Origin of the sequence: Aeribacillus sp. FSL K6-2848 (genome assembly GCF_038004325.1) — a bacterium.
Taxonomy (GTDB): domain Bacteria; phylum Bacillota; class Bacilli; order Bacillales; family Aeribacillaceae; genus Aeribacillus; species Aeribacillus composti.
On record NZ_JBBOQQ010000001.1, the window covers coordinates 190,001 to 305,343 of the forward strand.

The window sequence follows — 115,343 nt, forward strand, 5'->3', positions numbered from 1 at the left end:
ACTGCGAGACCTACAAGTCGAGCAGGGACGAAAGTCGGGCTTAGTGATCCGGTGGTTCCGCATGGAAGGGCCATCGCTCAACGGATAAAAGCTACCCCGGGGATAACAGGCTGATCTCCCCCAAGAGTCCACATCGACGGGGAGGTTTGGCACCTCGATGTCGGCTCATCGCATCCTGGGGCTGTAGTCGGTCCCAAGGGTTGGGCTGTTCGCCCATTAAAGCGGTACGCGAGCTGGGTTCAGAACGTCGTGAGACAGTTCGGTCCCTATCCGTCGCGGGCGCAGGAAATTTGAGAGGAGCTGTCCTTAGTACGAGAGGACCGGGATGGACGCACCGCTGGTGTACCAGTTGTCCCGCCAGGGGCACCGCTGGGTAGCTATGTGCGGAAGGGATAAGCGCTGAAAGCATCTAAGCGTGAAGCCCCCCTCAAGATGAGATTTCCCATCGCTCGAAGCGAGTAAGATCCCTTGAAGATGACGAGGTAGATAGGTCCGAGGTGGAAGCGTGGTGACACGTGGAGCTGACGGATACTAATCGATCGAGGACTTAACCAAGTAAGAGCATCTATTCGTGAAAGAAACGTTATCTAGTTTTGAAAGAATGACATTCCGATGTCATTTGACAACAGGAAGGAAAACAGAAAAGGCTGCTTGGTGGCAATGGCGAAGAGGTCACACCCGTTCCCATCCCGAACACGGAAGTTAAGCTCTTCAGCGCCGATGGTAGTGAGGGTTTGTCCCTTGTGAGAGTAGGACGCTGCCAGGCTGCCTTTAAATTCTTTTTGAAAGCTGGGCTTATTGTAGAGAACCATACAAGAGTACATTCTTTTGAAATCATTTTGATATACTGATTGAGCTGTATGTGAACCAAAATATGGTTTATTAAAATATTCCGCAGTAGCTCAGTGGTAGAGCATTCGGCTGTTAACCGAACGGTCGCAGGTTCGAATCCTGCCTGCGGAGCCATGCTTCCATAGCTCAGTTGGTAGAGCACTTCCATGGTAAGGAAGAGGTCACCGGTTCGAGCCCGGTTGGAAGCTTTGATGAAAGACGTTGATATATCAAGGTTTTCTCGATGTGCGAGGGAGCCTTTTTTTGTTTTTATATCATTCTTCAACAACATTTTGACGGCAATAAGATCTTTTATATTACCCGTGGTGCTAGATAAAATCAGACAAGCATAAAAATAGCCCTTGCATGAGGATCTCCTTAAAATGAAAGTGCGACCAAACATTTAAAAGGAGAATTCACATGCAAGAGCACTTTCATTTTACAACAGATCGAGCCAAACTTCAAAAACAATATGTATCGATTTTGTGTTTTGTATCAGCTCAACTATCGAGTATCCAGATTCATCTTCAACGTCGAAATCTTCATTTGTTGAAACAGAAGGACGAGGTCATCATCGCCGTCCATGTCCTTGGAAAGTTGTTAGGCTTCACTTCCGAACGGGCTTGGCACCGGTTTGTGATCGGGAATTTGTTTTCCAAGGACTTGTTCCCTGAACGTTCTCGATACAACCGTCGCTGCCGAGCGCTTGGCTTTGCGATCAAGTGGATGCGGCACCAGCTGGCCAAGCGTGGACAACACCATGCGTATGCGGTCGTGGACAGTTTGCCGATCGAGCTGTGTCATTCATCCCGAATGTATCGCGCCAAACGGTTTCGTGGAATTGCGGATATTGGCTATTGTGCTTCGAAAAAGATCGCTTTCTATGGGTTGAAACTTCATCTGCAGGTCACCGACCAAGGGCTTCCGATGGGATATGTCGTCACTGAAGCGTCTTGTCACGATCGGGTGGCCGCTGAAACCGTCATGACGCAAATTCCACATCCATATAACCTAGGTGACAAAGGGTACATCAGCCAAAAACTGCAAAAGAAGCTGTACGAAGAGCATCGAGTCGCTTTTTGGACGCCCGTTCGAAAAAATCAGCGAATTCTCCAATCCGACGCATGGAAACAGTGGATGAAACGAAAACGCAAAGTGATTGAAACCGTGTTTTCGATTTTAGTCGATTCGTATCGGATCACCGAGATTCGAGCGAACTCGGTTTCTGGATTTGAAACGGCACTGGATGGTATTTTACTGGCTTACTCCCTTGTTGTTCTTGGGCTAGTTGAGCGTTAAGACTCAACTAGCACCACGGGTTTTTATATTATTTTTAAAAAAATATAAAAGATCTCGATAAAATTTATGTCGGCCAAAAGGATGATGTATAAAATTTTGTGTAAAGCATAAGGTAGGGTATTTTCTGATTTGGCCAAATATTCCAGAGAACCCTACCTATGTCTAAAAGAATACCGAATGGTGACTGGGCTAATCAACAGGAAAGTGCCATTCGTCAGTTTGTGAATGAAAAATTAGAGCTGATTAATGTGGGAAGAAATGAAACATTTCCTCGAGATTGAACAAGCTGGAACATCGAATATGAGAAACGGCTACTATTAACGAGATCCGGATACACAATAAGGTCGGATCACCGGAACGGAGAATTTCAAACGCATTTGTTCCCCCTTACCAACGCCATACCGGCTGGCTCGAGGAAGCGATCATCAAGATGTATCAAAGTGACATGAGTACACGTGAAATTGGCAAGTTTATCGAACGAATTTTAGGAAATGCCAATCGTTTTGACTTGAGTTCCAAAGAATTCGGTGACATCTGCCGTTTATCCATTGAACTGTCTTTTCAAGTGCTTCAAGTAGCACGTATGAATTCAACCCTTTTTCGGAATGACTGATTAAGTGAAATCTAGAGTTTATTTACTTCCACAAGTGTTTTATTATCAAATTCGTACACTTTATCACATAGTATGTGAATATCCTCACTGATATGACTCGCCAATAAGATGGTTGTCCCCTGTTTTTTCAATGACAACAGCAATTCTCTTATCTGTTTGACTCCTGTTTTATCCAGACCGTTCATTGGTTCATCTAGTATGAGTATTTTCGGCTTCTCCATAATTGCTTGTGCGATACCCAATCTTTGTTTCATACCTAAAGAATATTTTTTCACACTTTTCTTGCTGTTCGGATCTAGACCGACACTTTGAATTGCTTCTATAATCTCCTTATCACTAATCTTATTGCGTATAGAAGCTAAGTATTTTAAATTTTTAAATCCGGAGTAATCGGACAAGAATCCTGGTGTCTCGATAACAGCACCAACTTCAGTGGGAAAGTCAATATCCTTCCCTAAAATATTTCCAAAAATTTTTATTTCTCCTTGGTCTGGGAGTAAAATGCCGCAAAGTATCTTAAAGAAAACTGATTTACCACTCCCATTATGCCCGACAAACCCGTAAATCTTTGCTTCTTCAATATCAAGATTTATATTATTAAATACTTTCTCCTTTTTAAATGTTTTGCTCAAGTTCCTTACCTGCAATACAACTGCCATAGTTTATCACCTTTCCTTGAAAATTCAGCAATCTAACGTCGCGTCATAACGCGATACGACAAATAAATGAACAGAAGAATCCATAAAACATGAAAAAAGACAAAACCAGCGATTGAATGACTCCCGCTACTTGGAGCCAACACGTCATAGTTTACAAGTCTGCCATGGCTTCCAATCCATAGATTCACATTCCCAAAAATGAAAGGAATGATGTACATTAAAGCAGCAGAGAAGTACCCGTAACCGCTTTTTTGGGTAAGGAGGTTGATATATACTTGCCACAAACTAATACTAAAAGAGCCGATTAGCTGGATAATCCATGAAAGGAATAGAAATAACCATTGTGAATATACATCTTTTGACGACAATTTACCTGCCCAATACTGGACTGTAATATCACCTGACTTATAAATAGAATGCAAAATGAACCAGGACAGACTGTAATAAAAAAATAGGTACACAACATGAATGGCAAATAAGACGGTCAAATGGGCCAATGCCCACGCGTTCCTGTTAGATATCCGCAGCAAAGTATACAGTAAATTCTCATGAAAATTGTTTTCCATGTATAAGTCAACAATATACGCTAATACGAAAAAATGGAGCAATGTATGAATGATCGTTAAAATATCCGCCCCCTCGAACACGGCAAAGTGGAAGATGAATGCATCTATAGTGGATGAGACAAGATCTCCATAATATAGAAGTGTGACCAAATTAGAGATGACGAACACTGCGATCGCCAGAAGCCACTGATGATAAGTAAAGTAGCGCATATTAAACTGAACAAGGGCTTTCCATTCTCTGATCATATTCAAGATCCCCCAAATTCCAGCTTTGATTTTCTCATCCACAAGACGAGAAGCATTAAAACTATAGGAGAAACGGCTGCTGCATTCAACACCATTGCCGATTGGAATCCGTTTTCATTCAGCCTAAGCGTCACGAGATAACCGTTATGGATATACAAAAACGGAGCATACGATACAAAAAACCTATAAGCAAATAAATGGTTAATAACAAGGAGCATCACCGTCACCGATACTGCTTTGACGATGCGATAACCATCTGCTGACGCATAAACAAACAAATATAGGATGCTGAGAAACCAAATACTTAAGACATATCGTATAGCTAACAGAATAAAACCAGTAACTGGTTGTATATGCCCAATAAGCTCCCCGTGGTAAAGATTGGAGGATCCTGGACTCCAATGGATGCTATAACCGTATAATAAAAGAGAAATTAGAGTAATAATACAAAGATATACGAGCGTGTACAGTGTACTTATTAAAAGTATTAGGAATATTTTGGAAAGTAACCAAGTCGATTTTTTATTTAAACGCAGCAGAACATAGAGAGTTATCGGCCGATCATCGCAAATATCACTTAACACAAACAGGAAGAACAGCAAAAACAAGAACAATTGGTAGTAAGGATGATACAGCATATCGAAGATTAAATCCCACATATTGAGGAAACGGTTGTCAATATGCTCTAATTTGCTATTGGCCAGAAAAGTTGCTAAACATACGAGCAATACAAACAAAACAGCTTTTCGAGTCAGAACTACGTGCTTCACTTTGTGTTTCATACAGTTTAAAAGAATGGTCTTAGTGCTCAGGGGATTGGCATTAGTCATCAATTCTCACCCGTCTCGTTCTCCAAATAAAAATTACATAACCTGTAATCAAAATCGTGATCATTGACCCGTATACATAGAATGGCGAAACTTCAGGCCATAAATCATACCAGGTGGATGGAGAAAACTGATATTGATCCAGAATGGCTCCTGCGGTGATCTCCCAAATACCGAAAATCAGAAATGGCCCAACGTATACAATTGCTTTCTTCTTGACGAAGGTGGAAAGGCATAAAGCGATACAGGCGAAACACGCCCCAAGCAAAAAATGCGTTAAAAATTTGATCCAAATATACAATTCAGGCTGTGTGTTGAACAATGTGTAGAATATGCCTTCTTCCTGCAGTTGTCGATAGGGGGAATCGGCATCATTATTAAAAAAAATAGAAATTATAGCGTAAAAGATAAACTCTGGGATGAAGATAGCAAGCCCCCCAGTTAAAGTGGCGGCCAAGAATTTGTTCCTAACATAATGGTCAAAAGATTTCCTTGTTTGTATAAAGTAATGAAACTTCTGATTCTTTTCTTCTAAATAGGAAGCGGCATATGGAAACACAACAATTAAAGGAAAAAATATACCTATGTATGAAAAACTGCTCTCCCAAATATTATATTTGTTGTGTATTTCACCTAAAATATCTTGAATCGCTTGATGATTACCTCGTATATCAGGAGCTTCGGGGTCAAAAAATAAAACATCATACAAATACCTGTCATGAGCTGTCAAAAATATTAATACCCTGAATCCGTGACAAAACATCTTTACAATGGTCGCAAACCGTTGATACGATAAGGGAAAACGACGTTGACGATTCTTCATCAAGTAGGTGATGTGATGAAAGATTTCCCGATTCGGTTTGTATTGACAGATGAAGCGATTACCCCAAGTGCTGGGCTTGCTCTCGTTGGCTACTTACTCCATCGAACGAAACTGGATAAACGGGTAAACGCACTTCGGCTTCCAACGGTTCGTCGAGAAGTGCACATTTCCCATAGCGATGTCATTCGCTCGATGATTGGCTTGCTTGCCACAGGAAAAACGGATTTCGATCATATCGAAGCGTATCGTCAGGACGATATCTTTTCGGCATCGATGGGGATTCAGCACGTGCCTTCCTCTCCAACCTTGCGACAACGACTCGATCAGCTCGCTTGTCTTCCGATGACCGAAACGATTCTTTGGGAGGAGTCCATACGTCTGTTGATTCAACGACATGCCACTTTGTCCCCTTGTTGGACCAAAGGAAAGACGACATGGCTTCCCCTTGATATAGATGGTTCCCCATTTGACAACTCCGATACGAAAAAAGAAGGAGTCAGTCGAACGTATAAAGGATTTGACGGTTTTACACCGTTGTTTGCGTATGCAGGGAAGGAAGGGTATCTCGTTCATGCCGAGTTGCGTCCAGGGAAACAACATGTGCAAGACAACATGCCCTCGTTTTTAGTCACCGCTATCCGTCGAGCTCGTCAACTGACTTCATCTCGTCTGCTTGTTCGCATGGATGCAGGAAACGATGCAGAAGCGAATGTGCACGTATGCCTAAAGGAAGACGTGGACTTTGTCATCAAGCGAAACTTACGCCGAGAATCGAAAGCGCTTTGGTTCCAGATCGCTTCGCAAAAGGGCAAACGTGTCGATGATGGACAAAGCGAAGGAGTACAAACCTATGAGCTATGCCTTCCACAGAAGGCAGCGATCGATGGAAACACGTATACGTACGTTCAAGTCACCCAAGTGACGGAACGGACGATGGAACGCAATGGACAGCTGATGCTCGTTCCTGATTATGAAGTGGAAAGCTATTGGGTGCGGCTCAAAGGATACGAGCATGTTCGAATGAGCGATGTGCTCGCGTTGTATCATGACCATGCGACATGCGAACAGTTTCATAGCGAACTGAAGAGCGACTTAGATTTAGAGCGGCTTCCATCTGGGAAGATGAAAACGAATGCGCTCGTGTTGGTCATGGGAGCCTTCGTTTACAATCTTCTTCGTCTGATTGGACAAGATCTATTAAGCGATCCGAGACATCCGTTGCACCACAAAGTGAAACGCCGCCGCATCAAGACGATTATTCAGACGGTGATCACGATGGCAGGGCGACTCGTCCGTCGATCACGACAGATCTGGATGAAACTGACGCGAAGGAGTGGCTATAGCGAGCCCCTACTGAACGTCTATCAGAAATGGAGAGAGGCAAGATAACGAACGAATGTTCGGGAACTGATGTCCAACGTCACTCCCTGTGCTTTTTTGTCTATTTTTTTGGTTCGTATACCTAAAAAAGAGATTTGTTCCATTTTCGGAAATAGAGATGACATAGGTCATAAGCATAAAAAGGGTTTTATGGATTATCAATCCATCAAAATTACAACAAAATCAAAGTCGATTTCAATTCATCACGGATTCAGGTAATACAAGAGCAAACATACAGGAAACTAACATGCGCTTATTCAATAAACCCCTTTTTAATTCCAGTAAGAGCATTATCTTTCACTCGCTTTCTGATTGATAACTATCAAAACTACTTTAAAAGCATATCGCATTTCTACATTGCAGAAATGCGATATGCTACGGAATCGAAATTGAAAGAGTTAAGTTAATACGTATCTGGGTTCCATTTCCCTTTCATCGTAAAGCGGTCAAATTTACCTCCTTTTTCTTTCCAGATTTTCAAACGGTACTTATAACTGGCCTTAGCTCCATTATTTGTTAATGTGTAATTACCAGCCTTTTTAGTATAAAGATTACTACTTCTTTTCGCACCTTCCGAATTTTCCATTCTTACTCCTGCTGTCCAATTCGAATCTATACTAGTAATCTTAACAACTGGATTCTCTTTATCTGTAAATTTCCATGCATAGTTAGTATAAGCACGTCCAGTTAAAAAGTTTGTTGTCACATCAAAATGAAATTTGTAGTTAGCAGCTGATGCAACAGGCACTAATGCTCCTACAGCTAGAATAGAAGTTAAAGCAATTTTTAACCATTTTTTTCAAATAAAACCCTCCTCGTTTTTCCGCATTAAAATTCCTGAATTCCCGCGAGAATCCTTCGAGTAAGGTGCTAGCTACCTGTTTTTACAGTTCACATTTTCTAACAATACAGAACGGTGATTAGAGTAGAAGCCACATTTGAAAAAAGTCCCAAATTTTCTTGCCACCTTTTAAATTAACCCCCATTCCCGGGCCTTTCGGGCTGCTTCTTTGCTTCTTTTTTCCCCCGTCTTTTTCAAAATATTAGTAATGTGCTTTTTTATTGTATTAATTTCTACCATTAATATTTCTGCTATTTGTTTTTGCTTATAGCCTTCAGCGATCAGCTTTAATATTTTTTGTTCTGTTTGTGTTAATCTCTCCTTCATATAGTGGATCTCTAGTTGTCTTAAGCGACAAAACTCCTTACGGATAACAGATTCAACATAAGCACTTTTAAGTGACCATTTTTGATACGCTAAGCGTATTACATTTGGAATATGATTATAGGATTTGTCTATGTAACAGATTGCCCCGGCAATAAAAGCTTCAAAAATCAATCGATTGTCAATCTGATCATTTAAAATAATCAGCTGTGCTTTTGTTTTTTCAGTAACAGATTTTATTACTTTGACTTTTTCTGTATCTTTTACTAATCCGATATTCATTAGTACAATGTTCACATGTAAACGGTTAATAAAATCACTTAAACATTTCAGCTCGCACGTGACTCTTACTATTTCTATGTCGGTCTCATTTTTAACGATAGAGCAAATTTTTAACAACTCATCTTTGTCTTTCTCAATCAATAGTACACGTATTTTTTCATAACGCACCTTTTTACACCTCTCTTCACGCCCGTTGCCTTAAGAAAAACATTGGATAATTCGAAATATCAGACATAACTTCTTGTGAAGGACTTTCTACTTATTAAAACGTCAGATCTCTCAGAATTGTTTCTGATTTTTTATAATTTTAACCTTTTTTGGAACGTTTTCCCTTAAAAGTAAGCGTCAAATTTAGCCAATCTTCTAGACTCTGTAAGATTATGAGATAATCTCCTCAAGAATAGATATAAGGAGGTTTTTTATAGCAAATCCAGAAATAGCTGAGAGAAAAAGGAATAGACATGACCGGAATGCGTCCAATGGGGAGTACAGAAAGAACGATGAGTGTGTTTGCGAAACATTTGAAAATGGGCGGAACTGGGTGGATCAAGGTACCGGTGCGATGATGACGGCCTTGGTGGCAGCATTAGAAAAAGTTAGTCATCAAAACGCTTATTGGACAAGTAGAAAGATGGAAAAAATCTCAAGAAGCCCATTCAAACAATACATCGAAAAGATCACGAGAACAATAAACGAAGCCACACGTGACCCGTACCATGTACCTAAAAAATAAAGTGAAAACACTTATCCATCAAGCATTGAAGAGATTAAGTAGGACTAGGAATTACTTTGGGGTTATCTTTATCATTTGTATGCGTTTATTATGGAATCCCTCCTGCAAATGCTTGGCTCAATCTTCATATTGACAATAAACCATTTTTCCTCTATACTAATACTCGTCGATTGCTTAATAAAAAACTTGTGAAGGAAAAATGATTTTATAATTGACAAAAAGTAAATTGTTATATATAATTTAATTTGTCTTTTTGCTAATGATGTTATTGGCCCGTTGGTCAAGTGGTTAAGACACCGCCCTTTCACGGCGGTAACACGGGTTCGAATCCCGTACGGGTCACCATGGAGGATTAGCTCAGCTGGGAGAGCACTTGCCTTACAAGCAAGGGGTCGGCGGTTCGATCCCGTCATCCTCCACCATGTACTAAACAAGCTTTTCTTAAACAAGTTTAATGAGGCTGGCATAACAATTTAAACAAAGGTAAAAACTGAGTGTGATTTAAAGTATTTATTGCGCCGGTGTAGCTCAATTGGTAGAGCAACTGACTTGTAATCAGTAGGTTGGGGGTTCGATTCCTCTCGCCGGCATTTTTAATAATCGGAGGGGTAGCGAAGTGGCTAAACGCGGCGGACTGTAAATCCGCTCCCTTAGGGTTCGGCGGTTCGAATCCGTCCCCCTCCACCATGCCGAAGAATGTTATGAAACATTGAAATCACATTAAACAACAAAATGTTGTATAAAGTGATTTTTTTATTGGTACAATATAATTAGTCAAGAGATGAATGGTGATATTGGGCTATAGCCAAGCGGTAAGGCAACGGACTTTGACTCCGTGATGCGCTGGTTCGAATCCAGCTAGCCCAGCCATTTATTATAAAAAGACAGTTCATGTCTGTTCTTTTTTTTGTAAAAATGTTAGATAGAAAGTAAGATTTAACTAGATTTTACAAAGGGCAAAGCCTCGTCGAATAAGCAGCGATTTGTCCCGACGCATCCAGTATCCTCGAAAAATCAGGAAGAGGAAGGGACATCTGACAAATTTTAAAATGGATTAGAAGACTTTAAGAGCCATTAGCTCAGTCGGTAGAGCATCTGACTTTTAATCAGAGGGTCGGAGGTTCGAATCCTCCATGGCTCACCATTTGTGCGGAAGTAGTTCAGTGGTAGAACACCACCTTGCCAAGGTGGGGGTCGCGGGTTCGAGTCCCGTCTTCCGCTTTTAAATTCAATAGGGAAAACTTTATAAAATAAGATGAACTTAATTCCTGACAAGAAATTGTCAGGATTTTTTTATTTGAAATGTTACTAATCCTTCGATTATATCTAATCCTCGCTTTTGAATCTCAAAATAATGATATGTAGGAGCATTCTCCTTTTTAGTCCCATAACAGCCTTTTAAATTTGGATATACCATTGAAGTCGAATTGTATTTTTCCTTTTAGTATTGGTAATGCGGTTGTTCCTAAATGGAACCATGACCTAAATGATTTTTTGTTGATTTTAAAAATTAGTCTCTTTTCCAGAAGATTGTTGCTGTAGAGGATGATTTGTGTAAAACATTTTGCATACAATGACTGCCCAGCAAAGGTTTTTACGGGTGTTGTGACGAAGTATATCGACAAACTTCTGTCTTGTTTCATTTTTTGAAATAGCACAGATCCGGATGAGGACGAATAAATTTCGACACCATTTATAAATTCAAACGGCTTAAAGGAGTTGTGATTCGATGCCTTTTATCAACGTAAGGCTGGCTAAAGGAAGAACCGCAGAACAGAAACAGCAGTTTACTGAGGCAATAACAAAAGCAGCAGCGCAAATACTAAACGTGAAAGAAGAATGGGTTACAGTAGTTTTCGATGAATATGAAAGAGATAATTGGGCTTCCGGCGGAACACTTCACTCGATAAAATTTGGGGAAGGTTTCGGGAAAATGGGAGCTGAATGAATATCCATCATCCTGTAATTCAAAGATAAAAAATGACCTCCCCAATTGGAAAAGGGGAGGTGAAGTTTTTTTATTTGCTAAAGTCGGTCAATATTTTCATCTTGGAGAAGCCCAGCTTTCATCGCATAATGTTCCATCACTTGCTGAAGCCACTCCTCTTCCTCCTGTGTAAATGGAGATGCCAATTTATTTTCAATAGTTTTAATTTCAGCTTCATCTAAATTCCCGATAACACTAATTAATTCTTTTCCGATAAATTCTAATATTGTTTTCATATATTTTTCGACTAACGCTTCTACCTCAGGATCATCGACAGGTCTTCCTGCCAATCTTTTTGTTTCTTGGGATAATTGGATGTATTCTTTGTCAAGGGAGATCATTACCTCTTCAGGCTGATCAAAAAGCTTTTCAGCTACTTCTTTTGACGTATAATGTTCTAACCATTTGCGCTGTTCTTTTTCTGTTTGTATGCTCTGAATAAGACTCATTAAAACATTGCTATCCACTTCTTTTTCTTCTTCTAAAATCGTGAGAATTCGTTTAATGGCTTTGAGCACTTCTTCAATATGTTCCTTTCGTTCTTCAAGCGCTTCTTTTTGGAACTGTAAAGTTTCCTTTAAGTTTAAATCGAAGTTGGTTTCATTAATTAACTCTTTGATTTGTTCTAAACTGTATCCTAAAAATTTAAGACTGACTATTTTTTGAAGTGTCAATACATCATGAGCAGAGTATAATCGGTGTCCAGAACGAGGATTTTTTTTCGGTTTGAGCAGTCCAATTTGATCATAATAATGCAATGTTCGGATTGTTGTTCCCGTCTTTTTAGAAAATTCGCCAATCGTAAAGTAAGTCTCTTCCTTCACTTTAACATCGCCCCCAAAACACTTATCTTTATAAACCTATTGTGATCATAATACCTAACGCGGCGTTAGGTGCAACCCCTCTGAAAAAAATTTGTAATGTCATTTTTCATTATGACAAGTTGGACGTTTCTTTATAAAAAGCCCAGAAATGGGAATGTGAAAGGTTTTTGCTACAAAAGGAAAAAATTTTTCTTGCAGATGAAAACATAAATTCCTAAAATTTGCTAGAATAGATTTATAAAAAAATGAAACCTTTGGGGAACGAATTCGTATCATGATGTACCCGCAACTGCGGAGGTAGAAAAATGGAAGAATTTATAAATAAAAAGATCAAACAAATTAAAAAAGGCGACCAAAATGCATTTGCAGAAGTTGTTGAATTATATAAAGATAAAATTTTTCAACTTTGTTATAGAATGCTGGGAAACGTCCATGAAGCTGAGGACATAGCACAGGAAGCATTTATAAGAGTGTATATGAACATCCATTCATTTGATATGAACAAAAAATTTTCTACATGGATTTATCGGATTGCAACCAATTTATCGATTGATCGTATTCGGAAAAAGAAGCCGGACTATTATTTAGATGCAGAAGTTGCGGGGACTGATGGCTTAACAATGTACTCCCAAGTATCATCTGATATTGCAATGCCTGAAAAAGAAGTTGAAGCAATTGAACTGCAAGAAACGATTCAAAAAGAAATTTTAAAACTGCCGGATAAATATCGATCAGTCATCGTATTGAGATATATTGAGGAGCTATCCTTGCAAGAAATCGCAGAGATATTGGAACTTCCAGTCGGAACAGTTAAAACAAGAATACACCGGGGACGGGAGGCTTTACGCAAACAATTAAGGCATTTGTGATTGGGGTGAGTAAGATGAAATGTCCTAAGCATGTAGTGGAGATGATCCATAAGTATTTGGACGGGGATTTGCATGAGGATGAAGGCCGTGAGTTAAAAAAACACTTGCAATCTTGTGAGGATTGCAAGGCACATTATCAAGAATTGGAAAAAGCTGTAGCGTTTGTCAAGAGTATCTCACATGTTGAAGCACCGGCAGATTTTACGCAAAAGGTGTTAGAAAAACTGCCAAAAGAAAAGCGTACGGTCTCAACTAGACGCTGGTTCCGAAATCATCCTTTCTTTTCAGCCGCTGCACTATTTGTTATTCTAATGACTGGAAGTTTATTTGCTTCTTATGAAGAAAGCCAATTCAGCGTAACAAAGTATGATAATTTGGTTGTTGACAACCGTACTGTTATTGTGCCTGAAGGAGAAACGGTGAAAGGTGATATTACTGTTAAAAACGGTGATATTAAAATAGAAGGAAAAGTTGAAGGAAATGTAACGGTGATTAACGGAGACCAATATTTGGCTTCTGCCGGTCAAGTTACCGGAGAGGTTGAGGAAATAAACGAATTGTTTGAGTGGCTGTGGTATGAAGTAAAATCGACTCTGTCAGAGGTTTTTAAACAATAGGCCATCTTTAGTAGGATGGTCTATTTTTATGTTTAAGTGCATTTAGGAAAAGTTATGATATAATAAAGTGGAATTTTGATTAGAGAGATTTTCAAACCTAGAAGTTTGATTAGAATAGATCAATCGCGATTTGATGAACTATTGGAGGAAAACAATATGACCTTAGGGGATTTTTCTCTTTTGCATTACCTCATAGATGTCATTGATATTCTCCTCGTTTGGTTCGTTATCTATAAATTGATTATGGTGATTCGTGGAACGAAAGCTGTTCAGCTTTTAAAAGGAATTATCGTAATCATTATCGTTAGAGTGTTAAGCCAATATTTAGGCTTGAATACTTTGCAATGGTTAATGGACCAAGTGTTGATTTGGGGTTTTTTGGCTATCATCATTATTTTCCAGCCGGAGTTTCGCAGAGCCCTTGAGCAATTAGGAAGGGGGCGTCTATTTGCAAGGGCAGCTAGCCAGGAAGATGATGGGCAAACAAACATGACCGAAGCAATAGCAAAAGCTGTTGAGTATATGGCGAAAAGGAGAATCGGTGCTCTCATTTCGATTGAACGAAAAATAGGAATGGAGGATTATGTTGAGACCGGTATACCGCTAAATGCCCATATTTCTGCTGAACTATTAATTAATATTTTTATCCCCAATACCCCTTTACATGATGGTGCAGTTATTATACAAAAAGATCAAGTGTCCGCTGCTGCCTGTTATTTGCCGCTTTCCGAAAGCCCGTTTATATCGAAGGAGCTGGGCACACGCCATCGCGCTGCAGTGGGAATTAGTGAAGTAACCGATAGTATAACTATCATTGTTTCTGAAGAAACAGGCGGTATATCGATTGCCAAGGATGGTGAGCTGCATAGACATTTAACTCCAGAAACGTTAAAGGAGATGCTCTTGGCTGAGTTTAACCGTACGAAAGCTGCTTCCTCTAGCCGCTGGCAATGGAGGGTGAAAAAGAATGGATAAATTAATGAATAGCAACTGGTTTATGCGCATCATTGCATTGTTGCTAGCGCTCATGCTATATGCTTCAGTGAATATAGAATCGCCTGCTTCGAATAATGAAGAAAAATACAATATATTTCGGTCGCCATCCACAACCGAAACAGCTACAATTACAGATGTGCCCGTAAACGTATACTATGACGACCGTGCATTTGTTGTCACCGGTATTCCCCAAACCGTCACCGTTACGATTGAAGGGCCCAAAAGTATTGTCACTACGACAAAACAAGTCAAGGACTTTGAAATTTTTGCAGATTTAACGGATTTATCCGTTGGCACGCACAGTGTCCGTTTGAAACATAAAAACTTGTCTGACCAATTGGAGGTTGACATTGATCCGGCTGTCATTACAGTAGGTATTCATGAAAAGGTATCTGAAAATTTTCCGGTTGAAGTGGAAGTTATTAATAAAAACAAAATGAAGGAAGGCTACATTGCGGAGCGTCCGATTGTTAAACCGGACAGTGTAAAAATTACAGGCGCAAAAGAGCATATTGATGCTGTAGCTGTTGTGAAAGCAACAGTAAGTTTGGAAGGTGCTGATGGAACAGTTGTACAGAAGTCAAAAGTGACAGTATACGATGCAAATGGGAACATCCTGCCTGTTACAATCGAACCGTCAGCGGTTACCGTAACAGTGCCGGTAGAAAGCCCAACGAAATCGAAATCTGTACCCTTAAAAATCAAAACAACAGGAAAGCTTTCTGATGGACTGAGCATATCATCGATTCAATCGATCCCTAGCCAAGTGACAATTTATGGTCCAAAGGATGTGCTAGAGCAAATAGAGTCAATTGATGATGTATCTGTCGACTTAAGCAAAATCAAAGAAAATGCGACAGTTGAAGCTGATGTTCCGGCTCCGGATGGAGTGACAAACGTTGTCCCGAATAAAGTTCAAATTAAAATAGATATTGAAAAACGAGAAGAAAAGACGTTTAAACAGGTGCCGATCAAAGTCATCGGTTTAGGAAACGATCAGGAAATTGAATTTATTGATCCGGATACAGGAAAGCTGGATGTTGTTTTGCGAGGAAAAGACAGTGTTTTGAAAAACGTAAAAGAATCTGATATCGAATTGTATGTGAATGTTGCAGGGTTAGATGAAGGAGAACATGAAGTAAATGTGGAGGCCAAAAACCGTTACAACCTCTCGACAGTTTTATCGAGTGAAAAAGTGAAGATTCGCTTATCCAATAAAGAAAACTCGTTGGAAGAAGCAGATAATGAAAGAAGAAATCAAATAGAAGAAAATAACGATTCAGTTGAACCATCTGAACAAAAAAAGTCTGCTGAAGAAGCTTCAAATTAAGTGATATTTTTTAAAAGGAGCGATGATTCATGGAAAAATATTTCGGTACAGACGGAGTAAGAGGAGTTGCCAACAGTGAACTCACTCCTGAATTAGCGTTTAAAATAGGACGCTTTGGCGGGTACGTGTTAACAAAAGATAAAAATAGACCAAAAGTGTTGATTGGCCGGGATACCCGCATTTCAGGTCATATGCTTGAGGGTGCTTTAGTTGCCGGGCTTCTTTCCATTGGCGCCGAGGTAATGAGGCTTGGAGTCATTAGCACACCAGGTGTTGCTTATTTGACAAAGGCATTAGGAGCCGAAGCAGGCATCATGATCTCCGCTTCGCATAATCCTGTTCAAGATAACGGAATAAAATTTTTTGGCCCTGATGGTTTTAAGCTTTCCGATGAACAAGAAGAAGAAATTGAAGCGCTGCTCGATCAAGAAGAAGATAACCTTCCTAGACCGACCGGCTCTGATCTGGGGCAAGTGAGCGATTATTTTGAAGGCGTACAAAAATACTTGCAATATTTAAAACAGACGGTTGACGAAGAGTTCACTGGTTTACATATCGCTTTGGACTGTGCGCACGGAGCCACATCATCACTAGCTACACATCTTTTTGCCGACTTGGATGCAGATGTTTCGACAATCGGTGCATCTCCAAATGGTCTGAATATTAACGATGGGGTTGGGTCTACTCATCCAGAAACGTTAGCGGAATTTGTGAAAGAAAAAGAAGCAGATATAGGTTTAGCGTTTGACGGTGATGGGGACCGTTTGATTGCCATTGATGAGAACGGAAAAATTGTTGATGGGGATCAAATTATGTTTATTTGCGCCAAATATTTAAAAGAGCAGGGAATGCTGAACGGGGACACTGTTGTATCGACAGTTATGAGCAACCTAGGCTTTTATAAAGCTTTGGAGGCAAATGGACTAAAAAGCGTTCAAACCGCTGTCGGCGATCGCTATGTTGTCGAAGCGATGAAGAAGAACAACTACAATTTAGGTGGAGAGCAATCCGGACATATTATTTTTCTTGACTACAATACGACGGGTGACGGTCTTTTAACAGCGATTCAGCTTGTCAACATAATGAAGACAAAAGGCAAAAAGCTCTCTGAACTTGCGAGTGAAATGAAAAAATTCCCGCAGCTTTTGATCAATGTAAAGGTGCAGGACAAGCAGGCTGTCATGGAAAATGAAAAAGTAAAAGCTGTTATAGAAGAAGTAGAAAAAGAAATGAACGGAAATGGAAGAATTCTCGTACGTCCTTCCGGAACAGAACCGCTCGTTCGTGTAATGGCCGAAGCGCCGACGGAAGATGAATGCCAGAGGTACGTGAAAAAAATTGTGGAAGTTATCAAAGCGGAAATGGGCGTTGAATGATGAAGAGACGGGGCTGTCCGGTAAGTCTCTAAAATAAATAAGTGGAGAAAAACAATGCGTTTTTCTCCACTTGCTTGTGCGCCCGGCATGGGTGTAATCTATAGGGTGAAAGTCCCGAGCTGCGAAGGCAGAAGTAGCAGTTAGCTTAACGCAAGGGTGTCCGTGGTGACGCGGAATCTGAAGGAAGCGAGCGGCAAACTTCCGGTCTGAGGAACACGAACTTCATATGAGGCTAGGTATCACTGGGTGAGTTTGCAAGACAAAACAAAGCCCTTTCTGCCGAAGGTGATACAGAGTAAATGAAGCAGATGGATGGAAGGAAAGATTACACTCTTACCCGGGGAGGTCTGGCTGGCACGCCAAGTAACCTTGGTAACCTATCTAGTGATAGATAGCTGAACCGTCAGAAGTCAGCAGAGGTCATAGTATTAGTTGGTCTAGAACAACTAAGAAGGACCGAACAATTAAGAGAGAATAGCCCTTGGCATTCAGTGAGTCATGATGAACACAGAAAACGTAGTACCTCACTTGAGGGAGGAAGCGGTGAATCCCGTGGGAGATCTCTTGGAGGGTGGAGTGACCACTGGCATAAAGAGAACAGCTATTCACGGAAGTTATAAAGACTTGCGTCAATTATCTTAATTGAACCGCCGTATACGGAACCGTACGTACGGTGGTGTGAGAGGACGGGAGTTAATCGCTCCCTCCTACTCGATTTATTTTTCGATTTTTATCTGAAAGTAGCTGGCGGATGCCGGCTACTTTCAGGAGGTTGTGGGGAGGCAAGCTCCCTTTCTTTATTGAATATTCATTGTATCGAGAAAACGCTTGAAATCATATAATACAATATGGAAAGACAGAAATGAATTGACGAACTGCTTTTCCATATTGTAATATATAAATTGTTTTAGCACATTCTAGAATAGAAAGGTGGGCAGTTAGAAAATTTTTTATTGTAAAGCGCCTGGACTAAGCAGGAGCGGACATCTGCTTAGTTGACGAGGAGGAGGTTTATCGAAGTTTCGGCGGATGCCTCCCGGTTGCCTTCCCGTACAGCCGTAAAGTCACGTCTTAAAACAAAGAGGCGACTCTTTGCACAAAAAGACTGTGACATAACGGGATACATTTTACAAAACATGTGTGAGGGGACAGAGAAGCTTTGATGGCTGGAAAGAGATCTGTCCCCAGTTGTTCAGGCTTCTTTTGTCCCCTTTAAATGGGGAGGAAACTAAGACTATGTGCGGAATTGTAGGATATATCGGACAACAAGACTGCAAGGAAATTTTATTGCGCGGTTTGGAAAAATTAGAATACAGAGGCTACGACTCTGCAGGTATTGCAGTATTAAACGGAGAAGGAACATATGTATTTAAAGAAAAAGGACGCATTGCGGAGCTTCGTGAAGGTGTGGACAGAAGTGTTTCAGCTTCCATCGGAATTGGCCACACACGGTGGGCTACTCATGGAGCGCCTAGCAAAGAAAATGCGCATCCTCACCAAAGTGCATCCAAACGCTTTACACTTGTGCATAACGGTGTCATTGAAAACTATTTGCAAGTAAAGCGTGAGTATTTACAAAATGTTGAATTAAAAAGTGAAACGGATACGGAAGTTATTGTTCAAACAATTGAACAATTTGTCAACAAAGGTTTAAGTGTCGAAGAAGCATTTCGCCAAACATTATCCTTGTTGAAGGGATCTTATGCGATCGCTCTATTAGATGAAAATAACCGAGACGTGATCTATGTTGCGAAAAACAAAAGCCCTCTTCTTGTGGGACTTGGCGGAGACTTTAATGTTGTTGCTTCAGACGCCATGGCAATGCTGCAAGTAACAAATCAATTTGTCGAATTAATGGATAAAGAAATCGTTATTGTCACTCGTGATCAAGTGACAATCAAAAATTTAAACGGGGACGTAATAGAACGCGCTCCATATACTGCTGAACTTGATGCAAGCGACATTGAAAAAGGAACATACCCTCACTACATGTTGAAAGAAATTGATGAACAACCGCTTGTTATACGTAAAATTATTCAAAAATATCAAGACGAACACGATCAATTAAAAATTGATCAAGAAATTGTTCAAGCTGTTCATGAAGCGGACCGCATTTATATTATAGCGTGCGGAACGAGCTATCACGCAGGGCTTGTAGGAAAGCAATTAATCGAAAAATGGGCAAAAGTACCGACAGAAGTGCACGTTGCCAGTGAATTTTCATACAATATGCCGCTTTTATCAAATAATCCGCTGTTTATTTTCATTTCACAAAGCGGAGAAACGGCAGACAGCCGTGCGGTGCTTGTTCAAGTGAAGGAGCTTGGACATAAAGCATTAACTATAACGAATGTTCCGGGTTCAACTCTTTCCCGTGAGGCGGACTATACGCTGCTGCTTCATGCCGGACCTGAAATTGCGGTTGCGTCTACAAAAGCATATACAGCACAAATTGCGGTTCTTGCCATTTTAGCAGCTGTTGCAGCTGAAACAAAAGGAATCAAGCTTGATTTTAACCTATTGCAAGAACTTGCCATTATTTCGAATGCAATGGAAACACTATGCGGCCAAAAGGATGAAATGGAACAAATTGCCCGAGACTATCTTTTGACAGCTCGAAACTGCTTCTTTATCGGCCGTGCCGTTGACTATTACGTCTGCTTAGAAGGCGCGCTCAAATTAAAAGAAATTTCCTACATTCAAGCGGAAGGATTTGCCGGCGGCGAGTTAAAGCATGGAACCATTGCGTTAATTGAGAACGGAACACCGGTCATTGCTTTATCAACCCAAGAGCATGTAAACTTAAGCATTCGCGGAAATGTAAAAGAAGTTGTTGCCCGCGGTGCATATCCATGCGTTATTTCCATGAAAGGACTTGAAGAAGATGATGACCGTTTCATCTTGCCAAAAGTTCATGAAGATCTAACTCCGCTTGTTGCCGTCATTCCAATGCAGCTCATTGCATACTACGCTGCCCTTCACCGCGGCTGCGACGTCGACAAACCACGCAACCTAGCCAAAAGCGTAACAGTCGAATAAAGCAATTGGGCAGTGGATATGTGGCTTTGAATAAAGTCATACCGTTTATAAAAAATTGCACAGTTTTACCCCTTTAGATTATGATTGTCTAAAGGGGTGTTTTTATGTCCAAAAGAAGAACATCTAAAGCTGATTAAAGTAGATCGTGGCTCAGGTATAGGTTTTGATATTGGCACTGGTTAAACATTCAAGACGACCTTTACTAGATCGCTCTGCTCGTTTAAAGGGAATTAAAACGAATAACAGCACAGATTTAGAACGAAACCACTTTTATTTAACTGAATATTCTGATTTTCATCATTGATATTGGAGAACAGTTTCCTTTATTACCGTTGGAAGAAACAATTGTCATTTCCAATTGTAGTGCCCGGATTAAGCGATAAACCGTTTCCCATCCAGTAATTCCGTCTTCAGTCACTTCATTAAAACCAGCTCTACCGCCATAGGTTTTATTCAGTCATCTTTGAACCTCTAAAACTCTTTCATCCATTCTCCTTTTCTCCTTTCTTTTCTATTAACTTACAATTCAATCTTATTTTGTTTAGAAAAGAGAAAAATATAGTAAAAATCTTTAAAAAGTCAGGAAAAAGTAAACAATTCATTAAATCTTTTTTACGGTGATTTATAAAATTTTTGTAAAGTTATTACTAGCTCAAAAAGTTTAGTTTGTTTTCTGCAAGAAAAAAATACAGAGTGTTGCAGTATATCTTTATCAAAATTTTGAATAAATATACATATACGTATGTGATCTATCCATCAAGGGCTTGACATGGATTCTCTAACGAGAAGCGTGCTTAAATGAAATGTCAGAGAAACAACGTGAAATGTTGATTTATAGGGTGATAACTTCAAAGAAGGATTTTGAATAGTGGAACATATAAAAGATTGATCAAAGATGCAAATATCGAATATAAGTAAGCAATCCGAAGATTTTTCCGAGGCTTTTCCGTCAGACTTTCTTTTTCTTCTGCCTAAAATCTCTATAATCCCTTTATCGATGAGATCTCAGACTTTGTTGGTCTTTTTCCTGTGGTGTTTCTCACGGTATAGAATCGACATTTGAAAATAAGTATTGCAAAAGAATGTTGAGACTTAAGGATCTAAATGTAACTAACGTTTAAATCCCTCATTTCAAAAGTGGAACGAATACTTCTTCTATTAATTATTCATGTAAGGTTTCAATTCCTCATAGTTAAGATAAAAACACTAACCATACAAGCTGACCAAATTGCGACGAAGGTGTTTCAATTCCTCATAGTTAAGATAAAAACATTCCCTTTCCCACAAGTGCAAAAGTGCATTTGTTGTTTCAATTCCTCATAGTTAAGATAAAAACTAAATTGACCGGAGATCAAGCGCGCAAGGTTGCTCGGTTTCAATTCCTCATAGTTAAGATAAAAACGGCCAAACTTGGGTATTGGTCAGCGATGGGGGTTATGCTTCAATTCCTCATAGTTAAGATAAAAACGGTGCTGTGTTGGATTTTGTAATTGCGTTTTCTTTGCTTCAATTCCTCATAGTTAAGATAAAAACGATATTTGTTCGCGAATAAATGTCGTGACCGCTGTGCTTCAATTCCTCATAGTTAAGATAAAAACAATCCCACTTAAGATGAGTTCAAAAGAATCCGTAATAGCTTCAATTCCTCATAGTTAAGATAAAAACTCGTACAGTTTGAAAAACGTTGCGCCCAAATCTTTGTGCTTCAATTCCTCATAGTTAAGATAAAAACGGATTTTCCGGCGATCCTGCCATTTCAGCTGCTCGTGCTTCAATTCCTCATAGTTAAGATAAAAACGACATACGGGGAGGCACGAATTGGCAACGGAACAGGCTTCAATTCCTCATAGTTAAGATAAAAACTCGTACAGTTTGAAAAACGTTGCGCCCAAATCTTTGTGCTTCAATTCCTCATAGTTAAGATAAAAACGGATTTTCCGGCGATCCTGCCATTTCAGCTGCTCGTGCTTCAATTCCTCATAGTTAAGATAAAAACGACATACGGGGAGGCACGAATTGGCAACGGAACAGGCTTCAATTCCTCATAGTTAAGATAAAAACCCCAAAAAACGTTGTTAAATAAGCATTTCATTCTTAATGCTTGACTGGTTATTTTTATTTTAACGAAAAGGGGAATTTTTATCAAATCTTTGATTTTCTTGGGCTCAATGAAGATTTGAAAGAGTCGTCGATCCCCGGGGATTTTTGCACGATTGGGGGGCGACGACTCTTTTTTATTTCCGTTTAAAACAGATTTCAAAGTTTGCCTGCCGACAATGAAATCCATGTTGTATCAACCATTTTACCTGACCCATCTGTTTTAATAAAGTAAACATCCGGCTCATTCCCTTCTCATTCAATTTTGGAAAAATTGGTTTAGGTCTATTTGATCGGTTCCTACGATCTAAAATAAGAACATGATCCGAAAAATGATTGGTAGTTTTTACTTAAAATTCCCTTTTTTTCTTTCTGTTTACCAAAAGTTACATATTTTCTCTTATAATGAAACAGACAGCTGTTCCACATGTTGGAATCCATTTCGTTTCAATCGGAGGCATGAAGGCAGTGGATATCAAGTATATCCCTTCTGAATGGGAAAAGACGAAGAAAGGTATTGGCGATCTGGTCGGTCTCGGTATATGGGGAAAAGGCATGATTGATAAATTAAAAGATCTGAACGATCTTCTCGAAGACGTTCAAGCAGACATCGCCAAATATGACACAGACGGTGTCATCTCTTTCACCCACACAGACCGAAAAAAACAATATCAACAATTATATGAAGATTATCTCGTCTTGCATCGCTTTAGCAGCCGTGTCGGAGAGATTGTTGACCGCACCATCGATGATCCGTTTTATCAAGAGATCGATGCTTTTGTGGAAGCGATGCGCAACTTATCCATATCAAAGATCAAAACGAAAAATCACATTGGCGCCAAAAAAACGGTCGTCGCTCCCGGAGCATACGGCACGCAACAAACAATCGACGTGCCGAAAGCGGAAGTTGGACTAGAAGATCTGTTCATTGGCAGCAACTACTATGCTAAGTTGATAGAACGGGAATACGCTTCATGGAAAGAACTGAACCCTAAAGCAAATTTTTCGAAACAAGAATATATACAAACAGCATTGAATTCCCGGGCTTTTCAGTATGAATCGATCAAAGATGGGCAGATGAACAAAGAATTTTGGGGACAAATAACCGCACTGGCTGTCATAGTAGGCACTTCTTTCATTTGTCCGCCAGCAGGGATGGCATTGGGGGCAGCTTATGGTACACTGGAATTACGTTCAGCCGTTTCCGGAAAAGACTGGATTTCAGGGAGAGAGTTGAAAACAGACGAACGAGTATTTCGTGGTGTCCTTTCTCCATTGGATATCGTCCCTGGCGTAAAGGGGCTTTCCACATTCAGCAGCGCCGCCCGTTTCTCCCATCTAAGAGAAGCCAGTGATCTAAAATTATTAGCGACGAAAACGGGCTTGCAGTCCAAATCATTTGTCCGGGATATGGTGGTTCGTGCAGAAAAAAACATATTCCCCCGCATCAGAAGTGCCAAAGCATGGGCAAAAGAAATCCCGCACCATTTGAAAAACAAAAGCGCAAACAGTGCACTGAAAACCGCCCGGTTCGTAGACAGCGCCCTGACCAATCTGAAAAATTCAATCCCTGACCGGCAAATGGGATTGGCCATGGAAGGGATTGGGGACGTTAAAGTTCCGCCCGAAAACACTAAAGGATTGGAGAATAAAGTTCGAGCTTATCTGAGTGAGAAGACGGGGTTAAATCTAGGCGAAGGTAAAGCAGGCAACGATGGCGTTGAACTTGGCACTAAGGGTACGGGTAATACTTCTAAAAAGGTAAGCTATGGAGAGCATTATACAAAAGTTGATGGTAAGAAAGCATTGAAACCTAATATTGAATTTACAACCAAAGAAGGTTACCATTATAAAACTGATGGTAATGGAAGAATATCAAGTGTAGAAGCTAAGTTGCAACTTGGTAAAGCTGACCGGAATCCGTATGCACAAAGGACAGTTGGTAGGGAAGATAGATTATCAAATGATGATGGAGGACATTTGATAGCTAGTATTTTCAAAGGTCCAGGTGAAATTGACAATCTAGTACCGATGAATGCTAAATTAAATAGGAGTGAGTATAAATCGTTAGAAAACGCATGGAAAAAGGCGTTACAAGAAGGTAAAGAAGTAATAATTAATGTGAAACCCATATATGAGGGAAATTCAGTTAGACCAAGTGAATTTAAAATCAATTACACTATTGATGGAAAAAAATATTCAGATAGATTAACAAATTATACAGGAGGTAATTAAGTTGGAAACTAAAAAAATGGAGCAAATATATCAAAAAATTGCGAACACATTAGTTAAGATGATTCCAGAAGATTGGAGTAAGATTTATTTGTATGCTGAGTTAAGAGAAGGTTATAAAAAAGTTTTTTTCTACTATTATCCTGAAAATGGAGTGAAACCAGTGTATAGTCTTGACATAAATGATTTATTTTATGTCAATGAAGAAGAGTATGATGGGTTAGAAAATGATTTGTATAACTGTTTTTCTAAGTTACGTGAAGAATTTATAGAACAAGACCAAGAACCGTGGACAAACCTAACTTTCATTTTAGATAACACAGGTAAAATGAAGATAAATTATGGATATGAGGATATTTCTCACCTTTCTCCTGTAGAAAAACAAGAAAAATGGGAAGCTGAATATTTAAAGTAGAGCATTCTACTAATATGAAGGGGCTGTCCGAAAAGTCGATTGAATCGACCTTGGGCTCAGCCCTTTTTTCTGTTTTTAGGGTACAAAAAAATCGTCCTTTTTTATAGAATGAAATTGACCAAAAAACATTCTACAGAAAGGACGATTTCTTATGAATAATCAAATGACTATTCAAGAAAATTATAACACGCAATTAGAAATGACTCTAGAGGGTATTCAAAAAATAGAGGTTCAAAAGAATAAGAAACGCAAAAAACTAGTTTTCCAACCTTATTGCAATCGTCAAGTCATGAGCATTTTAGATATCGAAATGTATATTCCTGAAAATCATGTCGCCCGTTTAGTGGATGAAATGGTGGAATCGATTCCGGATGAAGTGTTGTATACTCATTATGTTGGTGGGGGTCGTGCACCCTATCACCCTAAAATGTTATTGAAAGTGATTTTATATGCGTACACTCAAAATGTTTATTCAAGTCGGAAAATAGCGCAAATGGTGAAAGAAAATCTTCCGATGATGTGGTTGGCGGGATTGCAAACCCCTGACCATCGCACAATAAATGATTTTCGTAGTGTTCGTATGTCAAACATGATGGATTCTGTATTTGAACAATTTGTCCTTCAACTAGTAGAACAAGGACTTATCGACCTCGACCATATTTTTGTGGATGGTACGAAAATAGAAGCGAATGCCAACAAATATACGTTTGTATGGCGAAAATCCGTAGAAAAATATGATCAGAAACTACGAGCCAAAATTCAATCGTTTCTACAAGAAGCGCACCAAATCGCCTTGGAGGAATTAAAAGAAGAACAATTAGAAGAAGAATTAGAAAAATCATCGGCACAACTTTCTGAGAGAATAGAAGCTTTGGAAAAAGATTATAAACAGGAAGAAGACAAAGAAAGAAAAAAAGAACTTCGCTCTAAAAAATCCCAACTCACCAAACAACTGAAAACGATTCAAACGGATTATCTTCCACGATTACGAAAATACAAAGTACAAAAACAGATTCTAGGTGAACGAAATAGCTACTCGAAAACCGACCATGAGGCCACTTTTATGCGAATGAAAGAGGACCATATGAAAAACGGCCAACTCAAGGCGGGTTATAATGTTCAACTCGCCACACAACATCAATTTATCGTGGGATTTGAAATTTATCAAAATCCAGGAGATACTCGCTGTTTCCAACCATTTATGGAAAAGTTATTGGAATCGATGCCGAAGGAAAAGAAACTCAAGTATGTCATTGCCGATGCAGGATATGCGAGTGAAGAAAACTATTTATATGCGATTGGCGAAGAAAAAGAACCTCGTTTTGAATTATTAGCCCCATACCAAACCTATTTGAAGGAACAAAGTAAAAAGTTTAAAAAGGATTTATCAAAAGTACAAAACTGGAAATACATCGAAGAAGACGATTGCTTTATCTGTCCGAACAATCGGAAAGTCGTATTCAAGTATTATCAAAAAAGAAAAAATGCATCTGGATACATACAAGATTTGAAAGTGTACGAGTGTGAAGATTGTACGGATTGCCCGTTGAAGAATGGGTGTACGAAAGCCAAAGGAAATCGTCGAGTATATTGGAACACGATTTATGAAGAAATGAAAGCGAAAGCCAAAGCAGCTCTTGGTGACGAACAAAAGGCAGCTCTTTATGCGAAGCGTAAAGTGGATGTCGAAAGTGTGTTCGGTAACATCAAGGGCAATTTGCGTTTCACTCGATTTCTGTTACGGGGGCTTCATAAAGTCCGAACAGAATTCGGGATTGTGGCAATGGCCCACAACATACTGAAATGGGCCGCAAATTCCCAAACCAATTTCAAAAATAAGGAAACAGAGCGAATGGAAAAACTCATTGTTTTCTCCATTCGCTCTGTTTTTATGGACTTTTTAGACAAGCCCTTTTTTATTTTAAGGCTGATTATCTAAACGATACACTCGTTCAAGAAGCAATGAGAAGACCTTCTCGCCAGCGTTCCGTCTGTCCAATGGCAGCCGGCCTTGGCAGGAGTCGGCCGGCGCCCCGCATGTGGATGAGCAAAGCTAAGGAAGAAGTAAAAGAAACTACGATGAACATGGTTGGCAAAATTGGGGATGGTTGGGAAGGGTAAGGGAAAAGCTAATTTTGTAAATATAGCTAGTAAAAAACGAACAAAGCATATACTTTACGGAGATAAAACAGGTGGTGGGCATTTATGCCTGGAACTGGAAACCCTAAAAACTGGAGTGCGGAAAGAGTAATGCACAATGTATCAGATATAGCTACCGACCCTACACTAAAATGGAAGAGGGGAGAGTTGTTAAGAGTGTCCAAAGATATGAGGTTATAGGAATTAGGGATGGAATTAAAATAAAGGTAATTACAGATGGAAAAGATATAATAACTGCATTCCCTATTAAATAACTAATTTTAGGAGGGTGATTTTATGAATTTAAATATTCTTTTAAAAGAAATAGTAAGAAATATATTACTAATCTTCCATTGAAAGATGAAAAAGACATTTTAGAGTTTATAGAACATGAAGAGTGGGGATTAGCTCTAGAAACAATATGCAGTGTAATTGAACAAGAGGATATCACTATTGATAAAGATATTTTTAGCAAAATCGAAGAAGCTGGAATATACATGGAAATGGACAAATCACTTTGGGAAGGAATAAGTAAACAAATTAGGTAAATATGCTTGTCTTTAGAGAAAAGTATATTTCTAGTCATAACATCATTTTGCTTTAAGAAGCAAGAAATCAAAAAAGTGGATAAAGAGTTAAAAGCACTTATCAAGCCATTAGGGATGCAGCTTGAAACGATGCCAGGCATTAATACGGTGACCGCATCCGCTTTCATTGCAGAAATCGGGGATATTCATCGTTTCTTTCATTCTGACAAACTCGCAAGATACGCAGGTATAGCCCCTGTCAGAATGGGTTCGGGCGGCAAGGAAACAGGAAATTATACACTATCTTTTATAACTTGGCTGTTCAAAAAATACATATTTGTAAAGGCAGTAAAACTCCTCGAAATCCTGTGTTTTACGAGTATTATCAGAAAAAGCTAGCAGAAGGTAAAACCAAACAACAAGCGCTTATTTGCATTATGAGAGGACTTGTCAATATTATCTATGGTATGATGAAACACAAGACCGCTTATATCATCCCTGAACGGAAAGTCAGTTGATATAATGGGTGGTGGTTAGTGAAACTGCCACCCGTTTATAAAGTACATTTTTATAATTTCCTAAGGGTACGGGTAAAACTATTAAGCTACCAAGCCAAGGGACGGTGGACGCAGGCGTTCCGGGAGCACCAAAAGTAGATGCTGGTAAGCAAGGAAAGCATGTTTTAGGTCATCCTGATAGTATGCCTGGTAAGAAAACTCAATGGCCAGAAGGAGAAGATGGAGTTAAATTGACTCAAGAAGCATGGGTAAAGGGAACTGTAGTTAAGCCAGATGGTAGTGTTAAAATTTATGACTTTCACAAATCAATTGGGGTGAATGGAGAAACTAGAGTAAAAGTTCATATGGATAAAAAAAGAAACATCCATGGTTACCCAGTAAAATAACGGAGGTATATCATGAAACAAAATGTATTAAATACAATTGAACAATTATATCACCATGGTGATTTTGGATATGTTTTATTGAATTATGTCGATACTAATGTTTGGGCTAATAAAATCACTCATGAAATAAAAGGAATAAACGTTGAGAATTTAACAGATTTTAATTATTCAAAATGTTTCACATTATATATTATGCCTTCGATCCATCCTAAGATAAAAATTGGTACGGATGAATTTAGAGCATATATCAGAGAACACACTTATTTAAACGGATTATTGGTTTATATTTCGGCAATTGCTCCATTTGCAGCAATAAAATATGTTAGGTATGAATATGTTGATGGAGAGATTGAAATGCAAGAACAATACCAGCCATTCGATGAAGAAACAGAACAAATCGGCAAAGATATTTTGAAATTATTAGAGAATGAGGGGATAGAAGTTCTTGAAAAAAGCTTATTAGAAATAGAAGTACCTAATATTTCGTTAGAACTTAGAGAGGAAAAGGTAACAGTATTTCATTGCCTATTTGAAGATAGTTATTAAAAAGAAATTATACTTGGATTGGCATTAAGCAAGAGACTTTAATGGTTGTAGATTATTTGAACAACGAAGACAATGAGAGCATTAGTTTTGGAGTTTTTAAAAGATAAAGTAAATTTTAAACTCTATGAGCATAATGACGATGAATGAAGGAGTTACCTCTTGAGCATTTTATGAATAGTTTCGAGTTGTCACGACAAATTGCTGAAGAGAGAAAGAATGGATGAATTGTTATTTGATGATGAAGACTAACAATACTACCCCAAAACGAGTACTCAAGGCTCGTCTGGGGTTTTTTTATCTAATCAAATGTTAATGTTAAAATGTGTAAAACTCTCTCTCCTGTTAACACTGTTCACGACCATCACTTCAATGTCCCATTGTATTGATGTTAGTCTAAAAATTGGACACGGAGAACAGGGAGATTATAATAAACTTAATTACAATAGGTTCGAGGTGTCCAATCATGAAAAAGAGAACATTTGATCAAGAATACAAGATTCAAGCTGCTGAGTTATGCTTGGAGGGGGACAAGTCCATCGCCCAAGTGGTAAAAGAACTAGGTTTGGCTTACAACACTCTTCATCGTTGGGTCAAAGAATATAAAGAAAGCAACGGAAAGAGTTTTGTGGGTTCAGGCCATATCAAGCCACAAAATCAAGAAATCATCGAATTACGCCGCCGCAATCAAGAGTTGGAGGAGGAATTAGCGATCCTAAAAAAAGCGTTAGGCATCTTCACCAGAAACCAGAAGTAATTTACGCCTTCATTTTTCAACACCGAAATGAATTTCTTGTTGTGAAGATGTGCCAAGTTTTCGGTGTTTCAAGAAGTGGGTATTACGACTGGCTCAAGCGTGCGAAAAGTAAACAGAAAGAACGAAAAGAACAACTCACTCCACAAATTCGAAATGAGTATCTAAAGTCCCGTAAGATTTACGGAAGCCCAAAAATTACGCAAGAACTACGCAAACAAGGGATTCGTGTGTCTCAAAAGACGGTCGCTCGCATCATGAGCGAAGAAGGCTTGAGATGCATTACTGTCCGTAAATTCAAAGCCACACGAACAGTAACCATCCTTACAACGTATATTCTAATCTATTGAAACAAAACTTCCAAGCAACGGTTCCAAATGAAGTATGGATGGCCGATATCACGTACATTCCTACTGATGAAGGATGGTTGTATTTAGCGAGTATCATGGATTTATATACTCGTAAGATTGTAGGATGGTATATCGATACACGAATGACGAAAGAGTTAGTCATCAAAGCGTTACAACGGGCTCTAAACAGCGAAAAACCAACGGGACGAGTAATTCATCATTCGGATCGTGGGAGCCAATATGCTTCGAATGACTATCAGCAACTTTTACAGGAACATCATTTTCAAGTGAGCATGTCGAGACGTGGGAACTGTTACGACAATGCTTGTATGGAGTCGTTTCATAGCCTCATCAAGAAAGAGTGTATTTATCTGAATCGATTCCGCAAGCGAAAAGAAGCGAAACAAGCCGTTTTTGAGTACATCGAATGCTTCTACAACCGCAAAAGAAGTCATTCAGCCCTTGGCTATGTATCGCCATGTGAATTTGAAGCTGCATATTACGCTAACCAGAGAAAAGTAGCTGCCTAAATTCAGCTATTTCTCTCTGTTTAACGTGTCCGTTTTCTTGACATAACACCACATTTTTATAATTTCCTAAGGGTACTGTTAATCTTAATTCAGTTCCATCTGTAAAGAATGGTGAATTTAATAGATGGTTTAATTCACTAGCTCCTGATAAGTTTGATAAAGTATGGTCTGACCCTAGGTTAAGAAAAGCCATTGAAAGTAGACTTAGACATCCAGGTGGATTTCATGAGTGGCATTTAGTATCTCGAGCTCCTACTTTTAAACGGTGGGGTATAACAGCAGAACAAATTAAGGAATTAAGAACTGCTATAGAAGATGTGAAGTTTGTTAATCCAAAAGGAGTTCATGGCGGGAAGGGTTCTACGAAAGCTCATAATGAATTGTTAGAGATTATTGATTCTTCACCAGATTATGCAACATTTAAGAGACGACTCCAAAATTGGGCTAATTATAGACTAGAAGGTGGAGTGGAATCTTTACCGGAAAGTCTTAGACCGTAAAAAAGCTAAGGAGGAGTATGAAATATATGGAAAAGGAAGGGTTTGTATCATTATTTATTGGCAACTCTAAGTCATATAAGGATCTTCAAAACTATATTTTGAATAGTTATACAGAAGATGGAGATTTACTACCTTCCGAATTTGAAAAAGACTTTAACATTGATTACTATAATGAAGATTTTAGAGAAGTAGAATTCTATGATGAACCATCGAATGATTTACGTGTTCTACTTGAAGGTTTTTCTTATGATGAGGAGATAATTCCAAAATTTATAGAGCTTTGCGGTGAGCGTTTAAATCAAGAAGCGAACTCAGTTATTTTACTTTATAACTTTCAATATAATGGAAATGTCAATGAAAAAAATCAGTTTAGATTTTTAGGAACCGTACAATATAAGTAATTATAAACACCTTGAATGAGTGTGCGACACTCTTTCAAGGTTTCTTGTGCGCCCGGCATGGGTGTAATCTATAGGGTGAAAGTCCCGAGCTGCGAAGGCAGAAGTAGCAGTTAGCTTAACGCAAGGGTGTCCGTGGTGACGCGGAATCTGAAGGAAGCGAGCGGCAAACTTCCGGTCTGAGGAACACGAACTTCATATGAGGCTAGGTATCACTGGGTGAGTTTGCAAGACAAAACAAAGCCCTTTCTGCCGAAGGTGATACAGAGTAAATGAAGCAGATGGATGGAAGGAAAGATTACACTCTTACCCGGGGAGGTCTGGCTGGCACGCCAAGTAACCTTGGTAACCTATCTAGTGATAGATAGCTGAACCGTCAGAAGTCAGCAGAGGTCATAGTATTAGTTGGTCTAGAACAACTAAGAAGGACCGAACAATTAAGAGAGAATAGCCCTTGGCATTCAGTGAGTCATGATGAACACAGAAAACGTAGTACCTCACTTGAGGGAGGAAGCGGTGAATCCCGTGGGAGATCTCTTGGAGGGTGGAGTGACCACTGGCATAAAGAGAACAGCTATTCACGGAAGTTATAAAGACTTGCGTCAATTATCTTAATTGAACCGCCGTATACGGAACCGTACGTACGGTGGTGTGAGAGGACGGGAGTTAATCGCTCCCTCCTACTCGATTTTTTATTTTATAAGAGGGGTGAGTGCCAAATAAACCACTATTGATACAGCCTATACTCATAACCTACGGAACTTGGAAAGAAGCATTGATGTTTTATTCAGTAAATTTAATCGAAATTTTTTACAAAACTAGATAATTTTGTACACGAATAATAAAACTGTTTAAAAATATATAATAATTGTTTAAAAATCAGGGCGATATAAAAGTTTTAACGCCTTACCCATTTACATGGCAACGATTATTTGTCTCTTTACAATTTTTCATAAACTGAGTAAGATAATTTCTGTAAAATTGAATATGATTAAATCGCTGAATCCTTTTAAGGAGCGGGGGAACCATTTTGTAACGTTTTGTTACTTGGGGTGAATCCTTGAAAAAGGAGGGGCTACTCTCATAGTCCTAATCCGACAGCTAACCTCGTAAGCGTTTTGGGAGGGATGTAAGTTGAATGATGTCTTTTTGGCCACTGAGTACATCCTCAGTGGTTTTTTATGTTTATGAAGATGCACATAAAAGTCCATACAGTTCATCAAGCTATAAGAGAGGAAAAAGCCTAATACTTTTAAGAAAGAAGGATTCTTGAAAATGGCTTATTTGAAACGGTTATTCATCGGTTCGCCAATGGAAACGAAACGATTGAAACATGAAAAATTACCAAAATGGAAAGCATTGGCAGTATTTTCTTCGGATGCATTGTCTTCCGTAGCGTATGCAACAGAAGAAATATTATTAGTATTGATGATATTAGGAACCAGCGTGTTTTTTTATTCCTTACCCATAGCTTTGGCGATTGTAGGGCTTTTAGTCATTGTGACTTTATCCTATAGACAAATCATTTATGCCTTCCCATCAGGAGGCGGAGCTTATGTAGTGGCAAGAGACCACATCAATACCACCACAAGCCTAGTAGCAGGCGCAGCATTAATGATTGATTATGTTCTTACGGTTGCGGTTAGTATTAGCTCAGCCGTTGCGGCTCTTACTTCTGCTTTTCCAGCCTTGCTTACTTGGAAGGTGGAAATAGCCATCGCTCTTGTATTATTGCTCATGATTTTAAATTTGCGGGGAATTACCGAATCAGCCACTGTATTTGCCTATCCAACCTATTTATTTATTATTTCAGTACTAGTTCTCATTATTGCAGGAGGATGGAAATTATATAATGAAGGATGGCATGGTTTTAATTATGCAAATCACGCTACACCTGAACATTTCTTCGCTAGTGGATACGGAGTGTTTATTTTATTAAGGGCTTTTTCATCCGGTTGTTCAGCAATGACAGGAGTGGAAGCCATTAGCAACGGTGTGCCATCGTTTAGACCTAACAGTTCCAAAAATGCTGCAATTACAATGGGATGGATGTCTTTACTGTTAGGCTTCATGTTTCTAGGTATTACAATTTTAAGTGCCGGCTTCGGAGTGACCCCAGCCGAACATAAGACTGTCATTTCTCAAATTGGAAGTCACGTCTTTGGCAATAGCATATTATTTTATATTTTTCAGATGATCACCATGTTAATTTTAGTATTAGCTGCGAATACAAGTTTTGCCGGATTTCCGCAGCTTGTTTCGATTATAGCTACTGACCGTTATTTGCCGAGAAGTTTAGCAGCGCGCGGAGATCGTTTGGTGTTTTCCAATGGAATTATTCTCTTGAGTATTTTAGCGATCATTTTAATTATCATATTCCATGGTAAAACACATTCTCTGATCCCGCTGTATGCAGTCGGAGTATTTCTTTCCTTTACGATCGGTCAATACGGTATGATTAAAAAAATATGGAAAGAAAAATCGAAAAGCAATATGGCCACATTGTCGATCATTATCACTGGAACAATTGCTACAGGATTAGTAACGATCATTACCGTTATAGCGAAATTTACACACGGTGCATGGTTAGTGATTGTAGCCATTCCATTGATCGTTGTCTTGTTTAACAAAATTCATGCTCATTATGAAACATTAGCTCAGCAATTAAAATTGGATAAAAGTGATCGGACTGAAACAAAAGAAATTGTGACTCCGAAGGTGATCATCCCGATTTCAGGCATTAGTAAAGTCGTTGATCAATCTGTACAATATGCAAAAAGTATTTCAGACGATATTACAGCCATTACAATTGTTTTTGCCGAAGAAGAAGAACAGAAAATACGCGACAAATGGTATAAGTTGTATCCAGATATCGAGCTGAAAATTATTTATTCACCTTATCGGACAATCCTTTCTCCATTATTGGATTACATTAATAAAGTAGAAAAAGAAACAAAAGGAGCAACCATAACTATTTTAATGCCGCAATTTATTGTGAAAAAATGGTGGCATACTTTACTTCATAACCAAACAGCGATCTTTTTAAGATTCTTTTTGATCCTGAAAAAAGACATCGTCATTGCAACGCTTCCGTACCATTTAAAAGAATAACATCTGGCTTTTGGCACTTGCTTAGGCGTTGTAAGTGTATATGAATCCGAGGATATATGTTCGAATTTCAAGAGCATATATCCTCTTTTTTTCATACGTACATCTATCCGAATCGATTCTGTATGCGGATATTAATAATGCGGCTCTTAATAACAGTTTTGATCATTAATTAAATGAAAACCATACGCACAGCGGTGTATGGTTTTCGGAAAGCTTTAAGCGAGGTATAAAAAAGCCCCTCCTAGTATTTTGGCTCGCCAACCAAATTTTATCTAGCTAGAAGGGAACTTTTTATGTCTTCTGACTTAAATAGTTAGTCACATACAAAATGTAATTGTAAGTAATCATATCATCTTTGCTGATGAGTTATAATAAATTGAAGAAGATAGAACAGCCAAAGCCGAAATCACAACTGAAACATGATGGAAAGCCCTTTTAAAAAGTTTAAGTTGGTGTATTTTTCGGATCCCAAAAATGCTGAACGATTAGCCCAAGAACCTTATCTTTCCATGACATGATCGTTAACCATATTTTCTTTTTCGATACAATAAAGTCTATTGATTCTCTTCGTTTCCGTAAAAGATAGGACTCTTTATTTCTTCTGCTTTTATCAAAGTCTGTAATTGTTCATCTGTAATTTTATTTTCGTCATTATTTTTTTCAATAAACCCCAATATATCCAAGTATCGGGTTCTCCAATTTACAAAGGTAATGAAGTGATGAAGCCAAAGAACATTGAAATAACCCATTAAAATTGGTTTTTAGTCCTGGGAAAGATATTTACATTTTGAAATATCAGCTCTATCAATCCCATATGTTTCTAATACCTCTCGAATATAATCATCTGGATTCATGTTAAATAAAAAATCTAAGTTTCAACTACAATATGCTTGTGCTACATGACCTAATAAATTTTCGGTTAACGCTGCTATTTCACTATGTTCTATGTTTAATTCCTCTATATTTTTATTTGAAATAAATTGAACCTTTATATAGTTTTCTCTCGGCTCAAAAAATTGCTTATCTGTTTCACTAAGCCAAGAATAGTCCTTCAATGTACTTGGCCTCTTTTTATCTTCAATAATCAAAAAATTTGTACTTTCTATGTCGGGTATTTCAATTTTCCAAATTTCAAGTGAATTAGATTTTAGTTCTCTACTAATTATCATTTTTTTGATTCCACTCCTTTATATTATTTCATAGTAATTGTCAATCTAGTAAATTTTAAAAATATATATCCCGAAGATAAGTATAATTCATCACCACTTTTTGTGATTTTGGCAAAAAAGAAGAAAACACTTACGAAAACCTGGCAATAATGTTAGCTACCACACAAACATAAGGAGGTTTCGTAAGTGCTTTCTATATCACTAGAATTTCCAGAATTTGAAGTGATTAAACAACTTTCTTTCTCCAATCAATATTTTGTTCATGTTCAAAAAAAGTCATGAGGAATTGACAAGGGAAATTCGCTTATGGCTGCGAACTGCACCGACTCTCTCTGCTGGATAATAATCAAAATACCCGGCCATTTCAATTCCGGGGCGAGAAATATTACTCGTCGTGATCGGGCGGTTAATCACCTCTTCTCCGCTGATGAGCTCTAATTGAAACTTTTCAATTATGTCTCTCGTTCGTACCTTTGGCAACCTTTTAACCTCCTTTATCACAGCAATCCAATATATCATTTTTTATTTTAGCATTTTTCACTCTGAACCAAATTTTCATCAAAACACAGTGCCTTTTCGTTTTTACTGCTCATTGCGTTATATACAGTATCCAATTGTTAGAATGCTTTTTGCTCTAGTTTGATAGATAAATATTTTTGGAATGGTCTAGACAACTATACTAATAGCTGATAACATGAAATTGTAAACGGATTCATATTGTTTAAATGATTATCCTTACAATAAGGGGGAAAAGCTGTGCATAAAGAAGAGCGTTTGGCCAAAGAAATTATAGAACAGTTAGGTGGAACGGAAAATATTGCTGATCTTGCTTCCTGCATGACTCGTCTCCGAGTTAAACCTATTGATTACGAAAAGGTAAACCTCAATGGGTTAAAAAATGTTGATGGTGTCATGGGCGTAGTTGAAGCAGAAACATTACAAATTATTCTTGGACCCGGAATTGTCACTAAGGTTGCGAATGAGGTTTCAGACTTAACAGGTCAAAATATAAGGAACATTGACGATGAAAACAATAATCCCTTTGAAGGATTGGCAGCCAAAACAAAAGCTGAATTGAAAGAGAAAAACGCAACTCCTTTCAAGTTATTTTTACGAAGAATTGCCAGTATTTTTATTCCATTAATTCCTGCAATTGTTGCTTCTGGTCTTATTGCTGGAATAACAAATGTAATTGTCCGTTCAGGTGCAGATCCTGAATCAATCCTTATTCAGATACTAAACTTTATCGGATGGGGATTATTTAATTACCTCGGTGTCTTTGTGGGAATTAATACTGCAAAAGAATTTGGAGGATCTCCTGCTCTTGGCGGTGCGGCAGGTATTTTAATCATTAACCCTGGACTTGCCAACATTACATTATTCGGAGAAGAACTGGTGCCGGGAAGAGGCGGTTTAATTGGAGTCATGCTTGCAGCTGCATTTATCGCGTTTCTCGAAAAGCGGATCCGCAAATTTGTCCCTTCAGCGGTAGATATCATTGTCACGCCGACTCTAGCTTTACTCATTACCGGTATCGTAACACTGATCGTCCTGCAGCCTATCGGCGGCTTTATATCTGACTTGATTACAAAAGGGCTTTTAGGGCTTATTGATATGGGAGGAATAATTGCAGGGCTTATTCTCGCCGGAACATTCCTTCCTCTTGTTGTAACAGGTTTGCATCAGGGTCTAACTCCAGTTCATATGGAATTGATCAATACAATCGGAGATGACCCTCTACTCCCGATACTTGCCATGGGCGGAGCCGGCCAAGTTGGTGCCGCATTTGCAATTTACTTTAAAACGAAAAATGAACGTTTGAAAAAAGTAATTAAAGGGGGTCTTCCAGTTGGAATTCTTGGAATCGGCGAACCTTTAATTTTCGGTGTAACCCTGCCTCTCGGACGCCCATTCTTAACAGCTTGTCTCGGGGCAGCCGTCGGCGGGGCATTTCAGGCATTCTTTAAAATTGCCACCATCGCAATTGGAGTCTCGGGAATTCCGTTAGCTTTCCTTGTACACACGGATCAAATTATTCTTTATCTGTTAGGATTACTCGTTGCTTATTTCTTCGGATTTATTTTTACCTGGATATTTGGATTTAAAGAAGAAATGGCGAAAAATATCTAGCTGATAAACTTATTTTTTGAAGGAGGATACATAATTCCTCCTTCTTTCCGTATTGATTCATTTTCGTAAAATTCTGACTATAATGAGGTGATCATATGATCGGAATCTCCATTTATTTAAGTGAAGAACGGACAATACAGAACGTTCAATGGATTGAAAAAGCAGCATCTCTGGGATTGCGTTCTATTTTTACATCCCTTCATATTCCTGAGGATGATCCAAACACTTACCTATATCTTCTCAAAGATTTAGGAAGCTTGGCGAAAAAGTTTAACATGGAGCTTTTCGCAGACGTTTCCCCGAAATCTCTAGGCTATCTCGGCCTGGATTTTCAGTCGTTGGATGAATTGGTTCAATGGGGACTGACGGGAATCCGTGTTGATTATGGATTTACATCCGAGGAGATTGTTGAGCTTTCGAAAAAAATGAAAGTCGGTATTAATGCAAGCACCGTATCAGAGACGGAAATTGACATCTTGATAAACAAAGGGCTTATCGTTAAGAATGTCGAAGCGTGGCACAATTTTTACCCCCGTCCAGAAACTGGATTAGACACTAACTTTCTCATGAACAGAAACCGGTTTTTAAAATCGAAAGGTTTCACAACAGTAGCCTTTATCCCGGGAGATAAAGAGATGCGGGGACCTGTCTATGCCGGATTGCCGACATTGGAAAAGCACAGGACCGCATCACCTGTTACTGCTGCAGCTGAATTATTCCATTCATACGATACAGACAAGGTTCTAATTGGCGATCTTTCTGTTACAAATGATACTCTAAATCGCTTATCAATTATCGGAAACGGTATGATTCCATTAAGAATGAAGCCTATTAATGACCGAATCGAGAAGCAATTATTTAACCAGATCCATACAAATCGAATGGATCCAGCCAGGGATGTAATTCGTTCAGTTGAATCCCGTTCCTATGCTCAAAAAGGTACTGTACTTATTGCACCATCAAATCAGATGGAGCGGAAGAGAGGAACGATTACCATTGATAATCAATTATATGGACGCTATGCAGGAGAACTGCAAATTACCATTCATGATTTGCCAAAAGATGATCGTGTAAATGTAATTGGACATGTTATCGAAGAGGATCTCCCCCTTCTATCATTCATAAAAGCCGGAGGAAAATTTCAATTTATGGTGAGGGATTGAATATGAATATTTCAAAATTAAACACGGAACAACGTAATCCGAAAACAATGGATATTGACTTGATGTCTACCGAAGAAATCATTTCTGTAATTAACCAGGAAGACACACTTGTTCCAAATGCCATCGCAAGAGAAATTCCAGTCATTGCGAAAGTCGTTGATCTGATTATTGATTCCTTTAAAAAAGGAGGACGGTTAATTTATGTTGGGGCCGGAACCTCAGGTAGAATTGGAATCCTTGATGCATCTGAGTGCCCTCCTACTTATGGAACGGATCCGAATATGGTCATCGCAATGATTGCCGGAGGGAAAAAAGCAATAACCGAAGCCATCGAAGGAGCGGAAGATGATTTGGAGCAAGGTAGTAATGACTTAAGGAATTTACATTTAACTCAAAAAGATGTAGTTGTTGGAATTGCTGCAAGCGGCCGCACCCCATATACAATAGGAGCATTGCAATATGCAAATGAAGTAGGAGCCTTAACTGTTTCTGTTGTTTGTACAAGGGACTCAAAAATGGAAAAAATCTCAAAATTTACGATTGCCCCGATTGTTGGTCCTGAAGTCATAACAGGCTCTACAAGAATGAAAGCCGGAACAGCACAAAAACTTGTTCTTAATATGCTTTCAACAGCTTCTATGATTAAGATGGGAAAAGTATACAGTAATTTAATGGTTGATGTCCAAATGAAGAATGAAAAGTTGTTTAAAAGGGCTGAAAATATTGTTAAAATGGCTACCGGTGCGGATTCAGAGGAAGTTAAACAGGCTCTAGCTGAACAAAACTACAATACAAAAGCGGCTATTTTACAAATTGTAACTGGCTTAAAAGGAAACGATGTCATAAACCTATTAGAAAAGCATTCCGGTTATTTGCGGAATGCAATTGAGGGATTTTATTCTTTAAAATAAATTCATTACTAACCATCTATAGATCTGCAAAAGAATGGAGATGAAGTCTATGAACCGACTTCTTTTAAAAAACGGAAAAGTGGCACTAGAAAAAGAGATCATAAATAAAGGCTTTATCTATATAGAAGGTAACAAAATTATTGATATTGGTAATTTAGACAGCCTTCCCAGTCTGAGCAAAGATATACAGGTTATTGAATTGCCAGAAGAATACATTTCAGTTCCCGGTTTTATCGATCTTCATATTCACGGAGCGGGTGGAGCAGATACGATGGACGCAACGACAGAAGCATTATCAACGATGTCGGGCATTCTTCCGGCTGAAGGAACGACAAGCTTTTTAGCAACAACCATTACACAGGAAATAAAGAGCATTGAAGATGCCTTAAAAAACGTTGCAAATTACCGGAAACATCATAATGAAGCCGGAGAAGCTGAAATTCTCGGCATTCATCTTGAAGGGCCGTTTATCAATGAAAAACGGGCCGGAGCTCAGCCTGTCGAGCATATACTCGCGCCGGATATTGACCTTTTTAAACGATGGCAAGAGTTGGCTGAAAACGGGATAAAACTTGTAACGATGGCACCTGAACAAGAAAACGGCTTGGAGTTTGTCCGTTATCTGGATCAATCCGGAGTCGTTGCCTCAATCGGCCATTCGGATGCGACATACGAAGAAACAGTAAAGGCTGTGGATGCCGGCGCGAAACATGTCACCCATTTATTTAACGGAATGAGAGGACTGCATCATCGCGAGCCCGGAATCGCAGGAGCAGCTCTTCTACTGAAACAATTGATGGTCGAAATCATTGCAGACGGAATTCATGTCTGTCCTGAAATGATTCAACTTTCTTTGCAGACAAAAGGAACAGACCGAATGATTTTAATTACAGATTCTATGAGGGCGAAGTGTTTAAAAAATGGAACATATGACCTCGGAGGCAAGGATGTGACCGTAAAAGATGGGAAAGCACTGTTAGAAAACGGAACCCTCGCCGGAAGCATTTTAAAAATGAAAGATTCGATTCAAAATATGATACAATTCACAGGGATTTCACTTTTAGAAGCTATTCAGCTGGCAAGCGTAAACCCGGCGAAACAAATGGGTGTCTATGACCGTAAAGGAAGCTTGGCACCCGGAAAAGACGCTGATATCGTCATTCTTGATGAAAACAATGAAGTGTTTACGACTTTCTGCCGCGGAAAATTAGCATATAAAAAGGGAGGAGAGAACTGAGTAAAATGAATATTATAAAAGCTGAAAATTATGATGAAATGAGCCATATGGCTGCAAGAAAAATCATTGAAAAGGTAAGGATCAATCCAAAAATAACACTTGGACTTGCGACCGGGAGCACTCCTATAGGCGTTTATAAAAAATTAATTGAAGACCACAAAACGAACGGAACAACTTATAAACAAGTCACAACCGTCAATCTTGATGAATACAGCGGAATCGACCGAAACGATCCAAACAGCTATCATTATTTCATGTGTGAACAATTGTTCAACCATATTGATATCCCGCATGAACAGACTTACATTCCGGACGGGATGGCGAAAGATCTTCAACTCGAATGTTCACGATTTGAGAGCGTCGTTCAAAAACTTGGCGGTGTGGACGTTCAGCTTTTGGGAATCGGCCATAACGGTCACATCGGCTTCAATGAACCGGGAACTTCGTTTAAAAGCCGCACTCATGTCGTAGCACTAACTGAAAGTACACGAAAAGCAAATGCTCGATTTTTTCCTTCTATAGAAGACGTGCCTGCTCATGCGATCACAATGGGAATTGCAACGATCATGGAAAGCAAGGAAATTATTTTACTAGCATCAGGCACATCAAAAGCAGAAGCAATTGCAAGACTAGTAAATGGCGAAGTAAATGAAGATTTCCCGGCATCCTTACTAAAGCTTCATAACAATGTGACAATCATTGCGGACAAAGATGCATTGCAATTGGTTTAGCTTCACAACAAGGAGAGTTTTCAATGATTGATAAATCATCACCAATTCCGATATATTATCAGCTGGAAGAATTTATAAAAAAACAGATTGAAAATGGTGAACTGCAGCCGGATCAAGCAATTCCTTCAGAACGGGAATACGCGGAGCGCTATCAAATCAGCCGGATGACAGTCCGCCAGGCCATCAACAATCTTGTAAACGAAGGGTATTTGTACAGACAAAAAGGCCGTGGAACATTCGTTAGCAAACAAAAGGTGGAACAGCGGCTCCATGGTCTGACCAGTTTTACAGAAGATATGCTCGAACGTGGAATGAAACCAAGCAGCAAGTTATTATCCTTTGAAGTGATTCCGGCCGGCTTGGAAACAGCCAGCCATTTAAAGCTAAAGAAAAACGCTCCCGTATATGAAATCAAACGGGTCCGTCTTGCGGATGACGTTCCGATGGCCTTAGAAACTACTTATGTTCCGGCCAATCTAGTAAAAGGGCTTACGGAAGAAATTATCCATCAATCCCTTTACAGTTATATCGAAGAAAAATTAAACCTGGTGATCAGCGAGGCATTCCAGCAAATTGAAGCATCAATTGCCAAGGAGTCAGAGATAAAGCATTTGCAAATCGAAAAAGGATCGCCGATATTGTTAATATTACGAACCTCTTATCTTCATGACGGGACGCCATTCGAATTTGTAAAATCAGCATACCGGGCGGATCGGTATAAATTTGTGCATACTTTAAAAAGGCAAAGGTTTTAATATCAAAATCAAAATTTTCTCAATGATTAAGGGGCTGTCCAGAATGTCAAAATCCACTGAAAGAAACATCATAAGTATTGATATATCAGCGTTTCTAAAACATTAAAGGGGCGTCTATAAGCCGGAAAATCGACTTATTAGACACCCCCTTCTTACGATTAGTCAAGAGGTTTATCAATAGTTATTTGAGATAATGAATCTTTTTTTGGTGGAAGGGGTACCCCCTCCGCCAAAAAAAGATTTTCGCATACCAAATAGACCTAGCGATTTTTGCTTTTTTTCGCTAGGCCCATTATGTTATACTTTTCCTACACAATTACGAAGATACTGAAGCGATTTCGTAATTGTACGTTAAATTGTGTGTAATAAGGTGGAAGAGGCACTTCAATAACTTATTCACACATGCGATGGACGCAACTTTATGACATTTGTTATAGGGTTGCGTTTTTAATTTGTCGTAGTATTCTACAAAATGATTGTGTCCAAAGCGTCGTTGGCGGATCATATTTTGAATCGTAAAATAAAGGATTTTGCGCAGATGACTGTTGCCACGCTTATTGATTTTATCTTTGTAAAACAATGTGCCTGATTGAAAACGCCTTATATCAATTCCTGCATGGGCATTGAGTTGCTTATGATTTTCGAAGCTTGTCATGTCGCCTATTTCTTAAATCAAACGAACGGCTGTATTTTTCCCTATACCAGGAATACTGATTAATATTTGATATTCATTTCGTTCTTCTGAAAGAACAACCATCTGCTAAATCAGTTCCTCACGTTTTCTCAAAATAGCTAAAGTATGTAGAAGTCTTCACTTCACCTTATCGATTCCCTTTTCTTATACACGATCTCAAGGATCCAACATACTGAAACCGATTCTTATAAGGGCAGTGAAGTAGGCCAGTTTTTCACTACGAACTCAAGGTTCTGGGGCTGTCACGAACTATTCTCCACTTCTACTAAAAAAAAATAGTAGCACAGACCATGGTCGTGGTCTGTGCTACTAATCTTAGTATGTTTCGTTTTAATTTCCCGCTTACCAATTCATGCGTAAAGTAATCCCCACCTGTATTCAGATGGGGATTTCATGTATGCTTTATTTAGATTTTTTAGGAACACGGCATTCCTGCGGAAGCGTCGGTGACCATGGCAGGAATTCAGCTAATTTTGTTTTATCTGTCGTATCTATATTGGGAAGCTCTTGAAACAGATAGCTAAGGTAGTTGAATGGATCCAACTCGTTTTCCTTGGCTGTCTCCACAACACTATAGATGATCGCACTGGACCTTGCTCCTTTTGACGTATTACTGAAGAGCCAGTTTTTGCGACCGATCACAAAAGGTTTAATTGACCGTTCCCCGCGATTATTATCGATCTCCAAACGGCCGTCCTCTAAAAATGCCTCCAACCGCTCCCATTGGTTACGACAATACTTGATCGCTTTGCCAAGTGCGCTTTTTGGCAGTACGCGCGGCATTTGCTCTTTAAGCCATGACAAAAAAGCCTCAAGCACGGGTTTGCTGTGCTCCAGCCGTGCTTGATAGCGCTCCTCTGGACTTGCATCTTTAAGCTTGCGCTCAATTTCAAAAAGTTTATTGCAATAGGCCAGACCTTCCTTTGCTTTGACGGTGGAAGTGCTCGCCGATTCAGGCAGTGCCTGCAGGGCTTCTGTGAATTTGCGGCGGGCATGGGCCCAGCACCCGACCAATTTCACATCGGGGAGGACGTTATAACCCGCATACCCGTCCACATGCAAATATCCCCGGAAGCCGTCAAAAAAAATGCGTGGGTGCTTGCCTGAACGGGTTTGCTGGTAATCGTATAAGACGATAGGTGTATCCCCGCGACCGGTACGATAAAGCTATATGTAGGAAGTCGACGTTGCTGGCCGATCCGGTTCAGACAGGACCTGCAAGGTTGTCTCATCCTCTGGAAAGGTGGGATATTTGATTGGAGAGAGATCATTATTAGAAAAAAGTTGGACAAAATGCCAAAAACAAAGGCATTTATTGAGGAAGTCGTTGAGTCTGCCCAAGATTTCCGCTTACGTAGGGTTAAGCAAATGCTAAATGAAATAAATGAGGTGGGAGAAGTAATCAAAGAGTGGAAAGTATTAAGGGAGTCTGGGGATTAAAAAACAATTTTATGGTGAGGTAAAGGATATAATCCAAAAATATAGGATCAATTAAATTTTTAATCTTGTTTTTCGCATCTTGTTCTATTTCATTTATGGAAGATCTTATTGCTAAGTCAGCATTTTCTTTTACTTCTGTTTTGGTTTGACCAAAAATCCAGTACAGGACTATTTAATTCTTCTAAGCAATAAAAGAGAAAACTAAAGATTAGATATTTCTTTCACTATTGAGAACAATGGATCAAGAATAAAAACAACAGAAAAGAGAATAGACGCTTTCCAGGGTACCTTCAAGAATTTTGTGTAATGTAAGTCTGATCAGAAGAATAATTGTGTAAAAATTTACAATTTTGTGAAGATAAAAGTATAACGTTTGACTGTACAGTTTGATTATAATATGATCTTATTAAAAGGGTTAAAAGGGGGTATAGATGGATGGGGTCGTCTATAAAATTGGTGAACTAGCAAGTATAGCAAATGTTTCTAAAAGAACAATCGATTATTATACAAAACTAGGCTTGCTTAAAGCAGAACGGTCCAAATCGAATTATCGATATTATGATTCATCTGCTCTTGAGGATTTAAAATTAATTGACCATTACAAAAAACTGAATTATTCATTAGACATGATAAAAGAGAGGCTAGAGTTGCATAGAAAAAAAACAGCAGCAGAGGAAGAACTTATTCTTAAACAAGCCAAAACAATTGCTGAACATATGAAATTATTGGAGGATGAAATTAAAGAAATTCATGATCTTTTAGGCAAATTGGATGATGAATGTAAGAAAAAGATTTCGAATCAATTGTCTCCACAGACGATGGCATTATTACAATCATTAATCATGTTTTTAGGATGATAAAGAGAGATCTATACAAGGGAATAGTGAAAAAAGCATAATTACTGTTGACATTTCGTTATTAGGAGGTGTAAGTCGTTCCTTTTTCTAGGGGAACGGCCGTAGTTTGGAAATATTTAATTTATTTATGGTTGCTGTATTAATTGGTTTCACAGCATTTTTCGTCGCTTCTGAATTCGCCATTGTAAAAGTCCGATCTTCAAGAATTGATCAGCTTATCTCGGAAGGAAATAAAAATGCTGTTGTAGCTAAAAAAATCATTTCCAATTTGGACGAATATTTATCAGCGTGCCAGCTTGGAATCACCATAACAGCATTAGGTTTAGGCTGGCTAGGAGAACCGACTGTTGAGCATCTTCTTCACCCCGTTTTTGAAAAAATGGATTTTTCCCCATATGTGTCTAATATACTGTCATTTGGAATTGCTTTCGCTGCGATTACATTTTTACATGTCGTTATTGGAGAATTGGCTCCGAAAACGGTAGCCATTCAAAAGGCAGAAGCTATTACATTATTAACAGCAAGACCCTTAGTTTTGTTTTATAAAATCATGTATCCATTTATTTGGGCATTAAACGGTTCTGCAAGGGGCATTATCCGTTTATTTGGCTTAAAACCAGCTTCCGAACATGAGCTTGCACACTCAGAGGAAGAGCTGCGGCTTATTTTATCTGAAAGCTACAAAAGCGGCGAGATTAACCAAACGGAATACAAATATGTGAATAACATCTTCACGTTTGATGACCGGATCGCAAAAGAAATCATGGTTCCCCGAACAGAAATTGTTGCACTTGATAAAAATAAAACCATTAAAGAAAACTTGGAAATCGTCAAAAAAGAAAAATTTACAAGATATCCGGTAATTGACGGAGATAAAGATCATGTTATTGGCCTTATCAACATCAAAGAGGTATTTACAGAAATCTCCTCTTACGATAGCTTAAATACCGAAAAATCCATAGATGATTTTGTCCGTCCAATTATTCAAGTCATTGAATCCATTCCAATCCATGATCTGTTGCTGAAAATGCAAAAAGAACGAATACACATGGCGATTTTATATGATGAATATGGCGGTACATCCGGTTTGGTCACAGTTGAAGATATTCTTGAAGAAATTGTCGGTGAGATTCAAGATGAATTTGATGAAGATAAAAAACCCATCATCCAACAAATAAATCATGATCGAGCTTTAGTTGATGGCCGCATCTTAATTAGCGAGATAAATGATTGGTTAGGGTTGAAAATTGAAGAAACGGATGTAGATACACTTGGCGGATGGATGTTAACCGAGCGTTATGATATTAAACAAGGGGAAAGTATTGAATTTGGACCGTACACCTTTCACGTAGTGGAAATGGCCGGGAACCATATTAAAACGATTGAGATTACTAAAATTGATAAAGGCTCGCCGGTTCTAGTAGAAGATTAATCATAATAAGACTTGGCGACAAGATCCCCCAGCTAGCAGAATACAAAAAAGTCTGCCAAAAAGTTTCGATATTTCAACCCACAGGGGATTACTGTAATCCCCAAAACGTCTTATAATTGCGGCGAAAATAAAAATCTGTCATCCGCCAAACTCTTTTAAACGAAGCTCTCTAAATTGAGTTCACTCCTTCTAATGGTCGCATATCTCAAGCGAATCAGTATCATTAAAATTTAAAATAAGTGGAATGGGATGTCGTATCTTAGAAAGAAAAATTTTCAAATAAATGGAGGGAGAATTTCAAAAATGCTTAAAAAATTTTTAGCGAAATTCGGTAAGGGAGCAGCGACAGTAGATTTACAATTCGAAAATCGTCCTTATCAGATTGGTGAAGTAGTACAAGGAGAAGTTGTCATTAAGGGAGGCGAAGTAGATCAACAGATCAACCAGTTGGCAGTTCAATTCATGATGACTGTTAGAGCAAAGAATGGCCAGTCTGTTTCACGGGAGGTTGAGAGGATTCCTTTAAACGGATCATTTGTAATTTCAAAAAAAGAAGAAAAACGCATCCCATTTAATTATCGAATTCCGCAAGCCTTGCCTTTATCTAGAGGCCCTGTATCTTATTATTTTGATACCCATCTTGATATTGAGGGAGGCGTAGATCGGACAGATATTGATTATATCACCATTGGAGCATCGAAAGAGATCCAATCCATTTTTCATGCTCTTTCCCGTTTAGGCTTCCGAGAAAAATCTACTTCAGGAAAGCTTGATCAATATGGCCAAGAATTTGAATTTTTTCCGACACAGTTATTCGCAGACAAAGTTCATGAATTAGAAATTCGTTTTGCTTATGTAGAAGAAGGAGTCAAAGTTTGGATGGAAGTGGAATGTCGATCAGGCTATGGAAAAATCGAAGCGAAACGAGAATTTGTTTTGACTAAAGAAATAGTAGAGAACGAAGACAAGCTGGTGTCCTCGTTCGAAAAATATATTGCAGAAGCAGTCCAGCAACCGGAATTGTATAAACAACCTTTTGCCTATCCTACCTATCAGCCTCATCATAAAGGCAGTATGGCAAGCGGCATTGGAAGCATGGTTGGAGGATTGGCGATGGGTGTTTTAGGTGGTATGGTATTAAATGAACTAATGGATAACCTCGGTGTAGATGAAATGTTAGAAGATGCGGCAGAGGCCATAGGTTTGGACGAAGAGAATTTTGATTTAGCTGGCATGGATTTTGGTGATTTTTTTGATGAAAACTAATAAAAAAGCGTATTAACGGTCAGAAGAATGATTATTCTTTTAAAAAAACAATTTTATGTTTGATGGAAGAATCCATTTGATCAAGCTTTTTTCCAAATGGATTCTTTTTTATTTACGGTTCAATATTTGTTTGATATTTATAAACAAACTTAATTTTCATTAAGAACATAAATAACAACTCAACTTTCGCAGCTCAATTTTGGTAAATAAGCCTTGATATAATTAGGCAAAACTACAATCCATTTACGTAATTGACTTTCGATGAATTTTTTAATCTTTTGATTTACATTTTGAAGTGCATCTTCAAGAATTTCAATGAGTAGTTGAAGTGCAAAGGCCCAATCTAGTTCATCGATTTCATCACAAAGTTCATAAAAAATGCCGCCTAATGTTCGATAATCTGTACTTACTCGGTTTTGCCAAGACAAAACAATGTACCTTGTAAACACAATAGTGGTATGGCTGATCATGGAATCATAAGATCTTCCTTGGAACTCTTTTTGGAGTTTCAATAAGGATTTGACTGTTTTGAAGAATACTTCAATATCCCAACGTATCCCATAAATACGAATGATTTCTTGATCCGATAAAGTACAGTCTGTACTCAAAATAGCTAGCCACTGTCTCTTTTTATTACGATTACGGACAAATACCACTTTAACAGGTACGCCATTTGCCATCGTTGTGTGAATAGAGCGCAAAATACCCTTTTGATGTTGTGATGGTTTAGCTGTTTGGTATAGTTTTTTTAGGCTCACCCATTCACCGTTCACTTGATATCTTTGTTTTGTATCCTTCACCATTCCAATAACATCCAACCCTTGATCCACAATGGACTTGATCAAAGGCTGTTGGGTAAACCATGTATCCATTAAAACGTATGAGGCATCGATTCCTTGAGAAAGTGCCCGTTTAATCATATTGGGAATAACTTCCGGCGCTTTTTGTAAAGCTTCGACACGCCGCTTATAACCGGATGTACGCTTATCGATTCGGTTATCAATCCCATTGATTTGGGAATTCGTAGAGCTTAATAAAGCAAAATCAATAGGCAAAAATGTAGCACCATCTGACCAGCCGAGTGTAAGCATACGAAATCCTTTGTAATAACGCATTTTTTGAGAAGAATGATCGAAACAGCGAGCAAGCAGTTCAACCTTTTTACTGCGATTTCGTTCATAAGATGAGTCGTCCACGATCAGCACTTTCGGACGGTCGTGTCTCGTTAAACTACTTACCTTCATAATGGTGAAAGTACTCAAAACAAGTAAAAACCTGCGCCAATTGTATTGAGGGTTATTTAAGAAGCGATAAATAGCGTTTTTTTCCGGCAAATCTTTAGCTTTTTTACTTTGAAGAAGTCGAAACAAATTTTTGCCTTCAAAAACTAAACTAAAAACTAGCTGGAATAAATAGGCGCAGGAATAACCGAAACCCTTGTTAATTCCCACTTTCCTTAAATATTTTAAGATTTCAAGTTCATCAAATATAGCTTTTACTTCTTTTGGTAGTTGATTGTTCAGTCTGTTATTCGTTATCATAATAAGAGACACCTCACCTGCTTTTGGTAATGTTTTTTCTGGACAATTAAACTATACCAAAAGTTGAGGTGTTTTTTTTTGCAAATTTTTATGTCAAGAAGTATTCGAAACAACCAACAAACCCATTAACCGTAAGGCTTAGAAATCCAATTTACTGTGAGAAAGTTGAGTAACAACATTAACATGAATTTTATTAGTATCTAAACTTTTGTTTAAAAAACATATGTCATGGAGTAAAATGGAAATAACTCTAAAAGACTGTGTTTTATTTTAATGAGATAATCATAGCAAAGCATGAAATGCGAGCATTTTGCATATTTTTTGACCCAAGAGCCATAAGGATTTCAAAGACATAAAAAAGGACTTCACCCCTAAAATGTAGAATTTTTGAAGTGACGAAACCACAAAAATTCAAAAGGAGGAAGTCACTTTGTATATTCTACAAGAAAGCCTATTTTCCTTTGAAGAACTGCAAAAATTAGAGTCAAAAGAGAAATTACCTATCTTTTTTAGCTCGCTTGATTTACGCCCTTATGCTAAACAGTTGAGAAGTTCTTCACCCCAAGGGGCTGACGGTCATTCCAGAGAAGGGATTCTAAGGGCTCTCATCGCTGCCCCACTCGAAGGCATCGACACCTTTACCGCCCTTCATCATCGATTGGATAAAGACCTTCGTTTCCGTTATCAATGCGGTTTATCGATTGATCGCCCCGCACCGTCTATCTCCACTCTCAGCCGGGTTTTTGCGGCACTTACCAAAAAAAAGCTGGCTGAAAAGATCTTCCTTGACTTGGTACAGTTAGCTCAGGAGGAAGGAATAATTGACGGCAGCCACCAGGCCATCGACAGTGCCGCCATTGATGCCTATGAAAAGAAACAGCCCAAAAAGCGTAGTGAACAAACGGGTAATGCCAATTGGGGCGCAAAATATGATTCCTTCGGCAATAAAATTACCTGGTTTGGCTATAAGATGCATCTTTCAGTCGATACCGCAAGCGAACTGCCAATAGCCATAAAAGTAACCCCTGCCCATGTGAACGATGGAGAAGTCGCACCAGAATTAATAGAGCAAGTGGCAGAGCGTACCAAATCCAAAATTGAATTTCTGATCATGGATGGCGGATATGACCAACTAAAAAACTATGAATCAGCCAAAAACATTGGAGCGCAAGCCATTATCCCGCTCAATTTGCGCAACGAAAAAGAGCCTCCTGAAGGGATTTCTTCCAATGGAACTCCGCGTTGTTCCATGGGTTATGAAATGACTTATTGGGGAGCTGATAAGGACCAGCTCAAGTTCAGATGTCCTCACGCAACCGGCAAAGTGGATTGCCCATTAGGAATGGCAGCCTGTTCATCTTCCAACTATGGAATGGTGGTAAAAGTCGACATCAAAAAGGATGTGCGCCGATATTCCAATCCGCACCGTGATACAAAACGTTGGAAAGAGCTTTACAACGAGAGGACAAGTGTAGAACGCTGTAATTCAAGAATGAAAAGCTACCTTACGGCGAACTCCCTACATGTATGGGGAATTGAAAAAGTAAAGACCCATATTTACCTGAACGCTATTGTATTACTTGTTTCAGCGCTAGCGATGGCAAAGGAAAATAAAGGGAAGAAAGCCGCTTAAAAAAATTCAATGTGAAAAATTCTGTAGGTATGCCCGAAAACAAGATTATTGTAATATTTTGTAAAATAACATGCTGGTAGCTATTTGTCGAGTGCTTTATTTTTTATACTTTTATCCAAAAAATCTAATTTTGCAAAATGCTCAATGCAAATAAAAATGATAAAAATTTAGGAAAGTTTTGAATAAACGTTATCAGTAAAACATCGAATGTTATACTCCCTTATAAAAATTACGAAACGATATGCTTCTTCTTCGAGGATACAATGGATTTTTACTAAGACATAGGTGCTGACGACAATTTATAGTTGAGCTCTATTGTTCAACTAGAACAAGGGGCATTAAACATTTTGTTTTTTAATTTTTAGGGGTTGATGCATTTAAGTATGTAATGGCTGCACTCTGTGGTTTAGGTCTTCTAATAGGGATGGCTGTTATATTTACTACTATTTTATTTATATTTACTTCTACAACTAGTATGATTTTATATGCTTTATTATGTCTTTCCGTTTTATATATTATGTCAAATATAATTTGGATTTTTATTACCTTTTCAACTAGTAATAAAAGCAAAAACACAATTCTTCAATAGGCCTTATTATGCAAATGAGAAGTACAGGAACGGTCCGATAAATTCTAAAATGAAGCCAGTAGAGAAAAATAGTTGTTTTTCTCCGCTGGCTTTTGTAATTTTTCGATTCTTGTCTGAGTTGAAAATGCGGACCCATATTTTCAGGATGCTGTGAACTATTGCCACAATTCCAAACTCGCCCTCCTGCAAGGATCATCTGCAGATCACCCTTGATGTGTCTGAACATTTTTTTACTTCGACTTTGAGTCGAATGTAAAAAAATCACATCTTTCTTCCTGCGTTTTAGGAACTGCTATTTCTTTCATTTTTCTTTGAACCAACTGGTCAAGTAAGTTCCAGAGAAAGGTGCAATCGTGGAACGACTTGAATATTATGGACTTTTCAAGCAGGGGTCGGAATGTGCATTATACGACCAATGCGATCGAAAGAAATTCGGAAATAGTTGAAATCGATGGGCATTTGAGCAGTTTAGAAATCGTGGGGAAAAGTTGTATATTTGATGATATAATACTTTCATGAAAAATGGGCAGAGCAAAAGTAGAGAGGAGTACCGAAGCAAAGGAAGTCTTTCAGCAAATGTTTGGTAAATGTTGCAATGAACCATTATTGCAAAAAGGCCATACAGGAGACTTAAAATTTAGCCGCATTGTGTGAAGAAAACAGCCCTCTATTCTAAATTTCCATCAGAGGTACTTTATTTATCTTGCATTATACAAAATTATTGACGTTACCGAGTCGGTATCATTACAATAAAAAGGTTAACTTTTCCATTTGTCCTGCCTGACATATTTATTTTTTAAAAACTGTTCCTTATAAACAAAAAATTATTTTCAAAATAAGTTAGGAGGCTATATAAATGGAAATATATTTGAAATACTTTTTAATGGGGTTAACGATTGCTTTACCGATAGGAACCATCACAATTGAAATGACTAAACAAGGGATTAAACATGGTTTTTTACATGGTTGGGCAGTGGGATTAGGCGGGATGACAGTTGATTTTCTTTTAATTATTGCCATTTATTTAGGGTTGGCTCCCCTATTATCGGCCCCTTTAATACAAATTCCATTATGGCTGCTGGGCGCTGTTTTTTTATTTTATTTAGCCTATGATTCGATAAAAAATGCAAATCACGATATGACAATGATTGGCGAACCAACTTATAAATCGATTGGAAAAACATATCGAAATGGTATACTTGTTGCAATCTCGCCAAGTAATTTAATTTTTTGGATATCAATTTTTGGTGTAGTGCTGACAGATTCATTTTCTCAAGCGAATACAGCTGATTTTTTTATTACTGCATCAGGAATCTTATCAGGAATATTGGTACATGACATTATACTTCTTACTATCATTTCGGTTACACGAAAAGCAATGAATAAAAAAGCAATAATGACTGTTTCGATTATTGCTGGAATTTTGTTGTTTGGTTTCGGTTGTACTTTTCTCTATAAATTTTTCATAACATTACAAGCAAACTATCCGTTTGGATAGGTGCAAATAAATAATGACATTATTGTAACAGGTTCGAATTGGATCGAAATTGAAAAAACTGCATCTTCCATTTTAGTCCTTCCTTCTATCACGGAACGATATTTTGATTTGAAAAATACGCTCTCCTCGTTGTAATGAAACGGTGAATCATAAAGGAAATTTTGTTTCATTCGATAAAACATCATTAACACTTGAATCTAAAAAATCGGTGATACGGCAGTAGCTCTATTTCCCATTAGCTCAAGGAAGAGCAATAGAAACACAGGAGAATCTCCTGAAGCGATGAAAGGATCAAGTTGAACAATTGAGAAAGAGTCATAAGTGTTTAACTCTTTGAGTCTCATACATTGCTTCCGGCAAAACAAACTTTAATACGATTCGCCAAGTATTTTTGGAGAAGTGCATTTTCTCCCTTAAAAAACACGTATTGATTATTCGGCTTGTTGCGTTTTGCTTGTGCAACATTAAAAAAACACGTATTGGTTATTGACAAAACAAAAATCCAAGCTATATAATATCTAGTAATCAACTAGGAATACTATGTTTCGGTTGCGTAATTTTCGGAAATACATTCAGACGTTCCGTTCCCTTTGAAATGGAATATCTCATTCATGTCGAACAGCGAATTTGCAAAGCTATCTGGATTTATTTGTTTATCAATTGGGCGATTCTTTAACCTTAGAGCATACCAGCACAAGAAGCAAAATAATCACTGATTGGAAATCTGAGCATATCTTGCATGGATACATGATAAAGTCCAATAGCAAGCTGATGAAGTGATGACAATCATTAGTCCACCAGACCACTGGAGACTTCCTTTCATTTTTAAGGGAGTCTCCTTTTTTATTTTAAGCACCTCAAGACATATTTAATCGTCCAAATTCAAGGAGGAATTATAAATGGAAATCTTTTGGTTTATTCCCACAAATGGCGACTTTCGTCAATTAAATCATCAAGAAGGTTCACGTCCTGCAACCTATAACTATTGCAGACAAATTGCACAGGCTGTCGATGATTTAGGCTATAGCGGCGTGTTAATTCCAACAGGAAAAACATGTGAAGAAGGCTTTATTGTCGCTTCAACGCTTGCACCCGTAACAAAAAATTTAAAGTATCTTGTAGCGGTGCGGCCAGGATTAATGTCACCGAGCTTTGCAGCACGCATGTCGGCGACATTGGATCGATTTTCTGACGGTCGGTTATTAATTAATGTGGTGGCTGGCGGAGATCCGGTCGAGCTTGCAGGAGAAGGTGTGTTTTTAGATCACGATGAACGATATGAGTTAACAGATGAATTTTTAACCATTTGGCGTCAATTATTTACAGAAGAAGAAGTTGATTTAGAAGGAGACTATTTACGAATTCGAGGTGGGCAATTGCCATACCCGACAGTTCAAAAACCATATCCGCCGCTATATTTTGGAGGATCTTCACCTGCTGCGATGAAGGTGGCGGCAAAGCATATCGATGTCTATTTAACATGGGGAGAACCACCGGCACAAGTGGAGAAAAAAATCAATAAAATGCGGGCGTACGCTGCTGCCCAAGGAAGAACAGTAAAATTCGGCATCCGGCTGCACGTCATTGTCCGTCCAACAGAAGAGGAAGCATGGGAAGCTGCCAATAAGCTCATTGAACATGTGGATGAGGAAACTATTGCGCAGGCGTTGAAAGTATTTAAGCGGATGGATTCGGAAGGCCAGCGCTTAATGACGAGTTTGCATGAAGGTGATCGTACAAGATTAGAAGTGAGTCCAAATCTTTGGGCCGGTGTTGGATTGGTACGGACCGGTGCAGGCACGGCGCTAGTAGGAGATCCTGATACGGTTGCTGCCCGTATGAAAGAATACGCTGATTTAGGCATTGAGACCTTTATTCTTTCAGGCTATCCGCATTTAGAAGAAGCCTATAGAACAGCGGAATTATTATTCCCGAAACTTCCAATTGATAAAAAGGATACTTCTCATCAGAAGACATTCCTTAGCCCATTCGGAGGAGATATCAAATCGGCTGTTGCGAAATAACAGGTTCATTAAACAATTTGAGGTGACAACAAGAGGATTGTGAAAATGCTTGATTTTAATTGGTGATAACCATCCTGTCTCTTATAGGATGATGCAGAAAGATTTTCATCTGTCACATAGAGGACAGCGGCTCTTTTTGGTTAAAACCAAAGTAAATAAATATGTTCAATTTGAAATAAGACAGTATGAAAGCGGGCAGCTCATCAGCAAGGAAAGGTTTGGCTTTACAGAAAACAGCAGCTCCAAAGTGGCTCAATTAGTGAAAATTACGGGATTTAGTATGAGTTGACCAGACGACTGGAGACTTCCTTCATTTTATGGAAGTCTCTTTTCATTTTTTATGGGAATTTCAGTTTAAAAAAGTAAAAACGATTTTAAATGATGAAAAGGGGATGGATAAAATGGCATTCAATCATTCTGAAAAATTAATCAATCAAATATATGATGTAAGTTTTAAAGCAGATGTTCTTGTTATAGGCGGAGGGCCTGCCGGCGCTTGGGCTGCATTATCAGCCAAAAAGAACGGGGCAACGGTTATCTTGGTGGATAAAGGTTATTGCGGCACTAGCGGGACGACGGCTCCTTCAGGCAATGGAGTATGGTATATACCGCCTGATAAAGAGAAAAGAGAAGAAGCGATGAGAAGCCGTGAAGCCTTAGGAGGGTTTCTTTCTGAACGGAAATGGATGAAAAGGGAACTAGAACAAACATATGAAAGTGTCAATCAGCTTGCTGAGTTGTTTTTGCAAGCAAAAAATACAGATAATTGCAGTAAAATTTACAGAGGCTTGCAAGCTCATTTTCTATTATTTGGAATCTGATTTCTTCACAGAAGAAAGGGCGTTTCTTAAACGATAACTTTCTCCTGTGAAGGCGATAATATGGGCGTCATATACGGACGGAATTCTTGGAAAATTATTTCCCCATCGTTGGTAAAACAGATAAATCGGTCCCATTCTTTCTTCATCACTAAGGACTGCTTGATCCGGACTTTATGAATCACAAACTTTTCCCCATCGACCTTAATCTCACCGTATTTATTTACTTTGACTGTATCGATTGAAAAGATTGGAAGATCTTTTAATGGCAACACTTTTAGCTTCTTTTGATCGTCTTGCCATAATTCTTCGATGCTGACACCTTTTTCATAATGCAGGCGTTTCCGATCTTCGATCATCTTCTTTTTCAGCCACTCAGCTAGTTGTTTGAAGTCCTCCATGATAGGAGCCGTGACAAAAAAGTGATTCCGTACATAACTGACTTTTCTTTCTACGTTTCCTTTTTCATGTTCACTGGCCGGATTACACGGTTGAACTTTAAACCCATAATGCGCTTGGAACCGTAGAAAGGCATCCGTATACTCCCATTGGTCTCCTTTTCCTACCGTCACAATGGCGGCAGCTAGATTATCCATTCTCAAATACGTTGGAATTCCTCCTGCTTGGTGAAACAGTTGTTTTAGTCCTTCTAAAAAACACTCTGTATTTTCAAAGGAAGAGGATAAGCAAACGCTGCATTGCTGTATGAAAAGCTTAAAATCAACGTTTTCACGTCTTTATAAGCCCCGTCTTTCACAGTGGTCATGTTCCCAAAATCACCCTGTGTCTCACCCGGAGGGTACTCTAGACAGTTCGATACGAACCTTCGAACCCATATTCCTCTTTCAATTGCTCAAAAATCGCTAGATTTGTTCTCCGATCTTTTCGATTTAGTTTCATGTCCTCCTCTAACCAACAATCCACTATTTCTCCATACCCTTTTTCATACATTATTCCACGTTTTTTCTTCACAACTTCTTGTTCAGATAAATCACCATCCGCATATTTTTTCACGGTTCTCCAATTATGTCCTGTTTTTCTTGCAATTTCATTTATGGACAAGTCTTCGTTTTCTCTTAAATGTTTGATATAATTAACTGCAGGCATTGCTAGCATCCTTTCTTTCCCTCCACCTGTTTAAGTCTGTACACAACCTAAACATGTAGAGGGGATATTGGGAACTGGCAAACCTTTTTTTTATGCAATCAAGGGCTTGTCTAAAAAGTCCATAAAAACAGAGCGAATGGAGAAAACAATGAGTTTTTCCATTCGCTCTGTTTCCTTATTTTTGAAATTGGTTTGGGAATTTGCGGCCCATTTCAGTATGTTGTGGGCCATTGCCACAATCCCGAATTCTGTTCGGACTTTATGAAGCCCCCGTAACAGAAATCGAGTGAAACGCAAATTGCCCTTGATGTTACCGAACACACTTTCGACATCCACTTTACGCTTCGCATAAAGAGCTGCCTTTTGTTCGTCACCAAGAGCTGCTTTGGCTTTCGCTTTCATTTCTTCATAAATCGTGTTCCAATATACTCGACGATTTCCTTTGGCTTTCGTACACCCATTCTTCAACGGGCAATCCGTACAATCTTCACACTCGTACACTTTCAAATCTTGTATGTATCCAGATGCATTTTTTCTTTTTTGATAATACTTGAATACGACTTTCCGATTGTTCGGACAGATAAAGCAATCGTCTTCTTCGATGTATTTCCAGTTTTGTACTTTTGATAAATCCTTTTTAAACTTTTTACTTTGTTCCTTCAAATAGGTTTGGTATGGGGCTAATAATTCAAAACGAGGTTCTTTTTCTTCGCCAATCGCATATAAATAGTTTTCTTCACTCGCATATCCTGCATCGGCAATGACATACTTGAGTTTCTTTTCCTTCGGCATCGATTCCAATAACTTTTCCATAAATGGTTGGAAACAGCGAGTATCTCCTGGATTTTGATAAATTTCAAATCCCACGATAAATTGATGTTGTGTGGCGAGTTGAACATTATAACCCGCCTTGAGTTGGCCGTTTTTCATATGGTCCTCTTTCATTCGCATAAAAGTGGCCTCATGGTCGGTTTTCGAGTAGCTATTTCGTTCACCTAGAATCTGTTTTTGTACTTTGTATTTTCGTAATCGTGGAAGATAATCCGTTTGAATCGTTTTCAGTTGTTTGGTGAGTTGGGATTTTTTAGAGCGAAGTTCTTTTTTTCTTTCTTTGTCTTCTTCCTGTTTATAATCTTTTTCCAAAGCTTCTATTCTCTCAGAAAGTTGTGCCGATGATTTTTCTAATTCTTCTTCTAATTGTTCTTCTTTTAATTCCTCCAAGGCGATTTGGTGCGCTTCTTGTAGAAACGATTGAATTTTGGCTCGTAGTTTCTGATCATATTTTTCTACGGATTTTCGCCATACAAACGTATATTTGTTGGCATTCGCTTCTATTTTCGTACCATCCACAAAAATATGGTCGAGGTCGATAAGTCCTTGTTCTACTAGTTGAAGGACAAATTGTTCAAATACAGAATCCATCATGTTTGACATACGAACACTACGAAAATCATTTATTGTGCGATGGTCAGGGGTTTGCAATCCCGCCAACCACATCATCGGAAGATTTTCTTTCACCATTTGCGCTATTTTCCGACTTGAATAAACATTTTGAGTGTACGCATATAAAATCACTTTCAATAACATTTTAGGGTGATAGGGTGCACGACCCCCACCAACATAATGAGTATACAACACTTCATCCGGAATCGATTCCACCATTTCATCCACTAAACGGGCGACATGATTTTCAGGAATATACATTTCGATATCTAAAATGCTCATGACTTGACGATTGCAATAAGGTTGGAAAACTAGTTTTTTGCGTTTCTTATTCTTTTGAACCTCTATTTTTTGAATACCCTCTAGAGTCATTTCTAATTGCGTGTTATAATTTTCTTGAATAGTCATTTGATTATTCATAAGAAATCGTCCTTTCTGTAGAATGTTTTTTGGTCAATTTCATTCTATAAAAAAGGACGATTTTTTTGTACCCTAAAAACAGAAAAAAGGGCTGAGCCCAAGGTCGATTCAATCGACTTTTCGGACAGCCCCTCTGTATTTTTATTTTGCAATAAACAAATGGGAAAGAATTAATACGACTACATTGATTTCAACCAATTGACCATCCTTTGTTTCAAAAGGAATACTCTCTTTCCAATCTAATTGTGCTTGTTTTCCTATCGGTGTTTCAAATCGTGCAGTACCTTTTGGAGAAGGAAATCGTTTGTCCTCCTCAAAGAGCTTTAAACTCTGGCTTTTCCGCATATATGCCCGGAAAGTGGATGCTGTGCAATCCAATCCATGATTATCTTTTAAGTACTGCCATAGTACACGGCGATAATAAAATTACTGCTTGGAATCCTCCGAAAGGAGGGCTGCGATCGTTTCATAATACTCATCAATTTTCGAAGTCTTCTTTCGTGTCCGTTTAGGAACGAACCCTTTTAAATACTTATCTATGGTTCTCCGATCTACACCCAGATCTCTTGCTAATTGACTTTTATTTATTTTCATCTTCAAATGCTCCATTAGTTGTTTGAATTTTGGTAAATCTTCAAGACTCTTAATCTCTAAATCTGTTTCGCCATTTGTTGACATATACATACGAGCCCTATGGTGGGTTCAGGCCATCGCCGCAGATCAATCAACAACCTCGCCACTACTTGCCTGTTATACGGCGCTCAATGGAAAAAAGATATGATTGACGAAGATATCGTGCGTATGGCAGCCGAAGAAATGGGGTACTAACACAGCAGGGGCCGATCGGCCTCTGCTGTGTTCCATCCCACTCTATCCTCATTCTAGTTGATCATCCAAAATAATATGCAAACGTTCGGATATAATCTGCAAAATCTGGAATAATTCGCATTATTTCCGAATCCGTCCGAAATAATTGGAAAAAGGGATTCTGAAATAATGTGCTAATTTACACTCGGGGCTCAAAAAGTCAGTTAATCCTAACTTTTTGGACAGTCTCCTGAAAAATTGCTGTTTTATATTCAACATGATTCTGTTTGTCTGGATTGCCAGCCATCTTACATCTTTCATCTGTTCGCTACGTGATAGAGAACTTTGCAGTAATAAATTTATCTCTTTATTAAGACAAAGGGTTTTTTGGCAATTTTTCCACCTTCACTGTTGAATAAATTGCTTTAACATCCTCTTTTCTTACTTCTGGATACCAGTTTAAACAATTGGCTGCTGAATAAGAAATTGCTAATTTCAGTGATTCCTCATACGGAATATTTTGATCAATGCAATTAGTCAAGACACCTAAAAAAAAGTCACCAGATGCAACTGGATTTTTCGCTTCTATTTCTTTTGTTTTTAAATAAAAAAATTCATTTTCCATTTTGGCAATAACACCTTTTTTTCCTAAAGTAATAATAAAAAACGGTATGTTAGTTTGACCTGATAATAATTGATGGTAGTCTTGGATAGTGTTGAGTTTTTTTTTCGGAAATAGATCCATAATTTCTTCGTCATTGATTTTTATCATATATGGTTTTTCTTTATATGCTTCTACTAAAGGTTTTCCGCTTGTATCAACAAAAATTTTGACATTTCTCTTTTTTAACTTTTTTGAAATCTCTGCAATATAATTGTCAGGCATACCTTTCATCAATGAACCGGAAAATACAATAATGTCATTATCCTTAACGTTTGCTGCAATATTTTGGCTAAATGTCTTCAAAATGTCATTTGTTAAGCTTAAACCTTTTTCATAAATGGGATAGATTACTTTTTTCTCCGTATCTACAACAATATTACAGACTCTTGTATTTTGCATAACTTCTGTAATGACAAGATTTACTTTGCGTTTTTTGGCTAAATCAGATAGATATTTACCATTATGTCCGCCGATTATCGTATGAATGCAAACCTCGGCCATTGGATTTTCCTGTTTTATAGCATATGCCACATTGAAGCTCTTTCCACCAGGGAATTCCTTCACCTCAAATGGTCTGTTTGGGGTGGAAGGAGAAAAGTTTTTGACTAATAGTGTTCGGTCTATAGCCGGATTGGGACAAATTAAATGGATCATGGAATACACTCTCCTTATATCAGTATATTAGCAATTGCAAAGAAAAATAGCAATATATTAAGGCTAAATGCAAATAAAATATTGGTTTTTTAATCAAAAAAGCAAAAAAATGCAAAGAAAAGTATTGCGATTATGACTAAATTGGCTTATAATATAGAAAACGGTTACAGGAAAGCAGGTGATAAATTGCTAAATGCAGCAGAAAGAAAAGAAAAAATAATTGAAATTCTTAAAGAAAAGAAAGCAGTAAAGATTTTGAGCTTAAGCAAAATGTTGAAAGTAACTAGGGAAACAATTCGAAAAGATCTATACGAATTGGAAAAAGAAGGATTAATCAAAAAAATTCATGGCGGAGCTGTTTTGGATTTGCCTAATCAAGAATCAGATTATGAAAGAAGGAAAACAAAAAATTTAGAAGCCAAGAGAGCCATTGCAAAAGAGGCAGCTAAACATGTTGAAGACGGCGATATTATCTATCTCGATTATGGTACAACAACGTACCTCTTGGCGGAGGAATTATTAAAATTAAAAAATATCACCGTTGTCACGAATACAATTCCAATCGTTAATTTATTGTTGCGGAGTGATTCAGTTAATTTAGTGATTTTGGGGGGGATGGTAAGAAAAAATGAAGATTCCCTTTATGGACCATTTGCCTCAAACAATATAAAAAACATATATGTTGATATTGGTTTTTTTGGCTGCGGAGGTATTGACAGCTTTAGCGGTATTACGAATCACCATATTGGAGAAACTGAAATTTCCAAAGAAATGATGTCACACTGCCAAAATAAAATTATTCTTGCAGACCATAGTAAATTCGGAACAACCGCTTTTAACCAGACTGCTACATTTTCCGATGTAGATATTATTATCACTGATAAAGATATTGATGAAGAAATTAAATCGGAAATATTAAAGCATAATGTTGAGGTAGTGATTGCAAAAGGAGCATCCGGGGGTGAGGAAAACGATGATTGATTCCAAGTATATTATAAAAGATTTAGATGTTAGCAACCAAAAAGAACTATTTGAAACGATAGGACAGGCTCTTATGGAGGATAAAATTGTAAAGGATGGTTTTATTGAAGCACTCTTAAAGAGAGAAAAAGAATATCCCACTGGTTTACCAGTGAACCCTGGAGTAGCCATACCTCATACAGATGGAACTCTAGTTAATGAAGATCGATTAGTTTTTGCAACTTTAAAAAATCCGGTAACATTTGCTGAAATGGGGGGAAGCGATGAGAATATCATTGACATCCACATCGTCATTTTGATGGCTATTAAAGACGGAAAAAAACATTTGGAAACCTTGCGGCAGCTTATCGATTCGATCAAAAAAGAAGAATTTATCAAAGGGTTGTTTAATAGCAAAAATTCCGATGAGATGGAAACGATCATTAAAAAATTTTTATAAATAAATGGATGGAGGTAATTTATATGAAAAAGAAAATAATTGTTGCTTGCGGTGGAGCTGTAGCAACTTCTACTGTGGCTGCCGAAAAAATTAGAGAATTATTAAAAAAGGAAAATATAGATGCAGAAATTATACAATGCAGAATGAATGAGCTTGAATCTAAAAAAGATGGAGCCGATTTAATCGTTACTACTGCAAGAGTAACGAAAGATTTCGGCGTCCCAGTTGTTCATGGAGTGGCGTTTATTTCAGGAGTAAACGTTCAAAAAACAGAACAGCAAATTTTAGATATTCTTAAATAAATGCTTGCCAAATGGGGGATTTGACATGGCTGTTATCCAATATATTGTTGATTTAGGTGCTAGCGTCATGCTGCCGATCATTATTTTTATAATTGGTTTGCTGTTAAAGCAAGGTGTCGGTAAATCATTACGCTCTGGTTTAACAATTGGAATCGGATTTGTCGGAATTGGGCTAGTCGTTGATTTGCTTAATAAAAACTTGGGACCTGCAGCTCAAGCAATGGCAGACAATTTCAATTTGGGGCTGTCAGTTGTTGATTTAGGATGGCCGGGCACATCGCCTATGGCATGGGCTTCTGCTATGGGATTAATTGCGATCCCGATTGCCATAGCTGTTAACATCGTGATGCTTCTTTTACGGATGACAAAAGTTGTTAACGTAGATATTTGGAATATTTGGCATATGGCTTTTACAGGGGCGATTGTATATGTGGCAACCGACAATTTCACTTTCGGCATTATTGGTATTATTGTCCATGCTATTATTGCCTATAAATTGGGGGATATGTTTGGTCAAGTCACAGATAATTATTTCGGCTTGGAAGGAATTGCAATACCGCACGGAACGTCAGCATATATGGGAGTTATTGCATCGCCAATTGATGATTTAATCGAGAAGATACCGGGAATAAACAAAATTAAAATTGACGGTGAAAAAATAGAACAAAAATTAGGTGTTTTTGGTGAACCAACCATCATTGGTGCCATACTTGGATTTGTTATTGGATTATTAGCAAAGTATCCTGTCGGCCAAGCGCTGCAATTAGCTGTACAAATGGCCAGTGTCATGGTGCTTATGCCAATGGTTGTAAAATTAATTATGCAAGGCTTATTACCTATCTCAGATGCTGCCAAACAAATGCTTGACAAAAAATTTAGCGGCGGCAACTACAAAATCGGCTTGGATCCTGCTTTGCTGCTGGGAGATTCCCAAGTCATATCAGCTAGTTTGCTATTTGTTCCGTTGACGGTTTTAATTGCTGCTATTGTTCCCGGAAACCAAGTGTTACCTTTCGGTGATCTCGCAACGATCGGTTTCTTTGTGGCGATGGCGGTAGCAATTCACAAAGGAAACCTCTTTAGAACACTTATTTCCGGCTCCATTATTATGTTTATTACGATTTGGATTGCAAACCAAATGATATCGTTGCAAACCGCTTTAGGGCAAAGTGTAAATTTGGTGGATGTCGGAGAACGTGTTTCATCTCTAGACCAATCAGGAAGTCCCATTACCTATTTGCTAGCCAAAGGGTTTAGCCTGGAAATGGGAATAGGATTCTTTATCATCTTTCTCATTTATGCGTTCTGTTTCGGGTACACATTTATGAAATATAAGAAGAAAACCATCTATTCAGATGAGAATAATAATTAAATAAGCACCCAAGATACTTTTAGGAGTGGTCAAATTGAAAGCGCTAAGTGTAGTAGATGTCAAAACTTTTAGTCTGGAAGAAATGGAGAAACCACGTGCTGGATTAGGAAACGTCGTTATTAAAGTGGCTTATTGCGGTATTTGCGGATCAGATCTTCCGAGATATTTTAATGGCGCAGTTCATTCATTTCCACAAATATTGGGGCATGAATTTTCCGGTATTGTGGAGGAAGTGGGTGAAAACGTAACATCTGTAAGTCGTGGAGACCGCGTAGCGGTTGCTCCTCTTGTACCTTGCGGAAAATGTGAATTTTGTCAAAAAGGGGAGCCTGCGATGTGTACCCATTACAGTTTTATTGGCTCAAGACAGAGCGGTGCAATGGCAGAATATGTTGAGGTGCCGGCTAGGAATTGTATAAAAATCCCAAACCATCTTTCATTAAAAGAGGCTGCGCTGGTTGAGCCATTGACAGTTGCTATCCATGGAGTAGATCGAGTCAATCTTCATTCAGGAGCCAAAGTTTTAATTTTAGGGGCCGGTACAATCGGATTGCTTACATTGCTTACGCTCCGTGCCAAAGGTGCAGGAGAGATTATTGTAGTGGATTTAAATCCGCATAAGATCAGCATAGCAAAGCAAATCGGGGCAGATGTAGTGATTAATCCGAAGGAACAAACTTTAAAAGATTATTTTTCTACTCATGACCTGCCTGAAATCGTTTATGAAACAGCAGGTAGTGCGTTGACTCAAGTTCAAGCTGTTGAATTTGTTAAAAAAAGAGGGAAAGTCGTCTATATTGGCACATGTACCAAAGACATCCTCTTTCCGCCAAAAGTGTTTGAGAAAATTCTCCGCGGTGAATTAGAAATAACAGGTTCATGGATGTCTTACAGCAGCCCGTTTCCTGGTTATGAGTGGGAAAGTGGGATAAGATATATGGCTGAAAAAGAAATAAATGTACAGCCATTAATCACCGGAGAATTCAAATTAGAAGATAAAGAACAGCCTTTCCAAAAAATGATAGAAAAGGATTCAAAACATATAAAACTTCTCTATAACATGAATGAGAATTAAACAGGAGGTACTCATGCTTACATTAAGTCGCTCTAAAATTGAGGCACTCGAACGTTTATCCAATGGAAATCATATTATTGGCGCATTAGCCATAGATCAACGGGGTTCTTTGAAAAAAATGATTGCTTCACATGGAAACACATCAGCTGGCGATGAAGATATAATTAAGTTTAAAGAAATCGTTTCTGCGGAGTTAACCCCTTTCTCTACATCGATATTACTCGATCCTGAATACGGGTTGCCAGCATCCCGAAAAAGGAATGAACATGCAGGTTTAATTCTTGCCTATGAAAAAACTGGATATGATGCCTCTCAACCTGGTCGCCTGCCAGATTTACTTGATAAGTGGTCCGTCAAACGCTTAAAGGAACAGGGAGCCGATGCCGTAAAATTTTTGCTTTATTATGACGTAGATGAAGATGCGGAAATTAATGAGTACAAACATGTCTACATTGAACGGATTGGTTCTGAATGCATGGCGGAAGATATTCCTTTTTTTCTTGAAATCGTAACTTATGATGCTGCTATCCAAGATGAAAAAGGAATAGAGTATGCCAAGGTGAAACCTTACAAAGTCATTGAAGCAATGAAGGAATTTTCAAAATCACAATATCATGTGGATGTCCTTAAAGTAGAAGTTCCGGTAAATATGAATTTCGTAGAAGGATTTTCCGAAGGAGAAACTGTGTATTCACGTGAAGAAGCGCTGCGTTTCTTCAAAGAACAAAGCGAAGTAACCCCATTACCTTTTATTTTCTTAAGCGCAGGCGTTTCTGCGAAGTTGTTTCAGGAAACGTTAAAATTTGCTAAAGAAGCTGGCTCTACATTTAACGGTGTGTTATGCGGACGGGCAACTTGGAAAAGTGGTGTAAAAGTATTTGCAAATGAAGGAGAAAAAAAAGGAAGAGAATGGATGAGAACAGAAGGTAGAAGAAACATTGAGGAGCTCAATCAAGTCCTTCAAACGACAGCGAGTTCTTGGAAAGAAAAAGTTGCAGCCAAATTGTGAATCTTTCTGGACAGCCTCTCTGTTGAAAAAATTCGATTCTATCTTTAATCATTTTATTTTGTTATAAATAGTGTATCATTTTCGAAAAAGAGCGGACCGAAAAGTGGTATTTACGTCCCAAAATCTAAAAAAGTAGGCTCCAAGAATGTTGTTGCTACAGCATTCTTAGAGCTTTAATTTTGGTGTATTTTACCTTAAAATGATCTTTTTAGATAGCCCCTACTAATCTTAATATGTTTAACTATTGATAAGGGGTTGGCGATAGCGAACAACTTATAAGCATTTGAAAATACTATATTCGATAGCGAACCGCTGTCCAAAACGATCAAGTCTCTTTCACTTCAGCTTCGTTTTGTCTTTTATTCAAGTTGGCAGCGTAATATGCAATGACTAAAATGGCAACCCAAAGCGGACCGACTATTAAGGCGATTCTTGTGTCTGGATAGTAGCCAAGCAGAATTGCGACAAATATGAGAAACGCCCCTGCAATGAAAGTGGATAACGGGTATAGCGGGGTTTTAAATTTGATATTTTTTTGTTGTTCAGGTGTAATCGATTTTCGGAATCGCCATTGTGCTAATAAAATAATAAACCAAGTCAATAAAGCGCCAAATGTTGAGATAGATGCAATCCAAGTAAATACTTGAGCCGGTACTAAATAGTTAAGCAGAACTCCGAATAATAAAACGGCTGATGTAACCATAACCCCTCTAAAAGGAACGCCTTTTTTGTTTAATGTGCCAAATGCCTTCGGAGCTTGTCCATTATGGGAAAGGTTGTATAACATGCGTCCCGAACTGAAAATTCCTGTATTACAGGAGGAAAGGGCAGCGGTTAAAACGACAAAGTTGATAATGCCTGCTGCGGCCGGGATACCGATTTTGTCAAAGGTTAAAACGAAGGGGCTTCCACTTGTCCCAATTTCATTCCACGGATAAATGGACAAAATGACAAACAGCGCACCCACATAAAAAATTAATATACGAAGTAAAGTAGAATTAATGGCTCTAGGAAGCGTTTTTTCCGGATCTTTCGCTTCACCGGCTGTTACGCCGATCATTTCGATTCCTAGAAAGGCAAACATAACCATTTGAAATGACATTAAGACACCTTCAAGACCATTAGGAAGAAAGCCGCCGTGCTCCCACAAATTGCTGATTCCTGTAGGAACTCCGTTATTGCCGAATCCGAACAAAATCATGGCCAAGCCAATAATAATCATAAAGATAATCGCAATAATTTTGATTAGGGCAAACCAGAATTCCAACTCACCGTAAGCACTGACTTGAAGAAAGTTAAAGCTCATCATGATGATTAATGCTGCCAGAATCCAAATCCATCGCGGAACCTCCGGAAACCAAAATTCCATATAGATTCCAACGGCTGTCAGCTCGGTCATACAAGTAATGACCCATACAAACCAATAATTCCACCCTGTAATATATCCTGCCAGATTACCAAGATAATCGTTGGCGTATTGGCTGAATGAACCGGCAACGGGATGATGGACAGCCATTTCTCCTAACGCTCTTAAAATGAAAAATAAAATGATTCCGCAGAAAAGGTAGGATAACATTATACCGGGACCTGCCAGCTTGATCGAGCTTGAAGATCCTAAAAACAGCCCGACTCCGATTGCAGAACCTAATGCAATCAGTGTAATATGTCTTTCTTTTAAACCTCTTTGCAGCTGATTTTCCATGATCGCTCCTCCTTAAGTTCATAAATGAAATCCCTTTCAATGTTCTGTTGCGAAGGTCATCATATGTCAGATTTCATGATCGAAAAATTTAAGTTATTATTCCCCGCAACTCCTCTTGATAATCAAATTGTGACGCTTACATTTAGATTTGAATAAATTTTATCATACTATATTTCAATTTCTTTTTGTATAAAACGACAAATTTAGACGTTCAATTTGTTGAATGATACAAAGGAAAAATGTTCAAATCATTTTCCTTACTTCCGTTATTATGATCAAATAAACCTATAGATAAACTATTTAATTCAAGTTTTCCTGCCCTACTGGTTACAAACATGTAAGGCAAAATCGCGAATAAATACTCCGAGAAATCAGCCAATTCCTATTACAACCGGCTGGGAAATTGACAGATGTAATGAAGGCACGGATTGTTTAAGAACAGAAAAATAACAAAGTTCAAGTATTAAAAGCAAGGCACAGTTGAAAAAGTGTAAAAAATATGAGTGAAGTGAAACCTTGCTTCAAAAATTAATGTAACAAGTCAAACTGAATTTATTTGTGAAAATGTGCACAAAAAAACGAGACAAGCACCTCAATTTTTGATAATACAAAAATAGCGGCAAGTCTAGACTTCAACCGCTTGCCACCCATCGAGAAAAATGCCAAAGATTCATGGACAAGGTGTTATATAGAGTACAAGCCATGTTTTTAAAATGTTTCGCTATTGGATGAGCATCACGATTTTGCTGTGACTATGAGAAAAGTGAAACAAAACCTTTTATTGTCTATTTATTGCTTCTTGATTTTCGTTTACTCTAATTAGAGTGGCAGTATCCTGCCTCTTATTGCGATAAATAGTGCAGTAGCTAAAATGTAAAATAAACATGCTGCAATATTCAATATATTACCATAAATTTTGTTCAGAGTGGTGATTATATTTGGAAAATAGGAAATTCGTGGCAGTTTCCTTTCAAGATTAGAAAATGAAGCTGCATTTCACAAATACTGATTTAGGTAAAAAATTGGTACAAAAGGAGAGGCAAAATTAAAGTTGTGTTGATCACACCGTAAAGAATTGACAGCTTATTCAATCAAGTTTAATTTAGCAGCAAATTTATACATATGATAGAAACCTCAAGCATAGTGTCCGCCATCCCCTAGCGAAAGTTAATGAGTAAATGGTTTTTGCCAGTTTTGTGTTTTCGTTAAGTTGAGATTCTCCATTTTTAAGATTACTTCTAGTTTCTTGCATTTCATTTTTAATGCCTTTGATTTCCTTCATTAATATTTGAACGTTTGTTCAGGCTCCTCCTTAATTCTTGTGTTCTCTCAATTAGTCTTCATATTAGCAATTGATCTTTACCAAAAGGGTTTTTTGCTCGGGATCCGTGAGATAATCATGGACAAGGCGGGGGTTTTTTATAATTCTTCTGAGAAATCAATTAACTTTCTTTTAATTGCTATGAGATTTAAAAAATCTGAAGAGGTTTCAGTATAATGCGGTCCGTTAGACTAATTCCATATTGTATCATACTAAGCATCATCCAGAGAAGCTATGATTCTTATTAACATTGAACTATTTCCTTAATGATAATTTAACTGCATTTGACTCCTCAACTATCCAGATCATGTACAATGCCCTTATGTTGTTTTGCTTCATTCCACTAGAAAACTCTCACTTTTATCATTTTTTTCCGCAGCTAACATTCAGGCTTGTTAACCATTTTACCTGTTGCAGTTCTTTTATTTAAAAAGATCTTTCAGATTGGTTTTAAAAACAACGTTATTAAACGTTTTTTGCGAGATTAATAGATTTTTTTTTGGTAAACAAAAATTCTTTCTATCATGGAATATGTTGCTACTCAAAGGATTTGATGATAGGATAAGTCTAAAAATCGACTAAAACAAATTATTCGTACCCAAAAAATAGGAATAATTTTTGTAAAAGGAGATGAGGATCCGTAAAAAATAATCATCAAGGTGATCCAAATGTTATCCATTACAAGAAAAAAAGGAGGATACAAATGAATGTAGAAGCAGTTGAAAAAATTTCCTTGAACACAGAGGATAAAAAGCCTTTATCCATTAGGGAAAAAACGAAAGTCGCTTTACTACCAGTTGTTATCATCATCACGCTTATTCAACATCAATTTTTGCCTGATAAACAGATCATCTCTGTGCAGACTCAATATAGCTGGCTTTTATTAATTGTTTTATTTTTGTCTATTGTTTTGATTGCCGTTGGTTTTTCTAATAAATCAGTTTTTAACTGGCTGGAGAACAAATCTCCATTTTTAACTTTTGTGTTTGTGATTTTAATTGTTTGGGAGATCATTACGCAAAAATTGAATCTCTTGCCGATGCCCTTTTTTCCATCACCGGTTAAGATTTTTGAAGCAATCATTAAAGATAAAGGTTTACTGGCTATTAGTACTCTTCATTCCTTGAGACTTTTATTTATCGGGTATTTGATCGGGGCATTGGTCGGTTTCATAACAGGTATTCTGCTGGCTTGGTATCAAAAATTCCGTTATTGGGTAAATCCTTTTTTGCGTTTAATCGGACCGGTACCAGCAACTGCATGGATTCCTGTTGTGTTGGTTGTTTTTCCAAACAGTTTTTCGGCAAGTACATTCTTGATTGCGCTAAGTACATGGTTTTCTGTTTCTATTATGACATGGACTGGTGTTGCAAGCGTAAGCAATTCCTATTTTGAAGTTGCAAAAACACTTGGGGCAAATGAAAGATACTTAATTCTTCGGGTAGCTATTCCATCGGCCTTCCCATCTATTTTTGTAGGGCTGTTTATGGGGCTTGGAGTTTCATTCGTCACCTTAATTGTTGCTGAAATGCTTGGGGTTAAGGCAGGACTGGGATGGTATATACAATGGGCACAAGGATGGGCGGAATATTACAAGGTGTACGCAGCATTGTTGATTATGGCAGTTTTATTTTCCTGTATTATTGCAATATTCTTTAAAATCAGAGATCGCATCTTGATTTATCAGAAGGGGATGATGAAATGGTAAGATCGGAAAAAGGTGGACATATTTCTATTCACAATGTGTCACGAATATTTGAAGACAATGCAAAACAAAAAATCGTTACGTTAAATCAAGTGAATTTAGATATTGAACCAGGGGAATTTATTTCTCTTATCGGTCCAAGCGGATGTGGGAAATCTACATTATTACGCCTTATCACAGGCTTAGATTACCCTACAACGGGGAGCATAGCCTTAGATGGTGAAGAAATTAAGGGTCCTCATTATTCCCGCGGCCTTGTATTTCAGGATCCTACCCTGTTTCCATGGAAAACAGTGTGGGATAATGTGGCAACAGGCCTTCAGGCAAGGGGACTTCTGAAGAACAAAAAAGAAGAAGTAGATACATTTATTGATTTGGTTGGATTAAAAGGATTTGAAAAAGTTTATCCTCATCAGCTCTCGGGAGGGATGGCACAACGGGTGGCATTAGCAAGAGCCCTTGTTAATCATCCTAAGGTCCTCCTTCTTGATGAGCCCCTTGGTGCATTGGATGCATTTACAAGAATGAATTTGCAGGATGAAATCTTGCGCATTTGGAAAGAACGGGGAACAACGATGGTTTTCGTCACCCATGATATTGACGAGGCAGTCTATTTAAGCGACCGTGTTATCGTCATGACGCCAAGGCCGGCTAAAATCAAAGAAATTATCAAAATTGATTTGCCCCGCCCAAGATTGAGAAACAGTGTTGAGTTTTTTGAGTATAGATCAAGAATATTGGAAACTTTGCATATTGTCCCTGACATACCGCAACCGGAATATACCATTTAATCAAAAATTGAAGAGGTTTCACCCATGAAAAAAATAAAATTAATTTTCGCTTTTTTCGTTATATGTTCGTTAAGTGTCCTTTTGTTTTGTTGTTCTGAAAATAAAGCATCGGGTGATTTACAAAAAAAAGATAAGTTTACAGAGCCTGTTGAGAGCGGGATGGCCGAAACCGGAACAGATCTAACAATGGAATTCTCAACGAATCCAAAAGAGCTTCAGGTTAATGAGGCTGCTGCGTTATCAGTAAAAGTAACATCTAAGGGGAAAGCTGTTACAGATGCAGAGGTTGTGTTTGAAATTTGGAAGGAAGGACTAAATGAACCACTTTTTATGAATACAAAATCCGATTCTAAGGGAACGTATACTCTTAAAGGACAATTTTCAGAGGCAGGAACTTACAGTCTCATTGCCCATGTAAGTACTTTGTATTCGCACCAAATGCAAACATTCCAATTTACAATCCAATAATAAAAAGACAGCCGTAAAGGCTATCTATGCAGAAGAATCCGTTTGGATTAATTCTTTGGTTCGGGATTCTAAATCGGACCAGGTAAGTCCGCCATATGCTCCGTCGACAATGGTTCCTTCTTGATTAATGAAGAATGTAGCTGGAATGGGCTTGATGTGGTATCGTTTTGCCACACTTCCATCTTCATCAAGAAGCACTGGAAAAACAAATCCAAACTCCTCCGCAAAGATTTTTGCAGCTTGTAAATCATCTATAGAGGTCAAGTTGACAGTCAAAACATGGACATTCTTGCCGTATTCATTGTGCAACTTGACAAAATTGGGTGCTTCCTCGATACAAGGCGGACACCAGGAGGCCCAAAAGTTAAGAACAACGGGCTTGTCAAGATAGTCCTTGAGCTCATGGGTTTTACCGTCAAGTCCTTTTAAGGAAAAGGAAGGAGCTAAGTATCCTATATCCGGGTATTCCTTTTGTTCTGTTTGTCCCGATGCTCTTTTTTCATCGTTCTGATTTGAAAAGAGCTGAGAGTATATCGTGAAGCCAATGAGAAGGAAAAATATGCTAAACAGAAAGATTTGAATGGATTTTTTCATCAATTATCCACTTCCTTGTCTAAATTATATTATTCAGATATGTTTACTATAAATTTAGTTTGAGAGGATGTCAACATAGTTATTTGATTATTTAGAATTTTTTGATTAGTTTGCTAAGACCGAACTCCGGTCTTTGATATAAAAATTCTTGAATCTTAGTAAGGCAGGGGGGCGATTCGATTCTATCAGGGCTAATCTATCATTTTACCGAAAAAATTTAGAATGGGAGGATAGGAGAGGAAAATGAAAAACACATTATCAAAAAAGACAAAATTGCTTTTTGCAGCAGGACTGATTGTTGGAATAAGTGTATTTTCAGGATGTCAATCTGAACAACAAAGCAGCGGGGGGAATGTTGGACAAACCACTGCACAAGGTGATCAGCAACAAGGGGATAAAAAAATCAAAAAAATAACCTTAGCCCACGCAGGTACTTCTCCATGTGAAGCACCGATATTCTCAGCAGAAACAAAAGGTTTCTTCGAGAAAGAAGGATTGGATGTAGAGCTTGTAAAAATGGATTTTGAAACGCTGAAAAATGGAATTGCTTCCGGAAAAGTGGACGCGACTGTCGGGAATTTCGCCTGGTTTAAACCAATTGAACAAGGACTGGATGTGAAGCTGACCGGCGGTTTGCATGCGGGATGTATTCAAGCTGCAACTTTGAAAAGTTCAGGTATTAAAGAAATTAAAGACTTGAAAGGGAAAAGAATCGGGATCGACTTAATAGGGGGAGGACCGCAAATTACTCTAACTATTCAGTTAAAGAAAGCGGGCATTGATCCAAAAAAAGATGTTGAGTGGAAAGTATATCCTGGTCCGCAGCTAGCCACAGCAGCAGAAAAAGTGGAAATTGATGCATTTATTACATGGGATCCGGCTGCCCAAAAGGCACTTGACACAGGAAAATTTCACCGCTTGCTGAGCAATGCTCATGACGAACCATTTAAATCTGGATATTGCTGCTACTCTGTCATCAGCGGACGACTGGCAAAAGCAGATCCTGAAACAGCAGCTGCTTTAACACGAGCACTTTTGAAAGCTGCAGACTGGGTAGGTCACAATACAGGTGAAGCGGGACATATCGTAGCAGATGCAAAACATGTTCCTGTAGATGCTCAAGAAGCAGGAAAACTGATTGGCGGATATCATTGGAAACCTGGTGTGCTTACAGCAGAGGAAAGTGTAAAATTCTTCATTAAAGAACAAAAAGAGCAGGGAATTCTTGAACCGACTACTGATGAGAAAGAACTGTTTGAAAGAATGTTCTTCAAGGCAATCCCTGACTATAACGGTCATTAATCATGGCATAGACCTAAATCCCCCGTCAGACCATCACAGATGGGGGATTTAGTATGTAGTAAAAAATTGTTTTCATTAAAATTTTCTATCAATATATTATATTTTTTCTATCATGGAAACTATTGCCGATGGATGGATTTAGGTGATAGGATTAATCCTAATTAATGTGAACTATTCATACTGAAAAAGTATGAAATGAAAATAGGAGGAAGAAAAATGAGTTATGAGCTTAGCATTTTAGATCAAAGCCCTATCTTTCCGGAAACCTCTGCGGCGGAAGCTTTGCAAGAAACAGTAAATTTGGCCAAAAATGCTGAAAAATGGGGGTATTTACGTTTTTGGCTGTCTGAACATCATTACACGGATCAACTAGCAGGGGCTTCACCTGAAATACTTATATCCTATTTGCTGGCACATACGAAGACGATTCGGGTCGGATCTGGAGGTGTTCTGCTTCAGCACTACAGTCCGTACAAAGTGGCAGAAAATTTCCATGTGTTATCTAATTTAGCGCCAGGGAGAGTAGATTTAGGAATTGGAAAAGCACCTGGAGGACTTCCGCTGTCAACAAGGGCGCTCCAGTATGGAACATTAAACGATGGAAGTGATTTCGAAAGCCGTTTTTCCTTTTTGAAAAAATTAATTGAAGATTCAGTCGAAGAATCCCATCCACTTGCGGGTATTCAAGCAACCCCTCTTCCTCCGATAAAGCCGGAATTAATTTTACTTGGTGCAAGTGCATCGAGCGCCAAGCTGGCTGCTGAATACGAAACACCGTTTGTTTATGGGCTCTTTTTTAACAGTGACCATAACGAACTGGAAAGGGCTGCAAATATATACCATGAACTTTTTCCTAAAGGAAGGTTTATGGTGGGAATTGGCGTCGTAGCTGCTCCTGAACAGCAAGAAGCTGAATTACTAGCAAGGGACTACGGCAAAATTGTGAAAGTTACTTTGCAGAGTGGAAGAACGGTTAGAGTTTTAACAATGGAGCAAGGAGAATTGTTTGGCAAGCAGTCTGGAGAACCTTACAAACTAGAAGAACAGGATTCCAATATTGTATCGGGGACTCCTTCATATGTATTTAAGATTTTAAATGAACTTCACCTTAAATTGGGAATAGATGAGTTTATTTTACACACCCCAATTTTAAAAAAAGAAGAACGATTTAGGTCATTTGAATTGTTGAGCCCTCAACAATTAGAAAAAGGTAATTCGTCAGATAACAACAATGCCGAAAATGGGGAATATGTTTTTTAACTTTATCAAAGGGAGGGTCTATCATGTCGAAGGAAAGAAAATTGAAATTTGGTGTACTTATTCATGGAGTTGGAGGACATATTGCCGCCTGGAGGCATCCGGACGTTCAGCCTGATGCAAGTATCAGTTTTGACTTTTATAAGAGACAGGCACAAAAAGCAGAGGAAGGAAAGTTCGATTTAGTGTTTATTGCAGATGGCTTATATATCAACGAAAAATCAATTCCACATTTTTTAAACAGGTTTGAACCGATTACTATTTTGTCTGCACTTGCTGCGGTTACTTCCCATATCGGTCTGATAGGAACCGTTTCCACTTCCTACAGTGAGCCATTTACAGTAGCCCGGCAATTTGCTTCCCTCGATCATATCAGCCATGGACGTGCAGGATGGAATGTAGTCACGACCCCTCTTGAAAAGACAGCTTTAAATTATAACAAAACGGTTGAAGAACATCCTGATCATCCTACGCGTTACCGCATTGCTGCTGAATTTTTACAGGTGGTCAAGGGCCTGTGGGATTCTTGGGAAGATGATGCATTTATAAGAGACAAAGAATCAGGCGTATTTTTTGATCCTTCCAAAATGCACCGATTAAATCATAAAGGGGAATTTTTCTCTGTTCAAGGTCCCCTTAACATTTCCAGGTCTAAGCAAGGCCACCCGGTTATTTTTCAGGCAGGCTCTTCGGAAGCAGGAAAAGACTTGGCTGCTAAAGAGGCCGATGCAATTTTTACGGGACATCCAACATTAGAGGAAGCGAAGGAATTTTATCGCGATGTGAAAAACAGAGCAAGGGCTTACGGAAGAAATCCAGATGATATTGTTATTTTGCCAGGCTTCTCTCCGATAATTGGCTCAACGGAGGAAGAAGCAGAACGGAAGTACGAGGAAATTGCCAATTTAGTATCGATTGACAAAGCACTTGATTACTTAGGACGATATTTTGATCATCATGACTTTTCCCAATATGACTTGGATGCACCTTTCCCTGACATTGGCGATATAGGTAAAAACAGCTTCCAAAGTACAACAGATCGAATCAAGAGGGAAGCAAAAGAGCAAAATTTAACGCTTCGTCAAGTGGCCTTAAGGGAAACTACACCTAGATCCCCTTTCATTGGAACTCCGGAAAAAATAGCAGACTTAGTGCAGCAATGGTTTGAGGAAAGAGGGGCTGATGGGTTTAACTTAACTGTGACCGTACCAAATACGCTGGAGGATTTTGTAGATCATGTTGTTCCGATCCTTCAGAAACGAGGAATCTTCCGTACTGAATACGAGGCAGATACCTTACGGGGCAATTTAGGGCTTCCCTTCCCTGTAAATAGATATACAATTGAAGCATTAAAACAATAAGATTTATAGAAGAAACTCGGATAGAAAAAGTTCCGTCTAGTAAAATACATTTAAGGAGGCATAACCGTTGAGTAAAGAATTATCCGTTATTGTCTGGTCAAAGCAAAGCTGCAAATATTGTGCAGAGGTCAAAAATTATTTAGAGAATAAAGGTATTCCTTATCAAACAGTGGATGTAACCAATCATGATGAATATCGGGATATTTTGGAGATCAAATACGGTGTTCGTCATGTGCCTGTTGTAGAAATTGGAGAAGGATCCGTATATAAAGGGATAACAGAATTGGGCCTAGAATATCTGGAAAAAGCGCTTGAAAGAACTTAATAACAAAAAGGTTGTTAAAATCCTAGTAAATAGCCAATAAAGCAACATTCCATGATGACAATTTTCCAGCAAATTGATCATATTTAAAATATGAAATGCTGGAAAATTGTCTTTAAGATCTGCCGTATCACACTCCATAAATCTTGGAGGTTTATCATGAAATTCGTTTTATTTAATGAATAAACATTCAAATAGTGTAACAGACAAGACTTTGACAGAGCAGCAAGTATTTCAAAAAGGTATTAAACATCTTTTCCTAAAAATTTGGTTTTGCGGTAATGGTGTTGATGAGAGACATTGTATTTTCCCAACAGCGGTTCTTGAGTGGGCCATTGTGCCAAAAAAATTCAAAAATCCGGCTTCTGACAACTGTTGCCGTTATCATTCTTAATACCGTCCGTGTTATAGAAACAATTTCACGTTGGACAATCTTTCAGCAGGTCGGTTAATATGATCATCGGACAAAGAAATGATCCCAGCCACAATCCGCTTTTGGCATAAGAGAGGATGAGCGTTGGAAATCATCCATTGCGGAGCGATATTACCTTCTTAAAAAGTTATGAAATGAAGAGAACATGTTACGAGGTCCGATAAATACAGACCTCCATTGAAAAAGTGACGATTCTGCCGCAATCGTTTCAAAACAGATGCGAATTTGGCTAAGCAGTGCTTCAAGTAAGCTTTCTAGTGAACCTAACCGAAAAATAGAGACCCGATTTTTTCATCAAATACTTTCATCCTATGGATAAGTTGATTGAACATACCGCGAGAGGCTTGGTTATTACGGCAATGAACCTAAAAAGCCTGATTGGACCGGTGGCAAGAGTGTTGCATATATCGAATACAACGGAGGAAGCATTAAACGATGCCGTCTTTACGATGATGCATAAAAATTCAGAACCTCCAAAGTACAATCATTCGTTTTTTCTCAATCTCGAGGACAATAACAAGAATTTTATAGCTTTAAATAGCATATCTGAAAAATGGAAAAAGGCTGTAAAAATTGTGTTTTAGAGGACTATAAAAAATCTAATTTTTACGAAAAGTCTTAATTTTTTGTTGACAATAAAAGTAAATAAGGTTTATATTAGTAGATAAACAAAATTATTCCCATTGATTTTATAGGTTTTGTCGAAAAATCGGGAGGAATGGAAATGTCAGATGAAAGAAGAATTCACAGAGATTTCATAGCGATTTATTTTTCAGCATGTTGTGATCAATTAATCTTTCTTAGTATTAAACGAGAGTACATGCTGAAAGGTTGTTGATTTTAAAATCCATATGGCCAACCGGAAAACTGGAGGCTCTCAATTCAAGATGATTCTTGGACTGGGTTCCTCCTTTTTAGTTATGAAAAAAGGTTAAATCTGTAACTGATCCAGGCGGGGGAAAACAGGGATTAAGATGGTCTGAAAAGATATCGTTTTTTAGTCTTTATAGTTAATTCATAATTTATAAAGTGGGGATGAAAGATATGAATATTGAATATCTTGAAGCATTTATGTATGTCGTTCATTTGGAGAGCATCCATAAGGCGGCCGACGCATTGTACCTATCCCAGCCGACTATTACAGCAAGGATTAAAACATTAGAACGTGACCTTGGCACACAACTGTTTTTACGAAAAGGCAGAAGTATGATTTTAACAGAAGAAGGGAAAGCATTTATCCCTTATGCAGAACGAATCATCCGCACATACCGCCAAGGGAAAAATTTATTTAAAAAAGAAAACAGAAAAAATGAAATTGTGATCGGGGCCAATATCATTACTTCACAATATTTTCTTCCTTTTGCCCTTCCTCTGTTAAAAAAAGCAAATCCGGAGTTGCGTTTTAAACTTATTTCGGCTTCAAACGAGATCTTGCTCGAAAAACTTCTTCAAAATCAAATTGATATTGCCTTTATGAGAGATACACCCCATCGCGGCATTCACAAGCAGGAGCTTCTTGACAATTCTGTTCGATTAGTTGTTTTTCCAGGTCATCCTTTTGAGCGGCAAAATGGTGTAACGGTTCAGCAGTTAGCCGCAGAGCCATTAGTATTCTTTGAATGTGGTGCCTTTGACTGGAACCGTGTTTACAAACTATTTGAGGTATCGAAGCTGGAGCCCCGTATTGAATTTTTGGTTGATCATCTTGCAGTGGCTAAGTCGATCATTAGAAGCGGAAACGGCATCGGCTTTTTGCCCTACTTAAGCATTAAACAAGAACTAGAAAGAGGAGAACTTATTGAAATTGATATCTCTAATATTATTCAAATTAACCAGCCGATTATTGCTGCCTATTTAGAAAATAGTTTTGATTATTCTAAGATTTGGAATGACATTCTCATAACAGTAGAAATGTTTAATGAAGGAAGACAAAGAGAAAAACAGCTGGCTAGATGATTAAATTTCTTAATGAAAACAATATTTTTTTCTATCAGTAAAAGTATTGATGTTTTTGCTTTTTCAATGTTAGGATACTTGAAAATAATTTAATTAATCTCATCGGAAAACTTAAAATTTAGAAGCGCAAGGAAAGCAAGTCCAATCTTTATTTGGTCGGAGGTGAAAAATAAGCATTTTGTTGCTATCACAATCCCGATGAAAGGGAGGCGAGAAAGTAAAAAAATTAGAAAAGGGGGGTTTACATTGTCAGATCCCAAACTTGCAGAGCAAATTGTTGTATCAGAACTAGCGGAGGAAGATAAAGAAGAGGTGCGTCGTATTTTAGTAGAAAGTTATTTAGAGTACGAAACAGAATATACGGATCCGCAAGTATGGAAGGATTATTTGGAGGAAATTAAGGCTTCGGTTGATAATCCTAAAGTAGATAAAATTTTGGTTGCAAAGAGCGGCAAGGAAGTACTTGGTTCACTGCAGCTGTTTCGTTCATCGGAGCAAGCTTATGGTATACCGGAACTTGACATTCAAGCACCAATCGTGAGGCTGCTTGGTGTTCATCCTAAAGCAAGAGGACGCGGGGTGGCCCAGGAGTTATTAAAAGCCAGTATTGCATATGCGAAAGAACTGGGAGCAAAAAGCTTGTACCTCCATTCAAGCGATAAAATGCATAAAGCGATCAGACTGTATGAATGGCTGGGTTTTAAACGTGATCAGACGAAGGAATTCCAAAAATCAGATTATTTAGTAAAGTGCTTCCGCTTAGATTTATAAGGGGTGTGATCGCATGAATGAGAAAGAATTAGAAACGCGCTTAATCGAGATTAGGCGCCATTTGCATCAGTATCCGGAATTATCAAAAGAAGAGTTCGAAACAACTAAAGCGATTCAAAATTGGCTTCTTGAAGAAGGCATTGAAATTCGCAAGACCAAACTCCCAACAGGTGTTTTTGCAGAAATTAAGGGGAAGAAAAGCGGACCGGTTGTAGCTATCCGGGCGGACATTGATGCTTTGCCGATTGAAGAACAAACAGGGCTTCCTTATGCATCCAAAATCAAAGGAGTAATGCATGCATGCGGCCATGATTTTCACACGGCAGCTGCGATTGGGGCAGCCTATTTGTTAAAGGAATCGGAATCAGAGCTTCATGGCGCAATAAGGTTGATTTTTCAGCCTGCAGAGGAAACAGGAGGCGGAGCTGTCAAGGTGATTAGGGACGGTCAGTTGGATGGGGTTGATGCGATTATAGGACTGCACAACAAGCCGGATCTTCCAGTAGGAACGGTCGGATTGAAAGAAGGGCCATTAATGGCAGCTGTAGATCGCCTGTATGTCACCATTCGTGGCAAAGGAGGCCACGGGGCTCTTCCTCATACAGGAAAGGATCCTGTCGTTGCTTCTGCACACCTAATCACTGCACTGCAGAGTATAGTTAGCCGGAATGTTTCACCATTGGAAAGTGCCGTTATAAGTGTGACAAAAATAGAAGCCGGTAAAACATGGAATGTGATTCCAGAAGAGGTCAAACTGGAGGGGACAGTGAGAACTTTCGATCCAATTATCCGCGAAGAGGTTAAACAAAGGATCGAAACTATAGTAAAGCATGTTGCAGCAGCCTTTTCCCAAGAATCAATTATTTCCTGGTATACAGGACCTCCCCCCCTTGCTAATGATAAAAGGATAACGAAGATCGTAAAACAAACGGCTGAACAGCTTCCGTTAAAGGTAATCGATCCTGAACCATCGATGGCTGGAGAGGATTTTTCAAGTTATTTGCAGCTTGTTCCTGGTACTTTTGCCTTTTTTGGAACAAGCGGTACTGAAGATTGGCATCATCCTGCCTTCACAGTCGATGAGAAAGCCCTTATAAAGGCGGCTTATTTTTTATCTGAAAGTGCGAGAAATTTATTGAATCATATCACTTTAGAAAAATTGCAAACAAGAACCTATTAATCATTCTTTTCTATTAATAGAATATTTTTTTGAATCAGTTAAAGTATTGCTATTTTACGGTTTAACATGATACTTTATTTTCAAACCTCATTATTCAAATCGGATAAATATAAATTTGTAAACAAAGATGGGAGGAAAAGAGCATGAGTAAGGTTGCTACAAACAAAATTAAGAAATCAATTATTGAGTTAGTGGGCAGAACGCCGCTATTGGAACTCGTGAATTATGAAAAGGAACATCAACTGAAGGCTGAAATTGTTGCAAAACTCGAGTACTTCAATCCGGCAAATAGTGTCAAAGATAGAATTGCAAAGGCAATGATTGAAGACGCTGAAAACCGGGGAGTACTAAAAGAAGGAGCTACGATTTTAGAGACGACTAGTGGGAATACAGGAATTGGATTGGCAGCGATTGCAGCTTCAAAGGGATACAAATTGAGAGTTTATATACAGGATGGGGTGAGTGAAGAAAGAACAAAAGTAATTAGGGCATTTGGAACGGAAGTCATACCATTTTCCGATGTTCCACAAATTGCAGAAACAATTGAAGAAACAGATGGGGACTTTGTAAAAGCGATTAATGTTTTCAGGAAGGAAGTCGTTGAAAAAGAAGAAAATGTTGTTTTTTTAGACCAGCTTTCTAACAAAGCAAACCCAAACATTCATAAAGAAACCACAGGTCCGGAAATTTGGGAAGATACAGATGGCAATATAGATATCTTTGTAGCTACTGTAGGTACAGGCGGAACTATTAGCGGTGCGGGAGCGTATTTAAAGTCGAAAAATCCTAATATAAAAGTGGTTGGAGTAGAACCAGGATGGGCATCTATTGCAACTCTAGAAAATCCTGATATTATCGAAATAACAGGTGTACACAGATTTTCAGATGTAGAAGAGGATAGAATTCCGGATAATGTGCATACGGATGTGATTGATGAAATTATAGAAGTTGAAACAAGCCAAGCTTATGAAGCAGCAAGAGCCGTGGCCAAATCCGATGGTATTCTAGTCGGAACTTCCTCAGGTGCAGCCATATGGGCAGCAACGCAGTTAGCTAAACGTCAAGAAAACAAAGGGAAAAGAATTGTTACAATCCTGCCGGATACTGGATTGAGATATTTATCAACTGACCTTTTTGAATAAGGGAAGTAGGGGCAGTTGCTTACAAGAGGGGACTGTCCCCGCTTGCTTTAAAGGTTTTTGAACAACCCATTGTACAATTGGAGGAAGTTTTCTAATTCAATTCAGCCAGACAGTGATTATGTCCAAGCTGATTTCACTTAACTTACAAAGTTCTGATTCTTGCTCAATTTAACAAAGTGCAAGTGTCTCATGTTGACTTTTAACAATTGCATCTATTTTTTCGTATAACCATTAGCACTGTTTATTTTAATGAACTTTTATTGAAAAGCTTCCAGCTTGCACTGAATTTCTTTGCGGTTACGAATCGCGCCGACTATTTCTCCTAATCCTTATTGCCGTTTTTATATCATTTACCAGTTTGTTTAAACTTTGTAGTTCTTTAAGAATGAAATTTAGTTTTCTTCCTTATGTTTTCCTTTCTTTGCACCTCCTATCGTCTTTCCAAGATTTTTTTTCATTATATATTTATTAAATTGTTTCACCTTTCCTTTCTGGATCAGAATATTTAATTTGGATTTTTTATAAGGCCGGAATTTTACTCAACTTTCGCATCTTAAATTTGATAAGTATGTCTTGATATAGTTGGGTAAAGCCGCAGAGGAAAGGAGTCACTTATCAAAAGAAAAGAAAGCTATTTTATGAATTCAATCATTCATGATTTTCTTGAAAAAACTTGTTGCTTCATTTTTATAGAGTTAAAAGTTCAACAAATTTGTTAAAAGCTAATGTTTTGGCAAGTGACTTACGAGTGATAAACACAGTATCTACGTTTACGTAGTCCTTATCAATGGGATATGTGTATAGACTTTTTGTTAATTTTGACATAGACTCGGGAATCAAAGAAATTCCAACTCCTGCACGAACACAATTTAAAATAGCTTGTGCGGCGTCTACCTCTATTACATTTTGAATCGTTATATGATAGTCGTTCATGATTCTGGTAAACACTTCTCGATAGTAACACCCTTCTTTAAATACAACTAAAGTGCATTCCTTGTTTTTAAGAGGATTGTCAGGAGTATTGGTGATAAGTACCAGTCTTTCTTTAAAAATAACGTTTTCGATAAGATCCGGATGATTAACAGGTCCAGCAACAAATGCACCCTCTATATCATGATGTAAGACCTTATCTATTAATTCTTTTGTGGTACCGGTTTGCAATTTAATTTTTACGTTAGGATAATTAGCTGAATATTGTTTTAATATGTGGGGAAGACGTACATAGGAGGTTGTTTCCATGGAGCCTATGTTTAATTCTCCATCGGGGATTGCCAGTTTATTCATTGCTTTTTCAGCTTCGCGACACAAATTTAAAATCAAATTAGCATAGTTAAGAAAGACTTTGCCGTTCGGTGTGAGAATAACCTCTTTTTTGGTTCTTATAAATAATGGAAAACCTAAACAGCTTTCTAATTTATTTAGTCTAGCCGTAACATTGGGCTGTACATATCCAAGCTCTTTTGCAGCCTTCGTAATCCCCTTATTTTTTGCTATTGCTGCAATGATTCTTAAATCTTGTAGCTCAAACATTATTTCTCCCCCATCACTCAAATTGATTCATAACAACAATTATCATTTTTTTCTATTTTACACCATCAAAATGGGGTCATAAACTATTTATAGAAGACAATTTGCGAAATATTAAAAAAATAAATTTTCATCTTTATACAAGTCAATTTCAGATGAATGTAGAAGCAGCTTGAATGAACAACATGATTTCAGTCCAATAATGTGAATTTTAGGATGGAAGGATGGGAACAAGAGAAATAAAAGAGCCGGACAACTGATGTTTCACTAAGTTTTGGGTGATCGTTTTTTCTGCTGCTGACCAAATCGTATGAATGGCATTATTAATTGAATGCCAACAGCTATGATTATTGTATTGTTAACCTATAGATTTGACGTATATAAGGCAAGGAGGAACATGGCATGTGGAATCATACAAAAATAACAGACAAACTATCAATTAAAATTCCGATTATACAAGCGGGAATGGCGGGAGGGATCACGACCCCCGAGCTTGTTGCTGCTGTATCCAATGCAGGTGGTCTAGGGATGATTGGGGCGGGTTATATGACGCCGGAAAAATTGGAGTCGGATATTCAAAAAATAAAGGAATTGACTTCAAAACCATTTGGTGTCAATCTGTTTGTTCCTGAACATCCGGCAGTCATTCAAGAAGAAATTGAAAGAGCGAATCAACTGCTGGAACCTATCCGCCAAATGTTAGGGATCGAAAAAAAGAATGATGTTCCGCAAATCAACACCTCTGTTTTTGATGAACAAATTCAAATCGTTTTAAAATATGAAGTACCCGTTTGCAGCTTCACATTTGGCATTCCTCAGAGAGAAATTATTCATCAATTAAAGAATAATGGTATTGTCACAATTGGAACAGCCACAACAGTAAAAGAAGCCATATTGAATGAAGAGGCTGGGATGGATATGATTGTCGTTCAAGGCAGTGACGCTGGGGGGCATAGGGGCAGTTTTGCAGGATCCTTTGATGATTCAATGATCGGAACAATGGCCCTTATTCCGCAAGTAGCGGATCATGTTTCAATTCCTATTATTGCAGCTGGCGGTATCATGGATGGCAGAGGAGTTTTAGCTTCTCTTGTATTGGGAGCGCAAGCGGTTCAAATGGGAACAGCCTTTCTTACCTGTATAGAAAGCGGAGCAAATGAACTCCATAAAGAAGCAATATTAAACGGTACCGAAGAACAGGCAGTAATCACTTCAGCATTCAGCGGCAAGCCAGCAAGGGGATTAAAAAATGAATTTATCATCAAAATGAAAGAGCATGAAGATGCTTTGCCAGCTTATCCGATTCAAAATATGCTCACCCAAGATATCCGGTCAGAAGCTGCAAAACAGAAAAATAAAGAGTGGATGTCGCTTTGGTGCGGGCAAAATCCTCGACTAAGCAAAAATTTGCATGCCGCCGAACTGATCGAAACAATCATCAATCAAATAGAAGAAATTATAAGTAACTTCCCATTAATAAAAGGATGACTATGAAACCGCGGCTTACTTTATGCGGCGGTATTATTGCATTGATTATTGTAATGGGGATCAGAAGATTTGCTTATACCTCTATCTTCCCCTACTTGAATATAACTAAATCGATGGCTGGAAATTTGGCTGGAACTTTATTTGTTAGCTTTTTTAATTTGAGAAGATATGAATCAATTTATTTAAAGACAGTAGCGTTGCATAAAAAATAAAAACATTTTATGCGGAATTTTCTGAATAAAATATTTTATAATAAACGAAAAACAAGGCAGTAACCAACTAAAGGTGATCACTATCCATTTGGTAATAAATGTATTTGTTTTATTGTTACATGGCTACTGCGCTTCGCCGACTTTTTTCAACTCATTCCCGTTGAATTCGTTCCACCCACACGGTACTTGGTTTCCAAAGAAAAACGCGAAGCCAACGATAAATCTGGGTGAGAGAATGTTTCGATTTCATTTCAAGTTGAATAAGAATGAGTAAACAGTAAGAAATCAGAGCTAAGTAAACCTGATTTTCTACAGCTTCTGGACTCGTTCCATAAAGATGTTTGAGTGTTAAACGTTGCTTAATCCACTTAAAAAATAATTCAATGGCCCATCGAGAACGATAGATATCACCAAGTTCTTCTGGATCTAGGTCGAATCGGTTCGTAATGATTCGAATTCGATTCCCGTCCGAATCGAATGTTTCGATTAATCGAAAGACATTTTCCGTTCGTTTTTGTGGTGTCCCAATGACCACCATCGAATCAGATAAAATAGAGGAATTGGATGGGACAGAGAACGATTCAAGAAATCGAACATAGGCATTCTTTTTCAGACGGGAGGCGAAAAAGAGGCCTTTATCACAGTAATAATCGAACTTTTCGTAGTCTACATAACCACGATCAAACACGTACATGGCATCTGTTTCGTCGATCAGTTGTTCCATTTGTGTTCGATCATTGTTCCCTGCTGGGGTCATGACCATTTTTTCCGGATAAACCGTATCTTCATTGACAAACACCAGTCGTAAATGAACCTTAATTCCCGACTTCGTTTTGCGAAACGTAGCCCATTGATATTTTTTCAGATTCAGTGAAATGGTCGTAGAATCCACGATTTTTAAGCCACTCACCTGACTGGAGGAATTCGTGGACATCTGGCGGATTTGATTCACTAAATCCAGAAAGATTTCTGCGAGCAATTCGGGTTTTACTTGGCGATGTTTTCGAGAAAGTTGTGAAGCACTAATAGATGTCAATCCTAATTCTCGCTGAAAATCATCCAGTAACGCATCATCGGCGATGGCGCGCAGTTGAAGTTGAGCATGCAAAAACAAAAGTAAATACGCTTTTGTGGTTAATTTTTTCGTATATTTATCTTGTTTCATCTCTTCAATTCTTTGTGTAAATTTAACAGAATTGAGAGGAGTGACCCATTTACCAAATGAAGAAAATAGTGTATCCTTGTCCATAGGCTTCATCCTTTATATTGGATTTGGACAGGGACCACCTGTACCATCCATTATAAAGGATTTTTTTATGGACTTTTTTCAATTCGGAATTTTCGAATTAAATTAATGCAACGCTAGTGATTTAAAGATATTTTTAGCTTTGAACATTTTTACGACTCTGCTCATGGGAATGGTCAGTAAATAATATATTTTGGTACCTTTTCAAGCCTTAGCAGCGGTGTAGTCTTTGTCTTAGTTTCTAGTATAGTGCTTCAAGTATTGAAAAAGCATAATATGCAAATATTTAACGGTTTGTTTTATAGTGGTGTAGGGATTGGGATTTTCTTGTGTAGTATTCTAGTTCCTTTCTTCATTAGTATAAACGGGTGGAAACCATAAACAGCTGTTAAATATCCAATTAATTTGCTGCTGTTGTTCGTTGACATATATTGTACTTTTGAAACAGCTAACGTTTGAACTTCCAGGCATGCGTGTTTAAGTGTTGTTTTAAGCGCTATTCTACCCAAGAACTGGATTTCTTTTCCGAGGGCTATCATTTTGGACTATTCTGAATAATAAGATTTTCCGCTGCCGCTTGTACCATATTTCTTCCAGATACAAAATAATTTTTGTTCAAAAGAGGCTGTTTGGAAAGGACCATAAAAAATTCTTTTTCAATTCAGTCTCTTTTTTTCGTTGATAGGATATTGGCAGGGAGAAAAAAGATAGGGGGCTATACATCAGATCATCTTGACGTACGGTAAGTTTAATAGAATTTCATTTTTCTTATTTTTTTGTAAATTCAAAAAATTCGTTGAAAAATCTTCATAAGAGTGTTTTAATAATTGTAAACATATAACATATCAAATATGTGTAATAAGAGAAGTGTTGCAGTCGATTGAAAGAAAATGATTTAAAACGCTTGTTCTTTTGCGAATTTATAGAAACGGTGTTTCTTATTACAAAACATAGGAGGTGCTTGATTTGCTCCAAGGAGAGTTGTACACAGAATTAAAAGATGTTTTCCCCGAAAGTCAAATGGAAGTAAAGGAAAATGAAGGTCATCCACTTGGAAATGGCGGAAAAGTCGCAGTCTATCCAAAAACTGAAAACGAAATTTCACACATCTTGCAATATGCAAACAAAAATGGGAAAACCGTTTCCATTGTGGGCGGAGGAACAAAGCGGGGGTTTGGCGGTCTAATTGATTCGGCTGATATTTTGCTTTCCTTAGCAAATCTAAAAGGAATCGTCGAGCATACAGTGGGAGATATGACATTAACAGTGAAAGCAGGTACACCATTTCAAGAATTGCAACAGTACTTAGAAGAACATAACCAAAAAATATCTCTAGATCCTGCTTGGCCGGATTATGCGACCATCGGAGGTATTATCGCTGCGAATGAAAGCGGTCCCAAACGTTTGGCATATGGATCCGCCAGAGATGCAGTCATCGGGCTTCGAGTTGTTTATCCAAATGGCAAGGTCATCCGAACAGGCGGAAAGGTCGTGAAAAATGTCGCCGGATATGATATGAACAAACTTTTTGTCGGTTCCATGGGCACTTTGGGGGTTTTGACGGAAATCACTTTAAAACTCCGTCCTTTGCCAAAATATGAAAGCAATGTTCTTTTATCATTTACAGAAGGAGATTTTGCTGAAATGCGATCATTTGCCGCGGCGTTTTTAGATTCGCAGATGGAACCTGTCTCACTGGAACTGATAAGTCCGTCTTTGGCTGAAAAGCTAACGGGTGAAAAATTTTATACATTGGCCATTAGTTTTGAAGATAATGAAAGTTCGGTTCATTACCAAGAATCTTTTCTAAAAAGCATTCAGCCTCCTAAAACGAAAATGACCATTCTTGCTCAAGAGAAAGCGCGCAAGTTTTGGCAATCTTTTTATACAATCAGCCCGAATGGCAGGGTGTCTAATCAGACAGGGGAGACTGAAGCAGTATTGAAAATCGGAGTTGTCAATTTAGATGTCCTAAAAGTTATTAGGGAAAGCCATTTATTACAGGATACGCACAATTTGCTTATCGAAGCCCACGGTGGATTAGGCCACGGATTGTGTCAAATCATTTTAAGAGGCGGCAGCGAAAACGTCATTTCAGCAATTCAGCATTTAAGGAATTTTGTCAAAGAGCTCAATGGGTATGCAGTCATTAAACATTTGCCGTTTATTTTACGCCAGAAAATAGAGGTTTGGGGGGAAAATCCGCCATATTTCTTTCTTTTCAAAGGAATCAAAACAAAGATTGATCCGAACAACATTCTCAATCCGAAGCGATTTGTGGGAGGGATTTAAATATGGGATTAAATGAAAGTGATCTTATCAAAGAACCAGCCTGTCAAACCAACAGCTTCAGCAATTACCTTTGGAGTGATCCGCCTGATGAAAACAAATGGGCGGATTGTGTCCATTGCGGTATGTGTTTAGAATCGTGCCCCACTTATGAGATCACGGGTCAGGAACAGCATTCTCCCCGCGGACGCGTCCATTTGATTAAATCAGTCGCAGAAGGAAAGCTTGAAGTGAACGAACATTTTATGGATCCTGTCTTTGCTTGTCTTGATTGCCGCGCTTGTACTACCGCTTGTCCTGCGGACGTCGATGTAGGGGGATTGATAGAAGAAGCGCGCGGTCAAATTCGCCAAGCCATGCCGTTAAAAGGCTGGAAAAAGGCGGTCAGCCATCTGTTTTTGCATAGTTTGTTTCCGCACCACAATCGCTTGTACACGTTAGGAAATGTGTTGAAATTGTATCAAAAAAGCGGCATGCAAACGTTTGTCCGTAAAACAGGGCTGATCAATATCATACCGCAGCACTTAGCCGAAATGGAAGCGATCATGCCGGAAGTGAAAAAGCCTGTGCGGAAAAAGTACAAACATGAAAAAGTCATTAAAGCAAAAGGAGAAACGAAGAGTACGGTTGCGTTTTTAACTGGCTGCGTAATGGATGTCATGTTCAGCGAAATTAATGAAGCAACAATTAACGTGTTAACTCGAAATGGAAATGACGTTATGATTCCGCAAAATCAAACTTGCTGCGGGGCTCTTCATGTTCATGCAGGTGACCGGGAAATGGGGAGAAAATTAGCGAAACAAAATATTGAAGCATTCCAACATGCTGAAAAAGTAATTGTAAATTCTGCCGGTTGCGGATGTATGTTAAAAGAATATCCGGAGCTGTTCCGTGAAGACCCCGTTTGGCGCCAAAAAGCTGAAACATTTTCAAAAAAGGTGGAAGACATTTCAAAATACCTTTATGACACTGGTTATAAAAGGCCCATCGCCGAAATCAAGGCTCGTGTTGTCTATCATGATGCATGCCATTTAGCTCATGGGCAGGGCATTCGTGACGAACCTCGCAGCCTTCTTCTTGATATACCTGGGGTCGAAATGGTTGAAATGGCGAATGCTGACCGATGCTGCGGCAGTGCTGGCATTTACAATATAACAAATCCGGAGATGGCTAAAGAAGTGCTTGATAGCAAAATGAAGAATGTCCCTAAAGAAGCAGAAATGATTGTAATGGGAAACCCCGGCTGTATGCTGCAGATGGCGATGGGTGTTCAAAAAAACGGAAGAAATCAAAAAATTGTTCATACCGTACAGCTGCTGGATTGGGCGTATCAAAAAGAAGATCGGCTAAAGGAGGGAGAGGAATGTCTCTAAAAGGGATAAGAACAAATGACAAACATATAAAAAACCTTGCAAACATTGTTGAAGGAAACCGTTCCATCTTGTATAAAAAAGAAGATTTATTAGCTTATGATTGCGATGGCTTTACCATTCATCGTCGTTTGCCGAGGGCAGTCGTTTTCCCGAATAATACAGAAGAAGTCGCAAAAATTGTGAAATATTGCCACGAACATGATTTGCCGTTCCTCGCCCGCGGCGCTGGAACTGGTCTCAGCGGCGGGGCGATCCCGTTGAATGGGGAAGTAATCATTAGTCTTGTAAAAATGAAACGCCTTATAAGTGTTGATTTTGAAAACAGGCGTGCAGTAGTGGAACCTGGATTTGTCAACTTAAAACTGACGAACTCCATTTCGGACAAAGGATATTATTATGCGCCTGATCCATCAAGCCAATATTGCTGCACCATCGGCGGAAATGTCGGTGAAAATGCGGGCGGTGCACACTGTCTAAAATATGGTGTGACGACAAATCACATTTTAGGGCTTGAAGTGGTATTGCCAAATGGCGAAGTCATTGAAATAGGCAAGGATGGAATACCTGATGCACCGGGCTATGATTTATTAGGACTTTTAACAGGATCAGAAGGAACTTTAGGAATTGTGACGAAAATAACGGTTCGTATTTTAAAAAACCCGGAAGCAAAGCAAACGGTGCTCGCTTATTTTGACAGCGTTGCGGATGGCAGTCAAGCCGTATCGGACATTATTTCTGCCGGAATTGTACCAGCAGCCCTTGAAATGATGGATCAAATAGCAATAGAAGCGGTTGAAGCGGCAGCGTTTCCTGTCGGCCATCCAAAAGACATTGAAGCGCTTTTGCTCATTGAAGTGGATGGAATATCCGCAGGTATAGACGAGCAAATCCATCAAATTTTAGAAGTTTGCAAGAGAAATCATGTTCGAGAAGTAAAAGTGGCACAAAGTGAAGAGGAAAGAGCTAGATGGTGGGCAAACCGCAAAACTGGATTTGGCGCAATGGGGGCGATCTCTCCTGATTATTTAGTTCAGGATGGTGTGATTCCCCGCAGCAAATTACCCGAAGTGTTAAACAGAATTCACGAAATCAGTCGAGAGTATGGTCTGCGCATCGCAAATATCTTTCATGCTGGCGATGGCAATCTGCACCCGCTTGTACTTTTTGATGCCAGAAAACCGGGCGAAACAGAAAAGGCTTTAAAAGCTGGCAGCGCCTGTTTGCAAGCATGTGCAGATGCCGGCGGATCGATTACAGGTGAACATGGAGTAGGGATCGAGAAAAGAGAAGAGATGCGCTTCATTTTTAGCGACGAAGAAATAGCGGCGCAAACGGATATTCGGGAAGTATTTAATCCGAAAAATTTATTAAATGCCGGGAAGCTCTTCCCAACTCCGGGACGTTGTTTGGAAGTGAAAAAAGAGGGGAAATCTGTTACAGCATCATAAAAAAGAATTTTAAGAAAATTATTGAAATGATTCCATCATCATGTTATCCTTTTTTAAACAATTACGAAACAGTGTTTCGTAATAACAAACAAAAATTATAACATTTAAAGGAGGAATTGTGCCCATGAAAACAAACTATGTAAAAGTCGGCAATTTGAAAGTAGCTGAAAATTTGTATGATTTTATCAACAATGAAGCATTGCCGGGAAGCGGTGTGGAAAAAGATGAATTCTGGCTTCAGTTTGAGAACCTTGTTTATGAACTGACACCTATTAATAAAAATTTGCTTAAGCGTCGTGATGAAATCCAGCAAAAAATCAACGAATGGCACAAAGAACATCGCAACAAATTCAACTTTGAAGCCTATAAATCATTTTTGCAGGAAATCGGCTATTTAGAACAAGAAGTGGAAGACTTTAAGATTACAACAGAAAATGTCGATGACGAAATTGCTCTACAAGCCGGGCCGCAGTTAGTAGTGCCGATTAATAACGCACGGTACGCTCTTAACGCCGCCAATGCCCGATGGGGAAGCCTTTATGACGCTCTTTATGGAACGGATGTCATCAGCGAAGAAGATGGGGCTGAACGAAAAGGAGAGTATAATCCGATTCGCGGGGAAAAAGTCATTGCCTTTTCGAAAAACTTCCTTGATGAAGTAGTGCCGTTGCAAGAACATTTCCACCGAGACGCTGTTCAATACGCAGTTGAAGACGGGAATTTGCTTGTCACTTTAATGAATGGCAAGACAACCGCTCTTAAAGAAAGAGAAAAGTTCGTAGGCTACAGAGGAGAGTCGGATAAACCATCTGCCATTTTATTGAAGAACAACGGTCTTCATATTGAAATCCAGATCGATCGAAGCCATCCAATTGGAAAACATGACGATGCGGGAATTAAAGATATTCTATTGGAAGCGGCTGCTACAACGATTATGGATTGCGAAGATTCTGTGGCGGCAGTGGATGCGGAAGACAAAGTGCTTGTTTATCGCAATTGGCTTGGCCTCATAAAAGGAGATTTGACAGCTACTTTTACAAAAAACGATAAAACGATTACACGTACGCTTAATGCTGACAGAACATACACATCCAAAACAGGAGAAAAGTTCACTCTCCCAGGTCGTTCACTTATGCTCATTCGTAACGTTGGGCATTTGATGACAAATAGTGCAGTGCTCATTGGAGAGGGAGAAGAGATCCCAGAAGGAATATTGGATACGGTTGTAACAAGTTTGATTGCTAAACATTCCCTTTTAGGAAATGGCAAATTTGAAAACTCCAGGAAAGGTTCGATCTACATTGTAAAACCTAAAATGCACGGGTCTGAGGAAGTGGCGTTTGCCAACCTGCTATTTAACTGCGTCGAAGATTTGCTGGGATTAAAACGGAATACGCTGAAAATTGGTGTGATGGATGAGGAACGGCGCACAACTTTGAATTTGAAAGCTTGTATTCGGGAAGTAAAAGATCGTGTTGTATTTATTAACACAGGGTTTTTGGACCGAACTGGCGATGAAATCCATACATCAATGGAAGCAGGTCCGATGATTCGGAAAAATGATATGAAAACATCTCAATGGCTGCAAGCCTATGAACGCTCAAACGTCTATATCGGTTTACAAAGCGGCTTCCAAGGCCGTGCGCAAATTGGAAAAGGCATGTGGGCAATGCCGGACATGATGGCGGAAATGCTCAAGCAAAAGATTGGCCATCTAAAAGCAGGCGGCAATACTGCGTGGGTGCCATCACCAACAGCGGCTACATTGCATGCTCTCCATTATCACCAAGTAAATGTAACAGATGTCCAAAACAAATTGGCTGAAACGATTGAAGATCTCCGTGATGAAATTTTACAAATTCCGGTTGCAGAAAACCCGAATTGGACCCCTGAAGAAATACAAGAAGAGTTAGATAATAATGCACAAGGAATTTTAGGATATGTTGTTCGTTGGGTGGAGTTAGGAATCGGCTGTTCAAAAGTTCCGGATATTAATAATATTGCTTTGATGGAAGACCGGGCAACGTTGCGGATTTCAAGCCAGCATATCGCAAACTGGCTGCATCACGGCATTGTTACGAAAGAACAAGTTCTTGAAACACTTAAGCGGATGGCGAAAATAGTCGACAAGCAAAATGAAAATGAACCTGGCTACCGCCCGATGTCAAAAGATTATGACCGTTCCGTCGCATTTCAAGCTGCGTGTGACCTCGTATTTAAAGGTTATGATCAACCTAACGGCTACACAGAACCGATTTTGCATCGCCGCCGTCTTGAAGCAAAAGCAAAATATGCTGTAAAACAATAACTTCTCATCATGAAGGCATCCTACCAAAGGGTGCCTTCTATTTAAAAGCTACATCTTCCATGCACAAAAACCGATCAAAATCTTTAGTTGCGCGGCTTTGGTTATGAATGAAAAGTTTTATTATGAAGGAGTTGAATGTATGAAAAACCTTCGGGAAAAGGCGCTGGAAGTTCATAAAAATCCGTTATTTGTCCTGAAGAACAGATTGTTATTCCAGAGGGAATAGACAGGGTAAAGTTTGAATCTAAGCTGGCAATTGTCATCGGTAAACAAACGAAAATGGTGCCGGAATCAGAAGCATTGAATTATGTATTTGGGTACACGGTGGGCAACGACGTAACGGCGCCGCAGTTTTCCATGAAGATGGCCATTGGACAATCGGTAAATCGTTTGACACATTCCCCCCTTGGCCCTGTCATTGAAACAGAACTTGATACATTTCGCATTCATGTTGAAGCAAAGTTGAACGGTGTTAAAAAACAAGATAGTTCAACGGAATTAATGATTATTTCCATTCGGAAAATGATTTCCTATTTATCATCTGTCATGACACTTAAACCCGGTGATGTCCTTTTAATAGGAAGTCCGGTTGGAGCCGATTTAGTTTAAGCAGGAGATGTAATTGAATGTGAAATGAAAGGAATCGGCACATTAAAAAATACCGTTGTTGCTGCAAAAAAACGTGTTAACACGTTATGAAGGAAACAATCTTAGTATTCAAATGATAAAGTGAATAATGGAACAGAAAGAACTTGGCAGTTTTTGTTCTTCCTGTCATAATATAAGGGAATCAAGAAAATTTATATGGCGGAATTTGCACTCTAGCAAATTCCGCCAAGATTTTAGAAGGTGAACGGCTGTGGAAAGGGACAATATGGTCAAGTCTGTAAGCAGGGCGTTGGACATTATTCAACTTGTCAGCTTAAAAAAAGAAGGTTTAGGCGTCACAGAGATTGCCAATCAGATTGATATCAACAAAAGCTCCGTGTATCGAATCTTATCTACACTTGCCCGGTACGGCTATATTGAACAAGATTCCGAAACAGGACGATATAAACTGGGGTATAAATTTTTGGAAATCAGTTCGAAGCTATTAGAATCGATTGATCTTCGCAAAGAAGCAAAACCTTTCCTGCAAAAATTAGAAAATGAGACGAACGAAGTCATCCATCTGGTTGTTTATGACCAAGGAGAAGTCGTTTATATTGAAAAATTGGAAGGAAATGAAACGCTGCGCATGCATTCGAAAGTCGGAAAGCGTGCCCCAATGCATTGCACCTCTGTAGGGAAGGCCATTCTCGCCAATTTGCCGTCAAGTGTCGTTTTAGACATCCTTGACAGAAAAGGGTTGCCGATGCATACGAAAAATACGATTACGAATAAGGATGCATTTTTGAAAGAGCTCATTCGAGTAAAACAACAAGGATATGCACTAGATTTAGAAGAAAACGAATATGGGATTCGTTGTATTGCCGCCCCAATTTTTGATCATTTGGGGAAGGTCATTGCTGCCGTGAGCGTATCAGGACCAACCATTCGAATGACAGATGAGAGGCTCAAACAACTTCAGCCGCGGATGATTGAAATAGGAAAGCAAATTTCTGCTCGGCTTGGTTTTGTTGACTATGCTTGAGTAATACCTTCGCCTTATTTGAATTGGATTTCGATCCAACTTTTCAAATAGGGCAAGGGTTTGATTATTACATAACAAAGGAATTAGTTAATGATAAAAAATTCAGAAAATATTGATAATTAAAAAAATAAAAGATATAATGAGTGTACAATGATTTTCCATTCATGTGGGTGAATTACATTTTGAATAAGAGAGGGGAAAATCTCTTGTGAGTACTGGATTGTTGGCTTTTTTATCGCTTCTTCCAATTTTAATCGTCGGAATTTTCTTGGTTGGGTTTCGATGGTCAGCTAGCAAAGCGATGCCGATTTCATATGTTGTGGCCGTCATACTTGCGCTCTTTGTTTGGAAAGTATCAGCAGCCAATGTAATAGCTGCCTCCATAAATGGTTTGGTTGTAGCTGCTACACTATTGTACATCATTTTTGGCGCCATTTTGCTTTTAAATACTTTGCAAGAAAGTGGGGGAATTAAAACAATCCGGCAAGGGTTCACCGATATTTCTCCAGACCGGCGCATTCAAGTAATTATTGTCGCATGGTTATTTGGTTCGTTTATTGAAGGATCCGCAGGCTTTGGTACACCAGCTGCAGTTGCTGTTCCATTATTAGTAGGATTGGGATTCCCAGCGATGGCAGCCGTTGTGGCGGGCATGGTCATACAAAGCACACCCGTTTCATTCGGTGCTGTCGGCACACCGATTCTTGTCGGCGTACAATCAGGATTATCCGCTGATGCAACGATTACTGATAACTTGTTGTCGTTGGTCACTTTGATTGGAGCGAAAGTTGCTATTCTTCATATGATAACGGGCACTCTTGTTCCATTATTTGTTGTAGCCCTAATGACCAAATTTTTTGGAAAAAACAAGTCGTTTTCTGAAGGAATTAAAGTTTGGAAATTTGCCTTGTTTGCGGCTTTTACAATGACGATACCATATCTCATCGTTGCCAATGTCCTTGGCCCTGAATTTCCTTCCATGGTTGGCGGCTTGGTCGGATTAGCAATCGTTATTGCCGCTGCGAAAAAAGGTTTTTTAATTCCATCTCAAGAAGAAGTATGGGATTTTGAAGAAAAGTCTAAATGGGATCCGGATTGGATAGGAAAAATTGAGATTAAAGATATCGCACACAAGAACGGCAAGATGAGCATGATTCGCGCTTGGACTCCGTATATTTTAGTTGGCCTGTTTTTAGTGGCGACCAGGTTGAAATCGCTTCCAATCGGCGGGTGGCTGCAAGCGTGGACGATTGAGATTCGGAATATGTTTGGAACAAATATTACGGCTAGCTTTCAACCGCTTTATTCACCAGGAACAATTTTTATTGTTGTGTCACTGATTACCTTTTTTATTCACGGAATGAATGGAAGCGCATACAAACGTGCTTGGATGCATTCAGGGAAAACGATGATCTCAGCTTCAACCGCGCTAATTTTTACCGTTCCAATGGTTCAAGTGTTTTTAAATTCAGGCGGCGGTGCTGCAGGTTATGATCAAATGCCAATTGAATTGGCGAACGGAGTAGCAGCGCTGGCGGGCAATTATTGGCCCTTTTTCTCCACATTTATTGGTGGACTGGGCGCTTTTATAGCTGGCAGCAACACGGTCAGTAATATGATGTTTTCTTTATTTCAATATAATGTAGGTTCCCAAATTGGTGTTGATCCCACTTGGATTGTTGCCCTTCAGGCGGTAGGTGGTGCGGCTGGGAATATGATTTGTGTACACAATGTCGTCGCTGCTTCGGCAGTAGTCGGGTTGGTAGGAAAAGAAGGAGCAGTTATTAGAAAAACATTGCTCCCATTTACGTATTATGCTTTAATGGCCGGTTCGATTGGATACTCGATTGCATGGTACTCCGAAAAGGGAATATTTAATCTCGGTTCCTTGATTGCAGTCTTGATCGCAGTTGCCGCCGTTTACATCATTGCAACAAATAAAAAACGGGCAACATGGCCCGCTCATAATAAGTCATCATTTGGCGCAAAACAATAATCCTAACAAAAAGAATGGATATAATAATTTTTTAAGAAAAAGTAAAGGCTGTCTTAAAATATTTGCTCCCCTTCACTAGGGGAGTTTTTCTATGTCAAAAAAAACATACTAATCTTATTAATCTTAGTATGTTTTGTGAAGAGTGATCATAGGACTTGTATACTTTACAAAGTTGCTCTCACAATATCGCCCTATATTAAAATCCAGCTTTTTTTATGCAGATATAAGATGTGCTTGGTTGCACGTAAATATCAACGAAGTTTACATCAATAAGAAACCCCTTGGAGCCTAAAGGGGTTTTTGTGACTATTATGTTAACTATGATTGAACAACATATTTATATTTTGAAAAGGTGAAAAAAATTTAAAGTGACATATCCCCCCTGGGGGGATATTATCATAATAAGGAGGAATGAAATATGTGTCAAAACCACCATCATCAAAATCATGAACATAAATATCGCAAGCAGGTCATTAATCGATTAGCGCGAATTGAGGGACATGTTCGTTCCATTAAAGAAATGGCGATAGAAGGAAGAGACTGTCCTGAAATTCTTCTGCAAATTGCGGCTGTAAGGAAAGCGTTAGATAATGCAGCAAAAGTAATTTTTGTTGATCATATGGAGAATTGTCTAGTAAATGCTGTTCATCAAGGAAATGAGGAACAAGTATTAAACGATTTAAAAAAAGCATTAGAGAATTTCATTCGATAAGGGGATTAAATTTTTTGATGATTCCAGAGGGTATCAGTCAGGAGCGATCAACAAAACAAAAAATAAAGATCATCCTAGCATTAGCTGTTCCTGCCATGATCGAAAATATTTTGCAGACAGTGGTAGGATTTGTAGACACACTTTTTGTATCAAAATTAGGATTAAACGAAGTCACAGCAGTAGGCGTGGCAAATGCTGTTCTAGCCGTATATATTGCCATTTTCATGGCAGTTGGAGTAGGGGCTTCTTCTTTGATCGCACGTCATGTCGGTGCTGGTAATATTGGCCAAGCAAAAGCCGTTGCTAAGCAGTCAACCATTCTTTCTTTTTTTATAGGTTTATTTTTTGGTTTTATCACCTTATTTTTCACAGAACCTTTACTTCGTATTATGGGAGCAGAACCAAGCGTTTTAGTAGACGCCTCTGTTTATTTTCGGATTGTAGCTGTCCCGTCTGTTTTTATTTCTTTAATGTTTATCTTTGGAAGTATTTTACGAGCTGCTGGCGATACAAAAACACCGATGAAAGTAAGCTGGTGGATTAATATCATCCATATCGTTTTGGACTACTTTTTCATTTTTGGTTTATTGGGATTTCACGGGTTGGGCTTAGCAGGAGCAGCCTGGGCGACAGTCATTGTAAGAGTGCTGGGAGCCATCGCTCTTTATTATTACATTCAAAAATCGTCTATATCATTTTCTTTATTTCAGAAATCTTCTTTGGATATAAAGAAATTCACATTGTCTATTTTGAGGCTGTCTGCTCCTGCAGCAATTGAACGCTTAATTATGCGTTTAGGGCAAGTGTTTTACTTTGGATTAATTGTTCGAATTGGAACGGAAACGTATGCAGCTCATACAATTGCCGGGAATATCGAAACATTTTCCTATATGCTAGGATATGGCTTAGCTGCGGCAGCATCAACACTTGTAGGGCAGCATATTGGGGCAAAGCTTGAAAAAGAGGCTTATACATATGGAATGCTGACGACTTATATCGCCATGTTATTTATGTCTATTATAGGTGTTCTGTTGTTTTTTCTTTCTCCTTGGCTTGCTACCTGGTTTACAACAGATAAACAGGCTATTGAGATGGTTACTACGGCATTAAGAATTGATGCTTTTGCCCAACCAGCATTAGCTATGGGATTGGTGTTGACTGGAGCTTTGCAAGGAGCAGGAGATACAAAAAGCCCCATGTACAGTACAGCGGTCGGCATGTGGGTCATTCGTATTGTAGGTGTATATGTATTGGGCATCCAATTAAATTTAGGAATAGCAGGAGTATGGCTATCCATTGTAATCGATCAAGTCATTCGAGCCCTGTTTTTATGGTGGAGATTTAAAAAGCAAATCAAACATTGAACAATACAATTATATGTATAGAAAACTATAATTCTCAAATACTTTAGTATGCTAATGAACTAAAAATATCCATTGACATTCATTTTTATGTTGTGTTATTTTTATTTTATGTTAATTTATTACTCTAATATATTATCGAATTAAAGTACACTCGCTGATATCTTTATAGATGCGTTTTTATAGCAATTATCGTTATTGCTTTTTTGAGCTTATTTGATGCAAATGTTGTCCGAACTATTGCAGATGCATTTACGGATGGTTTAATTGTGAGTAGTAGCGGGGGACATTTAAATTTTTTGGACATGCAATAGGTTAAAAACAAAATGAAAATAAATTAAAGGTGGTTATCTACAGTATGAAACGATTAGCAATGTTTATTCTAACTATGGCAGCGTTATTCTCGCTCCTGATAGGATGCTCCAAATCGGAGGAAAAAGACAAAACGCTAGTAATTGGAATAGATGATAAATTTGCACCTATGGGGTTCCGGGATGAGAATAATGAAATTGTAGGGTTTGACATTGACTACGCCAAGGCAGCTGCCGAAAAAATGGGAACAAAGGTAAAATTTCAGCCGATCGATTGGAAAACAAAAGAATCTGAATTAAGCAGCGGACGGATCGATCTCATTTGGAACGGGTATACCATTACGGAGGAGCGCAAAAAGAAGGTTCTTTTTACAAAGCCTTATATGAAAAATGCACAAGTTGTGGTCACACTTGCTGATTCAAACATTTCTAAACTTGATGATCTAGAAGGCAAAGTGGTTGGTCTTCAATCTCTATCTTCTGCAGCCGATGCGTTGGATAAAAATCCGATTAAATCGAAAATCAAGACGGTTACGGAGTATGCCGACAATGTTCTGGCATTGAAGGATCTAAAGCTAAAACGTGTTGATGCAGTAGTGATTGATGAAGTTGTCATTAAATATTACATGTCGAAAGAAAAAGATACTTATAAACTGCTCGATGAATCCCTTGCACAAGAAGAATATGGAATTGGTGTTAAAAAGGGTAATGAGGAACTGCTGAATAAACTGCAAAAAGCTCTCGATGAGCTGAATGAGGACGGCACTGCCGCCGAAATCTCGCAAAAGTGGTTTGGCGAAAATAAGGTATTAAAGTAAAATAGACCGAACTTGGATTTCCTTGAGAAACCCTGTTTTGCTTTTGGAGGAATTCTTTCATGTCCGTAGATTATTTCAACTCAATCATTAAGCCGATGCTGCTAGGGGCACAGATGACGGTTCTCTTGTTTTTGATCGTCATTGTGTTGTCAATTCCGCTCGGCTTCATACTAACACTTGCTGTAAGAAGCAGGTTCAAGCCTTTATCGTGGCTTACACAGATTTATATATATGTGATGCGGGGCACTCCATTGCTGCTTCAGCTGCTTTTTATATGTTTTGGACTGCCGATGATCCCTGTGATCGGAGATTATTTGGTATTAGACCGCTTTGTCGCAGCTTGTTTGGGTTTTATATTGAACTATGCTGCATATTTTGCCGAGATTTTCCGCGGCGGTTTGCTGGCTATTGATAAAGGTCAGTATGAGGCATCACAAGTCCTAGGCTTGAATAAATGGCAGACGATGACGCGAATCATACTTCCACAAATGTTCCGCATCGCACTTCCTGCCGTCGCTAACGAATCGGTTACACTGGTTAAGGATACCGCACTGCTCTATGCTGTTGCCGTACCAGAATTATTACACTATGCACAGACTGCTGTGAACCGTGATTTTACAATCGTGCCTTTCTTCATCGCAGGCATTATTTATCTGATCATGACGCTCTTATTAACTGTTCTCTTTAAGTGGCTCGAACGACGGTTCAAATTTGATTAAAAAGGAGTAGTGAGTGTGGTTCTCATTGAAGTATCCAACCTCAAAAAATCATATGGCAAGTTGGATGTATTAAAACAGATAACATTTGATGTTAACAAGAACGACGTAATTGCTGTGATCGGACCATCTGGCTCTGGTAAAAGTACAATGCTCCGTAGCCTGGTCCATCTTGAGGAAATTGACGGAGGCAGCATTTGTATATCCGGGGATTATTTGGTGAAGGACGGGATTTACTCAAAACCGCAGGAGATTAAGCGGATCACCTCTAAGATGGGAATGGTTTTCCAACATTTCAATCTCTTTCCTCACCTCACGGTTAAAGAAAATTTGGAACTTGCTCCTAAGCTAGTAAAGAAGGAGTTAAATGCGGAAATTGAACGACGCAGCACAGAACTTCTGAAGAAAATCGGGCTCTCCGATCGGGCATCAGCTTATCCTGCAAAACTTTCAGGCGGTCAAAAACAAAGAGTCGCCATTGCTCGTGCGCTTATGATGAACCCTGAAATCCTGCTGTTTGATGAACCTACTTCCGCCTTGGACCCGGAGTTAACCGGCGAAGTACTGCAAGTAATGAAGCAGCTGGCTGAAGAGCACATGACGATGATTGTGGTGACACATGAGATGGGGTTCGCCAAGGAGGTTGCAAACCGAGTCATTTTCATGGACAACGGGGAAATCATCGAATCCGGACTTCCGACTGAGATTTTTACAAACCCGAAGTTTGAACGAACGAAAGCTTTCTTGAACCGCAGTTTGAAATAATCCGGGACGCTGTCTATTAGTAGATTACTTGACACTTGCTACTTAAAATAAATAGTAACTGATCAACAAATAAAACGTACTTTTAGCACACCCCAAATCCGTTTTAAATAAAACATATTAAGATTAGCAGCATAGACTACGGCTAAGTCTGTGCTGCTATTTTTGTACGCCCGGCAGAGTGTAATAATCTCTAGGGTGAAAGCCGAGCCGTGAAGGCAGAAGTAACGGTACGTACGGTGGTGTGAGAGGGCGGGGGTTAGTCACCCCCTCCTACTCGATTAGTAGAAGCGGTGAAAAGGTCATGAGCCCCGGAACCATAAGTTTGTTGTACAAATTCATTCGATGGGGTATGGAGCAGGATCATTTAGAAAGAGCCTTGCCTTTTTAGCATTCGTTCCTAAGTGCTTTTTCTCAGTTTATTGATGAATTGCTCAGACAAAATGTTGAAGGAAAGAATATGGTCCATATACACTTCACCGATTAGTTGTATCTCTTCATTTTCATGCTGTAAAGAATATGGGAGAGTTTTTTCTATTAATGGTATATGTTTTTCTGGTTCTTGAACAATGGTGTTCCATGCACGTATGATCAGCTCTAAGTCTTCACTGAACAGTGCGCTTTCCAATTCTTCCGTCGGTAACGGCTCTGATAATAGGGGCATTTCATCCACGAACTGTTTTGAATAAAGTCCTTCTAAAAATTTTTCAAAGTTTTCAGCTAGCTCCTCTGTATTTGCACCAAGATAAAATATTTTCTGAGTTTCAAGGTGAAGGACAATATTTCCATTGGTACAAACTGCAATCGGGATGACGCTGCCTTCTAATTTCAATTCCTCAAGAGATAAAAAGCGGTCGATTTCTATAGCTTCCTTTTCCGTTAAAAAATACATTTTCTCCGCTTCTCCTTCGTGTAAAGCGGTCACGAAAGACGCATACTGATCCGGCAGTTTGTAAGGAAGACTATGTCTCTCTTTTTTTGCTTTATGGCGGCTATGATTTTCCTTCTCAAATTCCTGATCGTGGTGAAAAATTTGTGTTTTATAAAAATGGGTAATGGAAAATTGTTTTGCAGCTACCTTCCATTCCGTCATCGGATTGTCAAATAAAACACTTAAGATGAAGCTTTTGTTATTAAGATCCCCTTCTTCATAAAGCCAAAACATACCTGGTGTTAAAGGTATTTCGGATTGTTCCTCTTTGATTCCAGTAATCTCAATAACGATGGCATCCCCCTTGCTGAAACTGCCTTCCCCATTTAACGTTAATCTGAGTGCATCGTGATCGCGATGGATATATTGTAATTCTGCGTCATGTAATCCATCTTCCAAAATGCTGATCAGCTCTTCCGGCAGATTTTCGCGAATATGTTCAAAATGATTATTCGCTTCATCTAACACTTTTTCGCATTCCTCTATTTTAGCCTTAAACCAAATGATGAGTTCGTCCCGCACTTCCTTTGGCAGTGTCGGCTGATTAATGGTGCCGTCCAGAATATAGGGATGAAATGTTTCCGGCAATGTTTGCAATAATTCGTCTTTAATAGATTCAAGATTTTGCCGCAAATAGTCGTAAACATCCTCGCCGTCTTCTTCAAAGCTTTTGATAAAATCCACCCATTCTTCATCAGACTCGGGAATTGTAAGCAGGTGCGCCTTCTGCATTTCGTCATACCATTCTTTTGTAAAAAATTTCATTATATCTCTCCTTATATGCTATCCGCCATTTTTTCTCATACAATGAATTCACTTCTTATAAGCGTTTCACCTGCTAAAAAGGAGAAATTTAACAAAATAGGTGATGGGGGTGTCTAATAATTCGTTTTTACGGCTTATTGACGCCCCCATTAATGTTTTAGAAACGTTGATATATCGGTGTTTATGATTTTTTGTTTTCAATGGGGATCTGACTTTCTGGACAGCCCCATGATTGTACAGAAAAATATCCGGTTTTAACGGGCAGGATATAAAAAAGAATTACTATCATGCATCTGAACTTAAAAGTAATTACTGTACAGAAATAGTTAAACTAATAGTTGAATAAATTCAAGTTCTATACTTACTAGACAACATCTTTCAAGCCTAACTGATCTGACGCGAAGAGAAATAATTCGTCTACTTGCCTCTCATGACCGAACAGTATGGGAATTGGCGGAACCTTTTTGATATGTCTTTAGCAGCTTTGCTAAGCATATCAAAACATTAGAACGGTCAACCCTGTTTGAAAGGACTATGCAAGGACGAACGCATATTTGTCGTCTTACCTCCAAATCGTTTTCTACTGCTAAAGATGGCTTCGATTTTATGAACGTTTTTGGAACAGACAGTTTGACGTTCTTGAACATGAGCTGAATAAAGCAAAAAGGAGAAAAAAATAAAGTATTTGCAACAAATTCATTATTTTGTAAAGGGTGATGAGAATGGTTAGTACATCTACAATAACCTTAACGATGAAACGTTCTTTTGATGCCTCTGCAGATAGAGTATTTGACGCTCCACTTTGCATTACCCCTGTTAATCCGAAATAAGAACGGGCTGGTCGTTGAGATAACGGATGGCACGGCAGAATACAACGAGAAAAACTACCGTTTATCACTGTTCTACGATCTTGCCAAGATGTCTGTCATTCGTATGGCAAAGTCTTTAGCCCATAAGCTTTTACCATATCAATGCACCGCCGTAGCAGACTCCGGGTTGGATGCGTTCTGAAATTATGCTTGATCACTATGGTATGACAGAAGAAAACTGGCGTGATGCCCTTGTAAAGGAACCCCAATTCATCATCTCGGAAACGCCGCGTTTTGTCGGCCACTTTAGCCGGTGATCCGAAGATTGCTCGCTGGAACGGTCAATCTGTGTCAAGCGGTCAGCTCGCGCAAGTGTATGGTTTTATGATCTTGATGGCTCACAGCCAGATGCCTGGCGATATATCGGAGAAGTGCAGGATGCTGGTAAGCCAGCGAATGCTTCCGAGTACCGCTAACGGGAAGCGATAGCTCGATATCACCGCAGTGCGGATCTTTATTTTCATGTTTAAAAAAGTGTCCAAGAAGTCGAACTTGATCACCAGGCGCATGTTCGGCTTCTTCTTTTGTGGAAAATTGATGATATCTTCTATTCTCTCGAAGCCTTGTAGCTGTATGGGAGTCGAAGGGTGAGGGGGGAGAAGGTGGATAGATAAGAGGAAGAAAGAATGATGAAAACCTGTGATAAAATATGCATAGAAGGAAATTCTTTTTCAATATAATGGGAAGCAGTATAAAGGATTTGACAAAGATGGAGAGAAAAAATGACTTATTCGTTTATTTTTAAAGATTCATTTATGGATTTAACGAAAACTCGTATCCGTGAAATACAGACTGATGAAGAAGTGTTGCTTCATCCTAAATGGAGGTTCCAATTGGAAAGTATTCGTTTTTTTCTGGAAAAGAAGAAAATAAGGCAATATCTACAAAAGAACATTTCATACAAAACGCCTTTGTTGTGCTTCAACCAGACGGAAAAGAAATTGTACGAATTAAAAATTTGTCACTTCATAAGAAAAAATCTATTTTTAAAGAGCTTCGAATGGTTTATAGCCAGAACAGCTTTCATATAAACTCTACTCTTGCATTTAAAACGATAACGAATGGAAAAGAGGTCATTCTGACAGCGAAAAAAATTTCTTTGATATTTAAAAAATCTTTTAGAAATGTATGATTACGAAGTTCAAGTTCATCAAACGATGAACTTACCATTTATAGTGTGGGTGGCCATTTTCAAGGGGATCCATTTATTGATTAGACGTTAGATCCATTGTAAAAATCTCCTTGGACCTTTCCGGAATTCCTTTTTCTAACTCTTCTCCACGTAATGTTGCGGACATGATTTTTCCTAGTATTTTGTACTGGTTGCTGGTGAAAAGACGAGAGTCTGCGTGCATGACTGTGAGTAAGCGATGGTTTGGATTTTATCAGGTCAGTCAAAACGTATTTTTCGAAGACTATCAAATTGTTATATCAAAAAGGACAAAAGTGCGAAGGACCGTTAAGTTTTAGGAGGATTCACATGAAGGAATATGTAATTTTGGCGGTAGCCATCATAAGTGAAGTATTTGCAAGTTCAATGCTGAAAGTATCAAACGGATTTAAAAAGTTGTTTCCTTCCATCGGAGTCGTAATGGGGTATGGCGCAGCTTTTTATCTCTTATCTTTATCTCTAAAAGCAATACCGCTTGGTACGGCTTATGCGATATGGTCAGGCGTCGGTACGGCTTTAACTGCATTAGTCGGTGTTATCTTTTATAAAGAAAGTATTGATCTTAAAAAATGTTTAGGCTTAGTTCTAATCATTTGTGGAGTGGTTGTTTTGAAACTCAGCAGTTCTCATTAACGATGAGAGAGGAGGCAATTGTATGAAAGGTTATATCGCATTAGGAATTTCTATTATCAGCGAAGTATTTGGTACGACAATGCTTAAATTGTCAGATGGATTTACAAGTTTTTTCCCTTCCATTGGTGTTATAGTTGGTTATGGATTATCTTTTTATTGTTTGTCGTTATGTCTTAAGACAGTTCCGCTAAGCTTGGCCTACGCGATTTGGTCGGGGCTGGGGACAGCTTTTACAGCGTTAATTGGTGTTCTAGTATGGCGGGACCCATTTAATATTATTACATTAGTTGGTCTAGTATTGATCATTGGCGGGGTGATTTTATTAAATGCTCCAAAAAGTCCAGATAAAGTTTTATAAAAACTGACCCCCTGTCTGAAGGGCGCAAGGAGTCAGCTATAGGTCTAAACGTTTGTATTTCGTTTATAGGCTGACTGCCGGTTCGTATTCTTTAATTCGCTGACGGACGAAATCAGGAATCGCTCTCGATTTTCCAGCGGCGGCATCATAATTGACATAGATCACTTCAGCCTGAACCAGCGGGTCTTTTTCTCCCGCTTTTGTGATGATAAACTCCATTGTCAGGCTAGAGCCGCCAATTCGTGATGTTCGGCACCAGATCTCAAGCATATCTTTAAAACGGGCTGGCTTTTTATATTCCAGCGTTGATTTGACCATTGCAATATCAAATATATTTTCTTGGGCAAGCTCCTCGAGATCCCGCCCAAACACTTCCTCAAAATAGTCAATAACCGCAACGTCAATATATGTCAAGTAATGGGCGTTAAAGACAATTTTTTGTCCGTCAATTTCTGAGTAGCGCACCCGCAGGCGGTGTGAAAAACGGAATCCTTCCATTATGTACCCTCCTGAAAAAATGTTATTTTCATTATATAATGAAAATTCTATCAATTAAAGCGGGAAATAAGACTTTGTAAAGAAGTTCGAAATAAGCTGAGCATCTGTCAAAAATTCAAACATTGATGCTAAAGTTGCGTTCACCTCTTTGATTAGGACAGAGGCAGGAAATAACATAAAGAACAAAAATAAAAAAATATATTCAATAACAAACAAAAGTATTATATAATTGAAATTACAGTAAAAACCAACTAGTATGTTTGGAATATTTTTATATTTATGCAAAAAGCGAAAATAAAAGATGTCATGAACTCTTCCCCCTTTCCTTGGCGCCGACGCTGGCATTTATCAAGCTAAAGAATTTAATTTGTCCAAAGGTGAAGGAATGTACGACAGTTAGTGAAGAAAATTGAAACCGTTTACTTTAAAATTTCTAAATTTTCATAACAGTTCATAAAAACAGCATAAGGTACATTCATAATGTATTAGAAAAAAGTACTAGTTTACTAAAGGAGATGGATAATTTATGGTTATAAAAGAATCTTTTGAGATAGCAAGGCAAGTCTATGAAAAATGGGGAATAAATATTGAAGAAGTATTAGAAAACTTGCAGCAAGCGTCAATCTCTATCCATTGCTGGCAAGGTGATGACGTAAAAGGATTTGAAGCAGATGCAAGCGAGCTTTCAGGGGGGATTGATGTAACAGGAAATTATCCGGGGAAGGCAAGAAATGCTGAAGAATTAAGGCAGGATTTAGAGAAAGCGCTGTCATTAATTCCAGGAAAACATCGTGTCAACCTACACGCCATTTATGCAGAAACAAATGGTGAAAAAGTGGAAAGAGATCAGTTAGAACCGAAACATTTTGAAAACTGGGTTAATTGGGCGAAAAAAATTGGTATAGGGCTGGATTTTAATCCTACCTTATTTTCGCATGAAAAAGCAGCAGATGGACTGACGTTGTCTCATCCTGATCCGGGAATTAGAGAATTTTGGATCAACAACTGTATTAGGAGCCGAAAAATCGGTGAGTACTTTGGCAAGGAGCTTGGAACACCATGCTTAACAAATATATGGATTCCGGACGGCTATAAGGACATTCCAAGCGACCGATTGACTCCAAGGAAGCGATTAAAAGAATCATTGGATAAAATTTTTAGTGTAGAGATCAATGAGAAATATAATTTGGATGCAGTCGAAAGCAAATTGTTTGGAATAGGATCTGAGTCTTTTGTTGTCGGCTCGCATGAATTTTATCTAGGGTACGCCTTACAAAATAATAAAATATATTTATTAGATACAGGTCATTTTCATCCTACTGAAACAGTCTCAAATAAAATTTCATCGATTTTGCTTTATAGCGACAGGCTTGCTTTACACGTATCGAGACCGGTTCGGTGGGACAGCGACCATGTCGTGATTTTGGATGATGAATTGCGTGAAATAGCGCTTGAAATCGTGCGCAATGATGCGCTGCATAAGGTTTTAATCGGACTTGATTTCTTTGATGCCAGCATCAATCGTCTTGCTGCATGGGTCATTGGAACGCGTAATATGATTAAAGCTTTATTATATGCAATGCTTATGCCGCATGAATATTTAAAGCAATTGCAAGAAAAGGGAAACTTTACGGAAAGATTGGCGGTTATGGAGGAATTTAAAACTTATCCTTTCGGTGCAATTTGGGATTATTATTGTGAAAAAATGAATGTTCCTGTAAGAGAAGAATGGTTAAAAGAAATTCAAAAATATGAGGAGGAAGTATTAACTAAGAGACAGTAGTCGTAAATATGGCAAGAGTATGAATTCTCTTGCTGCTCAAATTAGCCGATCAGTGAATTAAAAGAGCTGAAAAATTATAAAGACTTCGTGGATTAAGGAAAGCTTCACTCCTAATGGAGAAAATAAAGTAAATATAGGAAGTGCTAGATTCGGCAATTTCACTTAATAGCTTTAGCATCCGAAGCATCAGTAGATAATAGAAAGAGAAAAAAATGTGTGGCAGAGGTTGATGAAATGAACAAATCACAGCCAATTTTTATAGGAATTGATATTGGAACACAGGGCATTCGCACAATTGCAATCGGTTATAACGGAACTATTTATGCAGCCAGTACTGTAACTTTTAACTTGGCGAAAGGAAACGAGTTAAGAATGGAGCAATCGCCGTTTATGTGGTGGCAGCATACCGCTGAATCTATTCGACAAGTAGCAAATAGTTTGAAGGAGCAAAAAATTCTTAATCAAGTTGTTTCCTTGTCTGTCACTTCCACATCAGGTACTGTAATTCCCCTTGATAAACAATATGAACCGCTATACAATGCCTTAATGTACAGCGACAGCAGGTCAGCATCTGAGGCAGCGCTTTGCAGAGAGGCTGCCTTTGCAGCAGGGCATTATACGGCATTTTCCAGCTCGTATGGTTTGCCGAAAATTGTTTGGTTCCATAAACATTTTCCGCAAATAGCAAAGGATGTATGTTTATGGGCGCATCCTACTGACTATATTATCGGGAAATTAACGGGAAAATGGGGAATAACCGATTATACGAGTGCATTTAAAAGCGGCTATGATTTAAATAATGAAAAATGGCCGGAATATATTGAAAAAACTTTAAAAATACCTGTTAAATTACTTCCAATCGTATTGCCTTCAGGGACTTTTGCCGGGAATGTGTCAAAGGAATGTATGGAGAAAACAGGGTTGCCGGAAAATGTAAGCGTTACACTCGGACTGACTGACGGTTGTGCGTCGCAGTTCGCATCCGGTTCATTATCGCCTGGAAACTGGAACACGACAATTGGCACAACTTTAGTAATAAAAGGGATTACATACGAGCCAATAATAGATGAGAAGGGAATACTTTATAACCATCGCCATCCAGATGGATATTGGATGCCGGGCGGTGCGAGCAACACAGGGGGAGATTGGATTTCAATTGATTATTCAAAAGATGAATTAGCTTATTTAAATAGTAAAGCATATGAATATTTCCCAAGCCGGTGGATTTCGTATCCGCTCCGGCAAAAGGGAGAGCGTTTTCCTTTTGCATTTCCTGACATACAAGGCTTTGACGAACCAGGTTTGACAAAAGAACAGCTCTTTATTTCTCGTTTAGAAGGTGTTGCCTATCTTGAAAGAATGGCTTACGAGATGATTGAAAAGCTGTCAAGCGAGAAAGTGAGGGCTGTCTTTACAGCAGGCGGAGGAAGCAGCAGTGATGTATGGCTGACTATACGGAGCAATGTCTTAAAGAAGCCTATTATTAAAATGAAGCATAGCAACGGTGCTATTGGGGCTGCGATTGTTGCGGCAGCTTCATATTTTGGAAGTATTCAAGAAGCCGGGGAGAACATGCTGAAAAGAGAAAAAGAGGTGATGTTTGAAGAACATATAAGTGAACAATATGAAGAAGGATATGAACGCTTTATTCAAGCACTTAAAAAGAGAGGAGTTGTGCTGTGACAAGATTTTTCCTTTTACGCCATGGAGAAACGGAATGGAATCGGGATGGCAACAAATATTGCGGAAGGACGGATGTTTCACTGTCAGAGCAAGGGATTAAGCAGGCGGAAGCAGCAGCTAAAGCGCTGAAGCACGTAAAGTTTCACGCGGTCTTTTCTTCAACTCTAGTAAGAGCATCGGCAACAGCTGCAATTATAAGCAAAGAGTTTGGTTTGCCAGTTATTGAAGATCAGCGTCTTGTAGAAATTGACTTCGGGAAATGGGAAGGAAAAACGGTACAAATGATTGAGAGAGAACATAAGGATTCATGGACAGATTGGTTAACGAATCCAGCAGAGTGTTTTGCCGGGGAAACGGGAGAATCTGCAAGTCAAGTTTATAATCGGATCCAATCTTTTTTTGAAGAGGTATCGAAAACATATCCAGATAAAAATGCGCTTGTTGTAGCTCATAACACAGTAAACCGTATTGCTGCAACGCAATGGTTTGGATTACCTTTTTCGCATTACCGCAAAATAAAAATGGACAATACAGGGGTTTCTATTATTGAATATCACGGTAAAGGAAAGGCATCCATTATTCAATGGAACAGTATTTTGCATCTTCTTTGAAGCAGGAAGTTTCCGATAAGCATCAAATCGATCTTAAAAAAATTTCCTTTTCGGAAAGGTATGGAGAAAATTGAACAAAACGTTTAAGTTTTTCGCCCTTGCTTTTTTCCTGTTCCTTTTGGCATCCTGCTCTTTATCAAAAGAATATGAGGTTATTTATGTAGATAAACCAACTGAACAAATGAATCATGAAAGCAACAGGAATCATGAACATGAGATTGTCATTGGACTTGTTCCTAAAATCGCTAATATTCCTTATTTTTTAGCAGCAAAGGAAGGAGCCTTAGAAGCAGCGAAGGATTTGAATGTTACAGTCATCTATAAAGGGCCTTCTGCGGCAACCGCAGAGGAACAAATTGCCGTTATTCATGAGCTGATAGAGCAGAAAGTAGATGTGATTGCTGTTTCAGCAAATGACCCGAAAAAATTGGGTACGGTTCTGCAGCAGGCCCGTGAAAAAGGGATAAAAGTCATCACTTGGGATGCAGACACAGACGCAAAATATCGTGACTTCTTTGTCAATATGGTCGATGCCGAGCAAATGGGAAGACATATTATGGATCTTTTAGCATTAGAAATGGGAGAAAGGGGGAAATACGTTATTTTGACCGGCTCGCCGACTGCTGCGAATTTAAACAATTGGATTAGGTGGTTAAAGGTGCAGCAAGAAGAATATTATCCAGAATTAGAGCTGCTCGATGTGGAGTATGCGAATGAAGATATTCACAAAGCTTACAATTTAACAGTTAACCTATTAAAAAAATACGATGATCTAAAAGGGATCATTGGTATATCGACAGTGAACCCGCCTGCTATTGCGCAGGCGTTAAAGGATTACGGAAAATCTGGAGACATTAAAGTTGTTGGAACATCGACTCCGAACATGACAAGACCATATTTGAAAGAGGATGTGCTGCAAACCATCACATTATGGAGTCCGCAAAAGCTCGGTTATTTAACCATTGCGTTAGCCAAAAACTTAGTGTTGGAGGATTTGCCGTATGATGGACAGTTTGTGGAGAATATAGGGAATATTAGTTTTGACGGCGACATGGTGATTATGGGACAGCCAATCGATTTTACAAAAGAGAATGTGGATCAATATGATTTTTAAGAGAAGAAACGATTCAAGCCGAAAATCTTTGTCTTTAACACATAAACTAATTATTTCCTATGTTCTGCTGACTGTTATTCCAATGGCTTTGCTTGGTCTTTTAGCGTATTCGCAGTATACATCCTCTATCGAGAAAGAAGTCGGAAAATACACTCCGCGATTATTAAAGCAAGTGAATAATAATATCGAAAATGAAATCAGGAAATTGGAAGCGCTTCCAAATCTAGTGTATAATTCGAGCGATGTGATGACAATATTACGGGAATCAGAAGAAACTACTCAATCTAAAAGACTCCGAGATAAGTATATTGTTGAAAGCTATTTAACAAGAACATACTTGCGAAACCACACAGACAATATTTTAGGAGTGTTCCTTATATCGAAGAACCGTGTTTTTTCAAGCACTACTTTACCTTATGAGAATTTTGGCTTTCATGACGGTTCGTTGCCATATTTGAATTCTTTAAGCAAAGTTGGAAGTATGGAAGTAGTGTTATCAAGTCAAATTAACTTAACTTTTGAAGGGTCTCCTTCCTATTTTATGCTAATAAAAGAAATCACCGACTTCGATAATAGAAAAAAGCTGGGAACAATATATATTGTGGTAGATGTAACATTCATAGAGCAGTTCGCTAAGGATTTGCTGCATGAAAAAGATGCGGAAGTATGGATGATGACGAAGGACGGAATGATTATATATCATTCAGATCGCTCCAAAATCGGCACAGTCGATAGGAGAATTGACAAATATCCAATTTTAAACGGCAGCTTTACTATAAAAAAGAACGGCGAGCGCCTGCTGGTTAGCTTAAATGAGTCGAGTGTATTGCCGTGGGTGATGGCTCATAGCATGCCAATAAAAAATTTAACAGAAACAACGGATTTAGTAAGGAACGTGACAATCCTCATTTTCATAGCGTTTGCCTTAATAACGACCGCCATTTCCATATTTTTTGCAATGAATGTAACCCGTCCTTTAAATAATTTAAGCAAAATGATGAAGGAAGTTGAAAAAGGAGATTTAAGCATTAATATACCTGTTCATTCAAATGATGAAGTCGGGCAGCTGGCTAAAAGCTTTAATTCAATGCTGATGGAAATTCGAGAGCTGATAAAGCAGAAATATAATGTAGAGCTTAAACAAAAAACAGCCGAATTATATGCATTGCAATCTCAAATTAATCCTCATTTTATGTATAACACATTAGAAACAATCAGCATGTCGGTCGAAGAAGAAAAAACAGAAGATGTTGTAACAATGCTGACTTTGCTTGGAAGAATGCTTCGGTATTCTTTAAA

General features: G+C 38.6%; 91 protein-coding genes, 9 tRNA genes, 2 rRNA genes, 12 pseudogenes, 1 CRISPR repeat array and 1 riboswitch (2 of these 116 running past the window's edge). Of the genes and pseudogenes, 89 read left to right on the forward strand and 25 right to left on the reverse strand.

From position 1 onward, the window contains the following. The 6 genes and pseudogenes from NSS70_RS01030 to NSS70_RS01055 all read left to right on the forward strand — a co-directional run. Window positions 1-555: ribosomal RNA gene (locus tag NSS70_RS01030) — 23S ribosomal RNA — on the forward strand; it begins 2,378 nt to the left of the window's first position. Window positions 556-650: 95 nt separating this feature from the next. After that, window positions 651-766: ribosomal RNA gene (gene rrf / locus NSS70_RS01035) — 5S ribosomal RNA — on the forward strand. A gap of 125 nt (window positions 767-891) precedes the next feature. Beyond that, a tRNA-Asn gene (locus tag NSS70_RS01040) sits at window positions 892-966 on the forward strand. Window position 967: 1 nt separating this feature from the next. After that, window positions 968-1,040: transfer RNA gene (locus tag NSS70_RS01045), tRNA-Thr, on the forward strand. Between the two features lie 211 nt (window positions 1,041-1,251). Further along, window positions 1,252-2,130, forward strand: a complete 879-nt coding sequence (locus NSS70_RS01050) for an IS982-like element ISGth1 family transposase (protein ID WP_311066496.1) — start codon at window positions 1,252-1,254, stop codon at window positions 2,128-2,130. A gap of 158 nt (window positions 2,131-2,288) precedes the next feature. Beyond that, a pseudogene (locus NSS70_RS01055) lies at window positions 2,289-2,626 on the forward strand (transposase); the annotation flags it as partial. Window positions 2,627-2,754: 128 nt separating this feature from the next. Here the strand turns inward: NSS70_RS01055 and NSS70_RS01060 are convergent. From NSS70_RS01060 to NSS70_RS01075, 4 genes are read right to left on the reverse strand one after another with little or no spacing between them, the layout of a single operon-like run. Continuing rightward, window positions 2,755-3,402, reverse strand: a complete 648-nt coding sequence (locus tag NSS70_RS01060; protein ID WP_130158826.1) for an ATP-binding cassette domain-containing protein — start codon at window positions 3,400-3,402, stop codon at window positions 2,755-2,757. A gap of 32 nt (window positions 3,403-3,434) precedes the next feature. Beyond that, window positions 3,435-4,214 carry a hypothetical protein gene (locus NSS70_RS01065; RefSeq protein WP_340880787.1) on the reverse strand — a complete coding sequence of 260 codons (780 nt, stop codon included), beginning with the start codon at window positions 4,212-4,214 and terminating at the stop codon, window positions 3,435-3,437. A 2-nt stretch (window positions 4,215-4,216) separates the two neighbouring features. Next, window positions 4,217-4,984, reverse strand: coding sequence for a hypothetical protein (locus tag NSS70_RS01070; protein ID WP_133309187.1), 768 nt, complete (start codon window positions 4,982-4,984; stop codon window positions 4,217-4,219). A gap of 52 nt (window positions 4,985-5,036) precedes the next feature. Further along, a complete protein-coding gene (locus NSS70_RS01075) occupies window positions 5,037-5,771 on the reverse strand; it encodes a hypothetical protein (protein WP_340880789.1) in 735 nt (244 codons plus the stop codon). Between the two features lie 108 nt (window positions 5,772-5,879). Between NSS70_RS01075 and NSS70_RS01080 the strand changes: the two genes are divergently transcribed. Beyond that, the gene (locus NSS70_RS01080) at window positions 5,880-7,253 is read left to right on the forward strand and encodes an IS1380-like element ISGsp2 family transposase (protein ID WP_044899598.1); all 1,374 of its coding nucleotides are present in this window, start codon (window positions 5,880-5,882) and stop codon (window positions 7,251-7,253) included. Between the two features lie 394 nt (window positions 7,254-7,647). Here the strand turns inward: NSS70_RS01080 and NSS70_RS01085 are convergent, their stop codons facing one another. After that, window positions 7,648-7,992: a hypothetical protein gene (locus NSS70_RS01085; protein WP_327848507.1), complete on the reverse strand. Its 345-nt coding sequence runs from the start codon at window positions 7,990-7,992 to the stop codon at window positions 7,648-7,650. 222 nt (window positions 7,993-8,214) lie between these two features. Continuing rightward, window positions 8,215-8,859, reverse strand: a complete 645-nt coding sequence (locus tag NSS70_RS01090) for a response regulator transcription factor (RefSeq protein WP_340880792.1) — start codon at window positions 8,857-8,859, stop codon at window positions 8,215-8,217. A 311-nt stretch (window positions 8,860-9,170) separates the two neighbouring features. Here NSS70_RS01090 and NSS70_RS20700 point away from each other — a divergent pair, with 311 nt between their 5' ends. The 10 genes from NSS70_RS20700 (at window position 9,171) to NSS70_RS01140 (ending at window position 11,372) form a co-directional block, all read left to right on the forward strand. Continuing rightward, a complete protein-coding gene (locus NSS70_RS20700) occupies window positions 9,171-9,257 on the forward strand; it encodes a hypothetical protein (protein ID WP_375338796.1) in 87 nt (28 codons plus the stop codon). Next, window positions 9,233-9,424: a hypothetical protein gene (locus NSS70_RS01100; protein ID WP_066251733.1), complete on the forward strand. Its 192-nt coding sequence runs from the start codon at window positions 9,233-9,235 to the stop codon at window positions 9,422-9,424. The genes NSS70_RS20700 and NSS70_RS01100 overlap by 25 nt, the downstream gene beginning before the upstream one ends. Before the next feature lie 270 nt (window positions 9,425-9,694). Continuing rightward, window positions 9,695-9,769: transfer RNA gene (locus NSS70_RS01105), tRNA-Glu, on the forward strand. Window position 9,770: 1 nt separating this feature from the next. Beyond that, window positions 9,771-9,846 (forward strand) — tRNA-Val (locus tag NSS70_RS01110). A 95-nt stretch (window positions 9,847-9,941) separates the two neighbouring features. After that, a tRNA-Thr gene (locus NSS70_RS01115) sits at window positions 9,942-10,014 on the forward strand. A gap of 12 nt (window positions 10,015-10,026) precedes the next feature. Next, window positions 10,027-10,111: transfer RNA gene (locus NSS70_RS01120), tRNA-Tyr, on the forward strand. Between the two features lie 108 nt (window positions 10,112-10,219). Further along, window positions 10,220-10,294 (forward strand) — tRNA-Gln (locus tag NSS70_RS01125). A gap of 198 nt (window positions 10,295-10,492) precedes the next feature. Next, a tRNA-Lys gene (locus tag NSS70_RS01130) sits at window positions 10,493-10,568 on the forward strand. A 5-nt stretch (window positions 10,569-10,573) separates the two neighbouring features. Further along, window positions 10,574-10,645 (forward strand) — tRNA-Gly (locus NSS70_RS01135). 508 nt (window positions 10,646-11,153) lie between these two features. Beyond that, window positions 11,154-11,372 (forward strand): tautomerase family protein, encoded by a 219-nt coding sequence (locus tag NSS70_RS01140; RefSeq protein WP_340789394.1) that lies wholly within the window; start codon window positions 11,154-11,156, stop codon window positions 11,370-11,372. A 77-nt stretch (window positions 11,373-11,449) separates the two neighbouring features. On the opposite strand, the gene NSS70_RS01145 is transcribed toward NSS70_RS01140, so the two are convergent. After that, window positions 11,450-12,235: a MerR family transcriptional regulator gene (locus tag NSS70_RS01145; RefSeq protein ID WP_340880793.1), complete on the reverse strand. Its 786-nt coding sequence runs from the start codon at window positions 12,233-12,235 to the stop codon at window positions 11,450-11,452. Window positions 12,236-12,540: 305 nt separating this feature from the next. On the opposite strand from NSS70_RS01145, the gene sigW reads away from it, so the two are divergent. From sigW to NSS70_RS01230, 18 genes and pseudogenes are all read left to right on the forward strand, one after another. Then, the gene (gene sigW, locus NSS70_RS01150) at window positions 12,541-13,104 is read left to right on the forward strand and encodes an RNA polymerase sigma factor SigW (protein ID WP_063388712.1); all 564 of its coding nucleotides are present in this window, start codon (window positions 12,541-12,543) and stop codon (window positions 13,102-13,104) included. Between the two features lie 14 nt (window positions 13,105-13,118). Beyond that, on the forward strand, window positions 13,119-13,721 hold the full coding sequence (locus NSS70_RS01155) for an anti-sigma factor family protein (RefSeq protein ID WP_063388713.1): 603 nt from the start codon (window positions 13,119-13,121) through the stop codon (window positions 13,719-13,721). A gap of 156 nt (window positions 13,722-13,877) precedes the next feature. After that, window positions 13,878-14,696, forward strand: a complete 819-nt coding sequence (gene cdaA / locus NSS70_RS01160) for a diadenylate cyclase CdaA (protein WP_063388714.1) — start codon at window positions 13,878-13,880, stop codon at window positions 14,694-14,696. Then, the gene (locus NSS70_RS01165) at window positions 14,689-16,047 is read left to right on the forward strand and encodes a CdaR family protein (protein WP_340880794.1); all 1,359 of its coding nucleotides are present in this window, start codon (window positions 14,689-14,691) and stop codon (window positions 16,045-16,047) included. Before cdaA ends, NSS70_RS01165 begins: the two co-directional genes overlap by 8 nt. A gap of 29 nt (window positions 16,048-16,076) precedes the next feature. Next, entirely contained in the window at window positions 16,077-17,423 is a 1,347-nt protein-coding gene (gene glmM / locus NSS70_RS01170; protein ID WP_117016992.1) for a phosphoglucosamine mutase, read from the forward strand. 1,236 nt (window positions 17,424-18,659) lie between these two features. After that, on the forward strand, window positions 18,660-20,462 hold the full coding sequence (gene glmS, locus NSS70_RS01175; protein ID WP_066251722.1) for a glutamine--fructose-6-phosphate transaminase (isomerizing): 1,803 nt from the start codon (window positions 18,660-18,662) through the stop codon (window positions 20,460-20,462). A 96-nt stretch (window positions 20,463-20,558) separates the two neighbouring features. Continuing rightward, a pseudogene (locus tag NSS70_RS20705) lies at window positions 20,559-20,821 on the forward strand (hypothetical protein); the annotation flags it as partial. Between the two features lie 816 nt (window positions 20,822-21,637). Then, window positions 21,638-22,523: direct repeats of the CRISPR family, unit length 30 nt; unit sequence GTTTCAATTCCTCATAGTTAAGATAAAAAC. Window positions 22,524-23,114: 591 nt separating this feature from the next. Continuing rightward, window positions 23,115-24,794: a DNA/RNA non-specific endonuclease gene (locus tag NSS70_RS01180; RefSeq protein ID WP_340880796.1), complete on the forward strand. Its 1,680-nt coding sequence runs from the start codon at window positions 23,115-23,117 to the stop codon at window positions 24,792-24,794. Window position 24,795: 1 nt separating this feature from the next. Next, complete coding sequence (locus NSS70_RS01185; RefSeq protein ID WP_144598442.1) at window positions 24,796-25,206, forward strand: immunity protein YezG family protein; 411 nt, start codon at window positions 24,796-24,798, stop codon at window positions 25,204-25,206. Between the two features lie 151 nt (window positions 25,207-25,357). Then, complete coding sequence (locus NSS70_RS01190; protein WP_340880798.1) at window positions 25,358-27,145, forward strand: IS1182 family transposase; 1,788 nt, start codon at window positions 25,358-25,360, stop codon at window positions 27,143-27,145. 23 nt (window positions 27,146-27,168) lie between these two features. Continuing rightward, window positions 27,169-27,327 (forward strand): hypothetical protein, encoded by a 159-nt coding sequence (locus tag NSS70_RS01195; protein WP_235600496.1) that lies wholly within the window; start codon window positions 27,169-27,171, stop codon window positions 27,325-27,327. A gap of 371 nt (window positions 27,328-27,698) precedes the next feature. Further along, window positions 27,699-27,893 (forward strand): MafI family immunity protein, encoded by a 195-nt coding sequence (locus tag NSS70_RS01200; protein WP_237565009.1) that lies wholly within the window; start codon window positions 27,699-27,701, stop codon window positions 27,891-27,893. Window positions 27,894-27,926: 33 nt separating this feature from the next. Beyond that, window positions 27,927-28,390, forward strand: a pseudogene (locus NSS70_RS01205) (transposase); the annotation flags it as partial. A 104-nt stretch (window positions 28,391-28,494) separates the two neighbouring features. Continuing rightward, window positions 28,495-28,776 (forward strand): hypothetical protein, encoded by a 282-nt coding sequence (locus NSS70_RS01210; protein ID WP_340880801.1) that lies wholly within the window; start codon window positions 28,495-28,497, stop codon window positions 28,774-28,776. A 12-nt stretch (window positions 28,777-28,788) separates the two neighbouring features. Then, window positions 28,789-29,322 (forward strand): hypothetical protein, encoded by a 534-nt coding sequence (locus tag NSS70_RS01215; protein ID WP_063389311.1) that lies wholly within the window; start codon window positions 28,789-28,791, stop codon window positions 29,320-29,322. Between the two features lie 463 nt (window positions 29,323-29,785). Further along, window positions 29,786-30,953, forward strand: a pseudogene (locus NSS70_RS01220) (IS3 family transposase). A gap of 526 nt (window positions 30,954-31,479) precedes the next feature. Further along, complete coding sequence (locus NSS70_RS01225) at window positions 31,480-31,854, forward strand: immunity 22 family protein (RefSeq protein ID WP_063386469.1); 375 nt, start codon at window positions 31,480-31,482, stop codon at window positions 31,852-31,854. Between the two features lie 984 nt (window positions 31,855-32,838). Then, window positions 32,839-32,982: riboswitch (cyclic di-AMP (ydaO/yuaA leader) on the forward strand. A 144-nt stretch (window positions 32,983-33,126) separates the two neighbouring features. Continuing rightward, entirely contained in the window at window positions 33,127-34,962 is a 1,836-nt protein-coding gene (locus NSS70_RS01230) for an APC family permease (protein ID WP_340880803.1), read from the forward strand. Between the two features lie 554 nt (window positions 34,963-35,516). Here NSS70_RS01230 and NSS70_RS01235 read toward each other — a convergent pair. From NSS70_RS01235 to NSS70_RS01245, 3 genes and pseudogenes are all read right to left on the reverse strand, one after another. Beyond that, window positions 35,517-35,645 carry a hypothetical protein gene (locus tag NSS70_RS01235; RefSeq protein ID WP_268753447.1) on the reverse strand — a complete coding sequence of 43 codons (129 nt, stop codon included), beginning with the start codon at window positions 35,643-35,645 and terminating at the stop codon, window positions 35,517-35,519. 192 nt (window positions 35,646-35,837) lie between these two features. After that, window positions 35,838-36,131 carry a hypothetical protein gene (locus NSS70_RS01240; RefSeq protein ID WP_339198343.1) on the reverse strand — a complete coding sequence of 98 codons (294 nt, stop codon included), beginning with the start codon at window positions 36,129-36,131 and terminating at the stop codon, window positions 35,838-35,840. Between the two features lie 324 nt (window positions 36,132-36,455). Continuing rightward, a pseudogene (locus NSS70_RS01245) lies at window positions 36,456-36,611 on the reverse strand (HPr(Ser) kinase/phosphatase); the annotation flags it as partial. 276 nt (window positions 36,612-36,887) lie between these two features. Here NSS70_RS01245 and NSS70_RS01250 point away from each other — a divergent pair. The 6 genes from NSS70_RS01250 (at window position 36,888) to NSS70_RS01275 (ending at window position 43,058) form a co-directional block, all read left to right on the forward strand. After that, on the forward strand, window positions 36,888-38,261 hold the full coding sequence (locus NSS70_RS01250) for a PTS transporter subunit EIIC (RefSeq protein WP_327847850.1): 1,374 nt from the start codon (window positions 36,888-36,890) through the stop codon (window positions 38,259-38,261). 95 nt (window positions 38,262-38,356) lie between these two features. Continuing rightward, complete coding sequence (locus NSS70_RS01255) at window positions 38,357-39,424, forward strand: DUF871 domain-containing protein (RefSeq protein ID WP_327847849.1); 1,068 nt, start codon at window positions 38,357-38,359, stop codon at window positions 39,422-39,424. Between the two features lie 2 nt (window positions 39,425-39,426). Next, window positions 39,427-40,335, forward strand: a complete 909-nt coding sequence (gene murQ, locus NSS70_RS01260; RefSeq protein ID WP_339198345.1) for an N-acetylmuramic acid 6-phosphate etherase — start codon at window positions 39,427-39,429, stop codon at window positions 40,333-40,335. A 49-nt stretch (window positions 40,336-40,384) separates the two neighbouring features. Then, on the forward strand, window positions 40,385-41,572 hold the full coding sequence (gene nagA, locus NSS70_RS01265) for an N-acetylglucosamine-6-phosphate deacetylase (protein WP_339198348.1): 1,188 nt from the start codon (window positions 40,385-40,387) through the stop codon (window positions 41,570-41,572). Between the two features lie 5 nt (window positions 41,573-41,577). Further along, complete coding sequence (gene nagB, locus NSS70_RS01270; RefSeq protein WP_311066756.1) at window positions 41,578-42,303, forward strand: glucosamine-6-phosphate deaminase; 726 nt, start codon at window positions 41,578-41,580, stop codon at window positions 42,301-42,303. 23 nt (window positions 42,304-42,326) lie between these two features. Further along, window positions 42,327-43,058, forward strand: a complete 732-nt coding sequence (locus NSS70_RS01275; protein WP_311066757.1) for a GntR family transcriptional regulator — start codon at window positions 42,327-42,329, stop codon at window positions 43,056-43,058. Window positions 43,059-43,374: 316 nt separating this feature from the next. Here NSS70_RS01275 and NSS70_RS01280 read toward each other — a convergent pair. Continuing rightward, a pseudogene (locus NSS70_RS01280) lies at window positions 43,375-43,818 on the reverse strand (transposase); the annotation flags it as partial. A 336-nt stretch (window positions 43,819-44,154) separates the two neighbouring features. Continuing rightward, window positions 44,155-44,985: pseudogene (tnpC, locus tag NSS70_RS01285) on the reverse strand (IS66 family transposase); the annotation flags it as partial. Window positions 44,986-45,623: 638 nt separating this feature from the next. Here tnpC and NSS70_RS01290 point away from each other — a divergent pair. From NSS70_RS01290 to NSS70_RS01300, 3 genes are all read left to right on the forward strand, one after another. Continuing rightward, window positions 45,624-46,049: a MerR family transcriptional regulator gene (locus tag NSS70_RS01290; RefSeq protein WP_063386472.1), complete on the forward strand. Its 426-nt coding sequence runs from the start codon at window positions 45,624-45,626 to the stop codon at window positions 46,047-46,049. 106 nt (window positions 46,050-46,155) lie between these two features. Continuing rightward, on the forward strand, window positions 46,156-47,481 hold the full coding sequence (locus NSS70_RS01295; RefSeq protein WP_063386473.1) for a hemolysin family protein: 1,326 nt from the start codon (window positions 46,156-46,158) through the stop codon (window positions 47,479-47,481). A 303-nt stretch (window positions 47,482-47,784) separates the two neighbouring features. Next, a complete protein-coding gene (locus tag NSS70_RS01300; RefSeq protein WP_327863763.1) occupies window positions 47,785-48,747 on the forward strand; it encodes a sporulation protein in 963 nt (320 codons plus the stop codon). 179 nt (window positions 48,748-48,926) lie between these two features. On the opposite strand, the gene NSS70_RS01305 is transcribed toward NSS70_RS01300, so the two are convergent. Beyond that, entirely contained in the window at window positions 48,927-50,288 is a 1,362-nt protein-coding gene (locus NSS70_RS01305; RefSeq protein WP_094245809.1) for an IS4 family transposase, read from the reverse strand. 430 nt (window positions 50,289-50,718) lie between these two features. Between NSS70_RS01305 and NSS70_RS01310 the strand changes: the two genes are divergently transcribed. The 6 genes and pseudogenes from NSS70_RS01310 (at window position 50,719) to NSS70_RS01330 (ending at window position 56,853) form a co-directional block, all read left to right on the forward strand. Further along, the gene (locus NSS70_RS01310; protein WP_340732215.1) at window positions 50,719-51,921 is read left to right on the forward strand and encodes a transposase; all 1,203 of its coding nucleotides are present in this window, start codon (window positions 50,719-50,721) and stop codon (window positions 51,919-51,921) included. Between the two features lie 373 nt (window positions 51,922-52,294). After that, window positions 52,295-52,510 (forward strand): annotated as a pseudogene (locus NSS70_RS20710) (DUF5391 family protein); the annotation flags it as partial. 856 nt (window positions 52,511-53,366) lie between these two features. After that, window positions 53,367-54,008: a LysE family transporter gene (locus tag NSS70_RS01315; RefSeq protein ID WP_339193888.1), complete on the forward strand. Its 642-nt coding sequence runs from the start codon at window positions 53,367-53,369 to the stop codon at window positions 54,006-54,008. Between the two features lie 899 nt (window positions 54,009-54,907). Beyond that, window positions 54,908-56,032, forward strand: a complete 1,125-nt coding sequence (gene ssuD, locus NSS70_RS01320) for an FMNH2-dependent alkanesulfonate monooxygenase (RefSeq protein ID WP_063386476.1) — start codon at window positions 54,908-54,910, stop codon at window positions 56,030-56,032. A 49-nt stretch (window positions 56,033-56,081) separates the two neighbouring features. Beyond that, the gene (locus tag NSS70_RS01325; protein WP_340880806.1) at window positions 56,082-56,321 is read left to right on the forward strand and encodes a hypothetical protein; all 240 of its coding nucleotides are present in this window, start codon (window positions 56,082-56,084) and stop codon (window positions 56,319-56,321) included. A gap of 28 nt (window positions 56,322-56,349) precedes the next feature. Further along, window positions 56,350-56,853, forward strand: a complete 504-nt coding sequence (locus NSS70_RS01330) for an FAD-dependent oxidoreductase (protein ID WP_445290575.1) — start codon at window positions 56,350-56,352, stop codon at window positions 56,851-56,853. Here NSS70_RS01330 and NSS70_RS20715 read toward each other — a convergent pair. The 5 genes and pseudogenes from NSS70_RS20715 to NSS70_RS01350 all read right to left on the reverse strand — a co-directional run. After that, window positions 56,839-56,928 (reverse strand): annotated as a pseudogene (locus tag NSS70_RS20715) (ATP-binding protein); the annotation flags it as partial. The gene NSS70_RS01330 and the pseudogene NSS70_RS20715 overlap by 15 nt on opposite strands. Further along, window positions 56,922-57,966: pseudogene (locus NSS70_RS01335) on the reverse strand (IS21/IS408/IS1162 family transposase); the annotation flags it as partial. The pseudogenes NSS70_RS01335 and NSS70_RS20715, both read right to left, overlap by 7 nt. Window positions 57,967-58,047: 81 nt before the next feature. Continuing rightward, window positions 58,048-59,820: an IS1182 family transposase gene (locus tag NSS70_RS01340; protein WP_340880808.1), complete on the reverse strand. Its 1,773-nt coding sequence runs from the start codon at window positions 59,818-59,820 to the stop codon at window positions 58,048-58,050. A 159-nt stretch (window positions 59,821-59,979) separates the two neighbouring features. Next, a pseudogene (locus tag NSS70_RS01345) lies at window positions 59,980-60,504 on the reverse strand (IS21 family transposase); the annotation flags it as partial. A gap of 493 nt (window positions 60,505-60,997) precedes the next feature. Next, complete coding sequence (locus NSS70_RS01350) at window positions 60,998-61,945, reverse strand: 1-phosphofructokinase family hexose kinase (protein WP_340732442.1); 948 nt, start codon at window positions 61,943-61,945, stop codon at window positions 60,998-61,000. 132 nt (window positions 61,946-62,077) lie between these two features. On the opposite strand from NSS70_RS01350, the gene NSS70_RS01355 reads away from it, so the two are divergent. The 6 genes from NSS70_RS01355 to lacD are packed head-to-tail and all read left to right on the forward strand — an operon-like array spanning window position 62,078 to window position 67,123. Beyond that, entirely contained in the window at window positions 62,078-62,926 is an 849-nt protein-coding gene (locus NSS70_RS01355; protein ID WP_339198356.1) for a DeoR/GlpR family DNA-binding transcription regulator, read from the forward strand. Next, window positions 62,919-63,365, forward strand: a complete 447-nt coding sequence (locus tag NSS70_RS01360) for a PTS sugar transporter subunit IIA (protein ID WP_066250374.1) — start codon at window positions 62,919-62,921, stop codon at window positions 63,363-63,365. The genes NSS70_RS01355 and NSS70_RS01360 overlap by 8 nt, the downstream gene beginning before the upstream one ends. Window positions 63,366-63,388: 23 nt before the next feature. Next, window positions 63,389-63,667 carry a PTS galactitol transporter subunit IIB gene (gene gatB / locus NSS70_RS01365; protein WP_066250377.1) on the forward strand — a complete coding sequence of 93 codons (279 nt, stop codon included), beginning with the start codon at window positions 63,389-63,391 and terminating at the stop codon, window positions 63,665-63,667. 25 nt (window positions 63,668-63,692) lie between these two features. After that, a complete protein-coding gene (locus NSS70_RS01370) occupies window positions 63,693-65,039 on the forward strand; it encodes a PTS galactitol transporter subunit IIC (RefSeq protein ID WP_066250380.1) in 1,347 nt (448 codons plus the stop codon). A gap of 34 nt (window positions 65,040-65,073) precedes the next feature. Continuing rightward, on the forward strand, window positions 65,074-66,114 hold the full coding sequence (locus NSS70_RS01375) for a galactitol-1-phosphate 5-dehydrogenase (protein ID WP_066250383.1): 1,041 nt from the start codon (window positions 65,074-65,076) through the stop codon (window positions 66,112-66,114). 13 nt (window positions 66,115-66,127) lie between these two features. Further along, window positions 66,128-67,123: a tagatose-bisphosphate aldolase gene (lacD, locus tag NSS70_RS01380; protein ID WP_066250387.1), complete on the forward strand. Its 996-nt coding sequence runs from the start codon at window positions 66,128-66,130 to the stop codon at window positions 67,121-67,123. 325 nt (window positions 67,124-67,448) lie between these two features. Here lacD and NSS70_RS01385 read toward each other — a convergent pair whose 3' ends face one another. Next, window positions 67,449-68,825, reverse strand: a complete 1,377-nt coding sequence (locus NSS70_RS01385; RefSeq protein ID WP_063386488.1) for an amino acid permease — start codon at window positions 68,823-68,825, stop codon at window positions 67,449-67,451. Window positions 68,826-70,849: 2,024 nt separating this feature from the next. Here NSS70_RS01385 and NSS70_RS01390 point away from each other — a divergent pair. Genes NSS70_RS01390 through NSS70_RS01400 form a run of 3 tightly spaced genes read left to right on the forward strand, consistent with a single transcriptional unit; the run spans window position 70,850 to window position 73,110 of the window. Beyond that, window positions 70,850-71,854 (forward strand): ABC transporter permease, encoded by a 1,005-nt coding sequence (locus NSS70_RS01390; protein ID WP_339193912.1) that lies wholly within the window; start codon window positions 70,850-70,852, stop codon window positions 71,852-71,854. Then, window positions 71,848-72,642: an ABC transporter ATP-binding protein gene (locus tag NSS70_RS01395; protein WP_339193914.1), complete on the forward strand. Its 795-nt coding sequence runs from the start codon at window positions 71,848-71,850 to the stop codon at window positions 72,640-72,642. Before NSS70_RS01390 ends, NSS70_RS01395 begins: the two co-directional genes overlap by 7 nt. A 24-nt stretch (window positions 72,643-72,666) precedes the next feature. Then, window positions 72,667-73,110, forward strand: coding sequence for a FixH family protein (locus tag NSS70_RS01400; RefSeq protein WP_339193916.1), 444 nt, complete (start codon window positions 72,667-72,669; stop codon window positions 73,108-73,110). 24 nt (window positions 73,111-73,134) lie between these two features. On the opposite strand, the gene NSS70_RS01405 is transcribed toward NSS70_RS01400, so the two are convergent. Then, window positions 73,135-73,704 (reverse strand): peroxiredoxin family protein, encoded by a 570-nt coding sequence (locus NSS70_RS01405; protein ID WP_340880812.1) that lies wholly within the window; start codon window positions 73,702-73,704, stop codon window positions 73,135-73,137. 243 nt (window positions 73,705-73,947) lie between these two features. On the opposite strand from NSS70_RS01405, the gene NSS70_RS01410 reads away from it, so the two are divergent. From NSS70_RS01410 to NSS70_RS01445, 8 genes are all read left to right on the forward strand, one after another. Beyond that, window positions 73,948-75,006 (forward strand): ABC transporter substrate-binding protein, encoded by a 1,059-nt coding sequence (locus NSS70_RS01410; protein ID WP_340880813.1) that lies wholly within the window; start codon window positions 73,948-73,950, stop codon window positions 75,004-75,006. A gap of 216 nt (window positions 75,007-75,222) precedes the next feature. After that, complete coding sequence (locus NSS70_RS01415) at window positions 75,223-76,266, forward strand: MsnO8 family LLM class oxidoreductase (RefSeq protein WP_327856030.1); 1,044 nt, start codon at window positions 75,223-75,225, stop codon at window positions 76,264-76,266. A 23-nt stretch (window positions 76,267-76,289) separates the two neighbouring features. Continuing rightward, window positions 76,290-77,624: an LLM class flavin-dependent oxidoreductase gene (locus NSS70_RS01420; RefSeq protein ID WP_327856031.1), complete on the forward strand. Its 1,335-nt coding sequence runs from the start codon at window positions 76,290-76,292 to the stop codon at window positions 77,622-77,624. A 67-nt stretch (window positions 77,625-77,691) separates the two neighbouring features. Further along, a complete protein-coding gene (locus tag NSS70_RS01425; protein ID WP_327856032.1) occupies window positions 77,692-77,949 on the forward strand; it encodes a glutaredoxin family protein in 258 nt (85 codons plus the stop codon). A 1,474-nt stretch (window positions 77,950-79,423) separates the two neighbouring features. After that, the gene (locus NSS70_RS01430) at window positions 79,424-80,335 is read left to right on the forward strand and encodes a LysR family transcriptional regulator (RefSeq protein ID WP_340880815.1); all 912 of its coding nucleotides are present in this window, start codon (window positions 79,424-79,426) and stop codon (window positions 80,333-80,335) included. Window positions 80,336-80,581: 246 nt separating this feature from the next. Further along, window positions 80,582-81,106: a GNAT family N-acetyltransferase gene (locus NSS70_RS01435; protein ID WP_327856034.1), complete on the forward strand. Its 525-nt coding sequence runs from the start codon at window positions 80,582-80,584 to the stop codon at window positions 81,104-81,106. Between the two features lie 13 nt (window positions 81,107-81,119). Next, window positions 81,120-82,286 (forward strand): amidohydrolase, encoded by a 1,167-nt coding sequence (locus tag NSS70_RS01440; RefSeq protein WP_339193925.1) that lies wholly within the window; start codon window positions 81,120-81,122, stop codon window positions 82,284-82,286. A gap of 143 nt (window positions 82,287-82,429) precedes the next feature. Further along, window positions 82,430-83,428, forward strand: coding sequence for a PLP-dependent cysteine synthase family protein (locus tag NSS70_RS01445; RefSeq protein WP_339193927.1), 999 nt, complete (start codon window positions 82,430-82,432; stop codon window positions 83,426-83,428). Window positions 83,429-84,115: 687 nt separating this feature from the next. On the opposite strand, the gene NSS70_RS01450 is transcribed toward NSS70_RS01445, so the two are convergent. After that, window positions 84,116-84,958, reverse strand: coding sequence for a LysR family transcriptional regulator (locus NSS70_RS01450; protein ID WP_063386489.1), 843 nt, complete (start codon window positions 84,956-84,958; stop codon window positions 84,116-84,118). 399 nt (window positions 84,959-85,357) lie between these two features. On the opposite strand from NSS70_RS01450, the gene NSS70_RS01455 reads away from it, so the two are divergent. After that, entirely contained in the window at window positions 85,358-86,443 is a 1,086-nt protein-coding gene (locus tag NSS70_RS01455; protein ID WP_063386490.1) for an NAD(P)H-dependent flavin oxidoreductase, read from the forward strand. A 363-nt stretch (window positions 86,444-86,806) separates the two neighbouring features. Here NSS70_RS01455 and NSS70_RS01460 read toward each other — a convergent pair whose 3' ends face one another. Further along, the gene (locus tag NSS70_RS01460; protein ID WP_340880816.1) at window positions 86,807-87,904 is read right to left on the reverse strand and encodes an IS4 family transposase; all 1,098 of its coding nucleotides are present in this window, start codon (window positions 87,902-87,904) and stop codon (window positions 86,807-86,809) included. Window positions 87,905-88,087: 183 nt separating this feature from the next. Here NSS70_RS01460 and NSS70_RS20720 point away from each other — a divergent pair, with 183 nt between their 5' ends. From NSS70_RS20720 to NSS70_RS01520, 13 genes are all read left to right on the forward strand, one after another. After that, window positions 88,088-88,282, forward strand: a complete 195-nt coding sequence (locus NSS70_RS20720; protein ID WP_445290594.1) for a YbfB/YjiJ family MFS transporter — start codon at window positions 88,088-88,090, stop codon at window positions 88,280-88,282. A gap of 639 nt (window positions 88,283-88,921) precedes the next feature. Continuing rightward, complete coding sequence (locus NSS70_RS01465) at window positions 88,922-90,193, forward strand: FAD-binding oxidoreductase (protein ID WP_130157041.1); 1,272 nt, start codon at window positions 88,922-88,924, stop codon at window positions 90,191-90,193. Window positions 90,194-90,195: 2 nt separating this feature from the next. After that, complete coding sequence (locus NSS70_RS01470) at window positions 90,196-91,563, forward strand: (Fe-S)-binding protein (protein ID WP_063386492.1); 1,368 nt, start codon at window positions 90,196-90,198, stop codon at window positions 91,561-91,563. After that, window positions 91,554-93,011 carry an FAD-binding oxidoreductase gene (locus NSS70_RS01475; protein ID WP_094244931.1) on the forward strand — a complete coding sequence of 486 codons (1,458 nt, stop codon included), beginning with the start codon at window positions 91,554-91,556 and terminating at the stop codon, window positions 93,009-93,011. Before NSS70_RS01470 ends, NSS70_RS01475 begins: the two co-directional genes overlap by 10 nt. A gap of 124 nt (window positions 93,012-93,135) precedes the next feature. Further along, window positions 93,136-95,319, forward strand: a complete 2,184-nt coding sequence (locus tag NSS70_RS01480; protein ID WP_340880818.1) for a malate synthase G — start codon at window positions 93,136-93,138, stop codon at window positions 95,317-95,319. A gap of 186 nt (window positions 95,320-95,505) precedes the next feature. Next, entirely contained in the window at window positions 95,506-95,928 is a 423-nt protein-coding gene (locus NSS70_RS01485) for a fumarylacetoacetate hydrolase family protein (protein ID WP_340882450.1), read from the forward strand. Between the two features lie 250 nt (window positions 95,929-96,178). Then, window positions 96,179-96,952: an IclR family transcriptional regulator gene (locus NSS70_RS01490; protein WP_066250400.1), complete on the forward strand. Its 774-nt coding sequence runs from the start codon at window positions 96,179-96,181 to the stop codon at window positions 96,950-96,952. Window positions 96,953-97,160: 208 nt separating this feature from the next. Continuing rightward, on the forward strand, window positions 97,161-98,948 hold the full coding sequence (locus tag NSS70_RS01495) for an L-lactate permease (RefSeq protein WP_340880820.1): 1,788 nt from the start codon (window positions 97,161-97,163) through the stop codon (window positions 98,946-98,948). Between the two features lie 418 nt (window positions 98,949-99,366). Further along, the gene (locus NSS70_RS01500) at window positions 99,367-99,660 is read left to right on the forward strand and encodes a metal-sensing transcriptional repressor (protein ID WP_063386497.1); all 294 of its coding nucleotides are present in this window, start codon (window positions 99,367-99,369) and stop codon (window positions 99,658-99,660) included. A 17-nt stretch (window positions 99,661-99,677) separates the two neighbouring features. Continuing rightward, window positions 99,678-101,024 carry an MATE family efflux transporter gene (locus NSS70_RS01505; protein ID WP_340882452.1) on the forward strand — a complete coding sequence of 449 codons (1,347 nt, stop codon included), beginning with the start codon at window positions 99,678-99,680 and terminating at the stop codon, window positions 101,022-101,024. Window positions 101,025-101,379: 355 nt separating this feature from the next. Then, the gene (locus NSS70_RS01510) at window positions 101,380-102,150 is read left to right on the forward strand and encodes an amino acid ABC transporter substrate-binding protein (RefSeq protein WP_063386498.1); all 771 of its coding nucleotides are present in this window, start codon (window positions 101,380-101,382) and stop codon (window positions 102,148-102,150) included. Window positions 102,151-102,209: 59 nt separating this feature from the next. Beyond that, complete coding sequence (locus tag NSS70_RS01515; protein WP_063386499.1) at window positions 102,210-102,869, forward strand: amino acid ABC transporter permease; 660 nt, start codon at window positions 102,210-102,212, stop codon at window positions 102,867-102,869. A gap of 15 nt (window positions 102,870-102,884) precedes the next feature. Next, window positions 102,885-103,631 carry an amino acid ABC transporter ATP-binding protein gene (locus tag NSS70_RS01520; RefSeq protein WP_063386500.1) on the forward strand — a complete coding sequence of 249 codons (747 nt, stop codon included), beginning with the start codon at window positions 102,885-102,887 and terminating at the stop codon, window positions 103,629-103,631. Window positions 103,632-104,028: 397 nt separating this feature from the next. On the opposite strand, the gene NSS70_RS01525 is transcribed toward NSS70_RS01520, so the two are convergent. Next, window positions 104,029-105,324, reverse strand: a complete 1,296-nt coding sequence (locus NSS70_RS01525) for a DUF4085 family protein (RefSeq protein WP_340880821.1) — start codon at window positions 105,322-105,324, stop codon at window positions 104,029-104,031. 792 nt (window positions 105,325-106,116) lie between these two features. Here NSS70_RS01525 and NSS70_RS01530 point away from each other — a divergent pair. Continuing rightward, a pseudogene (locus NSS70_RS01530) lies at window positions 106,117-106,609 on the forward strand (short-chain dehydrogenase); the annotation flags it as partial. Here the strand turns inward: NSS70_RS01530 and NSS70_RS01535 are convergent. Further along, window positions 106,532-106,702 carry a hypothetical protein gene (locus NSS70_RS01535; RefSeq protein WP_340882595.1) on the reverse strand — a complete coding sequence of 57 codons (171 nt, stop codon included), beginning with the start codon at window positions 106,700-106,702 and terminating at the stop codon, window positions 106,532-106,534. The pseudogene NSS70_RS01530 and the gene NSS70_RS01535 sit on opposite strands and share 78 nt — an antisense overlap. A 971-nt stretch (window positions 106,703-107,673) precedes the next feature. Between NSS70_RS01535 and NSS70_RS01540 the strand changes: the two genes are divergently transcribed. Then, a complete protein-coding gene (locus tag NSS70_RS01540; protein ID WP_066250422.1) occupies window positions 107,674-107,997 on the forward strand; it encodes a DMT family transporter in 324 nt (107 codons plus the stop codon). 22 nt (window positions 107,998-108,019) lie between these two features. Beyond that, window positions 108,020-108,355, forward strand: coding sequence for a DMT family transporter (locus tag NSS70_RS01545; RefSeq protein WP_066250425.1), 336 nt, complete (start codon window positions 108,020-108,022; stop codon window positions 108,353-108,355). Window positions 108,356-108,418: 63 nt separating this feature from the next. Here NSS70_RS01545 and NSS70_RS01550 read toward each other — a convergent pair whose 3' ends face one another. Continuing rightward, window positions 108,419-108,853, reverse strand: coding sequence for an acyl-CoA thioesterase (locus NSS70_RS01550; RefSeq protein ID WP_066250427.1), 435 nt, complete (start codon window positions 108,851-108,853; stop codon window positions 108,419-108,421). Window positions 108,854-109,379: 526 nt separating this feature from the next. Here NSS70_RS01550 and rhaA point away from each other — a divergent pair. The 5 genes from rhaA to NSS70_RS01575 all read left to right on the forward strand — a co-directional run. After that, window positions 109,380-110,636, forward strand: a complete 1,257-nt coding sequence (gene rhaA, locus NSS70_RS01555; protein ID WP_340880823.1) for an L-rhamnose isomerase — start codon at window positions 109,380-109,382, stop codon at window positions 110,634-110,636. 216 nt (window positions 110,637-110,852) lie between these two features. Then, window positions 110,853-112,319, forward strand: a complete 1,467-nt coding sequence (locus tag NSS70_RS01560; RefSeq protein WP_340880825.1) for an FGGY-family carbohydrate kinase — start codon at window positions 110,853-110,855, stop codon at window positions 112,317-112,319. Beyond that, window positions 112,316-112,930, forward strand: coding sequence for a histidine phosphatase family protein (locus NSS70_RS01565; RefSeq protein WP_066250433.1), 615 nt, complete (start codon window positions 112,316-112,318; stop codon window positions 112,928-112,930). The genes NSS70_RS01560 and NSS70_RS01565 overlap by 4 nt, the downstream gene beginning before the upstream one ends. Window positions 112,931-113,000: 70 nt before the next feature. Beyond that, window positions 113,001-114,044, forward strand: coding sequence for an autoinducer 2 ABC transporter substrate-binding protein (locus NSS70_RS01570; RefSeq protein ID WP_063386509.1), 1,044 nt, complete (start codon window positions 113,001-113,003; stop codon window positions 114,042-114,044). Beyond that, a protein-coding gene (locus NSS70_RS01575; RefSeq protein ID WP_066250437.1) for a sensor histidine kinase crosses the window boundary here: on the forward strand, window positions 114,034-115,343 show its 5' portion. Its footprint extends 511 nt past the window's final position; the window shows 1,310 of its 1,821 coding nt (coding positions 1-1,310); the start codon lies at window positions 114,034-114,036; its stop codon lies off the right edge, out of view. Before NSS70_RS01570 ends, NSS70_RS01575 begins: the two co-directional genes overlap by 11 nt.

Bases quoted from the DNA above. Each gene is read 5' to 3' on its own strand.
- NSS70_RS01300 (WP_327863763.1), top strand. From the start codon at position 47,785: ATGCTTAAAAAATTTTTAGCGAAATTCGGTAAGGGAGCAGCGACAGTA.
- NSS70_RS01430 (WP_340880815.1), top strand. From the start codon at position 79,424: ATGAATATTGAATATCTTGAAGCATTTATGTATGTCGTTCATTTGGAG.
- NSS70_RS01510 (WP_063386498.1), top strand. From the start codon at position 101,380: ATGAAACGATTAGCAATGTTTATTCTAACTATGGCAGCGTTATTCTCG.
- NSS70_RS01550 (WP_066250427.1), bottom strand. From the start codon at position 108,853: ATGGAAGGATTCCGTTTTTCACACCGCCTGCGGGTGCGCTACTCAGAA.
- NSS70_RS01535 (WP_340882595.1), bottom strand. From the start codon at position 106,702: ATGCGCCTGGTGATCAAGTTCGACTTCTTGGACACTTTTTTAAACATG.
- NSS70_RS01340 (WP_340880808.1), bottom strand. From the start codon at position 59,820: ATGAATAATCAAATGACTATTCAAGAAAATTATAACACGCAATTAGAA.
- rhaA (WP_340880823.1), top strand. From the start codon at position 109,380: ATGGTTATAAAAGAATCTTTTGAGATAGCAAGGCAAGTCTATGAAAAA.
- NSS70_RS01440 (WP_339193925.1), top strand. From the start codon at position 81,120: ATGAATGAGAAAGAATTAGAAACGCGCTTAATCGAGATTAGGCGCCAT.
- NSS70_RS01330 (WP_445290575.1), top strand. From the start codon at position 56,350: ATGGAAGTCTCTTTTCATTTTTTATGGGAATTTCAGTTTAAAAAAGTA.
- NSS70_RS01225 (WP_063386469.1), top strand. From the start codon at position 31,480: ATGGAAAAGGAAGGGTTTGTATCATTATTTATTGGCAACTCTAAGTCA.
- NSS70_RS01545 (WP_066250425.1), top strand. From the start codon at position 108,020: ATGAAAGGTTATATCGCATTAGGAATTTCTATTATCAGCGAAGTATTT.
- NSS70_RS01370 (WP_066250380.1), top strand. From the start codon at position 63,693: ATGGCTGTTATCCAATATATTGTTGATTTAGGTGCTAGCGTCATGCTG.
- ssuD (WP_063386476.1), top strand. From the start codon at position 54,908: ATGGAAATCTTTTGGTTTATTCCCACAAATGGCGACTTTCGTCAATTA.
- NSS70_RS01140 (WP_340789394.1), top strand. From the start codon at position 11,154: ATGCCTTTTATCAACGTAAGGCTGGCTAAAGGAAGAACCGCAGAACAG.
- NSS70_RS01065 (WP_340880787.1), bottom strand. From the start codon at position 4,214: ATGATCAGAGAATGGAAAGCCCTTGTTCAGTTTAATATGCGCTACTTT.
- NSS70_RS01525 (WP_340880821.1), bottom strand. From the start codon at position 105,324: ATGAAATTTTTTACAAAAGAATGGTATGACGAAATGCAGAAGGCGCAC.
- NSS70_RS01415 (WP_327856030.1), top strand. From the start codon at position 75,223: ATGAGTTATGAGCTTAGCATTTTAGATCAAAGCCCTATCTTTCCGGAA.
- NSS70_RS01165 (WP_340880794.1), top strand. From the start codon at position 14,689: ATGGATAAATTAATGAATAGCAACTGGTTTATGCGCATCATTGCATTG.
- NSS70_RS01385 (WP_063386488.1), bottom strand. From the start codon at position 68,825: ATGGAAAATCAGCTGCAAAGAGGTTTAAAAGAAAGACATATTACACTG.
- NSS70_RS01505 (WP_340882452.1), top strand. From the start codon at position 99,678: ATGATTCCAGAGGGTATCAGTCAGGAGCGATCAACAAAACAAAAAATA.
- NSS70_RS01400 (WP_339193916.1), top strand. From the start codon at position 72,667: ATGAAAAAAATAAAATTAATTTTCGCTTTTTTCGTTATATGTTCGTTA.
- NSS70_RS01360 (WP_066250374.1), top strand. From the start codon at position 62,919: ATGATTGATTCCAAGTATATTATAAAAGATTTAGATGTTAGCAACCAA.
- NSS70_RS01410 (WP_340880813.1), top strand. From the start codon at position 73,948: ATGAAAAACACATTATCAAAAAAGACAAAATTGCTTTTTGCAGCAGGA.
- NSS70_RS01275 (WP_311066757.1), top strand. From the start codon at position 42,327: ATGATTGATAAATCATCACCAATTCCGATATATTATCAGCTGGAAGAA.
- NSS70_RS01305 (WP_094245809.1), bottom strand. From the start codon at position 50,288: ATGATAACGAATAACAGACTGAACAATCAACTACCAAAAGAAGTAAAA.
- NSS70_RS01460 (WP_340880816.1), bottom strand. From the start codon at position 87,904: ATGGACAAGGATACACTATTTTCTTCATTTGGTAAATGGGTCACTCCT.
- NSS70_RS01050 (WP_311066496.1), top strand. From the start codon at position 1,252: ATGCAAGAGCACTTTCATTTTACAACAGATCGAGCCAAACTTCAAAAA.
- NSS70_RS01060 (WP_130158826.1), bottom strand. From the start codon at position 3,402: ATGGCAGTTGTATTGCAGGTAAGGAACTTGAGCAAAACATTTAAAAAG.
- NSS70_RS01190 (WP_340880798.1), top strand. From the start codon at position 25,358: ATGAATAATCAAATGACTATTCAAGAAAATTATAACACGCAATTAGAA.
- lacD (WP_066250387.1), top strand. From the start codon at position 66,128: ATGCTTACATTAAGTCGCTCTAAAATTGAGGCACTCGAACGTTTATCC.
- NSS70_RS01290 (WP_063386472.1), top strand. From the start codon at position 45,624: ATGGATGGGGTCGTCTATAAAATTGGTGAACTAGCAAGTATAGCAAAT.
- NSS70_RS01215 (WP_063389311.1), top strand. From the start codon at position 28,789: ATGAAACAAAATGTATTAAATACAATTGAACAATTATATCACCATGGT.
- NSS70_RS01315 (WP_339193888.1), top strand. From the start codon at position 53,367: ATGGAAATATATTTGAAATACTTTTTAATGGGGTTAACGATTGCTTTA.
- NSS70_RS20700 (WP_375338796.1), top strand. From the start codon at position 9,171: ATGGGGAGTACAGAAAGAACGATGAGTGTGTTTGCGAAACATTTGAAA.
- NSS70_RS01230 (WP_340880803.1), top strand. From the start codon at position 33,127: ATGGCTTATTTGAAACGGTTATTCATCGGTTCGCCAATGGAAACGAAA.
- NSS70_RS01465 (WP_130157041.1), top strand. From the start codon at position 88,922: ATGGAAGTAAAGGAAAATGAAGGTCATCCACTTGGAAATGGCGGAAAA.
- NSS70_RS01450 (WP_063386489.1), bottom strand. From the start codon at position 84,958: ATGTTTGAGCTACAAGATTTAAGAATCATTGCAGCAATAGCAAAAAAT.
- nagA (WP_339198348.1), top strand. From the start codon at position 40,385: ATGAACCGACTTCTTTTAAAAAACGGAAAAGTGGCACTAGAAAAAGAG.
- glmS (WP_066251722.1), top strand. From the start codon at position 18,660: ATGTGCGGAATTGTAGGATATATCGGACAACAAGACTGCAAGGAAATT.
- NSS70_RS01480 (WP_340880818.1), top strand. From the start codon at position 93,136: ATGAAAACAAACTATGTAAAAGTCGGCAATTTGAAAGTAGCTGAAAAT.
- NSS70_RS01420 (WP_327856031.1), top strand. From the start codon at position 76,290: ATGTCGAAGGAAAGAAAATTGAAATTTGGTGTACTTATTCATGGAGTT.
- glmM (WP_117016992.1), top strand. From the start codon at position 16,077: ATGGAAAAATATTTCGGTACAGACGGAGTAAGAGGAGTTGCCAACAGT.
- NSS70_RS01395 (WP_339193914.1), top strand. From the start codon at position 71,848: ATGGTAAGATCGGAAAAAGGTGGACATATTTCTATTCACAATGTGTCA.
- NSS70_RS01475 (WP_094244931.1), top strand. From the start codon at position 91,554: ATGTCTCTAAAAGGGATAAGAACAAATGACAAACATATAAAAAACCTT.
- NSS70_RS01455 (WP_063386490.1), top strand. From the start codon at position 85,358: ATGTGGAATCATACAAAAATAACAGACAAACTATCAATTAAAATTCCG.
- NSS70_RS01500 (WP_063386497.1), top strand. From the start codon at position 99,367: ATGTGTCAAAACCACCATCATCAAAATCATGAACATAAATATCGCAAG.
- NSS70_RS01470 (WP_063386492.1), top strand. From the start codon at position 90,196: ATGGGATTAAATGAAAGTGATCTTATCAAAGAACCAGCCTGTCAAACC.
- NSS70_RS01255 (WP_327847849.1), top strand. From the start codon at position 38,357: ATGATCGGAATCTCCATTTATTTAAGTGAAGAACGGACAATACAGAAC.
- cdaA (WP_063388714.1), top strand. From the start codon at position 13,878: ATGACCTTAGGGGATTTTTCTCTTTTGCATTACCTCATAGATGTCATT.
- nagB (WP_311066756.1), top strand. From the start codon at position 41,578: ATGAATATTATAAAAGCTGAAAATTATGATGAAATGAGCCATATGGCT.
- NSS70_RS01355 (WP_339198356.1), top strand. From the start codon at position 62,078: ATGACTAAATTGGCTTATAATATAGAAAACGGTTACAGGAAAGCAGGT.
- NSS70_RS01445 (WP_339193927.1), top strand. From the start codon at position 82,430: ATGAGTAAGGTTGCTACAAACAAAATTAAGAAATCAATTATTGAGTTA.
- gatB (WP_066250377.1), top strand. From the start codon at position 63,389: ATGAAAAAGAAAATAATTGTTGCTTGCGGTGGAGCTGTAGCAACTTCT.
- NSS70_RS01515 (WP_063386499.1), top strand. From the start codon at position 102,210: ATGTCCGTAGATTATTTCAACTCAATCATTAAGCCGATGCTGCTAGGG.
- NSS70_RS01405 (WP_340880812.1), bottom strand. From the start codon at position 73,704: ATGAAAAAATCCATTCAAATCTTTCTGTTTAGCATATTTTTCCTTCTC.
- NSS70_RS01350 (WP_340732442.1), bottom strand. From the start codon at position 61,945: ATGATCCATTTAATTTGTCCCAATCCGGCTATAGACCGAACACTATTA.
- NSS70_RS01155 (WP_063388713.1), top strand. From the start codon at position 13,119: ATGAAATGTCCTAAGCATGTAGTGGAGATGATCCATAAGTATTTGGAC.
- NSS70_RS01240 (WP_339198343.1), bottom strand. From the start codon at position 36,131: ATGATAATTAGTAGAGAACTAAAATCTAATTCACTTGAAATTTGGAAA.
- NSS70_RS01390 (WP_339193912.1), top strand. From the start codon at position 70,850: ATGAATGTAGAAGCAGTTGAAAAAATTTCCTTGAACACAGAGGATAAA.
- sigW (WP_063388712.1), top strand. From the start codon at position 12,541: ATGGAAGAATTTATAAATAAAAAGATCAAACAAATTAAAAAAGGCGAC.
- NSS70_RS01540 (WP_066250422.1), top strand. From the start codon at position 107,674: ATGAAGGAATATGTAATTTTGGCGGTAGCCATCATAAGTGAAGTATTT.
- murQ (WP_339198345.1), top strand. From the start codon at position 39,427: ATGAATATTTCAAAATTAAACACGGAACAACGTAATCCGAAAACAATG.
- NSS70_RS01080 (WP_044899598.1), top strand. From the start codon at position 5,880: ATGAAAGATTTCCCGATTCGGTTTGTATTGACAGATGAAGCGATTACC.
- NSS70_RS01180 (WP_340880796.1), top strand. From the start codon at position 23,115: ATGATTGATAAATTAAAAGATCTGAACGATCTTCTCGAAGACGTTCAA.
- NSS70_RS01195 (WP_235600496.1), top strand. From the start codon at position 27,169: ATGAGAAGACCTTCTCGCCAGCGTTCCGTCTGTCCAATGGCAGCCGGC.